Consider the following 115,343-nt stretch of genomic DNA (forward strand, 5'->3'; position numbering starts at 1 on the left):
TCCCTGAAGGTCCACCATATTTGGGGGTATAGCTCAGTTGGGAGAGCACCTGCCTTGCACGCAGGGGGTCAAGAGTTCGAATCTCTTTATCTCCACCAAAGTAAACCATGAACATTAAGTTCATGGTTTTTTTGTATTTAAGCTTAAATTTATATTAAGAAAGGTTACTTATTATATACATATAAAAATTCACATATTATAATTATTACTGAAGAATACTCAGTAAAAGATATAATATAAATTATAAGATGGAGAAGAATTATGATTTTTTATAGAGTAAAGCAATTTTGGTGGGTTATAACTTGTAACTTTAAACAGTTAGATGAAGAATATATAAATGAGTATCTAGAAGAACATGAAAAAAAACTTTTTGATAAACTAAAGATTGGTGATAAACATCATTGTGTAAGAGTATCAAAGGATTCATTAGAGATATATGAAAAGATAAAAGAAAACTTAGATGAATATCAATTAGCAAAGGCAGCATTGCTTCATGACATTGGCAAAAGTGAAAGACCTTTAAATTTTATAGAAAAGTCTATTGTTGTTTTGTTGCATAAATTCACTAAGGGGAAGATTAGAAAATACGACAACATAAAAATATTAGATATATATTATAATCATCCTAAAAAAGGCGTTGATATGCTTCAGAACTATGGTTATAAAGAGGAATTTCTTCAAGTCATAGGAAACCATCATGATAAAAAACATACCGATAATACTATGCTCAACATAGTAAGGGAAAGCGATAATAAAAATTAGTTAAATCGATATAGGAGGATTTGTATGCTCACAGCTAAATTAAGAAAACAAATGATAATTAACAAATTGATAGATTGTTCAGAACCACAAAAAGGATCTACTTTAGCAAAAGAATTAGGTGTTACAAGACAGGTGATCGTTAAAGATATAGCACTTCTAAGAGCGGAAGGTAATAATATAATTGCTACTCCAGATGGCTATATAATCGAAAAAAATGTAGCTAATAGGATTAATAGGGTAATAGCGGTAAATCATCATATAGATGAAATGGAGGATGAATTAGCAACTATTATAAGGTATGGTGGTGTTATAGAAGATGTAGTTGTAGAACATCCGTTATATGGTGAAATAAGAGCAATGCTTAAGTTAAGAAACTTTAATGATCTATCAAACTTTGTAGATAAGTTTAATAACTTGAAAGCAACTCCGCTATCATCATTAACTGGAGGCGTGCATATACACACAATATCTACAGAAACGGAAGAAAACATGTTATTAATATTAGAGGAACTTAAAAATAAAAAATATTTGATAACAGAATAATTATATCCAATTTATAAATTAGAATATTGGAGGCAAAGAAATTTATGAAAAAGATTTATTGGTTATTAGCATCAGTTATTATAATAATTATGCTAATGCTTTCCTTTTCAAACTTAATCGTAAATATCCAGTGGTTTAGGGAGGTGGGGTACCTCACAGTATATTTTACTAAGCTTATAGCGATATTAAAACTTATGGTGCCTATATTTGCGGTTTGTTTTGTTGTAGTACATTTTTATTTAAAATCCTTAACTAAAAGTTTACTTGCTCAACTTGATGGAAAGAAGAGAAAGTATATAAAAGTAGGTAGCATTGTAGGAAACTTAATATTATCTCTTATAATATCCTACTATACTGCGTCAACTTATTGGTATACAATTTTGCAATTTACTAATTCAGTTAATTTCAACGATAAAGATCCTATATTTGGTCATGATATATCTTTTTATATATTTAAATTACCACTCATACAGTCATTGTATAATGTATTGTTATCATTAATTATAATAATAATTGTTATTACAGTTGTATATTATCTAGCAGTGAAGTTAAAAAGGACTGTTACTGATAAAATTAATTGGAGGGTAAATGGAAGTGAAGTCTTTAAAAGCTTCGCGGGTAAGCAGTTTGCTATAATTTCAGCACTATTAATGTTTATGATAGCAGGAGGTTATATCTTAAAGTCATATAACTTATTATATAGTGCTAGAGGTACTGTTTTCGGAGCAGGATATGCTGATATAAGAATAACCTTATTATTTTATAGAGTCATAGCTATAGTTAGTTTAATATCAGCAATAATAGTTTTTGTCAGTATTTTGAGAGCCAGGATTAGGCCTATTATTACTGTTGCAGCGCTTATATTTATAATGGTTATTTCTGAACCTATAGTTGCATCTGTATTTCAACAGTTTATTGTAAAATCAAATGAAATGGATTTTGAAAAGCAATATATAAATAATAATATCAGCGCAACTAGAAAAGCTTTCAACATAGATAAGATTAAAGAAAATGAGTTTGAACCAAAACAAAATTTAAGTAACAAAGCTTTGCAAAATAACACCGATATAATAGAAAATTTGAAGGTAAATTCTATAAGCCCTGTATTAAATTTTTATAATCAAGTTCAGGTTATGAAGAACTACTATAAATTTAATGATGGCGATACAGACAGATATAATATAAATGGAAAGTATACTCAAGTGTTTGTAGCGCCTAGAGAATTAGATTATAGCAATATAAACACCTGGCAAAACATACATTTAAGGTATACCCATGGATATGGTATTACTATGAGTAAAGTAAATTCAGTTACATCTGAAGGACAACCGGATTTTGTGATGAAAGATATACCTACAGAGAATTTGACTGATATAAAGTTAGATAATCCTAGAATTTATTTTGGAGAAGGTTCAAATGAATATGTTGTGGTGAATACTGATATAGACGAGTTTGATTATCCAAAGGCAGGAGAGACACAAACAAATAGGTACAATGGAAGTGCTGGAATCAAAATGAACTTTTTAAATAAGGTATTATTTTCAGTTAATCAAGGTAATGTCAGAATACTGATGTCTGGTGACATAAAGGGTGATAGCAAAATAATTCTTAATAGAAATATAATGGATAGGGTTAAAAAAATAGCTCCGTTTTTAAGTTATGATAGTGATGCTTATAGCGTAATAAAGGATGGAAAGATATTTTGGGTAGTTGATGCTTATACTACATCTAATAAATATCCATATTCTCAGCCTTACAATGGATTCAATTATATCCGTAATTCAGTAAAGGTTGTAATAGATGCTTATAATGGAGATACAAACTTTTATATTGTTGACAAGAATGATCCTATAGCTGCAAGTTATTCTAAGATATTTAAAGGATTGTTCAAGGATGGAGATACTCTTCCAAAAGAAATAATAGAGCATTTAAGATATCCAAACGATATATTTAATATCCAATGCGATGTACTTGGTAAATATCATGTTACTGATCCAACTGTATTTTTTACACAAGATGATTTATGGGAAGTTTCATCAAATATATTGAGTGTTGAAGGAAAAGAAGATGTAAATGAATCGCTATATCTTATGACTAGATTACCTGGAGAAAAGAATCTTGAGATGGTTATGTTTGAATACTTTAATATGAAAGGCAAACAAAACATGGTATCACTTTTAGGGGCTAGAATGGATGGAGATAACTATGGAAAGTTAGTAATGTATAAGTTTCCGCCACAAAAAACTATTTTAAGTCCATCATTATTAAAAAATAAGATATTAGCAGATCCAGATATATCTAAGGAAATAAGTTTATGGGAAGGAAAAGGTTCAAAAGTAGAATATGGAGATACAGTTATAATACCTATAAATGACTCGTTATTTTACTTAGAGACCCTATACTTAAAGGCAGATGTACAAAAGTCACTGCCAGAAGTAAGAAAGATAATTTTATCTGATGGAGAAAAGATAGTTGGAGATGAAACTGTAGAAAAGGCTTTAGAAAAGTTATTTAATTACACAAATCAATCCAATAAGCCTATAGAAAACAATACAAATAATAATAACACCAATAATATTGAGAATAACACCAATAATAATATAAGCAAAGATGATATTAGTAAAGCGAATGACTTATATCAGAAGGCTTTAGAAGCTCAAAAGGCAGGAGATTGGTCTGCATATGGAGAATATATAAAGCAATTAGGTGATATTCTTAAGAATATGAAAAAGTAATATATAATGTGAATTAGATTTATTGATGAACACTACGTATTGTAGTAGTTCATCAATAATATAAGCACTTAGGAGGATAATATGGATTATGATGTTTTGATATTAGGTGGTGGAATAATAGGATGTGCTGTTGCCTACGAGTTATCAAAATACAATTTAAATATAGCGGTTATAGAAAAGGATTATGATGTAGCTGATGATATATCATTTGCTAATACAGCGGTAATATATGATGGATCAGAAACTAAAGATGATCTTATGAGTAGCCTTGAGCACATGGGAAATTCAATACTTGCTGAAATAACTAGGAAGTTTAACGTCCCATTTAAGCGTATTGGATCATTAAGAATAGCTGATACTGATGAATGTGTAGAGATCATTGAAGATATGTATAAAACTGCAAAGAGTAGAGGCATTGATAATATTTATCTTATAGATGATCAAGGTGTTTATGATATTGAACCAAACCTTAGGGTTGGATTTAAAAAAGCACTATACTCTGAAAACACTGCAGTTATATGTCCTTATGATTTAGCTATTGCATATGCAGAAGTTGCTTTTGATAATGGCGTCAACTTTAGATTAGAAGAGGTTGTGCAAGATATTCAAAAGATGGCTAGAGGATTTAAGGTAACGACAAATAAAAACAAGTTTACTTGTAAAGTAGTTATCAACACAATTCCAGGAGATAATTATACAATTGATTTGAATAGAACAGTAATTAATGATAGTGAAGGAAAGATGCATTATTTAGTATTAGATGAAACTTTCGAACATAATCTATCCAATTTGGTTATGAAGATTAATTCTGAAGATAAGTTTACTTTTCAGACACCAACTTTAAGTGGGAGTACACTGGTTGGGATAAACTCAGAAAGATTATTGGATTTTGATGAGATATTAAGGGAAGCAGCTGAGATACTTCCATCTGTTACGAAGGATAACGTGAATAGTATTTTTTATGAAGACTACAGAAAAGATGTAATGTTTATTGATGATGATCAATTAATGAAAGGGTACATAAAGGTTACTGGAGATCATTATGCCCATATAACTATTGCGCCATCTATAGCTAAAATGATTTGTGAGACTATTGTAGATAATTTAAACTCAACATTAAAAAGAAACTTTGTTGATAAAAGAAGAGAATTTTATAGATTTAGAGATATGAGCAAAGAGCAAAGGAATGAAATTATATCTTTAGATAAAAGATATGGGAAAATAGTATGTTTATGCAACCAAGTTTCAGAAGGTGAGATAATTGATTCAATAAGAAGACCATTAGGTGCAAGAACTGTAGAAGGTGTTAAAAGAAGAACAGGAGCAACCTTTGGAAACTGCCAAGGAGCATATTGTATAGATAAAATAATAGATATAATAGCAAGAGAAACGGATAAAAAACTAACAGAAATAGTTGAAGACTCTAAAAATTCTAAGGTTCTTGTATCAAGGATAAAAGAATTTGAAGGTATTTAGAGGAGGAGTTATTTTGGAGAATCAAGAAATATTTACAAGCGTGGTTAGAGTTAAGGGATCTAGTAAATATAATTTAGTTTCAGTTAAGAGTAGTGAACCTATAGATAAGAGCTTATGGCTAGAATTATCTAAGGTTTTATCAAGAATATACGTTGGAGCACCAATGTATATGGGTGATATAATATGTAAAAATATACTAAATACTGGAATAGATATAATAAGTACAGCAAATATAACAAAAGATTAATAAATTTAATGTTTATTAGAATAAATGTTGACAATATATCAATAAGTAGAATATAATATATTAAATTATATAAATAAACTGCTGAAAAGGCTAGTAATAATTATCAAATTTTTAGAGAATCGATGGTTGGTGTAAATCGATATTTTGTAGTTATGAATCCACCTTTGAGGGACTACGATGAGTAGTACGGGTATACCGTTATATAAATTGAGAGGATAGAAAGATTATATCTTTTTATCAACTAGGGTGGCAACGCGGAGCTTTTCGTCCCTATATGGGATGATAGCTCTTTTTTATTTTGTTTAAATATGCCCATGTGTTAAGTAAAGAGCTACTAAAAGTATCACATACTAAAATATTTTGTATTAATAAGAAAGTCAAAGCCCAAGATATTTCTTATAATCAATTTAGTTTTATATGTAGTTTACTGATATTCAAGTTAAAAGATCAATTTATATAAATTTAAAATCACTAAGCCCAGTGTATTAAAAAGTTATAAATTATTTTAAACATGAAAATGTTAGTAGCTCATTACTATCAAATATATTATACAAGAAAGATGCGGTTAAATGTAGAGTTATTTCATATTTAACTACATCTTTCTTGTATACTTAAAAAACTATCAAAATTGTGCTATTAAATCAATTACTTTTGCAATTAAGGTTATTTTCATAAAAAACTTTATAAAAATATTTAAATTAATTTGTATTTTATGTTGACATAATATATATAGCTTGATATAATATCAAATGTGACACGGAGAGATGGTCGAGTTGGTTTAAGGCACCGGTCTTGAAAACCGGCGTACGGGTGACCGTACCGTGGGTTCGAATCCCACTCTCTCCGCCACTTTTTTTTATAAAAATTTATTTGTAGGACACATGGAGAAATACTCAAGTGGCCGAAGAGGCGCCCCTGCTAAGGGCGTAGGTTGGGTAACCGGCGCGAGGGTTCAAATCCCTCTTTCTCCGCCAGAAGCATTTAGTTATTACTAAATGTTTTTTTTATTGCTTTGAAGCAGCCTATGAAGGAAGAGTATTGATACAATATAATGTGAAAGAGCTTATGTTTTTATTACCAAATTATAACAGGGAAAAGGTTATAGATATTTAAGTTTTATTATATTTATATTTTGGTACATAGATTTTATAAGTTTGAGTATACTATTATAATGTTGGGTCGACATGATCAATAAAAATGAATAATTGTAGTTTAATAAAACATATTTCATAAAAAGTTCCAACAAAAATGCAAATAGTATGTTGACATAATATTTCTTAGTTGATATAATAAAAATTGTCGTTGACATGGAGAGATGGTCGAGTTGGTTTAAGGCACCGGTCTTGAAAACCGGCGTACGGGTGACCGTACCGTGGGTTCGAATCCCACTCTCTCCGCCATTTAAATAAATAAAGATTAATTTGTAGGGCATGTGGAGAAATACTCAAGTGGCCGAAGAGGCGCCCCTGCTAAGGGCGTAGGTCGGGTAACCGGCGCGAGGGTTCAAATCCCTCTTTCTCCGCCAGCAACACTCAGTTGAAAGACTGAGTGTTTTTTTGTTTTTATGAATATTTTAGTACCTAATACTATAAATAATAAGTTATGAACTAACAGTTTATAAAATTAAAGTATCCATTTGGTTACTGAAGCATATAATGATAAAGCATAATAATATTACATGAAGATTTTAGTATGAAGAAAGACATATTAACAAAGGTAATGAGTAAATCTCCAGAAGTTTACTTCAATAAAGATAGTAAAATTACATTTATTAGTGATTGCCATAGAGGGGATGGGACTTATAAAGATGATCTTATGCCAAATGCTAATATATATATGACAGCATTAAACTATTATTATAGAAACAATTTTACTTATATTGAAATTGGAGACGGAGATGAATTGTGGAAGGTTAAAAATATAGAGGACATATATAATACTTATCCAGACATATTTAAACTTCTTTTAAAGTTTAAGTATGATAATAGATTATATATGTTATATGGAAATCATGATGAGATAAAGGGTACTAAAAAGTTTAAGCATATGATAGATAGAATAGATAGAAACGAAGAAGAAAATGATGTTTATAATTTATTTCATGATTTGCCAATATACGAAGGTTTAATATTAAATTATGAAAATTTAAAAAGGTTATTTGTAATACATGGCCACCAGGTTGATAAGATAAGTAATAATCTTGAACCGTTTGCATCATTTTTAGTTAGATATGTTTGGTCATTCTTAGAAGGGTATTTAGGATTTAAAAATGGGACCAGTCCTGCAAGAAGTAATACTAAAAGAAAGAAAGTAGATAAAAAACTTCAGCAATGGGTGAAGTCAAATGACCAACCAATAGTAGCCGGTCATACTCATAGATCAAGATTGCCAAAGCCTGACGAAATACCATATTTTAATGATGGATGCTGCATTCACCCTTACTCAGTAAGTTCTATTGAAATAGAAAAGGGAAAGATATCTCTGATTAAGTGGAGTATAAAATCTTTAGAAAATGGTGTTCTTACAGTTAGAAGAGAAATAATTGGAGGTCCTGAATTATTAACTAATTATAAAATAATATAAGAGCCTATAAAATTTTTAATATACTAAATAAGTGTATATGTTGAACCAAATATTTACAGGGTATATAATAAAAGAGTATCATTGCTTGCTTAAGAAGGTGTAAGTTTGTTAAAAGGAAAGAAGATATATTTAAGGTCAGTGGAAAAAAGAGATGTAAATATATTTTATAATTATTCTACTGATAAAGAGATTCGAAAATTTGATGGTGGAAATATGATTCTTCCGTCAATAGAATATGTTATGCAGCATTTTGATGAAATAATGAATATATCTAGAAAAACATTAAGCATAATAAATGAAAAAGGAGTATTGGTAGGATATCTCACATATAAAGAGTTTGAAGATACAAATAATATATACTCCATTGGAATCACTATTGGAAGTCAATTCTGGGGAAGAGGATATGGACAGGATTCTATAAAGGTTTTATTGGAATACCTATTCATGTATAGAGGGGCACAGAGAGTTGAGTTAGAAGTTGTTGATTATAATACTAGAGCTATAAGCTGCTATGAAAAGTGTGGATTTATAATTGAAGGAAAGAAGAGAAAGAGATATTTTGCACAAGGTCAATATCATGATACTTTAATAATGGGAATATTAAAAGAAGAATTTGATAATATAAAGAGCAATGATACAAATAATATTAAGATATAAAGAGATTTTTCAACATGGATAACGAAAATTATCCATGTTTTTGTTATAGATAGAATTAGTTGATTAAACTAAAAGTTTCATATATGGGTTATAATTATAATAGAACTTAGGTTTGGTATGTCCATAATTAAACGATATTGATAAAAATAGGAGATAATCTATGGGAATAAAATTTATATACGGAAGAGCCGGTAGCGGTAAAAGTTATTATTGTATAGAAGAAATTAAAAATAAGATTGAACAAGGAAAAGAAAATAAATTAATACTTTTAGTTCCGGAACAAATCACCTTTCAAACGGAAACAAGATTATTGAAGCATATTGGAGAGAAAAGCGTACTTAAATCTGAGGTATTAAGTTTTAAAAGAATGGCTCATAGAGTATTTAATTTCTGTGGAGGAATAACTCATAAGCGAATGAATGAAGCTGGAAGGAATATGCTTATCTTTAAGGTGCTAGAAGAAGTCAGTGATAAACTAAGTGTATTTTATAGAGCTTCAAAGCAGCAGGGGTTTATAGATATAGTTTCTAAAACTATAACAGAATTTAAGAAATATAATATTACCTCGGAAATATTAAGAGCTACAATGCAGGCTATGCGAGAAGATGATGAAGAATTAAAAATGAAATTAAATGACTTATCAATTATATTTGATAAGTTTAATGAAGTGCTTCACAAGAATTATATAGATTCAGAAGATGAATTGAATATGTTATCTGATAAACTTGATAATTGTAATATCTTTGACAGAGCAGATATATGGGTTGATGAATTTACTACATTTACTCCTCAACAATTAAAGGTTCTTGGTAAGCTTATGCAAAAGGCAAATAATATATATTTTGCATTAACTTTAGATGAAACTCATGGGGCAGATGAAACTGATATATTTAATGTAATTAAAAATACCGAAAAGAAGATTATAAGAATAGCTAGTGAGAATAGAATTCCTTATGATGGGTATTTAGATTTAAATAATAGACAAAATTTTAGATTTAAAGAAAGCAGAGAACTAAGTCATTTAGAAAAACACTTTTTTACGTATCCATTTATACCTTATAAGTGGTCTAATGCAGATATAAGAGTATATAAGGCAAATAATAACTATGATGAAATAGAAGTTGTAGCAAAAGACATATTAAGGTTAGTAAGAGATGAAGGATATAGATATAAAGATATATCGGTAGTATGTAGAAACTTAGAAGATTATGAAAAGATAACTTCGGTAATATTTAATCAATATGATATTCCATATTTTTTAGATAAGAAACGAGATATAGTTAGTAACCCTCTTATTGTACTTATAACTTCAATATTTGAAATATCATCAAGAAACTGGTCTTACGAGAGTGTATTTAAGTATCTGAAAACTGGACTTACAGGTCTTAACAATGATTATATAGATATTTTAGAGAATTATGTTTTGGCCAATGGGATAAGGGGAAGAAAGTGGTTTGAAGATTGGTGGGAGTATCCGATTGATCGATATCATTCAGATAAAGATCAGATATCAAATGAAGAAAAACAAAGACTATCTCTTATCAATGATATAAAAGATGAGGTTAAGCAGCCTTTAATAGACTTCTACTCAAATATCAAAGGAAAACGTACAGTAAGAGATATTTGCGTAGCTCTATATGACTTTATGGTATCACTTGGTATTATTGAAAGAATGGAAGACTTATCTAGAGTATTTGAAGAAAAGGGTATTGGTGATAAAGCAAAGGAGTATGAGCAGGTAGTTGAGATAATTATGGAAGTACTAGACCAAGCTGTAGATGTAATAGGAGAAGAATTTATTGATCCTAATGATTTTATTAAGATACTTAACGTAGGTTTTGAAAAGTATGAGATTGGTTTGATCCCAGTTGCTTTAGATCAGGTTAATATAGGTGAGATATCAAGAATCAGAAGTAGAGAGTTAAAAGCTTTATACATAATAGGTACAAATGATGGGGTGTTTCCAGCTTCCAATAAGGATGAAGGTATACTTTCAGATCAGGATAGAGAACTTTTAAGAGATCAAGGTGTAGAACTTGCGTCAGATACTAAAACAAAAGCTTTTGAGGAGCAATTTTTAATTTATTCAACCTTGACTATGTGTAGTAATTATCTAATGATTACCTATCCTTTAGCAGATTTTGAGGGGAAATCCTTAAGACCATCTATTATAATACCTAGACTTAAAAAGATATTTCCAAATATTAAAGAAGAAAGTGATATCTTTAGAGAAAATAATGATACTTTAGAAAAGGTAGTTGCTCCAGTTCCAACTTTTAATGAGCTTATTGGTGCATTAAGAAGAGATTTTGATAAGAAGGAAGTTGAAGAGTACTGGTCAGAAGTTTACTCTTGGTATAAGAGCAAACCTCAGTGGAGAGAGAAAGCAGATAATATATTTAAAGGCCTTAAATATACTAACCAAGAGCAGGATATAGCTAGAGATAAGATAAAAAAGATATACTCTAGTAACGATAAACTTTTATTTAATGTATCTAGAATAGAAAAATATGCTCAGTGTCCTTTTGCTTATTATGTTCAATATGGATTGAAAGCAAGAGATAGAAAGGTATATGAGTTTACTCCGCCTGATCTTGGAAGTTTTATGCATAATGTCTTAGATGAATTTACTAATCATATAAGAGATGAGAAGATACAGTGGAATGATCTGGATAGAGAAAAGTGTAAGAATATAATCTCAGAAATAGTAGATAAGCAAGTGGCAGAAAGTTCTGCTTCTATATTAAGTAGCTCAAAAAGGTATAAGTATTTTACAGATAGATTTAAAAATATATTAACTAAATCGGTGACAGTAATATCTGAACATATGAGAAGGAGTAATTTTGATATATTTAGAAATGAGTTTGAATTTGGTAGCTATAAAGATAGTGAACCAATAAAACTTAAGCTTGCATCAGGTGATGAGGTTTATTTAACAGGTAGAATAGATAGAGTAGATACAGTTGAACTTGAAGGTGAAACCTATATTAGAATAATAGATTATAAGTCTGGAAGTAAAGAATTTGACCTTAATCAACTTTACTATGGTCTTCAGATTCAGTTATTAGTTTATTTAGATGCATTGATTAAAAACTCAAAGTATCTTTTAGATAAACAAGTAGTACCTGGCGCTATACTTTACTTTAGAATTGATGATCCTATAATAAAATCTAAAAGAGATTTAAGTGATGATGAAATCAAGGAACAGATTCTTAAGAAGTTAAAGATGGATGGGCTTATGCTTAAGGACGTAAAATTAGTTAAAGCTATGGATAAGACTATGGAAACTTATTCTTTAATTATTCCTGCAGCTTTTAAGAAAGATGGAGATTTTACAAAACAAAGTGCTGTAGTGACAGAAGAACAGTTTAACATACTAAGAAAATATGTTAATGAAAAGATGATAGAATTATGCGAAGAAATGTTAAGTGGACGTATAAAAATAGAACCATCAAAAGATGGTAGATTTACATACTGTAATTTTTGTAATTATTCTTCAATATGTCAGTTTGATATAAGCTTAAAAGACAATACCCATAAGCTTATAAGAAAACATAGTGATGAAGAATTATGGAAGGAAATATCAAGTACTGTAGAAGAGCATCAAAGGGGTGAAAGGTAATGGGAGAAACTAAATGGACTGCAGAACAACTTAGTGCTATAACAACCAGAAGACGAAATTTATTAGTAGCAGCTGCAGCAGGGTCAGGTAAAACTGCAGTACTGGTTGAGAGGATAATAAGAATGATAACTGAAGGGGAAGAGTCTGTAGATATAGATAGTCTTTTAGTAGTTACCTTTACTTCAGCTGCAGCAGCAGAGATGAGAGAAAGAATAGGTGATGCTATATCAAAGGCTTTAGAACATTCTCCTAATTCAAAGGTTTTACAAAGACAGTTAGCATTATTAAATAGAGCAAATATAACTACGATGCACTCCTTTTGCTTAGATGTTATAAAAAATAATTTTCACCATATAGATCTAGATCCTAATTTTAGAATAGGTGATGATACAGAATGTACTTTAATAAGAAATGAGGTAGTAAGTGAACTATTCGAAGATAGATATGATCAGGATGATGATAGTTTTAAAAAATTAGTTGATTCATATGGCCAAGGAAAAGATGATAGTAAGCTTCAACAGATGGTTTTAGACCTGTATCAGTTTTCTATGAGTGAGCCCTGGCCAGAAGCTTGGCTTAAGGAAAAATGTGAAAGTCTAAATATATGTAGTGAAGAGGAGCTTAATAATAGCCACTGGGCTAAGATATTAATCAATAATGTAGAAATAGAGTTAGAAACCTTTGAAAGGTTATTACATAATGCTAAAGAACTTTGTGAGACAACTGAAGGCTTGGAACCATATTTGACTAATATAAATGATGATATAAATCAAGTTATTAGTATCAGAGAAGGAATTTCTGGTGGATTAAGCTCTGTATATAACAAGATAGAAGGTTTAAGTTTCTCAAAGCTTAAGTCTGTAAAGAAGAATCAAGTATCAGATGAAGATGCCCAACAGAGGGTCAAAGATATAAGGGATGATGTTAAGAAAAAGCTAAATAAGATGAAGGAAGATATATTCTCAATATCACCTGAAGAGGCTGTTAAAGATTTTAAGATATTATATTTTCTTATAAATGAACTAGTAGGTCTAGTGTTAGAATTTGATAAAAGGTATAAAGGCAAGAAGAGGGATAGAGGTATCTTGGATTTCAATGATTTGGAACATTTATGTCTTAAGATACTTACTGAGGAAGAGGAAGATGGGCAGATAATACCATCCTCAGTAGCTAAAGAATTTAAAATGAAGTTTAGTGAAGTATTGGTTGATGAATATCAAGATACCAATAACATCCAAGAGACAATAATAAGTATGGTTTCTAGAAAAGAGGAAGAAGACCCTAACGTATTTATGGTTGGTGATGTTAAACAAAGTATATATAGATTTAGACATGCAAAGCCAGAATTATTTTTAAATAAATATAATAATTATCCTACAGATGGAAATCATGACATGAAGATAATGCTTTATAAGAACTTTAGGAGTAGAAAAGAAGTTATTGATGGAGTAAACTACATATTCAATATGCTTATGTCAAAATCGGTTGGCGAACTTGAATATGATGAAAATGAGGCTTTGAATCTTGGTGCTGATTATAAAGATTTAGATGCAGAAAATATATATGATATAGAAAATGAAGTTAATACGCAGGATATAGAAATATCTGGGGATATAGAAGTACATATCTTAGATAAAGCAGCTAAGAAAGAAGAAAGTGAAGAAGCTGGAGTTATAGAAAATGATGAACAAGAAGATGTTCAAAACGGCGAAGCAGAAGAGGATTTAGATTCTATACAGATTGAAGCAAGAATAGTTGCAAAAAGAATACATGAACTGATGAATGCTTCTAATGGTAAGAAGTATATGGTTTGGGATAGAGGTTTAGATAAGTATAGAAGACTTAAATATAAAGATATAGTAATACTTTTAAGAGCAACAAAGAACTGGTCAGAAGTCTTTGTAGATGAACTCGGGCAAAGTGGAATACCTGTCTATGCTGATACTGGTACAGGATATTTTGATACTATTGAGATTAGAACTATTATGTCTCTACTTCAAGTAATAGATAATCCTATGCAAGATATTCATATACTATCTGTTTTAAGATCACCTATATTCTTATTTTCATCTGAAGAGTTAGGAGATCTAAGGTTACTAGATAAAGATAAGTATTTTTATGAAATACTAAAAACTATAAGTGAAGGTAATTTAAGCAGTGAATCTTCAGATATTAATATAAATGATGAACTTAAGAGAAAATGCAGTTATTTTACTGAGAAGCTTAAATTATGGAGAGAAAAGGCTCTTTATATGCCAATTGATGAATTTATATGGTATTTATATATGGATACTTCATATTATGGATATGCAGGGGCTATGCCAAATGGAGTGCAAAGACAGGCTAACTTAAGAATATTATTTCAAAGAGCTAAACAATATGAAAAAACAAGTTTTAAAGGATTATTTAATTTCATAAACTTTATAAACAAACTGAGAAAATCTTCAGGAGATATGGGAAGTGCTAAGATACTTGGTGAGAATGAAGATGTAGTAAGGATTATGAGTATTCATAAGAGTAAGGGGTTAGAATTCCCAGTAGTATTTTTATCTGGATGCGGAAAACAATTTAACCTTATGGATTTAAATAAAGAGATATTATTCCATGATGAATTAGGTTTTGGACCAGAATATATTGATGTTGATAGAAGAATAAGTTATACCTCTTTACCAAAGCATGCAATAAAGATGAGATTTAAACTTGAAGCTCTTTCTGAAGAGATGAGAGTACTATATGTTGCTTTCACAAGAGCAAAAGAAAAACTTATAATAACTGGAGCAGTTTCAAATCTTGAGAAGGTAACTAAACGATGGTGTTCTGCAGCTGCATTAAGTTATGATAAGATACTATCTTCAGAAGTTTTAAAGGGTAAGAGTTATATGGATTGGATCGGTATGGCACTTGCTAAACATAAAAATGGTGAAGAATTAAGGAAGAGTGGGAATACAATTGTGGATTATATTAAAAGTGACTTTTCCACATGGGATATAAAATATTGGTCAAAAAATGATGTGATTGTGGATGAAAAATTAGAGGCTGTGGATGAAATTGAAGATGAACCACAGGAAAGAAGACTATTTATATATAAAGATAGCGGTGAAATAAATAAGGATATAGAGAGAAGATTAGATTTTCAATATAAGTTCAAAGGTTCTACCGGTATTACAGCAAATATATCAGTATCAGATTTAAAACGTGCTGCTTATGAGGAAGACCAGAATGAGATAGAGACAGTATATAAAGGTGATAGAATAATTAAGCCTCAGTTTTTACAAGAGGAAAAAGGATTATCTGCTGCTGAACGAGGTACAATAGTGCATTTTGTTATGCAGCATATAGAACTTGGAAAAGTAAGAAGTAGAGAAGAAGTTAAAGACCAACTTGAAGATATGGTTCAAGGAGAATTTTTAACTAAAGAGCAAGCTAAAGTAGTGAACATAAATAAAATCTTTAAGTTTTTTCAAGGCAATCTAGGAAAAAGGATTATTGAAGCATATGAAAATGGTAGTATGCTTCATAGAGAACTACCTTTCTTTACAGAAATACCAGCATACCTTGTGGATAAGTCTTTATCTAAGGAAGAGACAAAAGATGAATTAGTAAGACTACAAGGAGTTGTTGATTGTTTCTTTGAAGAAGAAGATGGGTTAGTTTTGGTTGATTATAAAACTGATTACGTTGAAGAGGGTAATGAACAATCAATAAAAGATAGATATGAAGTGCAACTCACATATTATTCTGATACTTTAGAAAAGATAACAGGGAAGAGAGTTAAAGAAAAGTATCTTTACTTATTTGGATTAGATAAAGAGATTAAATACTAAATTAATAGTTGATTTAGGAACTTTATAAAAGATGCAATACTTCAATCTGAAAACTATATTTAAAACTCCTCTGGCTTTTGAGAGAAGAGTTTTAAAGCATAAGTTGAAAGATGAAGTGGTACATCTAAAGTATAAAGATATAAGAAGATATAAACTTATATAATGTAGGTTTATATCTTCTTTTTTACTATAAAGAAAGCACAATCAGTAATATTATCAATTCCAATACTTTATGCGTAGGAGTAGATTATCAATATAAGAGCTAGTGGCCATGACAAGTGAATTATAAAAGATATTTAAATAAAAACACATATACTGGTATGAACACAAAACTTGCTATAAGTGAAGTTGCATTTAATACTGAAGCAAATTTGTAATCTCCATCATATTCCCTTGCAACAATAGCAACTGTATTCATAACAGGCATAGCGGACATTACTATAAACACCTGTTTCATTAGTAAAGGAAATGAAGTAAAACTTAGAATTATGAAAGCTGCTATAGGAGATATTATGAATCTTCCTATAAGAATTAAAACAGAGTCTTTGTCCACTTTCATTTCATTATAATTCATACTAGAGAGTATAGAACCTATAAATATAGTAGATAAAGGAGTAGTTAGGTTTCCTAGATACTTACAGCTATCTAAAATGAAAATAGGTAACTTAATTTGTAGAAGTATTAGTATAGCTGAAAATATAAAAGCAACTAAAGGAGCAGAAATAATATTTTTTATGTTTTCTTTTGATAAGAACTTGTTATTAATATTTTTACCATCTTGTCTTATATCATAGGCAGCTATTGACCAAAAGAACAAGGTATTTATTATATAATATATTAATATATAAGGAAGAGCCTCTTCTCCAAAAATAGATATATTTACTGGTAGACCTACAAATATAGTGTTGGACAATCCAAATAAGGCTCTAAAAACACCTTTTCTGTGGCTGGAGATATAAAAGGCTTTATATATAATAGATCCTACTAGATAAGTTAGAGTTATACATAAAAATGCAACTATATATCCACCTAAGGAACCTATAAATTGTTCTTTAGTAAAGCTAGTATTTAGGTTAGCTATCATAAATGCAGGGAGTGATATATTAATTACTAGTTTAGACATTAAGTTGTCTGCATTTTCATTAAACCATCCTTTTTTACCTAAGAAAAAACCAACTGCTATTAGGATTACAAGGGTAAATACTCCGTTAAATGCATTAATAATCATAATAAAATCTCCTCTGCAATTACTAGAATTACTTGTTATATACTAGATATTCTTTTGCTAAATTAAATAGATTTTCTTTAGTATTTAAGTTTGGGTCTTTAAGAACTTTTTCTAATAGATGATTTAATAAATTACCTAATTCTTTTCCGGGTTTTAAGTTTAGTTCATTTATTAAGTCATTTCCGTTTATAGCCAAGTCTTTTGAAGCTAATGGTGCTTTTGAGTTTAAAATCTCAGTAATCTTACTCTCCATCTTATCAACATGCTCAAGGTATAAAAATGGAGGCGCAGAGGATAATATATCAGCTCTTTGAAGATTAAATAAGTCATAAACTAAATCCTTGCCAACTCTATTTATCATTCTTTTTAAGGCTACATCTGTGGCATTTACTAGTACATTCATATGCTCTTTTACTAATGTACAAGCTATATCAGAAGTTGAATTATCAATTCTAAGACGTCTAAATATCTTTCTTGAAAGATGATCGCCTTTATTATTATGTCCATAGAAGTGGCCAATGTTATTTTCATCTAGAGTAAAGCATATTGGTTTTGCTATATCATGAAACAATGCTGCAAGTCGTAAATGAACCTTTTTTTGCACCTTTTCTACAACTGATAATGTATGATTAAATATATCTTTATCATGATAAGGAGTATGCTGATCAAAGCCAATGCAAGCATCTAGTTCAGGAATTATATATTTAAGTATTTTTGTATCAGCTAAAAGTTTAAGTCCAAGTCTAGGATTATCAGACATTATTATTTTTATAAACTCGTCGCGTATTCTTTCAAAACTTATATTTTTTATAAGGTGACTATTCCTTATAATTGATGAAAGAGTCTCTTTTTCTATATCAAAGTCAAGTTGAGAGGCAAACCTAACTGCTCTCATCATTCTTAAGGCATCTTCATTGAATCTCTTATCAGGGTCTCCAACCGCTTTAATTAATCTTTTATTTATATCATCATTGCCACCAAAATAATCTATTAAGCCTAAGGTGCTATTATATGCCATTGCATTTATAGTAAAATCTCTTCTAGATAAATCTTCTTTTATGTCAGATACAAACTCGACTGACTCGGGTCTTCTATTATCTATATATTCGCCATCAATTCTATAAGTAGTTACTTCAAAGCTATTACCTTGAACAATAACTGTTATGGTTCCGTGCTGTATTCCTGTAGGGATTGTTTTATCGAATAAACTTTGTATTTTATATGGAAAAGCGTTTGTAGTTATATCATAATCATTAGGTGTAACTCCACGTATGTTATCTCTAACACATCCACCAACAATAAAAGCTTCAAATCCATTTTCATAAAATTTGTCTATTATAAACTGTACTTCCTTTGGTATATTCATAGTAAAACCTCCTATTTTTCAAAATAAAAATTTGCAGAGACATTGAGATTTTTGATTTAAATGTTTCATCTTTAATATAGCCATTATGTCCCAATTTAAGTATATAATATATTATAAGCATTTAAATAAAATATTTTACTTGTTTATGTTTATGAATAGTAAACTAAAGATATAATTATTAATAGTATATTGACGAAAGGATGTAAAGCATATTGGGTATAGAGTTAAGAAAGATAAGTGAATTTGAACAAAATGAAAGAGTAGAAGGTTTCTTCTTGATTAAATCAGTAAGTTTAAAAACAGCAAATGCCAATGGTAAAAAGTACTTGGATTTTGCATTGGGGGATAGCACTGGTGAGATAGCGGGAAAGCTATGGGAAGTTAATGAAGAAAATGAAAATTTATTTAAGGAAAATACCATTGTTAAAATAAGAGGAATGGTGTCTGCTTGGCAAGGAAATCTTCAACTTAAGATTGAGAAAATAAGAAATATAGAACAAGGTGATAATGTAAACATTCAAGACTATGTTCAAAGTGCTCCATTTGATAGTGAATACATGTTTGACAGGATAAAAGAATTTATTGAAAAAATGAAAAATGAAGATATAAAGAATATTGTTGGATATTTATTTAATGATTCTAAAGATAAATTAATGTATTATCCAGCTGCAAAAAAGAATCATCATGCAATAAGAGGTGGGCTACTTTATCATATAATGACAATGCTTAACGTAGCAGAAAACTTAAGCTCAATATATACATTTTTAAATAAGGATTTACTTTATGCTGGGGTAATACTACATGATCTTGCAAAGATGAAAGAAATGAACTCGAATGAACTTGGTATAGTAGGTGAATATAGCTTAGAGGGTACATTGCTTGGACATATTACTCAAGGTATAAAAGATGTTGAAGTTGTTGGAGAAAGCTTTAAAGCTGATAGGGAAATAATCGTATTACTACAACACATGATTCTTTCACATCATTATGAGCCAGAGTATGGAAGTCCAGTAAAGCCTATGATAGCGGAAGCAGAGATGCTACATTATATAGATATAATTGATGCTAGAATGTATGATATAAGAAGGGTTACTGGTGAAACAGAAGAAAAACAATTCTCTGAGAGATTATGGTCACTTGAAAATAGAAGAATATATAATCATAACTTGGATAAATAATAAACTAGATAACATTTGAAATGCTCTCTATCTAATTGATAGGGAGCATTTCACTTTATCTAGTTTATTATTACTTTTGATCCTCTTGTAATATTATCATATATCCATTTAGCATCTTCTACTTTAAGTCTTACACAACCGTGAGAAGCAGCTTTACCTAATGTATAATCAGTTATTTTTGTTTTGAGTTCATTATAAGGTAATGAGTGAAATAAGTAATTGCCGTCAAATTGAACCCAGTACTTAGCTCCTTCTTTGTAATCAGTTGAATAGAACCAATCACCTTTTTCTTTTACAGTATATACACCTGAAGGAGTTTCACTTCCTTTTATTCCAGTGGAACAAGAATAATTTTTTAATAAACTCCAATCATTTTTTTTTCCCTTAAAAACATAAGTTTTTTGAGCAGATAAATTCACATAAACTAAATAAGATGTATCAGAAGTAAGATTAAGTGAATTTATTGTATTTGCATTAATTGTCATTGCTGCAACAGATGTAGTCTTTGTATTAGAGTCTGAACTGTTATTTGAATTTGTATTGTTCTTTGAAGAATCATTGCTTTTTGATTCGTTAGAACTTGAATTTGAGCTTGTATTTTTAGAGGAATCAGAAGCTGAATTCTTGCTGGTTGAATCTTTATTAAGAAATTTATTTTTTTCATCTTTATATTCATCAATTTTACTTAATATATCTTTATCATTAGAATAATACTTAGTATTATCTTCTAATAATGATATAGCCTTAGAAAAATAATTCTCAGAAACTAGTTTATCGGCTGAACTTAGAGTTTCTTCTTTTATTGAATTAATTACTTCCTTTTTATACTCCTCTGCTTTGAGAAAGTTATCATCAAAATTACTAACTTTATCAAAAGCATTATAAGCATCTACATAATTTTTATCTTTATACAACTTCATACCTAATGAAAAGTTATTAGCGGAGTCATTAAGGAGAGGAACTTTCTTCTTAGCTTCGCTTACCTTATCATTAACCACACCATATCTTTCTACTTCACTTAAAGCTGCGAGTGTAGCCTCATCTGACAAACTATTATTCTTATAATTAGACATTAGATCATCTATATATGTTGAGAAGTAGTTTTTTAAATCAGTATATAATAATAGCTTTTTCGCAGGATTGAAGTTCCCTTTTGATACCATAAGGGAATTTGCTGTTGAATAATCCTTTTTATCGAAGTTAATTTTAAAGTCAGTAATTATATCATTATAGTCATAAAAAGAATAAGACATTGCTATGCAAAAAAAAGCTAATATAAACATGGTAATAATTTTTGATAAAGAAATTTTACTTTTTTTCTTTTCTTGTTTTTTTTCTTCTTTTTCTTTTTCCTTCAAACTTCATCCTCCTTACTATTTTAGTTAAATTATTTCCAACTTTGCATGAATATAAACAACATTCAGTACTAAAAATTTTTTCAATGGCTAAAATACAACAAGGAGGGAGAAATCATATGGATAATAATGTACCTTTTTTAAGAAAAATATATAACGCAATAACTAAACCTAAGTTCTATATAAAGTTCAATGAATTAAGCCTTGCTAGTGCAATAATTTATCTGTTTACAATATCAATAATTTTTGGATTTATAAGCTATATCAGACCTACATATAATTATTATAAGTTCATGGATACAATACATAATGAGGTGGTATATGAATTCCCAGAGTTTACTTTTAACAATGGGATTTTAGAGGTAGATGGAAAACAACCTATCTTACTAAAAAGAAATGATTATAATATAGTAATAGATACTACAGGAAAGACTGGTTTATCAAAAATAGAAAACTATGATAAAGCTGTACTAATTCTTAGAGATAAAGCTTATATAAAGAATGGATCTGGTAATATAGATGAAACTAGGTATAGTATAATAAGATTTTTGAAATTTAATAAGACTGAGTTTATTGAAGCAATATATGATTTTAAGGCTGGATCTTTTATTATGCTCATATCCGCACCAGTATTATTTTTTCTTTCAAATTTATTTACTGCTTTTATGGTATCTGCTGTAGGTACACTAATAAACTCAGTGCTTAAAGCTGGAATAAAGTATAGAAACTTATATAAACTCAGTTCATACTCTATTACAACAGCTGTAGTTATAAGCTGCATAAGAAGAATATTAGCTATTAATGTTGTATTTATAAATTATATTTATTTAATTATAAGTTCGATATATATGTTTTTAGCTATAAGAAATATATTAATAATAAATACTAAAAATATAGAAGAGTAGATTAGTCTGCTCTTCTTTTTAATTAATTATTATAGTATAATTTCTATATAATGGTATAAGATGGAGGAGTAGTTAATGCAAAAAAAAGATAATTTTTTCAAAAAATTCTTAAAAGCTATAGTAGATGTAAAGTATTATATTAACTTTAACAGAGAAACTTTAGGAAGAGCTTTTTTATATCTTTTAATAATGTCAATACTTTTAGGTGGCATTAATAGTATAAAAACAGTTTATAGTGCTACAAAAGCAATAAGTTCTGCAGTAAGCGAATTAAATAACAATAATGTAGACTTTAAGTTAGAGAATGGAGTTATGAATATATCTTCAAGTCCATTTACTTATAAAGATCAAGATACTTTAATAGTAGTTGATACAACTAAAAATGCAAGTGAATTTGATAAGTCTACAATTAAAGATAAGAGTCCTAATATGATGTATGTATTTAAAGATAAGTTTATAATAAATCAAGAGAGTGGTCAGAACCAAGATGTAAAGTATTCAGATTTAGGAGCACTTACAGTAACTAAAGAAGGTGTTATAAGTCTTATCGATAAATTAAAGTGGTTTTCACTTTTATTAATACCATTGTTTATGATAGGAATGTTTTTAGGACATATGTTCTCAGCTTTAGTAGTAGCTGTAATAGGCATACTTATAAACATATTTATTAAAGCTAAAGTTGAATTCGGTAATTTGTATAAACTTGCAATTTATGCATTAACTTTACCTACAGTAGTAGATATTGTAAGAGGGGCATTTAGTCTTCAAGTTCCTCATTTTTATAAGATATATATATTAGGTGCATTAATATATCTAGGAGTTGTATTGAAGACAATAAAAGATGATAATAATAATATGGAATTAACTGAACTATAAGAAAAGAGGCGTTAATATGTCACAAGTAATAGACAGATTTCTAAGATATGTAAAGGTAGATACAAAGTCAGATACTACAACAGGTACTACACCAAGCAGTAAGGGACAATTAGAGCTAGCTAAATTGATAGTTAACGAATTGCAAGAAATAGGATTAGAGGAAGTTGTGTTAAGTGATACTGGTTATATTTATGCGACTATACCTTCAAATATAGAAAAGCAGGTTCCAACCATTGGTTTTGTAGCACATATGGACACATCTCCTGATATGACAGGTAAAGATGTTAAGCCTAAGTTCGTAGAAAATTATGATGGTGGAGATATAGTATTAAATGCTGAAAACAATATAGTACTTTCACCAAAAGAATTTCCAGATTTATTAGAGTATAAAGGAAAGACTTTGATAACAACAGATGGAACTACCCTTTTAGGAGCTGATGATAAGGCTGGTCTTGCTGAGATAGTAACTGCAGCAGAATATCTTATAAATCATCCAGAAGTAAAGCATGGAAAGATAAGAATAGGTTTTACTCCTGATGAAGAGATAGGTGAAGGTGCAGATCACTTTGATGTAGAATTCTTTGGAGCCGACCTTGCATACACAATGGATGGTGGGGCTATAGGCGAATTAGAATATGAAAACTTTAATGCAGCTGGAGCAAAGGTTACTATCAAAGGAAGAAATGTTCATCCTGGTAGTGCTAAAAATAAGATGATAAACTCAATGCTTATTGCAAATGAGTTCATAAACTTACTTCCATCTGATGAAGTTCCAGAAAAGACAGAAGGCTATGAAGGATTTATTCATCTTACAGATATTAAAGGTGAAGTTGAAGAAACTCACTTAGGATTTATAATAAGAGATTTCTTTAAAGATGGTTATGAATCTAAAAAGAATAAATTAAGACAAATTGAAAAGTGTTTAAATGATAAATATGGTCAAGGAACTATAAATGTAGAAATCAAAGATCAATATAAAAACATGAAAGAAAAGATAGAGCCAGTTATATATATAGTTGAAAATGCAATAAAGGCTATGGAAACAGCAGGTATAAAGCCAAATGTAAGACCTATAAGAGGTGGTACAGATGGTGCTAGACTATCATTTATGGGACTTCCTACACCGAATATATTTGCGGGTGGGGAAAACTTCCATGGAAAGTATGAATATGCAGTAGTAGAATCAATAGAAAAAGCTGTTGAGGTTATTTTAAATCTAGTAGATATATATTCAAAATAAATTAATTACATCTATTTACATTTTTAATATCAATAAATGTTGACAACTCTATTGGTACAGAATATTATTAATAGTATGATATAACTAAGGAATAATACGATGAACAAAGACGTTCTATATATGAGTCGATTAGGCTCTATATAGGCGTCTTTATTATTATCAAGGGTAAAGGAGAGAGGTTTTTATGTCTTATTCAAAAGAAGATATAGTCAGGCTTGTTGAAGAAAATGATGTTAGATTTATTAGATTACAATTCACAGATATATTCGGTACTATGAAGAATGTAGCCATAACTTCTAGACAACTAAACAAAGCTCTTAATAATGAATGTTTTTTTGATGGATCATCAATTGAAGGATTTGTTAGGATGGAAGAAGCAGACATGTACTTAGCACCTGACTTGGATACTTTTCAATTAATGCCTTGGTCAACACCTGATGGAAATATAGCAAGACTTATTTGTGATGTTTATACAGGTGAGGGAAAGCCATTTGAAGGAGATCCAAGATATATTTTAAAGAAAGTGATAAATGAAGCAAAAGATTTAGGTTATACCTTTAATGTAGGGCCAGAATGTGAATTCTTCCTATTCCACACAAATGATGACGGTTCACCAACTACTAATACTCATGACAATGCAGGTTACTTCGATTTAGGGCATATAGATCTTGGGGAAGAAGCTAGAAGAGATATGTGTATAGCTCTAGAACAAATGGGGTTTGAAATAGAAGCGTCACATCATGAAGTTGCAAGAGGTCAACATGAGATTGATTTTAAGTATGATAATGCTTTAAAGACTGCTGATAACATAATGACTTTTAAATCAGTAGTTAAGACTATAGCACAATCACATGGGTTACATGCAACTTTCATGCCTAAGCCTATATTTGGAATAAGTGGTTCAGGGATGCATGTGAATATGTCGTTATCAAAGGATGGAATTAATGCATTCTTTGATGAAAAAGATGATTTGGGGATAAGTGAGGATGCATATAGTTTTATAGCTGGGCTTCTAAATCATATAAAGGGAATAGTTGTAGTTACTAATCCACTTGTTAATTCTTATAAAAGATTAGTTCCAGATTATGAAGCACCTATATATATTTCATGGTCGCCTAAAAATAGAAGCCCTCTAGTTAGAATACCAATATCAAGAGGAAAATCCACTAGAGTTGAACTTAGATGTCCAGACCCATCTTGCAATCCATATCTAGCACTTGCGCTTTGTTTAGCAGCTGGGTTAGAAGGAATAAAGAAAAAACTTACACCACCAAAAAACATCGAAGCTAATATATTTGATATGACTGAAGAACAAAGAAAAGAGCAAGGTATAGATAGACTTCCTGATAATCTTTATGATGCAATTGTAGAATTTAGTAAAGATGGCTTAGTAAAAGATACTTTAGGTGATCATGCGTTTCAAGTATATAAAGAAGCAAAGAACTTAGAATGGGATGACTATAGAGCAAAGGTACATCAATGGGAGATAGATCAATATTTGAGTAAATTCTAGTAGTAAATGGGGGGAAGTGCATGCTTAACAGTTATAAGATTGTATTAGGAACAAGCACTTTAAAAGCAGGTGGACAGATAAAAAGCCTTCTCCTTCAAAAGGGTTTTAATGTTGATGGCATCTGCACTTCCGGAAGTATGCTCATAAGAAAATCAAGACTTACGAAGCCAGATATAGTTATTATAAATTATGAGCTTACAGATACAAATGGGGCAGAGGTTGCAAAGATTATTTCAGGGGAAGCAATAAGCAAAGTAATACTTCTATGTACTTCGCAGCAATATAATATAATATCTAAATGGACAACACAATTGGGCATAGTATGCATGCAAAAACCGATTAGACCTAGTAGCTTTTTGCATACTGTAAATGATGTTATCGAAGATATTGCTAACAGTAAACATGGTAAAGCTGAAGGAAGTACTAGACCAGTGGGGGATAAACTTATAATAGATAAAGCAAAACAACTATTAATGAAAAAAGAAAACATCGAGGAAAATGAAGCCTATAGACGAATTCAAAAAGAGAGCATGAATAGCAAAAGGCCTATGCTGGATGTTGCAAAGAGAATAATAAATTCCTATAAAGGATAAGCAATGGCGCTTGATTCATATACAGATGGATTGGAGCGTCATTTTTTATATAAGGTAGTATGCTGAAATTAAAGTATCGCTACATACGATACTTTAATGAGTTTCGCAGAGAATTAATATGATTTCTTACAATGAAATAACTAAAACTGTATAACTCACTACGTTCGGACAATACAGTTTATTAACGTTATTTCATCTCCAAAAATCATTTAATTCTAATTGCTCACTCATATAGTATCTCCGTAGCAACACCTTAATTTCAAGAATAACATTATATATAACTAGAATGAAAAATGATAGAAGTTTGGTGAAGTTTAAAATTAGATATTTCAAAATAATCTATATGTAAATAGAGAATATATAGTATTTCATATGGATTATGTTTTTGGGTTAAGAGGGCATTAATTATATAGATAAATAAGATAGATACAGAGATAAATAAAAAAATAATAGTAGTTATAATACTTAGTTAAATCATATAGAAGGCAGTATTAGATAAGTCTTAGTAATGGGTTCATTAATAATATACTTAAACTTCACTAATACTATAATTGTACATTTGAATGCATCATAATATGTAGCCTCCAATTTAATATTATTTTATAAATGACAAATTATAAGAAATAACCTGTACTTGGCTTTAAGTGCAGGTTATTTCTTTTTCATAACAAAATATCTTTTATTTAAGTTTGACCTAAAAATAATATAAGACTATATATTGTTGAAGATAAGAGTGAATTGGTGTATTTTATATTAGATTTATTTTTTTATATTTAGTCTATACTTAAATATAACAATTAGTCCTATATTTACATAACAATACTTTAGTTATAATAGAAGGAATAAGAACGTTAGTATAGAAATTAATGATTAATAAACAATGAAGCTTTGACTTGCGTGGTTCTATGATATAATCGATAAGCTTCGAAATAATTTGATAATAGAGTATAACTTTGAGGTGAAATATATGAAATTTATACATACAGGAGATTGGCATATCGGCAAAATAGTAAATGAAATAAGCATGATAGAAGATCAAGAATTTGTTTTGGAGCAGCTTGTAAAGATAATAGAAGAAGAAAAACCAGATGCATTAGTTATTGCTGGAGACATATATGATAGATCAGTACCTTCTGTGGAAGCTGTATCTTTGTTAGATAAGGTGTTTTCTAGGATATTATTAGAACTTAACACTCCTATAATAGCTATAGCAGGCAATCATGACAGTGCAGAAAGAGTATCTTTTGCATCAGGAATTTTGACTAAAAATAAACTTTATATACAAGGTAATTTCAATGATGGAATAAAGAAGGTGGAGCTTGAAGATAGTCATGGCAAAGTTAATTTCTTCTTGATACCTTATGCAGAACCAGTAGTTATAAGAGAATTGTACAAAGATACAACTGTTAGAACTCATGAAGATGCCATGAAAAAGCTAATAGAAGAAATAAGAAAGCAAGTTAGTGGAAGAGAAAGAAATGTTATTGTTGCACATGGGTATGTTTCGTTCATGAGTGATATAGAAGAAGTGGCTGTGGATGATTTAGGAGAAGAAAAGAAGAAAAGAGCAGGACTTGAGGTTTCTGATTCAGAGAGACCACTGAATATAGGAGGAACAGATCTTATAGGTGGAGAGGTATTTGATGGCTTTACCTACACTGCTTTAGGGCATCTTCATGGACCACAAAAAGTAGGTTCAGACAGGATAAGGTATTCTGGGTCTTTGCTTAAATATTCATTTTCAGAAGCTCGCCAAAGAAAAGGTGTAACCTCAGTAGAGATAAATAACGATGGTGAAGTTAAGGTTGATATAAAGGACTTTAAACCTAGAAGAGATATGAGAACCATAAAAGGACCATTGAATGAGTTAATAAATCCAGAGGTTTATAAAGATACAAATACAGAGGATTATATATTTGCCGTGCTTACAGATGAGGGAGAGCTTGTGGATCCTATATCTAAGCTTAGAGCAGTGTACCCAAATATAATGGGACTTAGTAGAGAAAATTCAGCTCAAAGAGAAGGAAGCAAGACTTCTGCATCTTTAGGATATAAAACTAAGGGCAAGGATGAACTTTTTAAGGAATTCTATAAAGCTATTGCAGGCAAAGAAGTAGACGAAGATAAGTTTGACATAATGGCTGACATCATAAGGGATGTTGAAAGGGAGGTGAAGTAGTATGAGACCTATCAAATTGACAATATGTGCCTTTGGTCCTTATGCAGATGAGCAAACTATAGATTTTGAAGCATTAAAGGATAAAAATATATTCTTGATAACTGGTCCAACTGGAGCTGGAAAAACAACTATATTTGATGCTATAAGTTTTGCTCTTTACGGTGAGGCTTCTGGAAGCAGCAGAGATAAAGACAGCCTTAGAAGTGACTTTGCATTAGATGACAATGTAACTTTTGTAGAACTAGAGTTTGAACTTAGAGGAAAGATTTATAGAATAAAAAGATATCCTCAACAGCTTAAGAGAAAGGCTAGAGGAGAAGGATATACATTAAAAGGTGCTGAAGCAGAATTCATTTTGCCTAACGGAAATGTAATCACAAAGGTAAATAATGTAGATGAAAAGATAAGTGAAGTGCTTGGAATAAGTAAGCAACAATTTAAGCAGATTGTTATGCTTCCCCAAGGAGAGTTTAGAAAACTTCTAGAGGCTGAAAGTGTTGAGAGAGAAGCTATATTTAGAAAGATATTTGGTACAGAAGCTTTCCTAGAGATTCAAAATAGGTTGGACATTCAAAGAAAGAAGCTTTACGGAGAAATAATGAATGTAAGTAATGAAAGAAAGACTTACATAAAAAATATAGACTGTGGTGATGATGAAAAGCTTGTTATTTTAATAAATGCTGAAGATCTAAATATTATAGAGATACTATCTGAAAGTAAGTTAAATATAGAGCAGGATGAAAGTAAAGTATCTAAAATCCGAGTGACCTTAGAAGAAGCAATAAAAGAACAAGATAAGCTGCAGAAAGAGATATTTCAAGGACAAGAGATAAACAAAAAACTTGATAATAATAAAACACTTAAAGAAACCCTTAATATTGAATTAGAAAAAAAGGATATATATATAAGTAAGGAATCGTCACTTGTGTCAGCTAGAAGTGCATCTGAAGTTAGACAGGTAGAACAAGTACTTGAAGATAAAATATCAGATAAAAGATCAAAAGACAATGTGATAAAGCAAAATATAGTGAACCTAGAGAACATTACTAAGGTAATGGAAGAAGCAAAGTTAAAACTTGAAAATGTGGCTAAAAGAGAAGAAGAAAAAAATAAACTATTAAGTGATATATCAATTCTTAAGAGCTATGAAATAAAGGTTAAAGATTACGAAGGTAAAAAGAAAAACTTAATTGAACTTAATAATTCTATTAAACTTAAAGATAAACTAAGAACTGATCTAAAACAAAAATTAATTGTTTTGAAGAAAACTATAGAAGAGAAAAACTTTTTAGTTAGACAACTTCAAAAAGAGCAAACAGAGTTATCTTCCAGAGAAATTGATTTAGCAAATAAGAAGATCCAGATTGATGAGCTTAGAAATTTATATAAATATTATCAGGAATATAGTAAAGCATTTTTAGCGTATGATACTGAAAAAAAGGAGTATGCAGGTATAGAGTTAAAGTTTAAAAAAGAAAAACAGGAATATGAACATTTAGATGAGCTGTTTAAGAAAGGTCAAGCAGGTCTTTTATCTAAGGAACTTGTGCAAGGAATGCCTTGCCCTGTTTGTGGTTCAACAGAACATCCGAGTCCGGCAACAATAGTTAAAGAAGTTCCCACAGAAAGTGAACTTAAAATATTAAAGGAAAGCTTTGATAAGATAAATCAAGAATATCAAAATAAGCTACAAAAGTTATCAGCCTTAAATGCTTCATTAATTGAACTAGAGAAGAGATATAAGGAACAAGAAGAAAAGCTTCAGGGAGTTCTATTAGAAGATTTCTTAGGACTAAATATAAATAATAAACTTAAGAATATAGCTGAAGCAGGAAAAACTCTAGCAGTTGAATATGACGTTCTAAATAAGCAAGTAGAAAAATTGAAAAATAATCTAGTGCTAAAAGAAAAAATTGATATAGAAATTGATAAATTAAACAAAGAATATGAGTCAGAAGCGAGTAGTCAAGAGAAACTTGATAATGAGTATACAGAGTTATTTGGTAAGATAAAAGCCGAACAAGAACTGCTAAATAGCATTGAAAATGAAATACCTGAAAGCATTAGATCTTTAAGTGCTCTTCAGAATAGAATAATTAGTAATGAAAAATTAATAGAAGACATTGTAAATTCTTTAAATAAAGCTCAACAGGATTTTAATAAAGCAACTACCAATAAGGCGTCAGCAGAAGCAGAGTTAAAAACTCAAAAGGATAATGTTAAAGAAATAGAAAATCAGATAATAGTAATACAAGAAAAGTTAAATGTTAAGATAATTGAATGTGGATTTAAGGATTTTGATCACTATAAAGCCGCTTTCTTAACTATGGAAGATATGAAAACTCTAGAGAAGCAGCTTAAAGAGTATAATGAGAATCTTAAGTCATTACAAGATAGATATGATGCTTCAGTAAAAGATATTGAAAATCTAAATTATATTAAGCTAGATGATCTCAATAACGAAATAATAGTTTTAAAAGATAGAGAAAAGGTGATTAGAGAAAATGAGAAAAAGATATCTTTTAGAATTAATACTAATATTAAAGCATTAAGTAAAATAGAAGAGCTTACTAATTTAATTAGTGATCAAGAAGAAAAGTATTCTAAGGTAGCGGAACTTGCTAGAGTAGTAAATGGAGATAATGCAGAGAGAGTAACTTTCGAAAGATATGTACTGGCTGCATATTTTGATGAAATAATAGAAGCAGCTAACTCAAGGCTATATAAAATGGCTGGTGGAAGATTTATATTAAGAAGAAAAGAAGAAAAAGGAAAGGGAAGAAAGCAAGAAGGTCTAGAACTTGAGGTATTTGACAATTACACTGGTAAGGCTAGACATGTTAAGACACTATCTGGAGGAGAAGGTTTTAAAGCTTCTTTATGCTTAGCTTTAGGGCTTGCAGATGTAATTCAGGCCTATGCTGGGGGAATAAATCTAGATACCATGTTTGTAGATGAAGGATTTGGTACTTTAGATCCAGAATCTTTAGATAATGCTATACAGTGTCTAATTGATTTACAGCAAGGGGGAAGACTTGTTGGTATAATCTCACATGTTCCTGAATTAAAGGAAAGAATAGATTCTAGATTAGAAATTACTCCTGCTAGAGAAGGAAGTAAAGCAAAGTTTAATTTCATATAAGATATAAAAAAGACTAGCTAAAAGTAAGTATGTACTTACAGGTAGCTAGTCTTTTATGTGTTTTTTTTATTATAAGTGTCGTTAAAGCACCAAGTTGAAATTAAGTAATTAGATATCCTACACTTTAATGAGCTTAAATTTAACCATATTTTTAAATAGGACCTAAAATTATATGGATAAATTTAAATTTTAAGGTTCTCTATGATCTCCTAAGAAGAATAGAGCAATTGTTCCAACTCCAGTATGACTGCCTATTACAGTTCCGATATAGTTAATTACAATTTCTTTGACCCTATATTTTTCTCTTATCATTTCAGCTAAGTTTTCAGCACCTTCTAGATAATCACTGTGCGATATAAATATAGTTTGCTCTTCAGCATTCACGATGTGCTGCTCAAATTTTTCGAAAAGCATTTTAATAGCTCTTTTACTTCCTTTAGCTTTTGAAAAGTTTTTAAGCTCACCATTATCATTTACATAAAGAACAGGTTTTATATTTAAGAGGCTTCCAATAGCTGCTGCAGTGGGAGAGATTCTACCGCCTCTTTTTAAGTGGTTAAGGTCATCAACGGTAAATAAATGGCATAACTTTAATTTGTTTTCTTCAAGCCAGTTAACTACTTCTTCTTTTGATTTTCCTTGTTCTTTAAGTTTTGCTGCATAATATACTAGAAGTCCATGTCCCATAGAAGCAGCTTTAGTATCAACTACAGATATATCTGCATCAGGATATTTTTCGAGTATTTCATTTCTAGCTATTAATCCACTGTTAAAAGTACCACTTAGAGCTGATGAGAAACCAACGTATAATACAGGTATATCATCTTTAACGAATTTTTCAAATTCCTCATAAAATCTATAACTATTTACTTGGCTAGTGGTAGGCATTAAACCGTTTCTTATATTATCATAGAACTCTTTATATGTAAGAGTCTTTCCGAAGTCCTCAACAAATTCCTGTCCGTTTAAGTTGCAGACTAGACCTATGTAATTAAGATTGAATTTATTTATAATTTCTGCAGATAAATCGCATCCAGAGTCAGTGAGTATAACAAAATCTTTCATATTAAAACCGCTCCTTTATCAAGGATGAATCTCATAAAACCTTATATCTAGAAGTATAAAAGTAATTTAAAAATAAAATATATAAATAAATATAATAATATAAGGTAAAGATTTCATCCATATTTAATATTAATTTTAGTGTAAAAAATAAATCATTACAATGATTATTGGAAAAATATAACTAATAATCATTGATAAGAGATATAAATTATATTTAGTTCATATCCATTATACACAAAAATTAATTGCTTTTCTAAGCGTGAGTAGATTTTTACTCTAATAATTTACTTATTAATAGTATGGTTACAATTTGCACATTATATTGAGTTTATTCATGATTATATCAAAAAAATATTTTATTGGAGTAATTGATATAATGAAGCAAGTTTTTAAATTCATACAGTCATATTTTAGAATGTGATATCATTAATATATATCATTGCATATAAATAACAGTAACACTTAAAATTTACAAATTTTAATAGATTATAGACTAACACGATAAAATATGATATTGTTTTATTAGATAATAACTATTATTATATGATAATAGTGAGGAGGAATTAGATGAAGATTTTAGATTTTTTTAAAAAAGAAGATCATAAGCCTAAACATATGGCACTAGACTTTTTAAAATATATTGGACCAGGAATGCTAGTAACAGTAGGATTCATAGACCCAGGAAATTGGGCTTCAAATATAGCAGCAGGTTCTTCTTATGGATACAAACTTTTATGGATGGTTACATTATCTACTATTATGTTAATAGTACTTCAACATAATGCAGCTCATTTAGGTATTGTTACAGGATTATGTATATCAGAAGCTATAAATAAGCATATAAAGCCAGCGTTAGCAAGAATGATAACTGGTACAGCAGTACTTGCAGCAGTAGGAACAGCTATGGCAGAAATACTTGGTGCATCTATAGCTTTAAATATGTTATTCCATATACCACTGAAGATTGGAGCTGTTCTATCAAGTTTAGTGATATTGTGGATGTTATTCTCTAATTCATATAAGAAGATTGAGAAAATTATAATTGGATTTGTTTCCATAATAGGACTTGCGTTTATAATCGAGGTATGTCTAGTAGATGTTAGCTGGGGACAAGCGATAAAGGGATGGGTTACACCATCATTTCCAACAGGATCTCTTCCTATAATAATGAGTGTTCTTGGAGCAGTAGTAATGCCACATAATCTATTCCTACATTCAGAAATAATACAAAGTAGGCAGTGGAATCTTAAAGATAAATCTATAATGGAAAAACAGTTAAAGTACGAATTTATGGATACACTATTTTCAATGATAGTTGGATGGGCTATAAATAGTGCAATGATACTTGTTGCAGTATCATTCTTTGTGAATAATATTCAAGTTACTGAATTAGAACAGGCGCAATTAATGCTAAAACCACTACTAGGAAATGCTGCAGCTATTATATTTGCAATAGCATTACTTTTTGCAGGTATATCATCAAGTGTAACTGCAGGAATGGCAGGAGGTTCTATATTTGCAGGATTATTTGATGAACCATATAATATCAATGATAAGCATACAAAAGTAGGGGTGTTAGTAACTATAATTCCAGCACTTATAATAATATTTTTTGTATCAAATCCATTTAAAGGATTGGTGTATTCACAGATGCTATTGAGCGTGCAACTTCCAATAACAATATTTACTCAGATATATCTAACATCTTCAAAAAAGGTTATGGGAGAATATAAGAATACTAGATGGGAAAATGTAGTTCTATGGGTCATAGGTGCAATAGTTGCATTATTAAATGTAGCACTTTTAATAGATACTATAGTTCATTAAAGTTATGTTGGATTTAGTTTGCTCTTAAATATACTGTTTTAGTTTCGTAAAATAAATATGATTTATTAAAAAATAATATTATATTATTTTTTATAAAAGATTGTTTGTATTGAGAAGTTTTGAATTTTCTCTGCAGGCAATCTTTTTTATGTGATTGAAAATACGTTAATAAATAATATAATCAAAGCATAAAAAGAGGCTATTATAAATTAACTTAGTGTTAATATATGTAAATATGTTTTAACTATGTCGCAACCTCTAATTAACATGTCTGATATAGAATTTTAATTGATGGTTTAAAGGGTAAGGGTATACCACAAGAATTACTTGAGAGTTCTTAGATAGATTTAGGTTCGTTATGTACAATGGACTAGAAAGATGAGGATGACAGAAGCAAAGAGCAGCTTTAGAATAGGAAGTGTTTTATATATGCCTTCATATTGGTGGGAATGGTTAGTTTGAAATATAAACGACTAAGACTCCTTTTCGCAACCCAAAAGAGCTTAGAGCAAGTTTCAGACTACACTTACTCATCTTAAAATGCACTACTTCTAATTTAGAGAGACTATCGAACCCCTTCGCAAGATCCCTCTAGAGTTTTGAGTTTTTATGTTAAAGGTTAGAAGCAGTGTATATATATGTTCCATGAAAGTCATACTATATTATAGAGAGTTGATAGTATAAACTATTAGTTCTCTAATTTTTTTTCTTTGTAAAAACTTCATAAAATATGCACAATAGGTTAGTATTGATTTATGTAATCCTTTGTGATAATATTATAGTGTTGTTTTAAAAGAATATGCGGCGGTAGCTCAGTTGGATAGAGTAGCTGGCTACGAACCAGTTGGTCGGGGGTTCGAATCCTCTCCGCCGCACCATATAAAAAGGGCTTTTCATATTTTGTGAAAGGTCCTTTTTATATTATATAGTTAGAGAAGAATATATATTAACGTTGATGATATTTAAACTTATATGATAGGTTGTATACAAATAAATATATACTTAATATAGATAGTTTTTATTGTATAAGCATCCTTAAATAAATTATAATTGAGGATAGTAGACCGCAGAATAGTTTCGAGGAGAACATATAATGGAAAAAAGTAAAGTGATTACAAAAAAAAGCAGAATAGAATCTCTAGATTGGCTAAGAGGATTAGCTGCATTATCAATAATGTTTTATCATCTTTATAGTTGGAATATTGCATCTTTAGATTCGGGTTCATGGTTAGGGAGATTAGGAATTTATGCTGTTTCTATATTTTTTATTTTATCAGGATTAAGCATGGCGATAGTATATAATAAATTTATAAAAGACGCTAAGACATCGATTACTTTCTTTGTAAGGCGTATATTTAGAATATGGCCATTATTATGGGTGGTTACCACATATAGTGTACTTATGGATTCCAGAGGACAAATTACAATTAGTCAACTTAAAATATATATAGCCAATATAACTACTGTATTTGGATTTATTAAACCTCAAGCTTATATAGCTACGGGAGCTTGGTCAATAGGTAATGAGATGGTATATTACGCAATAACACCTATTATAATAGTGGCATATAATAGGAAAAAGATACTTGGAAATTTAGTGTTCATTTTTTCTTTAGTGATTGGACTTATATATGCATTTAATATTCTTGATAGTAACGTTGATTTGGCAACACAATGGATAAATTATATAAGTCCTTTTAATAACCTATTCTTTTACTTTGGAGGAATAGCGATTTACTATAATTTAAAAGACATAGAAGTTAATAAGCATTTTAACAACTGTATATTGGTTATTGCTTTAATGTTATTTTGCTTTATACCCTTGGATGGAAATCAAATAATTATATCTACTTCTATTTGGAGAATTATATTTTCCTTATTATGTTTTATAATTGTCATAGGTTTTTACAAATTAAAATCAAATGTTCCAAAGTTAATAGGGGGATTTTTGGAGCTTTTTGGGGTTGCTACCTATGGGGTATACCTTTTGCACCCAGTGATCTACAATATGGTAACCAGAATTTTTAACAGGTTAAACCTATTTACCGATGGAATTACTGGTAAAATATGTATTATAGTTAGTGTAGTCATTATAACAGCTATTTTGGCATTGATAAGTTATTATAAGTTTGAATTAAAAATAATGAGATACGGAAAGAAGTTTTCATTATCCAAGAAAGATGCTTTAAGTTTATAGAATAAGATAAAGAATTAGTAGAGTATATAAGATTATTTGAAGTAGAAATATATATAATAATTAACTTATAATTTTATATTAGTATATTAAAAAAGCTGCATCTAAAACAATAGAAGCAGCTTTTTCAATACTTCTTGCTGATACTATAACCGTTGCTCCAGCTTCGGCTAAAACTTTAGATGTTCCTAAACAAATTCCTTAAGATGTATTTAGTATATTTTTTAGATCGAGCTCTAAGTTGGTGGTGATTTTTGTAATACTGATTTTTTATTATCTTAACCTATATAATGTTAAGCGTCACAGCATATAATTAAAAAGCAAAACGTGAAAAGGAGTTTATTATGGGGTACTCCATAAAAGAGGTGTCAGAGAAACTTAATATATCTCAATATACTTTGAGGTATTATGAAAAAGAAGGATTAATACCGTACTTACAGCGTAATTATAGTGGAAGAAGAGTTTATTCAGATAATGATTTGATTTGGATTCAGCTTATAGGATGTATGAGAGCTACTGGAATGTCCATTGCATATATAAAAAACTATGTAGAACTTACTGTTCAAGGAAAGGGTACATTGTTAAAGAGACGTGAAATTATACTTGAGCAAAAAGAAATAATTGAAGCAGAAATAAGAAAATATAGTGATTTGCTAGCGGTTGTAAATATAAAATTACAGTGTTATTATCAGTTAATTGAGGATGATTTTGAAGAGAATAGTAGTGAATAGTAGCTTGGAGATACAGGAGGTTCACCATCATATACTAAAGTGTCGCTTGAGGAAGTAAATATGTTTAATTTAGTTAAAAAGTATATTTACTTTGGGATACCTAGTATTATAGCTATAATAATCTCTTATTTGTTCATGTAGTATAAATTAATGTAACTAAAGATACACCATACGAAAGGGCTCTTGTGTATTTAGTGGCGTGGATTTTTATGGTATAATATTTAAGTGTATTTCGCTTATATAATTATGGTTTTATTAATTTAAATGTAAAGAAACACAATATAAGACAATAGAATAATAATGGAGGTGAGTTTTAATGAAGATTATATTTGATTTTTTGATAAGAAGATTTGTGAAGGACTCTGAGAATGTTAGTTCACAAAATGTTAGACAATCCTATGGCTCACTTGGAGGAAAAGTAGGTATTATAATTAATTCTTCAATTCTTATTTTGGAACTTGTTATTGGTCTTTTCCTTAATAGTATAGCTATTACTGCTGATGCTTTTCATAACTTAACAGATGCACTATCTTCACTTGTAACCATATTTAGTTTTAAGTTATCCAACCGTCCTGCAGATGATAAACATCCTTTTGGGTATGGAAGAATAGAATATCTTACAGCTCTTTTATTTGCAGCTGCAATACTTGTAGTTGGAGTTGAGTTTATAAGAAGTTCAGTTTTACGTATTCTTCATCCTGTAGAGGTACCGTTCAATTTAGTAAGTTTTATTTGTATGGCATGCGCACTACCACTACAGATTTTTCTTAATAGATTTACTAATTATATAGGTAACAAGATTAATTCATCAGCTTTGAAGGCTTCGGCTTTAGAATCGTTTACTGATATTTTAGTGTTATCAATGGTTACATTGTCGCTACTGATAACTAGATTTACATCTTTCCCTATAGATGGCTACGTAGGGGTAATAGTATCATTATTTATTCTTCATTCAGGTTTTGAACTTGGAAAAGAAATGCTTAATACAATAATAGGATCAGCACCTGAAAAGGAATTTGTAGATGATTTGATAAATAGTGTAGTAAGCTATAAGCCTATTACAGGAGTACATGATTTGGTTATTCATAATTATGGGCCAGGAAGGTATATAGCTTCACTACATGCAGAAGTTCCACACGATGTACCTATTATGGAGATTCATGATGTTATAGATAAGGTTGAGAAAGAGATAGGACATAAGATGAATGTGTATCTTTCAATACACATGGATCCGGTTAAGATAGATAGTCCTGAGGTAATAAGTTTAAAGAAGAGTGTATTTGAAAATATAAGTAAAATAGAAGGTGTACTATCTATGCATGATTTTAGAGTTGTTGGGGATTGCGAAGAAAAAACACTTATATTTGATGTAGTATTGGATAAGCCTTATTTTAGTGAAGATAAGGAAAAAGAGGTTAAGGGAAAGATAGAGAATTCTATAGAAAGTTTATATCCATCATATAAAAGTATAATTAATTTTGATAGAGAATTTTATTAGAAACAAATAGTACCTAGAGTGGTGAGCTTAAAAGATAGGCTACCTTCTAGGTACTTTTATTTTTGTTATTTTGTTAAGTGTTATTGATATACTCTAACGTAGTCAACAAGCATTTGTGCAGGGAAAGCAGTTGATGTATTTGGGTTACCTGGCCAAGTTCCGCCAACAGCTAAGTTTAAGATTATAAAGAATGGTTTATGGAACTCATCAGTACCATTAATGTTGTTAGCTATATTTGCTTCATTGAATTGAACCCCATCAACGAACCATTTTATTGAATTAGTATCCCATTGAATTGCATAAGTGTGATATTGAGTTACATCAATATTACCTGAAGGATTTCCATAGTATGCATGACCATTGTTATCCCAATGGATAGTACCGTGGATAACGCTTTCAAGATTTATGTGTTCCATTATATCAATTTCTCCACATGCAGGCCATCCAACTTGAGTTATATTCTGTCCAAGCATCCAGAATGCAGGCCATAGACCTTGTCCTTGAGGGAGCTTTATTCTAGCTTCAACTCTTCCATAAGTCCAATTCTTAAGACCTTGAGTTTTTAATCTAGCTGAAGTGTAAGCTGCGCCGCCATAACTTTCTTTTCTAGCTTCTATAACTAAGTTTCCGTTTGATACTCTAGCGTTTTCAGATCTGTTTGTATAATATTGAAGTTCGTTGTTTCCCCAGCCACCTGCACCTGTATCAAAGGTCCAGTTTGAGGTGTTAATAGAAGTTCCGTTAAATTCATCACTCCAAACTAAGGTTGAAGCAGTAGCAGCCTTAGCTGTCGTTGTATTAGTATAAGGCATGAATGATGCGATAAGCGCAAGTATAGCAGGTATAGCAAGAAATTTTCCTATTTTAGACATAATAATCCCCCTAAATTTTATTTTTTTATTAGATTAGATATAAAAATATAGTGAACGATTGTGTTTTAGAGTACCTATAAATTACAAGGTATTAGTAAAGGTTAATTCCCCCTTTCTGCTAAGATTTTGAGAAAAGTATAAAAGATAAGTTGAATTGATTTGATAAAGTAAAAAAATACTTTATAGAACGAGTGATTAATATTAGATATATTGTTACGTATATTTAGAATAGTAATAGAATGTGTTTGAATATTTTGAATTTTATAAACTAATTATACCATAATGTGTTAATAAATCCATAGTTTAAATTAAATTTATAAAAAATAATTATGTATGTGTTGCACTAGTAATTCTATTACAATTATGTACTTATTAGTTTTAATAATAAGAGATGAATAAACGATAAGAATTACTCATACTTTTATATAAGTAAATGTTTAAGAGCTTTAATATACATTGGTTAAGTAATAGATATTATTCTATAATACGTAAAAATTTGAACTAGTTATAAATTAAATATAATTATTTATATGCTGGAGGATTGCAGATTGAAGAAAAAGAAAAGGTATAATAAAACGAAAAGTTTAATGGGGAGAGTTAGAGCTGTATTTTTCTGTGTTCTAATTTTAATCTCATCTATAGTTATTACTAATAGATATACACAAAGTGGTTTAGAAAAAACAAAAGTTGTACAAGCTTCTAGTGAAATAAAACAAGAAAATAGAAGTGAAAATTTAATTAATATGGTTTATGAATCTTCCAGTAATAATAGTGTTTTAGATATGAATTCAAAAAATAATAATATAAAAAAAGAAAACGATGGAGAAGTAATTAATTCTGTAGATCAAGATTCAAATAGTTTTGACTCTGAAAAGATACAGAATTTTCTAACAAAAAATATTAGAATAGAAGATAATAAAAAAATTGCATTCTTAACTTTTGATGATGGGCCTTCTACTACGGTTACCCCTAAAATTCTAAATACTTTAAAAGAGAATAATGTAAAGGCTACATTTTTTATTGTAGGGAAGCAATTAGAGGAGACTCCTGAAGCAAAAAATATACTTTTAGAAACCTATAAGCAAGGGCATGTTATAGCTAATCATACATATTCTCATAATTACTCAAAGCTCTATCCTCATGGGAGAGTTGATGTAAATGATTTTATGGCTGAAGTAGAACAGAATAATAATATATTAAAAAGTGTATTAGGTGAAAATTTTAGATCTAGAGTAATAAGATTTCCTGGTGGACATGCTTCGTGGAAGGGTGTAGCGGAAATAGATAAAAAGCTTGAAGATAAAAGTTATAAATATATAGATTGGAATGCATTAATAGGAGATTCTGAAGGTGGACCTAAAACAAAAGAACAGCTTATAAAAAGATACCACCAAACCTTTGTAGGTCAGGAAAAGGTTGTTCTATTAATGCATGACACATACGGCAAGCAAAGTACTGCAGAAGCTCTTCCATATATAATTAGTGATTTGAAAAATAAAGGATATGAGTTTAGGACATTAAGGTAAAAGTTTTTAGATTTAACAACTATATAATAAGGAATCTATAAGGGATTATAACTTAATTATATATAATTTGTATACAATACACTTCTTGCACTTATATAATATATTTTAAATTAACAGAATATGTTATAAAATATAAATTTATGTTAGAATATGACTATATAGTTAATACCTTAAAATGGTTATTGAGTGTATTAAATAATTATGATACTGAGGTACATGTGGAGGGGATATTATGGTTCAATATAAGGTGTTTAGGTGGCAATTTAGTGCTTATGATTCTGATGATGATAAAAATTTAGAAGATAATCTTAATGACCTTGCATCTAATGGATGGAAGGTCATAAATATTATTACTAATAACAAAAAAAGTGGATCTCTTATGGTAGGGGATTCTGAGGACTCTAGTAGGAGTATTTTTATACTTGAGAAGACGATTAATTAGTTATATAAGGCTACAATACTATTAAAAATGTAGATATTTATAACTTAGCTATGTTTAATAATATTGTTGAAATTAATTGGTTATACAGGAGACGCTATATTAGAAAATCATATTAATTCTTTGCATAAGCTCATTAAAGCGTCGGATGATTAACCAGTTAATTTCAACACAGTACTATAATCTTAAATGGATATTTATTGTGGTTTATATACTGACTGCTCTAGGACGATGTTATTTTGTTCTAGAGCAGTTTTTATTATGTGTAATTTTACATATTTATACTATGAACATTAATTTTATCATTACGCAGGCTAAGAGTATGTGAAGTCTAATCACACAGACTTCACATTTTGTTTTGATATTAGTTAGATTATTAGAATTTATAATTATAAATATAGAAAAAGAAAGTGAAAAATCTTATGGACTGTAGGGGTGATTAAGATGACTAATGAAGTTATTTATTCTGTTAGAGTACCTTTGTACAATGAAGAATTGGTTATTGGTGAAAGTTGCAGAAGATTAAAAGTAGTAATAGATAAAACAGAAGAAAATTATAAAATTATATTTATATAGAAAGAATATTTTATGAAAGTAAAGACAGACCTATTTATATAGTTGAAAGCACAATAGAGTATAAAAGTTCAGACAAAACGCGCTAGTTAGTTAATTAAGGGAGGATTAATAATGAAGAAAATAAAAGCTACTAAAGAAAACATAGCTTTAGTTTTAATTACAATATTATCAGCAGTACTTAACTTTGGAAATTTAGGAATTGAAGGAACTGCAAACGCTTATTATGCAGCAGCTGCAAAAAGTATGACTATGAGTTTTAAAAACTTCTTTTTTGTATCTTTTGATCCAGCTGGATTTGTAAGTATAGATAAACCACCTCTAGGATTTTGGCTTCAAGCTATATCAGCTAAGACTTTTGGATTTAGTGGATGGAGTATAATACTTCCTCAGGCATTAGCAGGAGTAATATCTGTTGTAATAATCTATCATTTAGTTAAGAGATCTTTTGGAAGCGTAGCTGGTCTTATATCAGCTTTAACATTAGCAATAACACCGGTTTTTGTAGCAGTAAGCAGAAATAACTCAGTTGACAATACATTAGTTATGGTGCTTCTACTTGCATGTTGGGCGTTAACAATAGCAGCGAAAAATGGTAAACCTAAGTATCTTATACTAAGTATGGTTCTATTAGGTATAGGCTTTAATGTAAAGATGCTACAAGCATATATGATAGCCCCAGCTTTATATATAACATATCTTCTTTCAACTGCAACTTCAATTAAAAAGAGAATACTAAACTTAATAATAAGTACTTTCATATTAATGGCAGTTTCACTATCGTGGGCATTTATTGTGGATTTAGTACCAGCTAGCAGTAGACCTTATGTTGATAGTAGTACAAATAATACAGTTATGGAACTTATAGTAGGACATAATGGTTTAGAAAGAATTAGTTTAAGTAGTAATAGTAATGGCGGTGGTGTATCTAGCGGAAGCGGGCAGCGTCCTTCAAGACAGGAAAATGGAACAAGCTCTACTTCTAACACAATGCAAAATAATCAAAATTCAAATACATCAAATAATGCAAATAACAGTACGCAAGATGGAAATGATCAAATGGCACCTGGAGGAAGCGGTCAAACACAACCTAGTGGTAATGGTCAATTCGCACCACCAAGCGGAGATGGACAATTTGGTCCAAGAGGTAACATGCAAGGCGGCGGCGGTCGAATGGGTGGAGGAAGTTCAGGTCTTGCAGGTAGCTTTGGAGCTCAAACGCCATCTAGTATTACAAGATTATTTTCAAAGAACATACTTTCAGACCAAATAGTTTGGTTTATACCACTTGCTATATTGGGATTCATAGCAGCAGCAATTAAAGAAAAGTTAAGATTCCGTTTAGATAATACTAAAAAGCAAGCTTTAGTTTTATGGGGAATGTGGTTCTTACCGGTATTTATATATTTTAGTTTTAATACAGGTACATTCCATTCATATTACTTAACAATGTTAGCACCACCGACTGCAGCTTTAGCGGGAATTGGAATAACAACTATGTGGGAACTTTATAAAGAATGTGGATGGAAATCATGGTTCTTACCAGTTGCTTTATTAGCAAATGGGCTGGTTCAAATGTTAATGCTATATTACTTTGTTGACACCTCAAATATTATAAAAATATTAGCAGCGATAGTAATAATATTATGTTTAGGTTCATCCATAATTCTTTTAATATTAAACCTTATGAATATTGGCAAGAAAGAATTAGAACATGAATTAAACAATGAAAGATATGGTAAGATACTTAAACTTAAAAAGATAATAGTAAGTTTAGCTATAGCAGGACTTATGGTAACTCCTTTTGCAGGATCAGCGGCAGCTTTAGTTTATCCTTTAAATAGTTCATTCCCAGCGGCAGGTTTAGAACTTTTATCAGGAAGTTCAACAGGTGAAGGCCAAATGGGTGGTAACATGGCAAATAGTAAAGACTCAGCATTAGTTAGTTTCCTAGAAAAAAATAAAACTGCTAATCAAAAGTACTTACTTGTTGTATCAAACGCTAACTCAGCATCAGATATAATAATAAGCACTGGAGAACCTGTAATGGCTATAGGAGGATTCCTTGGAAATGATAAGTCAATAACCTTAGATCAATTTAAACAATTGGTTGCTAAAGGTGAAGTAAGATATGTTATGACAGGAGGAATGGGTGGAGGAAACTCATCAAGCAGTGAGATAATGAATTGGGTGCAGCAAAATGGTAAGCTAGTTTCTTCAAGTGAATACAGTGATTCTACTCAAGGAAATGTTACAGATGGTGCAGCAATATCAGATCCAACAGGAAGTACTAAAACTACAGGTGATAACAATGCTTCAACTAATAGCAATGGTGCATCTAGTCAAGATGATCAATCAAGACAAAATGGTAGAGAGTTTGGTGGAAACTCAGGAACATTGTATGATTTGAAAGCTTATACAGATAGTATATCATCAAAATAAAATGTATTTACTGGGAAATAAATAACACACCTCCTACAGAAATATAGATTCTGCAGGAGGTGTTATCTTTTATAATTTAGGATAATTATTTATTTTCTTAAAACCTTTAGAGCATCTGCTACTTTTTTAGCAAAAGCTAATGGATTATCTATAGATTCAAAGTGAATATACATAAGTCTTGGGTCATCAAAAAGCCAATGATTATGAAGAGCTGTAATCATAATCCCATGTTGCCTAAGAATACTAATGAAGTCATTTATCTCTCTTTGTAGAATCACTGTTTCTCCTAAGTTAAGAGCTCTACCTTGATTATCTATAGGCTCAAAGGAAAATAATGCTGATAGAGCTAATGGAGAATGAGTTGGTCTACCTAATATTTCTGCATTTATATTTCTCATAAAAGTGGCAACGCATAATCTATTAGTGGAGGTCAAAACTTCTGCACCAAGTATTTTAGCAAATTCACTGCAGATATTACACTTTTCCATAATTAATTAAATCCTCCTATATATTTAGAAATCAAATCACATATTTGTTAATATTACATAGGAAGTTCTGATTTCCTATGTAATATAATAGGAGGCTGTATATTTTATAGTATGAATCATTCTTACAAAATGTGTACAAACTACTCCCTATGTTAAAAATAATTATAGTTAAAGAACCATCTAGGAAAATTTATGGTTATATACATAATAGTTCATATTGAGTAAAAAATAATAATTGTTTATTAAAACAATATATTTAAAAAGTTACTTTCGGGAGGTCACAAATGGAGAATGTAAATGGCAACAACTTTGATGTGTTTTCGAGTAATCATGAGCCGTATTGGATTGCATCAGCCAATAAAACTAATTATCCAAAGTTAGAAGATGATATAACTGTAGATGTAGCGATAATAGGAGGAGGTATTGTTGGAATAACTTCTGCCTTTCTTTTGAAAAAACAAGGATTTAAAGTTGCTATCTTAGAAGCTAACAGTATTGCACATGGTACTACTGGACATACAACTGCAAAGATAACTTCTCAGCACGGGTTGATCTACGATAAGATCATTAAGAGTTTTGGAGAAGAAAAAGCAAGGAAATACGCGGAAGCAAATGAATCAGCAATTCAATTCGTCTATAATTTAACTAAAGAAAAAAATATAGATTGTGATTTTAAGTGGAATCCTTCTTATGTATACACTCAATCTGATGAGTATATAGAAAAAATCCAAAATGAGGTAAAGGCAGCTTGTAAGTTAGGTATAAAAGCTACATACCTTGATACGGTACCATTACCCTTTAGTATAAAGGCTGCTATAAAATTTGATGATCAAGCACAATTTCACCCATTAAAGTATCTACTAGCTTTAGCTGGTGATATACCTGGGGATGGAAGTAACATTTTTGAGAATACAAAAGTAGTTGATGTTGATGATAATGAAAAATGTGTTGCTAAAACAGATGAAGGTAAAAAGGTTACTGCATGGAAAGTTATAGTAGCATCACATTTTCCTTGCTATGATGGCTTAGGTTTATATTTTGCAAGGATGCATGCAGAAAAATCCTATATAATAGGGGTTAAGGCTAGGGATCCATTTCCAAAAGGTATGTTTATAAGTGCGGAGAAACCAGTAAGATCTCTTCGATCACAGAAATTTGAAGATGGTGAGCTCATATTAGTAGCTGGAGAGCATCATAAAACCGGAAGCGAGACAAAAACTAATGTTCATTATGAAAACTTAGGAAAGTTTGCAAAAGAAAATCTTAATTTAGAAAGTATTTTATATAGATGGTCAACACAAGATTGTGTAACCGTAGATAGTCTTCCATATGTCGGATATATAAATTCAAATACTTCAAATGTTTTGGTAGCCACTGGTTTTGGTAAATGGGGTATGACTAATGGAACTGTTTCGGCCATGATTTTGACAGATTTGATTACAAAAGGTGAAAATCAATGGGCTTCAGTGTATAACCCATCAAGGTTTGATATAAGCTCTGTTCCTAATATGATTTCAGATAACTTAGATGTAGCTAAAAACTTAATAGTAGGTAAACTTTCGCCAGTACCCCATGATATAGATATTAAGAATGGTGAGGCAGAGGTTATAGAAATAGATGGTCAAAAGATGGGAGCATATAGAGATGAAAATGGAGTGCTTCATGTAGTTGATACAACATGTACACATATAGGCTGTGAACTTCAATGGAATGAAGCAGAGAAGACTTGGGATTGTCCTTGCCATGGTTCAAGATTTAATTACGATGGTGGAAATGTTGAAGGGCCTGCGTTTAAAAGATTAAACTACCAGGGATATGCACCTAATAAACCTGATCCTAATATATTTTAATAAAGTTTGTAATAAAGTGAAATCATATGGTCTTAGTAAAACCTCCTATGCATGGATATAGCATAGGAGGTTTTTATAGGTATTATAATTCTAACTGATGGCCTCTATATTTTATCTCTTTAACGTCTACAGGTAATGAGGCAACATTTTCTTTAAATTTTGTTGTTGTTTTATAATCCTCACCAAAATGCATTGGTATAAATATTTTTGGAGAAAGTTCTTTTATGAAATATTCTCCACCAACACAATAATTATGTTCAAGCCTTGGATCTACAGGAAATAAGGCTATATCTATATTATTTCCTTTTATCTTAGATATTTCAGCTTTGAACATTCTTTCAGCCTCTTTAATAGCGGCTTCTTCATCATCCCACCAATACCACCAATTTAAATCTCCTGAATGGAATATGTCGGTACCATCTACCTTTACTAAAAATGAGATTCCAAGATCGGTTGAGCCAAAGGCTTTGATCTCCACACCTTGTATATTTAATGTTTCATAAGCTGATATTATATTAATGTTCTTACTATTGCTATTAGGTTGTATATCACTGCTTAATATATAACTAATGTCTGATCTTATACCTTCCCATTCAAGAATAACTGGGTTGAAATGATCTGCGTGGCTATGAGAAGAAAATACTATTAATTTCTTAGGAACATTTAAATCTTCTTCGCTTATAGCACCGGTTGTTCTATTTTTTATCTCACTATCAACAGTGTCCTTAAAATAATCGAACACTAGAAGATAATTTTCAGTTTCTACAGAGAAACCGCTATTATAAAGATAATTAACTTTTATATTAAATTTATTCATTTATATCCCCCTTGTAATGATTCTACCAAAAGTTTATTTACAATTATTACAAATTATAGACCTTATTAAGAAATACTTCAATAATCATAATATAGTTTTTTAATTTTTGTATATACAACTATTTTAATGGTTATAAAAGTAGTATTATACTAAAGTTAAGAATATATGATAGAAATAAAATTTCATACATTGAATAAAAATGTTGAAATGTATAAACATTATTTTTATATTATGATGTTCATTAAATATAGTTTTTATAATATAATTATAATCAAGAAAATAACTTTATACATGAGAACTATAATTTGTATTATAGAAATCTGACTACTTATATTATGAAAAGTAATAATTAATAAGATGCTATTTTATAATACTTTATTTTTAAGGAGGTTCGAAGATGAATTTTAGATTTGACCATAACAACATAAATGTTTTAAATCTTGAAAAGAGCTTGGCTTTCTATGAAAAGGCTCTAGGATTAAAGGAAGTCAAAAGAAAAGTTGCTGGAGATGGAAGTTTTATATTAGTTTATTTAGGTGATGGTGTATCAAACCATACTTTAGAGCTTACTTGGCTTAAGGATTGGAAGGAACCATATAACCTAGGAGACAATGAGTTTCACCTTGCATTAAAAGTTGATGATTTTGATGCAGCACATGATCTTCATGAGGAGATGGGATGTATCTGTTTTGAAAATAAGTCAATGGGAATATACTTTATTAATGACCCGGATGAATATTGGATTGAAATAATTCCTACAAGATAGTTATAAAACTTCAGGCTTAGTTTAGTAAACCTGAAGTTTTATTATTCTTTAGAAAGTTATAATTAAACTAAAAAACAAAGGAAATACTTATTATTGTAATTTGATTTTAGATAAAACTTAAAAAGGAGAAGATTGATGTTTGAGCTTACAAAAGAGTATGAAACAGGCGTATATAAGATAGATAAAGAGCATAGAAGATTATTCGAACTTGCTGATGAGTGTTATAATCTTCTCAAAGAAGATATCTGTGAAGATAAGTATGAAAAGGTGAAAAAGGTTATAAGTGAATTAAAAAATTATGCTAAATTTCATTTTAACGAAGAAGAAAAGCTAATGGAGAGTGTAAAACATAAACAAATATTCACTCATAAACTACAACATGACTACTTTATTGAAAAAATTGATGATATAGATATTGATGCTATAGAATATAAACAAGATCAGTATATAATCGATATACTAACATTTATAGTTGCTTGGATAAGACAACATATACTTAGTAAGGATGTTCAATATGTTAGTGATGTAAGATAATATAGTATTTACTTTATTTAATTTGATAGATTATATTATTTTTAGAGGTGATAATATGCAAAAGATATTATACGTAGGAATAGGTGGTTTTATAGGGGCTTCCTTGAGATATATTATATCAATTCATTCGCCAAAGCTTTTTGGCACTACTTTACCTTATGGGACACTTATTGTAAATGTGGTCGGAGGAATACTTATAGGATTTATAACTCAATTAAGTATTAGTACACAAATGATTTCCCCAAATCTAAAGTTGTTCTTAACTACTGGTATAATGGGTGGGTTAACTACATTCTCTACCTTTAGTTATGAAACGATTAATTTGTTTTCCGAAGGTTCATATTTATTGGGAATGCTTAATATATGCTTAAATCTCTTCTTAAGTCTTATTGGAGTGATACTGGGAAAAGGAATAGCACAAAATATATAAGAGTTTTTATGTTATAAATATATTTTTTATAAGTATTTTAGTTTATTAGCCCAGATTATTAATCTGGGCTAATAAGTTATTATAGGTGAGCAGTTTGCTTTACTTGATTAATTATATCTTGGCTTTCTACTTCTTCTAGTGATTCATTCCAGTGTTTATCAAACTTTATCTTATATATTTCTACACTACTTTCGTCATCAACAGGACACATAAGTACATATTCAGCTGAATTAACTAAAACTTGATCTAAAATCTTATATTCAATTTTATTTCCGTTTTCATCTCTAAAACTCATGATTTTGTGTTGAGCCATAATAATTTTCTCCTTTCTATTTGATTTACGCTTTTATTATTTACATAAATATAAATTATATGAGAGGTAAATAATAAAATAAGATAGTTATAAATGATTTTTATGACTTAAATCTTAATATTTAGGGAATCCTTATACTGAAACTTTTAATAATTTGGTCAATAAATTTGAAAGGAGTTGAAAGACCGTTGATTTAGAATAGTTTTAAATATAACTATTTCTTATGTAGGGTGGATGCATCCGAAATTACGCCTATGGAGTGTTAGACCAGACGAAAGTATATATTTTATAGATATACAAGTCGTGCACAGTGAAGTAGGAAGTAAACATAAACTTTTATATAGTTTTTAGTTTACATAACGGTATATATGAATAGGAGTGTAGGAGTAAACCTTAATAAAGAATTTAGACATCTTATGAAGTATAAAAGATCACCTTTTCCAAAGGAAGATTTAGAATCAGCTTATATGGAATATGATCATTGTGAACAAAAAGAATATGATCATCACCATAATAATGATAAACAACATGAAATGTTTGAAGATTGGGGAATGAAGGAATGTATATATGCTAGTGTTGGATTAGTAGTCTCAGTAGCTTCTTTAGCTTATGTACTAACAAGGCCTCATGGAAAGAAATTTAGCATGTTTTAATAAATAGTTGTAAGTTAAGCTCAATAGGGTTTTTTCACTATAATGGTAAGTTATGTAAGCTAATAGTTTTTATAATACTTAGCTTTATAATTACAATTAGTGATAAACCCTATAACTTTATATATTAGTTTTGATGGATATGGGCTTAGATTTTAATTACTAAGTTGTACATGCTATGTGAAAAAGCAATAACTATTAAGCGGATTAATAATATTAAGTTTTGTAGCGGAACCTTATAGTTGGAGTGGTTAATTTTTAGATATGTATATAAGCGTGATTGTATTCACAAGATATATAATAAAAATATAATTTAGAGGTGATTTAGTGGAATTTAATACTTTAGTAAACTTATTAGACACTCATAACGAGGCTAATATAATAGCTACTGAGAGATTTAAACCTAAAGAAGTTATATTTATATATAAACAAGTTAAAGATCAGCAGCTTCAATTAGAGAGTTTGAAAAAATATTATAATAGTAAGTTTTCTAATAGTACATTTATTAGTGAACCTATAGAAAAATTTGATGTTGAAAGCATTAAATCAGTACTTGATAAATATAAAGATAAAAGTTTATTAATAAATGTAACAAAAGGAGAAAGAATCTACTCACTAGCCTTACTCTATCTTTCACAAAAGTATAATATAAGATGTATTTATCTAGATGTTGAAAATAAAAAACTCATAAGCTTTAGTAATGAAGGTATTGATATAACTGATGAGAGCTTTTATGATCTAAATATACAAGAGATTATTGAAAGCTCAGGAGGATCTATAATAGTAGATTCTAATGAGAGTAATAGCAAAGCAATAATTGATCAGATAATAGACTTAATATCAAATAATTTAGATAGATGGGAGCGTTTAAAATATAGATTATATGATCCTAAGGTGTTTATTCATAATCAATTGGATCCTATGACAATAAAACTTGATATGAAGTATCTTACTAGAGAAGAAATGCATATATATAATTCTATGCTTAGTTTACTTAAAAAAAACAATCAAATACAGTATACTTCAGAAAAGCAGGATTATATTACAATAAAGTTTCTAAATAATCAAATAAAAAGTTTTATATTCAAAAGTGGGTCTTGGTTAGAAGCTTATACGAAGAGAGTAGTAGATAATATAAGACAAGTAGATGATGTTAAGAGCGGGTTGTTATTTTTGTGGGACAGTGAAAAGAACAGAGTGAAAAATGAATTGGATGTAGTTGCAATAAAAAATTCAACTTTAATATGCATATCTTGTAAAGATACAGGAAAATATGATGAGATTGCCCTTAATGAACTCAATGTATATGCGCAACAATTAGGTGGGGAGAATGTAGTCAAGATTTTGGTAGCGACAAAAGCTCCTTTAAAACATCCTGTACAAGAGAGGGCTAAAGAAATGAATATTGAGTTAGTTATATATGATGGAAATAAGAAAGTATTTGAAGACAAATTAAGAAAGATAATACTAAGATAGCTGCTATATGATAAAAGCCTCTTCTGATAATTAAGAAGAGGCTTTAATATATTAACTTAAAGTATACTAATTTATTAATAATATATTATTTAAAGCTTTACTCCGATAGTTTCTCCCATTGTTATTTTTGTTTCGTAGCCAAGAGATGTCTGGTGTACTATATCCTGATGTACTTTAGCCACACCTTTTTTCAAAAATAATATAGTAGTAGATCCACCAAACTTAAAGTAACCTTTTTCAGCGCCTTTTTCAACTTTTTTATTAGGTGTATAACTTTGAATTATAGTCCCAACACAAGTAGCGCCAACTTCAATGTGAAGTATGTCACCAAAATTTTCGGATTTAAATAATGACCATTCTCTTTTGTTTTGGCAGAAAAGCTTTGGTACTTTCTCTAAAGCTATTGGATTTACAGAGTAGTACTTTCCATCTATCTTTTTAGTCTCACTACATGTTCCGTAGTCAATAAAGTGAAATCTATGATAATCTGTAGGACATAAACGAAGCAGTATACATGTTCCGCCTTCATATTCATTTGCTACTTTATCATCACTTATCAGTTCTTTTAACGAGTAAGTAAGTCCTTTAACCTGAACTATGTTATTTAAATCTATATTTTCAAAAACAGAAAGTCTTCCATCTCCAGGGGAAACTAAAGCGTTCTTATCCATGTCTATAGGACGTGCTTCGTCTGTTAGCTTTCTATAGAAAAAGTCGTTGAAACTTGTAAATTCAGCTTGCTTTTTTATTGATAAGTTAGTATCAATATTGAATTCTTCTATAAATTCATTTACTTTACCTTTACTCAGTGGAGAATCACAATAGTAACCATATACCTTTGAAAAAAGCTTTCTTTTAATAAATAATTCAGTTATACTCTTTCCAATAGGTGATTCGTAACACCATTTTAAATAATTTAATCCAGCAACTTGCTCTTCTTCATAGGTTTTTGTTTTCCTATTATATATTTTAATCATTATGTACCTCACCTTTTTTATATATAATTTTATATTGAGATTTCGTACTCTTAGTTTTAAATATTAATTTGAAGAATTAGAATTATATGAAATATAAGCTTTATTAAAGATAATAAAGCTAGTTTATTTTCATCTAATTGTATCACATCTAGTTTCTCGGTCAACAATATGAAGTATAATATTTCAAATAAATATTGTTAATCATAGCTAAGTATTGTATATTTAACTTAAATAAGCTTAAGATATCTTGAATCAATATTCAAATATTATTAGTTTACCTAATTTATATATTTTTATTGGCTGGTCAATAAAAATTACGGAGTGATTTAACATGAATAAAACCAAAAGAGCAATCTTTGAAGCTGCAATAAGTATCTTTTCAAAGGCTGGTTATAATGGTGCTACAATGGATGAGATAGCATTAGAAGCTGGGGTAGCTAAAGGTACCTTATATTATCATTTTAAAAGTAAGGAAGAAATATTCAATTTTATAATAACAGAAGGCATCAATCTTATGCATGATGAAATAAATCAAGTAAATAATATATCTGGTGATGCATTAGTTAAATTGAAAGAAGTTTGCAAAATACAGCTTTCTTTTTTGTATAGAAATAAAGAGTTTTTTAAAGTTATAATGAGCCAATTGTGGGGGCAAGAACTTAGACAATTAGAGCTTAGAAATCAGATCCAGCAATATATATATGGTTTAGAAACCTATATAAAAGAGGCAGTAGATACTGGTTTAATAAGAAAAGGTGATGTCTCTTTTATGGCCTATGCATTTTTTGGAAGCTTAATATCTGCGGCGGTATATGAAATAATAAATATAGATAAAATTAATTTAGAAAATATTATTGATAATCTAATAGATTACAATTTTAGGGGATTACAAACAAGTAAATAAAGATATAATCTGCTTATATGTGGATAGAAACAGGGAGTAATAAATCGTTACTCTCTATTTTTTTTCTTTAAAAATTAGTTGTTGAATAATAAATTAGACGCTTGATATATAGAAATAGAGAAGGCTGGCAAATATAAGTATGTAAAAGGTGGAATAAAATTAAGGATAATAGAGATAAGTTGATATATTTGCCATAATCAGTTGATTTTATTACATAAAATGCCATAAATCGCTTTTGCAAAAGATAATCAAAAATAGTATAAATAGAACTGACCAGTCAGTACAAAAACTTATGAAAAGCGGGGTGGATGTATGAAATTTGCTAAAATTGCTTGGAAAGATATTTCTAGCATATTTAGAAACAGATTGATAAGAGTTTCTGTAATAGCAATTATCATAGTGCCTTTGTTATACAGCTTACTTTATCTAGCTGCGTTTTGGGATCCTTATTCAAGATTAGATAAGCTTCCAGTAGCAGTAGTAAATCTAGATAAAGGTTCTGAGAATGATGGAAAAGCTGTAAATTATGGCGATGATATTGTAAAGGATCTGAAGGAAAACAAAGAAGTTGGGTGGCAATTTACCAATTTACAAGAAGCTAAAGATGGATTAGAAGGAAGCAAATATTATTCTATGTTTGTGATTCCTGAGGATTTTTCTGGTAAAATAATCAGTTCAAAGGATCACAAGCCTGAATCACCAGAGATTAAGTTTGTGCCTAACGACAAAAAGAATTTTCTTGCTTCACAAATAGGAGGAAAAGTTGAACTAGCTATTCAGCAAAAAATTACATCAAATATATCAAAAGAGTTCACTAAGGTTACTTTTGATAATATGTACGAACTAAAAGATGGAATGCAACAAGCAGCAGATGGAAGTAAGAAACTTTATGATGGTATAGATACTTTAGGTAGCAATGTACCAACTATGGCAGATGGAGTTTTACAACTTAAGGATGGTTCCAATAAGTTAAGTGACGGATTAAGTCAACTTAAGGACAAGACATCAGCAATGCCAAGTGGAGTTTCACAGCTTTATAGTGGATCAAATCAAATAACAGGGGGATTAGGCCAGTTAAAGGCATCAACAGGTATCCCTGCATTACTTGACGGATCTAATCAAATAACTAATGGTTTAGGAATGCTTAATGATAAAATCAAACAAGGACAAGAAACTGTTGTAAGCTTAGGACTTAATAAACTTGATCCAAGTAAAGTTTTGAATGTAGAAAATCTTCAAAAGATCAAATCAGTAATAGCTGCAGGAAAAAAACTATCTGATGCAGATCTTTCTGTACTTAATTCTTTAAATACTTCTAGTGTTAAACTAGTAGAGAGTACAATGAGTGACATAAAGCAGTTAACTAGTGATGAAGGAATAAAAGTATTAATGAGTAAACCATCAATACAACTAGTTTTATCACAGATGGATTTCTCAAAGCCTGAAAATCAACAGGCTTTAGCAACAAGAGTTCAAAATGCAGATAAATTAGTTAGTGATGCTAACTCTATACAAGCAGCTTTATTAAAATTAAAGAATAATGAACCACAATTATTTACTCAATTGCAAAGTATGGATATAAATAATGAACTAAAAACAATGCCTGTAATAATAAGTTCATTAAATAATTTAAGTTCTGCAAGTAAGTTAATTACAAAGAGTGATGTGACACTTGTACAAGGGATTCTAAATGACCCTACAAAGTTGAGTAATCAATTAGCGGCTATGGATAAAACAAAGAGTGATTTAAATGGCTTAATGAATCAAATATCTACTATGCAAAGCAATGATGCTCTAAATAATGAACTAAAAACCATAGCAGTGAAGCTTGGAACTTCAAAAGCGCAAGGAGACCAAAGTGTTCAATTGTCTGCAGTTGAGAGAGATGCTATGCTTCAATATATGGGTTCAGTAAATAATTTGACTAATGGATTTGCAAAGTACAAGCCAGAGCTGGATGGAATGATGACACAGCTAAACTCTTATGAGCAAATGGCTAAAGATAAGATGGCAGTTGTTCAAGCTAACCCTCAATCAGCAAAAGCTCTAGGTAGTTTACTTACAAACTATGATGCAACAATGGGATTAGTAAACTCTAAATTACCTCTATTAAATGCTGTTGGTGTAGCATTACAAAAGCCTGATAATGTTTCTGCATTGTCTACTGTAATTAGTGGTATAAATAGCATACAAACGGATTTAGCAAAGAATCAAGATAACTTAGCTTTAATAAATGACTTAATAACAAGCACTCAAGATCCTAAGGTTCAAGCTTTACTACCTAAGGTTGCAAAAATTAAGAGTGATATTGATTCGGCTAAACCACTTATAGATAAACTAAATACTCCTGAAACTTTGGCAATGCTTGAAAAAGCACCAGAGCTAGCAGGACAAGTTAAGGGACTTCAACAAGATATAAAAAATAATGCAGATATTTTAGAAATAGCAGACAGAACATTAACAGAAGGAAATCTTGAAACTGCTCAGAACTTATTAGCATCTATTCCAGAACTAACAAATGGAGTTCAAAAATTATATGATGGATCTACTCAGGTTACTGGAGGACTTAATACAGTAAATGGAGCAGTAAATCAGTTATATGATGGCTCAACTCAAGTTGCTGGAGGTTTAGGCCAGCTTAATGGATCAGTACCTTCATTAATAAGTGGAGTAAATCAATTAAATGATGGAGCAGGCAAGTTAAGTAATGGACTTGGAGAGCTAAATGGAAAGATGCCTGAACTTAAAGATGGTGTTGTAAAACTTACAGATGGCTCAAAAGAATTGTCAGATAAGCTATCTGATGGTTCAAATAAGCTAAATAATAACCTAAAGAATTCAAGTGAAGAGATGGGAACTTTTATATCAGAACCAGTTAAAGTTACTACAGAAGCGATAAATACAGTTAAGGATTATGGGACTGGCTTTACCCCATACTTTATCCCATTATCATTATGGGTTGGTGCAATCATGATGTTCTTCGTAATATCACCAAAGGTTGCCGATGGAATGAACGCAGGCTCTGCTTCAAGAGTTTTGGGAAAATACTTCTCATATACCTTTATTGGATTACTTCAAGCAGTATTAGTGAGCATAGTTGTTTTATTCTTGGGATTAAAACCAAACAATATCATAGCTTACTTTGGATTTAATATATTATTATCCTTTACTTTTATAGCTATAATACAAGCGTTGATATCCTTGCTTGGAGATGCTGGAAGACTTCTTGCAATAGTATTGCTTATATTTAACTTAACAACTTGTGCAGGTACTTTCCCATTAGAATTAGTACCTAAATTCTTCACAGTTTTAAATCCATACCTTCCATTTACTTATGCAATAGCAGGATTAAGAGAATCTATAGCAGGCTCAGATTTTTCGGTTATAGCTAGTAGCTCTTTATTCCTATTAGCATATCTAGTAGTCTTTATAACAATAGCTGTTATATTTATAGACAGAGGAGAAAAGTTTGTAAGACTTATAGAAGGTAAAAAGGAAGAATTAGCAGCATAGTTTTAGCATTTAATGTATAGTATAAAACTGCTGATAAACATAATTTATCAGCAGTTTTTCTTACAAAAATTTCATATCTTGACTTTAAGTTTATAAAGGTTTAAAATAGGAATGTATTTTTCATACAACTTAATATGTCCTCATAGTTAAATGGATAGAACAGTCCCCTCCTAAGGGACAGATGTAGGTTCGATTCCTACTGGGGATACCATGTATGGTGATAGAACGGCTTAACTTTAAGGGTTAAGCCGTTTTTGTTTTTAGAAAAGGTTACTATACTATTTGGAAAAGTTTTCTAGATATTAAGTTGATACAAATTCATTAAACATTTTTTGAAATAATACTGCAGTATTTTGCTTCATATCTTTTATAACATGAGTATGCATTAACCCATGAAAGGTTATTTAATTTAATTGTTTGTAATTTGTATGTTTTTAGGTGAATAGCAAGGGTTTTAGAATATTTATGAATATAAATTTGTAACTTAAAATGGACAATAGAGTAAAAAAATTGCAATTAAGAAATAAAGTATTGTAAAGTTAAAGTTATATTATGGAAGAAAGGAGGGTGATTATAATGGCTGTTAAAGGAATAAAGATTATGATAATGGGACTTGTTATTATTTTAATAGGAATATATATCGGTATTCAATCTCTTCAAGGTGTCAGAACAGGTGATAGAGAAGTTTTATTAATCATTGTTGGGGCAATTATCAGCGTAATAGGTTTTTTCGTTAAATCTTAGAAACTTAGTTGGAATTCTTATGCGAGTTTTTTCAAGTTGATAGTTTTATAGTATGCTAGTTTAGCAAGCAAATTTAATTCTACTACTTTGTAGTTATGGATTAACTTATATTTATACTTATAGATAAGAAAATAATTAAATGAGGGGGAAGATTTATGCAAGCTGAGGTGTATACACCTAAATTATTAGTTATATATGGAACAATGATTTTACTTGTAACTATGTTAATTTCCATATTAATAAAAAAGAAAAGAAATAAAGTGATAGTTTGGAAGAGAGAGGCTATATTTGGGGGCTTTGTAGTATATATACTACTAGTATTAAGTATTACACTATTACCTATTACGGTATATCGTACTGTTAACCCATATAAAATCACTCCTAATATAAATGTTATACCTTTAATTGGGATTGATACAGATAGGTTTGGTTTAATTGGCATAATAAATATAGTTGGTAATATATTTTTATTAACTCCATTGAGTATTTTTATAAAAATGCTCTATTCTGATAAGTTTAGTTTTAAGAAGTGTATGATAATAGTAATTTTATTTTCAATAGGTATAGAATTTATGCAGTACTTAGAAATGGTATGGCAATTACAAAGTTCGAGAGTTACGGATATCAATGATATATTATTTAATACAATTGGTGGTGTAATAGGTTATTTTGCATATGATACTTTGGTGAAAAAGAAAATTCATATATAAATGTATGTATGTTTTATTTAGAGAAGCTTAATCATTAAGATTAAGCTTTTTTTGTGCAGAAAGTCACGGAAGTAGTAAGTATATTTATTTATTAAAAGTATATACTTATATAAATAGTTATGCTATTATTATATATGTAAAGGAAATCATTTTTTATAAAATAGATAAGAGGTGATAATATTGGGATTTAAATTAGCTCCGATCTTTTCTGACAATATGGTCCTTCAGAGAGATTCTGAAGTTGTTGTCTGGGGAAAGGCTGAGAATGATGATTTAATAATAGGTAAAATGTGTGGACAAGAAGTTAAGGCCTACGCAAAGAATGGTGAGTTTAGACTCATATTTAAAGATCTTAAAGCTGGTGGACCTTTTGAACTGGAGATATTATCGGAAGACCAAGAAGTAATCTTTAACAATATTTTAGTAGGTGAAGTTTGGATTGCAGGTGGACAATCTAATATGGAATTTAATCTGAAGGATTCTATAGGTGCTGAGAAAGAAATAGAACAGTCCAATTATACTGAGATAAGATATTATAATGTACCAGATATAATATATGAGAATGGTGATGAAGTTTTACCTGAGGGGATAATAGATACAGGGTGGAGTGTAGCATCGCCAGAAACAGCAGCATATTACTCAGCTGTTGCATATCATTTTGCTAAGAATTTATATAATGACTTAAAGGTTCCTATAGGAATAATTAACTGTAATAAGGGTGGAACCTCTGCATCTAGCTGGATGAATGAAAAATACTTATCTGAGGATAATGAATTAACAGAAGCATATTTAGAACAATATAAAAAAGCTATAGAAAACCTTACAGATGAAGAAGAAGATAGATTAACATCTGAATTTTATAAATCACAAGAGGATTACAACAGAAGAGAAGAGGAATATAAGAAAAAGTATCCTGAAAGATCTATGGAACAGCTTCATGCAGAAATAGGCAGTGTTCCATGGCCGCCTCCACTGGGAAGAAAGTCATATCAAAGGCCATGTGGAATTTATAAAACAAAATTTAGAAAAATAACTCCTTTTAGGGTTAGAGGGGTTATTTGGTATCAAGGTGAAGAAGATTCATCAAAAGCACATCTGTACAAGAAACTTTTTAGTAGATTGATAAAATGTTGGAGAGAGGATTTGGAAAGTGCAGAACTTCCTTTCGTATTTGTGCAGCTACCTATGTTTAATGATGAGAAGCTTGATACTTGGCAGATTGTTAGAGATGCACAGTTATACACTTATAAAAACATGAAAAATACATCTATGATAGTTACTTCAGATTTAGGAGAAGCAGAAGATGTTCACCCTAAGGATAAAAAACCAGTGGGAGAAAGACTTGCTTTAGCTGCAAGGCAGGATGTATATGAGGAAAATATAAATGGTCATTCTCCTATATATCTCGATTATGAGATTATAGGCAATAAGGTAAGAATAAGTTTTGATTATGTATTACCTGGGGAATTGATTATAAAGGATGATACAAAATTAAATGGTTTTGAGATATATGATAAAAATAAAGTTTTACATCCCGCAAAGGCTTATATTGAAAAGGATAAAGTAATTGTTTATAGCGAAGAAGTTGGTGAGCCTATAGGTGTTGCTTATGGTTGGAAGAACTATATTGAAATAAATCTATTTAATAATATAGGGTTACCTGCTTCACCGTTTAATACCTTAAGTAAATATTAATAAAGATTTTATCTGTTTTATTATTTATAAATTATATAGATATAGAATCACAAACACATACAGCTACGTCGAAGTAAAAATACAATAAGGATAGGTGATATTAATTGAAACATGAATTTCCAAAAGATTTTTGGTGGGGGGCAGCTACATCTGGACCTCAATCAGAAGGAAGATTTAACAAAAAACATAGAAGCGTATTTGATTATTGGTATGATATAGAGCCGGAAGCTTTTTTTGATAGAGTAGGTCCAAATGTAGCTTCAAACTTTTATAATAGCTTCAGAGAAGATTTGAAACTTATGAAATCTATAGGATTTAATTCTTTTAGAACGTCTATTCAATGGACACGTCTTATCAAAGATTTTGAAACTGCTGAAGTTGAATCAGATTCAGTAAGATTTTATAATGAAATGATTGATGAATGCATAGCTAATGGAATGATACCAGTTATAAATTTACATCATTTTGATCTTCCAATAGAACTTTATGAAAAGTATGGTGGTTGGGAATCAAAGCACGTAGTTGAGCTTTTTGCAAAGTACTCTAGAGTATGTTTTGATTTATTTGGAGATAGAGTTAAGCATTGGACAACTTTCAATGAGCCTATAGTAATTGTACAAGGTGAATATATAAATCAGTTTCATTATCCCAATCTAGTAGATGGTAAGAAAGCTGTTCAAGTATCTTATAATTTAAATCTTGCTTCAGCAAAAGCTATAGAGCAATTTAGATTGAGCAAAAATAGCAAAGATGGAGAGATAGGAATAGTATTAAATCTTACCCCTGCATATCCAAGATCTAATTCGGAGGAAGATTTAGCTGCCTCAGATTTTGCAAACAAGTTTCATAATAGAATGTTTCTTGATCCAGCAGTCTTGGGACATTTTCCAGAAGGCTTAGCTGAGATATTTATAAAAGATGATGTTATGTGGCAGTATACAGAAGAAGAGTTAGAATTAATAAAAAATAATACAATTGATTTTCTTGGAGTAAACTTCTATCAACCATTAAGAGTCAAGGCGTTAGAACATGAATTTGATGAATCAAAGAAGGGATGGCTTCCTGATAAATACTATTCGTACTATGAAATGCCAGGAAGAAGGGTAAACCCTCATAAAAATTGGGAAATATATCCTGAAGCTATGTATGATATAGCAATCAATATAAGAGATAATTACAAGAATATACCATGGTATGTTTCAGAAAATGGAATGGGTGTTTATGGTGAAGAAAAGTTTAAAGACGAAAATGGAATGATTGTTGATGATTATAGAATTGAGTTCATAACAGAACATCTAGAATTCCTTCATAAAGGTATAGAAGAAGGGTCTAATTGCTTTGGATATCACCTTTGGACTCCGATAGATTGCTGGTCATGGATGAATGCATATAGAAATAGATATGGATTTATATCTTTAGATTTAGCTACTCAGATCAAGACTATAAAAAAATCAGGTTATTGGTTTAAAGCAGTTTCAGAAAACAATGGATTTTAGCCCGTACTCTATTAGTTTACCCTAAAACTAAACTCAAAATCAGAATGTGGTGCTCTAAAGATTACAAATTTTTTAGGGCAACTACATCTGAATATCGTTTAAGAAAAAATATTTTTTACTGTATATCTTACAAAGTAGTTATAGGGAAATTAATATTTATATAAATGATAGACTTTAATTAAATTCATTTTAATAGAAAGGTGAGTGTATATATGAGCATATTAACCTTTGATATTGGTGGGACAAGCATAAAATATGGAGTGTTAGATAGAAGTGGAAATATACATGAAAAAGGTAAATTTGAAACTCCTAAAGAAGATATAGATGCCTTAATCTCTGGAATGGTAGAGATTAAGAAAACTTATGATGATAAGTATGATTTTGAAGGAATTGCAATGAGCTGTCCAGGTGCAGTAGATGATAGTACTGGAATAATAGGTGGAGCAAGTGCAGTTTCATGTATACATGGATTTAATATTAAAGAGAAAATAGCAAAAGCCACAGGCATAACAAACATAAGCATGGAAAATGATGCCAATTGTGCAGCTTTAGCAGAAGTGTGGATAGGTGCAGCAAGAGACAATAAGGATGTATTATTTGTAATATTAGGATCTGGTGTAGGCGGCGCTGTAATTAAGGATAAAAAGATTCACAAAGGAGCAAATCTACATGGCGGTGAATTTGGATACATGATAACATCAGAAGATTATACTACTTTAAGTACAGTAGCAACGCCAGTTCATATGGCAGATAGCTATGCAAAGGCTAAAGGAGTTAATGATAATTTTATTGATGGAGAGCAGGTGTTTAAGCTTGCTGAAGCTGGAGATGAAATCGCTAAGCATGAAGTAAAAAGGTTTTATAAGAACTTGGCAATTGGAATATATAACATTCAGTATGTTTATGACCCTGAAGTTATAGTTATTGGTGGTGGAATAAGTATAAGAGAGGATCTTATAGATAATATTGAATTAGCTATGGATGAGCTTATGGCTGCTGTAGAAATTGCGAAGGTCAGACCAGTTGTAAAACGATGTGAATATATGAATGATTCAAATTTAATTGGTGCAGTTTATAACTACATTAATTAAGGAATTAGTTCAAATAATTAATATAGTAATAGATATAGGTTAAGGCTAATGAATTATAGGTCGATTGATATATATATATATGAATTAGTATGTGTTAGAAAATGTAAGATATTAATGAAGTTTGTCAATAAAATATATCCTATAAAAAATAAAAGTATATATTTTTATTACAAAGCATATAGACATATAAAAAGATATAGTTTATAATAATTTTGTAAGATATATGTAAACGATATTAAAGGTATATTAAGTTAAAAATGCTATGGAATCATAATTTTAAGATTTAACTACATTTTCTTAAAATTATACAAATCAAAAGGGGGAATTTGAAAATGAATAAGAAAGTTTTAGCTGTAGTTATGAGTTGCGTTTTAGCAGCTGGTATTTTTACAGGATGTGGTTCAAAAAGCGACTCAAAGAGTGGAGACAAAATAACTCTTACAATCCTTACTCAAAAGACTGATTTCGTAAATACGAAATTCAAGGAATATGCTGAAACCTATAAGAAGGATCATCCAAATATAGAACTAAAGTTTGAAGCATATACAGATTATGATGCTCAGACTCAAACAAGAATCACTTCAAATGAATATGGTGATGTATTGATGATTCCGAATACTCTTCCTATAAGTGAAAGACCTAATTATTTTGAGTCTCTTGGAAGTGAAAAGGATTTAGCTAATAAGTATTATGGCCTAGACGGAGTTGGAGATGAATTTGGTGGTAAGATATATGGAATACCTTCAGATATGAATGTAAGTGGTATGGTTTATAATAAAAAGGTTTTTAAAGATGCAGGCATAACAGAACTTCCTAAAACTCCAGATGAATTTTTAAGCGATATGCAAAAAATAAAAGATAAATTACCAGAAGCTACTCCTTATTATACAAACTATAAAGATGGATGGCCACTAGTACAATGGGAGCCAGATACATTATCTGTATTTGGAAAGAATACTTATACAAATCAAGAGATGGTAAACACTGACTCTCCATTTTCACCAGGAACTCCTCATTATATAGTATATAAACTTATGTATGATCTAGCTAATAAAAAACTTATAGAAAAAGATCCAACCACAACAGATTGGGAACAGTCTAAGACACTTATGGCTCAAGGCAAGATAGGTGCCATGGAACTTGGAAGCTTTGCTATAGCGCAAATACAAGCTCAAGCATCAAATGCAGATGATATAGGATACATGCCTTTCCCTTATCAAGTTAATGGCAAGACATACTCAAACCTTTCAGCTGATTACCCAATAGCTGTAAATAAGAACAGCAAACATGTTACTGAAGCAAAAGAATTCCTAACTTGGTTCGTAGAAAAATCAGGATATGCTCAAGATTGTGGTACAGTACCAACATTAAAAGGAGCAGAAATGCCAAAGTCATTACAAGCATTTAAAGATTTAGGCGTTGAATACTTAATGCCAGCTTCTGCAAAAGAAGGTCAAGCTGGATGGAATGATAAGATAGACAAAGCTGCTGAAGTTGGGTTATGGCAACCAGACTTCAGAAGAAGAGTAATTGAAGCAGCTATAGGAAACTCAAAAGAAACTTATGACCAAATCATGAATGATTTGAATTCTAAGTGGAAGACAGCAAGAGCAAAGATTGTTTCAGGTAAATAATTAAACATTATTATTTCAAAACTCTCACGGGTTATGGTGAGAGAATCTAAAAATAATAAGTTTTATTACTAAGTGGTACATCCATATATATAAAGAATAAGAACTTTGTAGGCAGAAACTGCAAAGTTCTTGTTTTAATAGGTTATAAGAAAGGGGATATATTATTGTTTAAAGTAAGCAAAATGAGCTATAATGCTCAAAAAAAGCTAATAATTGTACTATTTTCAATTGTACCAGTGGCTCTACTATTGATATTCTGCTATTATCCTCTAGTTAGAATGGTTGAATATAGTTTTACAGATTGGAATGGAATATCAAAAGATTTTAATATTGTTTTTTTTGATAATTATAAAACTATTTTTTCTAAATCAGAATACTTTAAGGTTTTTAAAACAAGTATTTATTATTTTCTAGCTACCTTTATACAGATGGCAATAGCTCTTTATTTTGCTACTATATTGAGTTTTAAAGTTAAATTTAAGAACTTTTTTAAGGGTGCGATATTCTTTCCATATCTTTTAAATGGTGTTGCTATAGGCTTTATATTTTTATATTTCTTCCAACCAAATGGCACCCTAGATACTATAATGAAAGCTGTTGGATTAGGAAATTACACTCAGTTATGGTTAGGGAATCCTAATATAATAAATATATCACTAGCGTTTACATCAATCTGGAGATATATGGGTGGAAACTTTATAATATTCCTTGGAACAATACAATCAATTGATGGAGAGATATACGAAGCAGCTGAAATAGATGGTGCAAATAGATGGAGACAATTTATAAGCATAATATTACCTAATATTAAGAGAATAGTTGTACTTAATATAGTTTTAGGTATAAATGGAGCTTTAAGTGTATTTGAAATTCCTTATATAATGACTCAAGGAGCGAATGGAAGTAAGACCTTTGTTATTCAGACTCTTGATACAGGATTTAAGTATCAAAAATTAGGACTTGCTTGCTCAATGGCAATTGTTTTATTACTAATTTCTATAAGCGTAACATTAATCCAAAAGAAGTTTTTAAGTGAGGAGGACTAATCAGTGATAAATAATAAAGCTCTAAATATAAAAGCAAAGTCACCTAAAAGCGGAATGGACTTGAAATATAAAATTAAATATATAGTTTCTGATGTATTTAAGTATTCAACTTTAATTTTAGGGGCAGCAATTACTATAGTACCTATATTAGTTATACTTTTTACCTCATTTAAGACAAGTACTGAATATCAAACAACAGGACCGCTTACACTGCCTTCTAGTTTTAACTTTAATAACTATGTCACTGCATTTATAAGAGGAAACATGGTTACTGGCTTTAAGAATACAGCTATAATACTTGTTATATCCTTATTTGGTAAGATACTTCTTGGAACGATGATAGCTTATGTATTACATAGATTTAAGTTCAGAGGTAAAAAGGTTATCTTAGGTTTATTCCTTTTTGCAATGTTAGTGCCTACTGTATCAAATCAAGTTGTGGTGTTTAAAATAATAGCAAAGATAGGATTATTCAATAAAATTGGATCTATATTGCTACTAAACCTAGGAACTGACGTAATATCAATGTATATATTTCTACAATTCTTAGATAAGATACCAGTAGCTCTAGATGAATCAGCTATGCTTGATGGAGCATCCTATTTTACCATTTATACTAGAATAATATTACCTCTTCTAAGACCAGCAATAGCTACGGTGGTAATACTTAGTGGAGTAGGTATATACAATGATTTCTATACTCCATTCTTATATATGCCAGACCCAAAACTAAGAACTATCTCTACAGCATTATTTAACTTTAAAGGTCCTATGGGATCTCAATGGGAGATAATAGCTGCGGGAATAATGATTGTAATAATACCAACATTGGTTATATTTATATCATTACAAAAACATATTTATAATGGTGTACAAGGATCAGTAAAGTAAAAATAAAGTTTATACATAACGATTCTAGATATGACTAGATGAGCTGTGTATAAACTTAATTTATATGCAGATAATTTAAGTTACAGGGGGAGAGTAGATGGAGTATATTAAAGGATTTACCTTTGGTTTTATGGATAGGAGTTCAGATTTATCTTCTCAGGAAGGAAAGGACTCGTTAAGAATTCTTAAAGAAAGAACGAGCATAAGTCATGTTATTCTAGCAGTTGGAGCACTCCAAGATAATCCTCAATCAACTGATATTTATTATAATACTGAAGATACTGTAATGGATGAAGACTTATATAAGATAATAAAGTATGCAAAAGAATTAGGCTTAAAGATAATTTTAAAACCTATTCTAAATTGTAGCAATGGCGTATGGAGGGCTCATATAAATTTCTTTGATATCGAGGCACCTTGTGAGCCAAAGTGGAGCGATTGGTTTAAAAATTATAGTGATTTTATAGCTCATTATGCTAAGTTAGCTCAAGAAATGAATTGTGAAATGCTTATAATCGGATGTGAAATGGTGCAAACGGAAAGAAAGGAAGAATATTGGAGAAGTTTAATATCAAAAATAAGAAAAGAATATGATGGATTAATTTCATATAATACAGACAAATATCAAGAAGGAAATGTAAGGTGGTGGGATGCTGTAGACGTAATTTCTTCTAGTGGTTATTATCCTATAGATAAGTGGGAGCAAGAACTTAATAGAATAGAAAATATAATAAAACCTTATAAGAAGCCATTTTTTTTTGCAGAAGCTGGATGTCCAAGTAGAATAGGATCGTCTTTCATACCAAATAATTGGGAGTTAAAAGGAGAAGTTAATCTCGAAGAGCAAAGAATCTTCTATAAGACTATGTTTGAAAGAGCTGAAAAAAGATCTTGGGTAAATGGATTTGGGTTGTGGGATTGGAAAGCTAAACTTTATGATAAAAAGGAAGCGCTTAATGATGATGGGTATAGTGTTTTTGGAAAACCTGCTGAAAAAGTTATATATAATTTCTATAAAAATAAATAATATGTAAAAAAATAAACTTGTTATTTCATTACCTTAACAAGTTTGTTTTTTTATACTCAGTGTAAGTCTAATTAAGCGAGTATATACTATTATATTTTAACGTACAATTACTGTTTCAAAGGCAAAACGGTCATATCTGTGAATAGATATAGAATACTCAAATGCACTGCCATTCTCAAAATAGGCAACTTGCTCTACAACTGCAACAGGATCATTGGGTTCTAACTGTAAGTGTTCATGTTCTAGTTCATTAGATTTTCTAACTCGTATAGTCCTATGAGAACTCTGAACCTTTAAGCCTAAATCATTTTCTATGTAAGAGTAAATTGAGTCTAAAGCATGCTGTTTTTTTAATCCCGGTATCAACCCTATAGGCATATAAGTATTTTCCATAACAAAAGGGTTATTGTCCAGATATCTAACACGAAGTATGCTATAAACAAATTCTTCGTTTTCTAAATTGAGTTTTGATCTAATTTCTTCGTTACTTGATATAACTTCAAATTTCAATAATTCACTTGTAACTTTTCGGGTGCTATATAATGCAGTTAATCCTCTGAATTGATTTGAAACAAGTAATTTATTCATATCAGTACTGCTTATACTCTTTACAAAGGTACCAGAGCCTCTTCTCTTTACTATCAATCCTTCTGATACTAAAATATCTAAGGCTTTCTTTACGGTCATTTTACTTGCATCATATTTTTCGCAAAGGTCTTTTTCAAATGGTAACTGTTCATTTGCTTGAAGAGTACCTTGAACTATTTGATTTCGTATATCATTTGCTATTTGCATATATTTAGTCATATCGTTCTCCCAAATTCAAAAAAATAGGTATATACTTATATTATAACATTTTATACCTATATAATATATAGGTGTTTAATAAATTTTAAAAAGACTTTAACTCTAGCATTTATAGTAATCTAAATTTCTTATTAAATATATATATTTAATATGGAGACTATACTTTTACTTTGTGACAAGGTGTGAATTTAGATATTTAATTTTGTATAAGTATACAATAAATTGGCCTTGGCGGCTACACATAAATATGGAAATTTGTAAATGAATTAGATATAATATATTTAATACATTTAATGAGATTATGAGAATTTATGGTTAAAGTAAGGTGGTTTTAAACAAGTCATATTATTAGTGGAGGGTATATGGGGAAAAGAGAGAAGTTATTAATAGTGGCAAACATAGTAGTTGGAGTTGCTACAATTTCGGCTATAGCTACAGGTATACATAAGTATGGAAATCTATCTAGTAAGGATGAGGTTATAAATAGTATAGAGATATCAACTAAAAAGGAGCAAACCCTACAGTCAGATGATAAGCCTGCTGTGAAAGCTGATACTGCAAGCTCGCAACAGACTGATACTAAAGTTAAGGACACTTCTACGGATACTAGTGCGACTAAAGAAAATGCTGCAAACACTAGTGTAAGCTCACAAGTAACAAGTACATCTAACACTACAAAAGCAGTTACTAGTACTATAAAGAATAGTAGCAAAAGTAATACATCAAAATCAAATTCAAATACAACCCCTTCAGTAACAAATAATTCAAATGTAAATACAAGTACAAATACAGAAAGTAAAAGTGAACAGTCTTCTAGTAGTAATACTACAGTTGATACTACTAAGCAAGAGACTTCAGGGAGTACAACTGAAAATAGCGGGCAAACAGGCAGTCCAACGACACCTCCAGCTAGTACTGATAGTACAAGTAAAGATTCTACTAAAAGTAATGATACTTCAAGTAATCAAGCATCCTCAGATACTACAGATTCAAGTAAACAGGAACAATCTACAGCCACAAATTAGAATTAATATAAATAATAATGTTAAACATAACTCAAAAAGATTCAAATAAAAATAATAAAGTCTACTAAACTATTTATCTTAAAATATTTAGTAGACTTTTATTTATTTGTTCTAATAAGAAGTTTGTTTAATTAAGGTAAGACTTTTGTTTTGATTTCTTAAAATTCTTGGTGAGTAGCCGCAGGTTTATTCTTCTTTGATAATAAAAGTGTGAATATTAATCCAAGTAAGGCAATTACAGCTGCTCCTAGGAATAGTTTTGAAAAGCCTTCGTTTAAAGTACTTTGAAAAACATTTTCTATTGAAGATCTAAGTGTATCTATTTGAGAAAGATAGTCTGATTTCCATTGGGCAACCAAGGTGTCTGCAGTTACTCCTTTTGGAAGTTTACTGTTTTGTAATTGTTGCTTTAACATTGGAGAGAATTTATCTATCATTGAACTGCTAAATTGTTTTAGTACATCAGTTATTGTTGTAACATCTGCATTTTGAAGAGCAGCTAGTTGATCAGAGGATATTGATGATGAGCCTCCTTGAGTCATAGAAACTGCTGCATTGCTGCCAGGTATAGTTACTTTAGGAAGTATAGCCATCAACTTAGGTGATATATTTTTTCCAGCTTCAGATATAAATCCTATAAGTATGTTAGGGGATATTGCAACACCTATAGATCTTATTAGAGATAGTGTTGATTGAGCTGAAGCAGTTTCACTAGGATCAACATTTGTTTGCATTAGATAATTAAGTGGTGTTCCCATGCAGAACCCCATTCCAAGTCCTATAAAAGCCAGACCAATTAGCAAAGAAATAAAAGATGGATTTTTAGCTACAATGAAAGCTAAGGTTGAGCTTCCTATCAATGTAGAGGCAAATCCCATACTAAGTACTAACTTAGGTGAATATTTATCTACAAGTTTTCCGCCTAATGGTGCTGAGACACCTGAAAATATAGCCATAAGGGTTACTAAGTATCCACCTGAGCCAGTTTTTAACTTTAATGCATTTTCTCCAAATTGAGGAACAAACACTATACCCATCATCCCTGCTCCAGTTATGAAAGAAATCAGAAGAGTAAGAGCAATTTCTTTGTTTGTAAAGTATTTAAGATTTAATATAGGATCTAAAGATTTTTTTTCAACTACTATAAATATAGGAAGTAAAACTATAAAGATCAGTAAGTAAGGCCAAACTTTAGTTGAAGCTATACTGTTTCTAAAGTCATGAAATTGCAAGTTTGTAAGTGCATACATTAATGCAAGGATTAATATGGTCACTACAATGCTACCTAATACATCCAGTTTTTTAGGTTCTTTTAAAACACCCTCATCTTTTACGATTAATGCTGTTATTATTACACCAATACATATTGGAACATTTATTAAGAATAATACACCCCAGTTAGAATTACCAACTAAATTAAGTAATGCGGAGCCAACAGTTGGTCCCAATGTAGTAGAAATACCATATATAGCACCTACTAGTCCAAGAGCTGAACCTTTTTTTTCAATTGGGAAACTTTCGCCAATATAAGCAGTGGCTACTGGCATTATTCCTCCTCCGCCTAATGCTTGAATAACTCTTGCTGTTAAAAGAAATGAAAAACTGCCTGCATAATTAGAAACGCCGCAAAGTAATGATCCTATTCCGAATAAAGCTATACTTAAAGTGAAAACTCTCTTTTTACCATACCTGTCAGAAAATTTTCCGGCTATAGGCATAGAAACTGCATATGCAAGCGTATATATAGTTACTATCCAAACACTGCTACTAGAAGATATTGATAGTTGAGAAGCTATTACAGTTCTAGCTGGAGAGACAATACCAGTGTCTAAAGCACCTATAAAAATACCTAATAGAAAGATTATGAGTAAGATGGTTCGATTATTTTTTTTCATGAAAAACTCCTTTCTGAACTATGTTCATTTAAAATTAAAATAAAATCATTTAGTATAATTCAACTAAATGATATAAGTTACATTTGAATTGAGTGATATATTTCATCAAATGATATGTCTTTTTGTTTTACTGCAAAGGTCATAGAATTGATTATGAACTTAGCTAATTTTTTAGAATTTATTAAAGGTCTTATTTCTCCTTTTTCTGTTGCTATATTAATTGATTGTTCTAAAGCTTCATAAATTTGATCAAATATATATTGGTGTGGACAACCCTTAGAGCCATCTACCGTCATCATCATAAAAGTATCTATATAAGTAGATAAAAATTTATTTATATCAGAATAAATGAGAAATAATTTATCTTTTATATGGATATCTTTATATATAAGTGAATTAGAAAGTTCAATTACTCTATCCCAGTCATTAGTTATGATTTCTATAATTAAAGCATCCTTATTAGAAAAATAATTATAAAAGGTTCCTATACCAATATTGCAGGACTTGGCTATATCTCTTATGTTAAAATTATTATAACCACTATTTGTAAGAACTGATCTTCCTTCTTCAATAAGTTTGTCTTTTATATTAAGTAGTATCTTAGGCATTTAAAGGCTCCTTTGTTTTATGAACGATGTTCACTAATAATATTATTATATTGCAAATATCTTAAAATGCAATATATAAATTAAAAATTATAAAAATTTAATTTTAAATAAGAAAGAAATAGTTTATATTTAATGTAAGTTGGTAATATTAGTTTTTTATATATAAATTAATTATTGTAAAGAGAGGGACAAGTATGAGAAAGACTCGTACGGAAAGAAATAAGGATAGAAAGAAAAAGAGAATATTAAAAGTGGCGAAGCATGTTCTAGTTCTTTTTTCAGCAAATATCGTAATAGGACTTGCGTTATCAATCCCCTTAGTTTATTATGGGCCTTTTATAAACATAAAGGAATTCATAGTTACTACTGCAATGACAACCCTTAGACACCAATACATAGCAACACTCTTTCTAAGCAATGAAGAAATAAATAAAATAATGGATAAGCAAAAAATAGAGGATGATGTCAATAGTGATATATCTCAAATAGCTGTACAAACTATTGCTCCACCAGTAGATGAAGTAAATAAAGAAAAACAGAATAATGATGATCCTTACAATGGAATAAAGCTAATTGATATAAGCAATGATAGATATAAAGGATATGTGTTAATAATTGATGATCCTAAGAGAATAACAGTAGCTTCTTCGACTAAGCTTGGAAGCAGTGGTATGAAGTTAGATGAGATAATGAAAGAAGAAAAAGCTTTAGTTGGTATAAATGCAGGAGGATTTGAAGATGAAAATGGTAAGGGTAATGGTGGTAAGCCTTTAGGTGTAGTAGTGCATGAAGGAAAAGTAGTGTATGGAAAAGAAGGCGTAGAGTACTCAGTAATAGGTTTCAATAACGATGGTGTTTTAGTCCTTGGAAGATATACTTTAAATCAAATAAGACAAAACAATATTAAGGAAGCTGTTTCTTTTTCTCCTTTTTTAATAGTGAATGGTGAACCTACGATAAAAAGTGGAAATGGTGGCTGGGGGATTGCTCCTAGAACAGCGATTGGTCAAAGAAAAGATGGGTCTGTAGTTATGCTTGTTATAGATGGACGTCAAGTATCAAGTGTGGGAGCAACATTAAGAGATGTTCAAGATATATTGCTTCAATATGATGTTTATAATGCAGCTAATTTAGATGGAGGAGCATCTACTACTATGTACTATAAAGATAAAATAATAAATAAACCGTCATCACTAGCTGGCCCAAGAACTTTACCTACAGCCTTTATAGTTAAGTAAAGAATCCAATAATAAAATAGTATCTAATATGATATAATAAGCTGTATGGCATTTTTTGTACTATATGGGAGTGTGATGATTTTTGAACTCGAGTCTTACATGGGACTTTATAATATTAGTAATTTTATTAGCTCTTTCTAGTTTTTTTTCAGCAGCAGAGACTGCTTTGATGTCTTTAAGTAAGATAAGAATAAGACATTTAGTAGAAGAAAATATAAAAGGGGCTAAGCTAGTAGAAAAACTAACCGAAGAACCCAATAAACTTTTAGGAAGTATTTTAATTGGCAATAATGTTGTGAATATAGGAGCTTCTGCTCTTGCTACAACTGTCACTGCAAGACTTGTAAAAAGTGACTGGGGTGTTGCAATAGCTACTGCAGTGATGACTATTTTAATATTAATATTTGGCGAGATAACTCCAAAGTCATTAGCTAAGCAGAAATCTGAAGCTGTCTCCTTACGTGTAATAGGACCAATAAGTTTAGTGGTTAGCATATTAAAACCATTTGTATGGATATTTAATAAGATAGCTTTATTCTTTATAAAAATACTAGGTGGAGAGACTACTATAAATCAACAGTTCATAACGGAAGAAGAACTTAAAACAATTGTAAATGTAAGTGAGGAAGAAGGCGTACTAGAAATTGAAGAAAAGCAGATGATATACAATGTATTTGAATTTGGAGATCTTCAAGTGAAGGATGTAATGGTACAGAGAATTGATATAATTGCCGCAAGTGTAAAAGTTACTTATGAAGAAATAATTCAAATAATAAAAGATGAACAGTTTTCTAGAATACCAGTGTATGGTGAGACTATAGATGATATATTAGGAGTTTTAAATGTTAAAGATCTAATATTGGCGGAAGATGTAAACAATAATTTTTCAGTTAAAGATTATATGAGAATTCCTCTTTATACTTTTGAATTTAAGAAAATAACTGAACTTTTTAGTGAAATGAAAAAAACTAGAAACCATATGGCTGTTGTTTTAGATGAATATGGTGGAACAGTGGGTATTGTAACTATAGAAGATTTAGTTGAAGAGATTGTCGGTGAGATTGAAGATGAATATGATGATGAAACTGATAAGCATATTGAAGTGGTAAAAGAGGACGAATATATCGTAGATGGAAGTATGAGGATAAATGATCTGAATGAATTAATAGGAACGAAGATTGAATCCGAAGAATTTGATTCTATAGGAGGCTTTATAATAGGACAGATAGGTAAGATGCCTGAGGAAAATGAAGAGGTATCCTATCTTAACACAAGATTTGTAGTTGAAGAAGTAGAACGAAATAGAATAAAAAAGGTAAGAATTTATACCTAACAAAAAATAGGTAGCAGAAAATTAGTTTTTATATCATAATAAATAAAGACCATGCATGAGAGGAGTTTTATTTCCTGGATTATGCGTGGTCCTTATTTTTATATGTGTCTTTAGAAGTTTTACAACAATCATCTGAAATACAAATTATACTACATCCTTAATGTTCAAATGTCTCATTATAGGCAATAGTAGAGCGCTTGATATTATTGCTATAGCAACAGGTATTAGTGCATAAGGCGAGAGTTTTGTTATATCGTTATTTGAAGTTGCATTTAATATTAGAATACAGGATACAACCATGAGTGGAATAGATACCTTAACAGTTGAGAAGAATGAGTATGTTATGGAGACAAATGAGTTAAATATTGTGTAGAATATTGTTAATACTACTATTTTTACTGTTATTTCTATAGTAAAGCTATCAGTAATGGCTGGATATATATAGTTTGCTATATTAGCAACAGAGAAAAATATAATTGCACCTAGTATAGAGATTATTCCGCAGTATAAGCACATAACTAAAAGTTTAGCAAAGTATATCTTGGTTCTACTTATTGGATAGGTAAACATTATATTTATTGTCTTAGTTTTATATTCTTCCATGAATAGTTCACCTGAAAGGATACAGGTAAATACATTTGTTATTAGACTTACAACAGCAAAAGAAAGTAAGATTATAGCATTCCAGGAATTCAACTTTTCATCACTATAAAGTACTGGAAGAATAATTAATGAGGATAGGATTAATGTAATTAATATTCCTATAAACTTAGATCTTCTCTTTAGTTTAAAAAGTTCTATTGTTATTAAATTAAGCATTTTTAGTACCTCCTATAAGTGAAATAAAGTGGTCCTCTAAAGAATCCTTTCGAGTAGTCAATGACATTACTTCTACATCATTGCTAGTTAAAACCTTATTTATAATTGCACTATTATCTAATCTTTCATATATTCGTATCGTATTTACACCGTCAACTACGAAGTTATTAATATGCAATTTTTCTGTAAGCAAGAAAGCAGCTTTTTTTACATCATTTACTGTTATTTCGATAGAATGTTTGTTTTTAGACTGGATAGTTGCGTAGTCGATTTCTTCAAGTAATTTTCCTTTATGAATTATTCCTATAGTATCAGCAATTTGTTCAATTTCACTTAAGATGTGACTTGATATAAGTACGGTAACTCCGTGTTTTTTTGAAAGTGTTATTAGTAGATCTCTTATATGCTTTATACCTATAGGATCCAGACCATTTATAGGTTCATCTAACATTAGAAATTCAGGTTTTGTAAGGATTGCCCTTGCTATACCCAATCTCTGCTTCATGCCTAATGAAAATTCTTTTACAAGCTTTCCTTCAAAGTTATCTAGTTTAACCATATCTAATGCGGTTTGGATGCAGTCTTCGTCTTCGTATCCCATCAAGGTCTTATGAATTTGTAGATTTTCTCTTGCTGTAAGGGTTTCATAAAATGCAGGGGTTTCAATGACACTACCGATTCTCTTGAATACTTCAAATCTATTTAAGTTTATAGGTTCACCAAAAAATTCTATGGAACCTGAAGTTGGTTTCAAAAGATTTACTATTAATTTTATTGTAGTAGTTTTTCCAGAACCATTTTCTCCAAGGAAACCATATATCTCGCCTTTTTTTATATTAATACTTAAGTTATCTAAAATTGTTTTATTCTTAAATTCTTTTGTAAGGTTAAAGGTTCTTAATGCATATACCATTATTAAATCCTCCTAATCTTTAATAAGTAACTGAGTTAATATCAAAATTTACTTGTTATAGTAATCTTGTTTAGGTGTTTAAATATAAAATGTTTGTTTAAATCTTAATCTTTAATAACAGTATATTTAAAATACCTTTAAAATTTTTAAAATAAACCTTACAAATTTCTTAAATAAGTTAAGAATTTTACTTTACTATTTATTTAAATAGAACTTAAAGGTAGTTTTTTTAAAGGGATAGCTTTCTAAGAAAACATCACCATTCATTCTTTTTACTAAGGTCTGTACTATAGTAAGACCTAACCCGCTGCCAGAGTAATCTTTATTCCGTGAATCTTCTATTGTATATAGTCTTTGAAAAACTTTATCTTTCTCTAAAGAATTAATACCTTTACCATTATCCCACTCTTCAATCCATACTACGTTTGCTTCTTCATATAAAGAAACTCCAATGGATGTTCCTTCATAACCATATTTTAAAGAATTACTTATAAGATTGTTAAGTATCCTCTCTATAGCATCTTTATTAGCGTAGCAGTAAATGTCTGTATCAGGTATGCTTACTTCCATAGAAAGATTTTTTTCACTAATTATACTGTAAAAGTTTAAAACTATTTCTCGAAGTGTTTCTGATATATTTATTTTATCTAAAACTATTTCTTTATCACCAGATTCAAGTTTGGCTAGAGTAAAGAATTTGTTAATAAGCTCTATAACTTCATTGGTTTTAGCGCCAAGCTTTAGTAAGTAATCAGTTTTGCCACTCTCTGAAATATTCTTGTTATAATTTATTTGATCAATATAGCCAAGCATTACAGTTAATGGTGTTCTTAAATCATGAGAAACATTTGAGAGCATCTTTTTCATTGATTCTCTAGATTCATAATCACTGATTTGAAGCTTGTGAAATTCATTGATTAAGTGATTTATGGATTGGCATAACTTTTTGACATCTCTATTTGAGGAAGTTACTTTAATTCTAAGATTAGTATTATTAGATGAAATATCTTCACAGATTGAGGAAATGTATTTTATATCTTTCTTTATCTTTAAATTTTTTAGAGCTAGTAATACGATTATTATGAGTAGTATAAGGATTATAAACAGCAAAAGCTCTATCATAGCTATACATCTCCTAACTTATAACCGATTCCCCAGATAGTCTTTATATATTTAGGTTCAGAGGGGTTATCCTCTATTTTCTCCCTAACTCTCCTAATATGAACCATAACAGTATTTTCATCCTTCATGAAATCATCCTGCCAAATAGATGAGAACAATTGAGTTTTTGTAAATACTCTCTTAGGATTTTCTAATAATAACTTTATGATTTCAAATTCTTTTGCAGTTAGATCTATTGGAGTCCCATTTTTTATTAATTGATAGTTATCTAAGTCCAGTGTAAGTTCACCTCTTTGAATCTTAGATTCCTTTGGAAGAGAATTTTTAAAGTAACCAATTCGCCTAAGTGATGCGTTTATTCTGGCATTTAACTCGTTTAATGAAAAAGGTTTAGTGATGTAATCATCAGCACCTAATTCTAATCCTAGTATTTTATCTAACTCACTATCTTTAGCTGAGATTATAATAACAGGTATAGTACTAACTTCTCTTATCTTTCTTAGAACTTCTTTTCCATTAAGCTTTGGAAGCATAATATCCAGTAGTATCAGGTCAAAGTTGTTGTTGTAAAATTCCTGAAGTGCTAATTCTCCATCTTTAACCGAAGTAATAGAAAATCCTTCGCTTTTTAGATGGCTATATACTAATTCATTGATTTCAATGTCATCTTCTACTAATAATAAGTTGTAAATAACAAGTCCCCCCTAACTATATAATTCTATAAATTAATGATTATTTGAAAGATTTGATCTAAGATATGAGATGAATTTATGATAATATTAAATAAGTATTATCAGGTTATTGGTGTAGTATCTAGTATATACTATATTTTACAGTAATAATTATATTATTTAAAGATAGGAATGATAATGTATGAACTTTATGCAGGAAGCACTTAAAGAGGCGATTATAGCTAAAAATTTAGATGAGGTACCAGTAGGAGCTATAGTTGTTAAAGATGGGACTATAATAGGAAGAGGACATAATTTAAGAGAAACAAAAAAATCCCCTTTAGCTCATGCTGAGATAATTGCTATTGAAGAAGCTTCTAAGCATCTCGGGTCGTGGAGACTAAGTGGATGTGAAATGTTTGTGACCTTAGAGCCTTGTGTTATGTGTGCTGGAGCTATAATACAAAGTAGACTATCGAAACTTCATATAGGAACCTTTGATCCAAATGGTGGAGCTTGTGGTTCTATTATAAATCTGACTCAAAATACAAATCTAAGCTTTTTTGTACAGGTTAATTGGTGCTATGATGAGAGATGTAGCTTAATAATTAGTAATTTTTTCAAGGAAAGAAGAAAGAAATGACCTAGATAAACAGAGGATAACTGGTTACTCTATTTATCTAGGTCATTTAATGTTGATTAGTTATATTTGATATTTCTTATAATATTATTGAGTTTGTCTATGGCAATGATTATGTCTTCTAATGTATTAAAATAATTAAAACTTAATCTTAGAAGTCCATTAGGAAAAGCATTTATTAATTTATTATAAGAAGAGTTTGAAAATAGTCCCACTCCAGTATAAATTCCGTCTTCTAAAAGTTTTTCATGAACATTAATAGGGTTGAGAGAGTCTAATTTTAATGATACTATGCAACTTCTATCGATGTTATTAGGTTTCCCTATAATTTGTAGATTGTCTATATTTAATAACTCATTTATAAGCAAGGAAGTTAATTCATCAGTCTTAAATTTAATATTGTCTATACCTATATTGAGTAAAAACTTTAATGCAAGATTTAATCCGTAGATACCAATATAGTTTAAGGTTCCAAGTTCAAGCTTTTCATTAATAGCACCAATACTATTAAGGGGAACTTGATTATTGATGCTACTTACTGAAGACATATTATCAATAAGCTTATCACTACCAATAAAACCACCTATACCTTCTGGACCTAGCAAGTACTTATTTCCGCTAAAAATTATTGCATCGGCATGGATTTCTTCATTGTCTATGTTAATAGTTCCAAGACTTTGAGATGCATCAACGATGAAAAACAAATTGTACTTAGCACAAATATCACCAATTTGTTTTAAAGGAAGGATTGTCCCAGATACATTAGAAACATGAGATAGAACCACTGCTTTTGTGTGCCTATTAATTAATCTAGGAATTATGGTGGTGTCTAGTTCTCCTGATTCGGTACAAGGGATTTTTGAAATGTCTAGACCGTTATATATCATAGAATTTATGGGTTTCATAATAACATCATTTTCAACAGATGAAACAATAACATGATCATTTTTACTAAGTATACCCTTAAGGATCATATTAATTGCAAGTGTGGAATTTGAGGTGAATACTACATTGCCATCTTTCTTAAAGTTTACCAATCTACATAAAAGACCTCTTGTTTCTTCTATCATGGATTTTATTTCTTCTATATATCCTATAAAGTTTCTATTTGATTCTAGCATTCTAAAATATTTAAAGATATTTTCATATAGATTAGGTATTTTTGGGTAAGAAGCGAAGGCGTTATTTAGATAAATCGTTCTCATTTCATACCTCCAAGTTTTATAAAGCTACTTTCATATTAAATATATTATTTAATATGAAGTTTTATGAGATATAGATAGGATAGTTTCAAATAAAATTTATTTATCAAGCATTTGATGGAATGTAATAAAAAGTGTACAAACTATTTAGATATAAGTGCTATAATTAAAGATGTTCAGTCTTGATATTAAAATATAAGTTTTATAATGAATTTGATATTTATATAATGTATGAGTTATATATGTGATGTGGTTTTATAGTTGTTTTTATAGTCAAATAAATTATCTTTAAAGAAATAACTTTATATAAATTAGTACCTATTGTTGAGTATATATGGAGGGAGAATAGAAATGGAAAAGGTAGAAATGTTAGTAGGTTATGATATGAACCTATTTGCTCAAAGGTTTGAGGAGAATTCTAATAAGGTTTCAGGTTTTATGTACAATTATTTTAAATCTACTTTAGGTGATAAGGTAGCTGGAATGAATTTAGAAGAAAACGTTCTTTTTGCATGGTCATACTATTTTGTTCAAATAGCTAACGAGAATTCTGAAGTTGGAGAAAAGATAATGCAGGGAATGCTCGCTCATTTCGATTACTTAATTAATTCAAAAGATGAAGTTGAGATAAGAGGTGCAGATGGAAATAAAACTGATGAAAACAGGCCTAAGCTTCTCCTTTTGGATGAAAGTTTTTGCTCAATATGGTTTAAGTCTAGTATATGTTCAATGTTATCATATATATATGGACAGGATAACTTTGAAAAAGCACATAAGTTTTTAGAAGAAAATTATTATAGTAAAAATGAGAGATATAGAAGTATGATGTTAAGAACTGAAGACGAAGCATAAGTTTGTAAAGCATTTAGTGATAAAAAAGCTGTTATACTGAGTTAAGGTGTAGCAGCTTTAAATTTAGTGTATATGAAATTATAATAAAGCAAAATGTATATAACTAAACTTTATTATAAGAAATAATGAAAGGCAAGCGTTGTAAATCTAAAGAAAAATATATAGTTTGCAAAATTCATTATATATACTTGAAAAGGTTTATATGCAAAAAAAATAGCTAACAATATCGCTTTAGCAACTTTTTTGATAATTTATAGAAATATAAAATGTTCATATTATAATAGTTTTAATAATATAAATGTAGAGTTGTGAGTTAAAGATGTACTACTTTAATCTGGCGACCATTTTTAAAACTCTTCTGTGTTGTAAGTAAATTTTGAAAGTATAAGCTTTATAATGAAGATGGTTTGATATAGTAGTATATTAAGAGTAATAAAATGTAAATTTATATTGAATAAATTAATAGTGCAGTGGTATAATTTAAATTGGTTTGAGACTAAATGTGAAGTTTATGTAGGAAATATAATATAATAATAATTTTTAAAAGTGGTAACAATATAAAATGTACGAGAGTATATTGTATATAGATAAAACATTGAAGGATAATAATGTTATCCTGGGACGAATGAGCCCGTTAAAATTGGGACGAAAGAGCCCGTGAAAAAAGGCGCCTGCAAAGGTGCCTTTTGTTATTTTAATTATTCTATATACCGAAGTTTTTTCTCAAAGCATAATGAACTATAAATTTCTCTGAAAAATTAGGATTAGATGAACCTCCATCTCCATAACACCAGGTTATTTTGTACTTAGGTTTTTTGATATTTCTGCTTATATTCTTTGTATTACCTATAACACCGAACTTATATAAAAAGTTTAGACAGTTATCTATGCTGGTTATACTTGGATAATTGGTTATATTCTTAGTATAAAAGTTTTTTATGGTAGCATAGTCAAAGGTCTGATATTTAAGATCTCTTACTATATTTAGAGATTCTTGTACTACTTTTGGGTTATTATGAATAGATAATTCATTTTCTAATTCATTTAAAAACTTGCTTGAATAGGTTGCTCTACAACTAGTAAAAAGCTGAGAACCAAAGTATTTTGCATTGGGATAAGTATTTTTTATAATGTTTAAATAATTTATGATATCTCTTGGCCTCCCAAAACTATAATCCATAAGATAATCAGAAGCCTCTTGATGATTTATTTTTTCAGGAAATAATCTTCTGTAAAGACATTCTTTGCTCATGTTAGAAAAGTCCTTTACAGATACAGAAATTTTAGATAATACCATATCCATTAATGGATTCTCCCAAGGATCCTTATAATTATTTTTAGGCCAATTTAGGTTCACCTCTGAGTCAACAATAAGTCTATTAAGATTAGCTGAATATAAATGAAGCATATTTAGTATATCATCTCGAAGTAATATGAGTATTCGACTGTTGGAGGAATTAGTATTTACAAGTTTTAAGTTTATGTCATTGCTGACAGCAATTAATGAAAGCAGTAAGTCTATATATGAAAAATCATCTTGCATATTTCTCTGAAATTCATCTAAATCATCATATATCAATATTAAGTTATAGTTTGGTAGACATTTGTTTAATAAACAGTCTAGTTTGTTTAGCAGATTATAATACTTATTTTTCTGAAAGTTTTTTGTTATGTTATAAGCTATTTCGGCAGAAGTGTTTATTTCATTTAAAGCAGTAGGGATTTTAACTATCCCACCAAGTTTATTATTACTACTTTTACTATAAGAATTTACCGTAAAAATACTATCTGAATAAAGATTGCAATAAAAGTGTTTCAACCTATTATGGTAAAATCTTGTTTTTATATTAGGTGGATTTGGCTTTCCACATAATATTAATTTGCATATCTCTAGAAGGATTGTCCATTTCCAGAACACTGAAAGTTCGCTCTTAGGAAGGACTGTTTCGTTTAGGTCAATTAAACTTTGAAGATTAAAATCATTTATTTTTCTAGTTGTGCATAGGTATCCATTGTTTGCATAATTCTTTTCGATGTATTTAGCCAGTATTGTTTTTCCAGTGCCTTTGCGTCCTGAAATTATGAATTTGTTTTTATTTGATATTATCTCATCGTAATTGCTATTTATATAAAATAAGTCCAAAAAATTTTTTTCAGTGGATTCACTTTCACCATTGGCATAACCGATAAATATATCTTTAAGCTTAATATTATCATTAAAAAGATTAATATTTTTAGACAATAAAATCACCCACTAAGTTTTAATATAAACATTAATAATATTATAATACAATTTCAAAAAAATTCCAATGAATTGTTACTGACAAAATATTATGTTGTTACTATACTTTAATATATATATAAAACAAGAAAAACATTCTAAATAAGTACACAAATATTTAATGTAAGCGTATTTATACATATATGAAAATATTACTATAAGAAAAAATGAATAAATTGCTTGACCAACCTGCACTTTGTAAATATAATATTATTATGTTAAGCAAAGAATTATAAATTACTATCAAGAACAATGGCGTTCTTTGAGGGGTATTCTATACCCTTTGAAGGGCGTCTTTTAAATTATGGAGGGGGAAAAATAATGTTAAAAAAAGCATTAGCACTGATTACCGCAGTTACTATTTTAGGGGCTACTTTTGTTGGATGTTCAAAGAAAGATGAAGGAACAAGTAAGAAATATGTTATAGCAACAGATGCTACATTTGCACCGTTCGAGTATGAAAAGGACGGAAAATACATAGGGATAGATATGGAATTACTTGATGCCATATCAAAAAGTGAAAATTTCCAATATGAATTAAAGCCAATGAATTTTAAGGGTATAATTCCTGGTATGACTTCAAATCAAATAGATGCTGCAATAGCTGCTATGAGCATAACAGATGAAAGAAAGAAATCTTTAGATTTTTCAGATCCATATTTTGATGCAGGTATTTCAATAGTGGTTAAGGCTGATAATGATAAGATAAAATCAGCAGATGATTTAAAAGGTAAGATATTTGCTGTTAAAAAGGGCACAGCTGGTTCTAAGTTTGCAGAGGATAATAAAGATAAGTATGGTGCGACTATAAGATATTTTGATGATTCTCCGTCAATGTTCCAAGAAGTTATAAATGGAAATGCAGACGTTACTTTTGAAGATTATCCAGTTATAGCATATAAGATTTCAACTGATTCTACACCTACTTTAAAGGTTGTTGGTGATAGATTAACTAAAGATCAATATGGATTTGCAGTAGTTAAGGGAAAGAATAAAGAATTACTTGATAAATTCAATGCGGGATTAAAGAAGCTTAAAGAAAATGGCGAATATGATAAAATACTTGCAAAATATATCAAAAAGTAATAGGAGGCTCTAACATGGATAGTTTTTCTATAATTAAAGATAGCCTTCCAAGTTTATTAAGTGGATTAACGGTAACTATTAAGCTTACCGTTATCTCATTATTTTTTGCATCTATACTTGGAATAGTATTTGGTCTTTTAAATATATCTAAAAATAAGGTGCTAAAGTCAATAGCAGTTATTTATATTGACATAATAAGAGGGACTCCTCTTATCGTACAAGCTTTCTTTATTTACTTTGCTATTCCTAGTGCTTTGGATATAAAAATTGGAGCTGAATTTGCTGGATGTTTGGCGTTGAGTTTAAATGCCGGAGCTTATATGGCAGAAATATTTAGAGCTGGTATACAGTCACTAGATAAAGGTCAGATGGAAGCTGCAAGAAGCTTAGGACTTCCATATTCTAAAGCTATGACTAAGGTAATTTTACCTCAAGCTATAAAGAGAATGACACCTGCCATAATAAATCAGTTTATAATATCCTTAAAGGATACTTCAATATTATCAGTAATCGGAATAAGAGAACTTACACAAAGTGGTGAAATAATAATTGCATCTAACTTTAAGTCAACACAAATATGGGGTACAGTAGCGGTAATGTACTTCGTGATTATAACATTGCTTTCAATCGTCTCTAAGAGAATGGAAAGGAACGTGTAAAATGATAAAGGTTAATGGATTAAAGAAACATTTTGGAAAGTTAGAAGTATTAAAAGGTATTGATTTACATGTAAGTCAAGGTGAGGTGCTTTGTCTTATAGGTCCATCTGGATCAGGAAAGAGTACACTGCTTAGATGTTTAAACAGACTAGAAGATATAGATGGCGGAAGTGTATTGATAGATGGTGAAGCTATAAGTGATTTAAAGATTGATATAAATAAGATAAGAGAAAAGATAGGGATGGTTTTTCAATCATTTAATCTGTTTCCTCACTTAAATGTAATTGATAATATTACATTGGCACCTGTTGAACTAAAAAAGATGAGTAAAGCAGAGGCTAAAAAGAAAGCTTTAGAGCTTTTGGAAAAGGTAGGGCTTGCTAGCAAAGCAAATGAGTATCCTGACAATTTATCTGGAGGACAGAAGCAAAGAGTTGCTATCGCAAGAGCTTTGGCTATGAATCCGGAGATTATGCTTTTTGATGAACCTACATCTGCCCTAGATCCAGAAATGGTTGGAGAAGTATTGCAGGTTATGAAAGAGCTAGCTAATGAAGGAATGACTATGATAGTAGTAACTCATGAAATGGGGTTTGCTAGAGAAGTTGCTGATAGGGTTATTTTCATGGATGGCGGATACATCGTTGAACAAGGTGATCCTAAGGATATTTTCTCTAATCCTCAAAATGCTAGAACTAAGGATTTCTTAAATAAGGTTTTATAGAATAAAGTTAAGATTTATAATCTTTAGGATTTATATTAAAAGTGATTTAATACTGAAGTTAACTTCAGGTTAAATCACTTTTTGATTTATAGGAAAGAGCTCAGGTTTTATACTAACCAAAGCTGGAGGTTTTAAATGCTTTGCTTGTTTTCTCAGTATATAATAACAATAACTATCGGATGTAAAAATGTTTTTTTTATGTATGTTGAAGAAAGATAGATACGTAAAATAGATGTAAATAAAGTTTAGTAAAAAAAAGTAAAAAAGTATTGAAGTTTTACTAAAAAAGATATACAATTTAAATATGATAACCTTTTCGGTTAGTATGTAGAAAATAAAATTGATGCAAATTTATATATTTTAAAATTATTATGGGAGGAATTTATAATGGTAGAAGGTTTGAAACATGACTTTAAGTCTATTCTTGAAACTGAAGGAGATGGAGTTTATTTTGCTCCAGGAAGAGTAAATCTTATTGGTGAGCATACTGATTACAATGGAGGTAACGTATTTCCTTGTGCGTTAACTTTTGGTACCTATGCTGTTGCAAGGAAAAGAGCAGATAAAAAAGTAAGAATGTACTCAAAGAACTTTGATGATCTTGGAATTATAGAGTTTAAATTAGATGAATTAACCTATAAAAAAGAGCATGATTGGGTTAACTATCCAAAGGGGGTTTTATGGGCATTTGTCGAAAATGGATATAAGCTAGATAGCGGATTAGATGTGCTTTTTTATGGAAATATTCCTAATGGTGCAGGTTTATCTTCATCGGCATCAATTGAGCTTGCTACTGCTGTAATATTAAAAGATTTATTTGCTTTTAATTTAGATATGATAGAAATGGTAAAACTAAGCAAGCAGGCTGAAAACAGCTTTATAGGAGTAAATTGCGGTATAATGGATCAATTTGCCATAGGAATGGGCAAAGAAGGTTGTGCTATTCTATTGGATACAAATACTCTAAAGTATGATTATGCTAAGCTAGATATAGATGGTTCATCAATCGTAATTGCAAATACAAATAAAAGAAGAGGATTAGCTGATTCGAAATATAACGAGAGAAGAAGTCAGTGTGAAGAAGCATTAAAAGACTTACAAGTGGAATTAGATATAAAATCCTTAGGTGAACTTAGGGAAGAAGAATTCGAAAAGTATAAAAACCTAATCAAGGATGAAGTTAATGTAAGAAGAGCTAAGCATGCAGTTTATGAAAATCAAAGAACCTTAAGAGCTGTTCAGGCTTTAAACAATAAAGATATAGAATTGTTTGGGAAATTGATGAATGATTCACATATATCACTAAGGGATGATTATGAAGTTACTGGAATAGAGCTTGATACTCTAGTAGAGCTTGCTTGGGCGCAAAATGGTGTTATTGGCTCAAGAATGACTGGAGCTGGCTTTGGTGGATGTACAGTAAGTATAGTAAACAATGAAGCTGTAGAAGAATTTATTAAAAATGTAGGCTCTAGTTATAAAGATAAGATAGGATATGAAGCAACTTTTTATGTAGCTCAAATAGGTGATGGTGCTAGAAAATTATAAAGACAACTGTTAAACTATTATAGAAGTAGTAAAAATTTAACTATAGATGTATCGCTTTGAACTGAAATCTATTTTTAAAGTTCTCACGGGTTCTGGTGAGAGAATTTAAAAATAATAAACTTTATTACTAAGTGGAACATCCATATAATATGTAGGAGATGATTGTTGTGAGTATTTTAGTATGTGGCGGAGCAGGGTATATAGGATCTCATTGTGTGTATGAGCTTATTGAAAGAGGAGAAGAAGTTGTAGTTGTCGATAATCTCCAGACTGGACATAAAGAGGCTTTACATCCAGAAGCTAAGTTCTATGAAGGAGATATAAGAGAATATAGTTTCCTTGATAAGGTTTTTAAAGATAATAATATAGAAGGTGTAATTCACTTTGCAGCAAATTCACTTGTTGGTGAAAGCATGCAATTACCGTTAAAGTATTATAATAATAATGTTCATGGTACTGAGGTATTGCTTCAAGCAATGGTTGATAATAATGTGAAAAAGATAGTATTTTCGTCTACTGCAGCAGTTTATGGTGAACCAGAAAGAGTTCCTATAACTGAGACAGATAAGACAGAACCTACTAACACTTATGGTGAAACAAAACTTGCTATGGAAAAGATGATGAAGTGGGCTGATAAGGCACATGGCTTAAGATATATAGCTCTTAGATATTTTAATGTTGCAGGAGCTCATCCAAATGGATTAATAGGAGAAGCTCATAATCCTGAAACTCACTTAATTCCACTTATTTTGCAAGTTCCTCTAAATAAGAGAGAAAAGATAAGCATTTATGGAGAAGATTATGAAACTAAGGATGGGACATGTATAAGAGATTATATACATGTAAAAGATCTTATTGATGCGCATATATTAGCATTTAATAAATTAAGAGATGGATGGCAAAGTGATGTCTTTAATTTAGGAAATGGCAGTGGTTTTACTGTTAAAGAAATGATAGATGCAGCTAGAAAGGTTACATCTCATGCAATACCAGCGGAAGTATGTCCAAGAAGGGCTGGAGACCCAGCAGTTCTTATTGCATCTAGTGAAAAAGCTAAAAATATCTTAGGTTGGGAGCCTAAGTATAATAATGTAGAAGAGATAATAGCGGATGCTTGGAAATTCCATGAAAGTCATGTAAACGGCTTTGAGGAATAAAAAGCTACTTTAAATTATAGGGGATATGAAGAGATGGATATAAATATTTCAAAAGAAATAGAAAGACTATTAGAATATGCTATAAATAAGGAATTAATAGATCCGCTAGATAAGATATATACCAGAAATAGATTGATGGAAGTATTGCAGTTGAAAGAACTTGGGTGTATTGAAGCAGGCGAAGAATTTGAGGAATTAGAGCCTATATTAGATAACATACTCACTTGGGCATTAGATAATGACATTTTAAAGGATAGTGGGTTTGTTTCTAGGAATTTATTTGACACTAAAATTATGGGATGCCTTATAGGCAGACCTTCTGAGGTAATACAAAAGTTCTACTCATTATATGATTTAGATAAGAAAAAGGCTACTGAATTTTTTTATAATTTGAGTATAGATTCTAATTACGTAAGAATGGATAGAATTAAAAAAAATTTGAGCTGGAAGGTAAGTACTGAGTATGGAGATATAGATATAACCATAAATTTATCTAAGCCAGAGAAAGATCCTAAAGAAATAGCAAAGGCTAAAAGTATTCCATCAAGCTCATATCCCAAATGTCTTTTATGTAAAGAAAATGAAGGCTATGAAGGAACATTAAATCATCCGGCTAGACAAAATCACAGAATAATTCCATTAGAGCTCGATAAAGAAACTTGGTATCTGCAATATTCACCTTATATTTATTATAATGAGCATTGTATTGTATTAAAAGGTAAGCATGAAGAAATGAAGGTAACAGAAAGTACATTTTTAAGATTATTACAATTTGTTGAAAAGTTTCCTCACTACTTTATAGGTTCTAATGCAGACTTGCCAATAGTAGGAGGATCAATCTTGACACATGACCATTTTCAAGGTGGAAACTATGAATTTGCAATGGCTGTAGCTCCTATTGAAAAAAGTTATACAATTAAAGGTTTTGAGGAAATATCAATTGGAAGAGTAAAATGGCCAATGAGTGTTATTAGATTACAATCAAATAGCATAGAGAAGCTAATGGATTTTTCTGATTATGTTTTGACTAAGTGGAAAAGTTATTCTGATGATTTAGTAGGCGTTATTGCATTTACAGAAAATGTACCTCATAACACAATAACCCCTATTGCTAGAAGAAGAGGAGATTTATTCGAAATTGATTTAGTACTCAGAAATAATAGGACTTCTAAGGAGTATCCATTTGGAATTTTTCATCCACATGAAGAACTTCATCACATTAAGAAAGAAAATATAGGGCTTATAGAAGTAATGGGACTCGCAGTACTTCCACCTAGATTGAAAGATGAGTTGAAGGAATTAGAAGGATATTTAATAAATAAAGAGAAAATACAAGATATTAAAGAGGATTCTAATATATTTAAGCATAAAAAGTGGGCAGAAGATATAGTTTGTAAATACAGTAAGATAGATGATGCTAATATTGATAAAATAATTAAACAAGAAGTTGGACTAAAGTTTATAAAGGTTCTTGAACATGCAGGAGTATTTAAGAGAGATAAAGAAGGGTTAAAAGCTTTTGATGACTTTATAATGAGTTTATAGCATTAAATATGAAACTGAATTTATTTGCATGTTAAGTTTTCCTCTCATACGTACAGAAATGCAAATAAGCAAAAAAATCGCTAATGAAATCACATTAGCGATTTTTTTATTGGATTTACAACTTAAAAAGTAGCTTTTAAGTTGTATTTAGTAGCGGTACTATAAGCACTATTATAACCGAATACTAGTACATAGTATGTTCCAGAAGTAGATGGGGTATAACTTATGCTTTCGGAAGTTGTGGAACCATTAATTGATTTTGCAACTAAAGTACCACTGCTATTATATAGATATAAATCGTAATCCTTTGGTAGGTTTGTTAGGTTTATACTTATAGCTTTTCCGGCAGTAGCACTTAACTTATAATAATCTTTATCAGTTGATGTAGCTATATATGAACTATAAGTTGTGCCAGAAGTTATAGCATAGGCTTGGCTTGTAGAGTCATTTGGTTCATATGGATCACTTATTGATGTAGAACCTATTCCAACAGTTGTAAATGCATTATTTACTGCTGTTACTTCTGCGCTAGAAGCACCATATAAGTCGGTTGCAGCTTTTGCTAGAGCATTTCTAGCACCAAGGAAATCTGTTGATGCAGTCATATAGGTAGTTAATCCTCTATAGTATATCTTAGAAGTTTTTTCGCAACCAAGAGTTTGAGCAACAAGATATGCAGCTTTATTAGTTATACCACTGTTAGTATGAACTCCGCCGTAATCACTTGTAGTATGAACATAGTTACTATAGGTAGCTGGTTGTCCATATAACGTAGGGTTAGCCAGGCTTCTTAGCGCATCGCCAGCAGTTCCAGGAGTATATACATCATCTCCTACTACCCAGTCAGCTGAGTTGAACTGCCATGTTCCTCCGCTCTTAACATTATACTTATCATAAGTTTCGATTAAAACACCTAATACATCTGACATTGATTCATTTAAGGCACCTGGTTCATCTTGATAGTTAAGATTAGCAGTATATTGAGTTACTCCGTGGGTTAATTCATGACCTATTACATCTAAATCACCACTAAGGTAGGTAAAAGTGGTACCATCACCATCACCATAAACCATCTGGTTGCCATCCCAATAAGCATTATTATAGGCTGTGTCGTAGTGTGTTGTTGAGATTATTGACATACCATTATTATCTATACTATTTCTTCCAAGAAGGTTTTTGTAGAAATCATAAACTACTCCTGCAAAATAATGGGCGCTTACAGATGCTTTAAAAGCTGTTGTATTGAATGTAGAAGAACTATTAACTACTAGAGTTCCTGGTTCTACCTGTTTGTTATTTGCAGTATAAGTTTTTATTTGACCGGTCATTGGTTTAGTTGTATCTATCATTTGGTATGATGATCCAGAAAGATATAAGTTTAATGGTTTACTACTTCCATCTACTGAAGTTCCTGTTCCGGTAGCAGCTCCATCAAATCTTATCTTACTTTGTTTGTCAATTACACTTCCTGAATTTGTATCGATAAATACATCCCAGTTGGCTATTTCAGGGTCTAAATAATAGATATTAACTTTATAGGTCTCATAAGCTTTGTTGTTTAATACAATTATTTGTTTTTCAACAGTAGGGTCTTTGCTTAAAGAATTAAATTTGAATTGCTTTTTTGCTATATCAATAGCCTGTTTATCTGTAATGGTGGAAGCTACTAGTGATTTTGGAGAATCTATATCATTAGCTACAGAACCAGATACATTAGAGACAATACCATCCTTGTTAAATTGAACTAAGATTTCTGCACCTCTTACTGGTATACCATTCATTAATTGAGCGGCTTTTACATTAGTAAACCCTAAGTTATCCTTATTAATTGATAGAATCTTAAAGTTATTAGAATCACCTTTTACACCAAACAAAGCTCTGTTGTCTTCAAGGAATGTTAAAGCAGACTTCTCATCAATATTTTGCTTCTCTGAAAGTTTTCCTGAAACAAAGACATGTAACTTCCCGTCCTTTTCATTGCTTTTATGAAGATCAGTCTTCAACTTTCCCTCGCTTAATTTAGAAAGCTTGTCCATTATTTCTGATTTTTTATCATTAGTATTGATACTTGGTTCTAATGCTTTAGCTTGTACCGCATATGTGGTAATTACTGATAAAGCTATTAGAGATGAAATGATTTTTTTCTTCATTTTAGTTCCCCCTTTTTATAGATTTGTTTATGACTCTAAATCAATGTCCCTTAAACCAGAATTATTGCCCCAAAATTCTTGGCCAGAGAATATTTAAACCACAGTAATACAATGGTTTAAGTTAACAGATTAAAGAGTTTAATTTATATTATATCTTTCAAACAAATATATAAAGTTCCATTTTAATGAGAATTTGGTTAAAAAACCAAAATATCTTTGTGGATTTAGCAAAAGCTTTGATTATCTTATGTTTACAAAAATAAAATAATTATGTTAACAATTGAGCACTAATGCTAAAATTTTAAAAACCAAATGCTTTTATTTAGGTTACATAATATTATTATAGAAACTTTATATTTATCTATAGAAGTATCACTTCGAACCGAAATCTATTTTTAAAACTCTCACTGATTTTGGTGAGAGAATTTAAAAATAATATATTTTATTACGAGATGATACATCAATATAATATATATAATTTTAAATACATTAGATTAGTATAAATAATTATATAAGATGAATATAATTATTAAGGCAATAAAATGGGTAATTATAGATGTATCTAGTTTTAAACTCAATTTATATTTAAGCCTTCTATTTCCTAAGAAATATATAAGGGGGACATTATAAATGAAGATTGACATAATTTCAGGCTTCTTAGGGTCAGGTAAGACTACCTTGATAAAAAAACTTATCAGTGAACAGCTATATAAGGAAAGAGTAGTAATTATAGAAAATGAATATGGTGAAGTAGGTATAGATGGTGCTTTACTCTGTGAAAATGATATAAAAGTAAAAGAACTTGTATCCGGTTGTATATGCTGTAGCATAGCTAATGATTTTGTTAAAGGTATTGATGAAATTTTAAAGGAGTATAATCCAGATAGATTAATTATAGAGCCATCGGGTGTAGCCAAACTATCAAAAGTAGTTTCTCTTATTAGGACATGCGATACCATAGTTAATAAGAAAATAAACATCCAGGCTGTAGTAGTTGATATAAAGAATTTTGATATGTATATAACTAATTTCGGAGAGTTTTATACAAATCAAATAGTCAATGCGAGGACTGTAATACTTAGTAGAACTCAAAATACCAGTGATCAGGAATTCACTCACGTAGTGATGGCAATAAGAAAGATAAATCCAAGATGTTCTATAATAACAACTCCTTGGGAGAGATTATCTTCTCAAAGAATACTAACTGTTTGCGAGCAAAGATTAGAAGATTTAATGAGAGACTCTAATCAGGCAAAAAAGACTTTAAATATTACACATGTTATAAGGGATTCTAGAACAACTACTAATAGTACTGCAAAGGATGTATTTGAAGTTTGGTCTAAAGAAATTACAGATAGATTTACTGTTGATGAGATTAAAATTATATTAGAGAAATTCAAGGATGAGAGAGCTGTTGGGTTTATTATAAGAGCTAAAGGAATTATTGAATTGACTGATGATAAGTGGATCCAATTTGATTATATTCATGACTATATAAGTATAAATTATATAAAAGTTAAAGATTCAAGACGAGTTTCTGTAATAGGAATAGATTTGAATAGGCCAATGATAGAAGAACTATTTTCTTCTCATTTATAAAATTGATTGTTCTAGGAGGGAAAAATGCTAAAGAAAATTGAAGTAGAACTTATTACTGGTTTTTTGAGTGCTGGAAAAACATCGTTTCTCCAGTCCTTTATTGATATATCAAATAAAGAAGGTTCTGAAATACTAATAATACAATGTGAAAATGGCAGAGCTCAGCTGCCTGAAGGATTGTTAAATAAGAAAAAAGTTGTGTTAAGGAAATATAAAAATAATCAAGAATTAGATTATAAAAGTTTTCTAAATAGCATAAACTTCCACGATCCCAAGAGGATTGTAATTGAATGTAACGGAGTTTGTAATCTAGATGAGTTTTTAAATTTCTTAAATTCAGGTAATTTAAGAAAAAGGATAAAGGTTACAGGGATAATCACAGTAGTTGATTGTGTGACGATGAATATGTTTCTAAAGAACATGTCATCTCTGATCCTTCCAAATCTTAGAGCTGCTGATTTAATTGTATTAAATAATTGTGATTTTGTAGGGACAAAGAAAGCAGAAGAATTAGAACAGATATTAAAGGATATAAACCTTCATGCACATATATTAAGATGTCATAGTTCCATCAATCTCGATGAGGATGTAAGAAACTGTACTATAATTAAAAAATTTATTTAAAGAGGATTAAAATGAATAATATTATTGGAATAGTTCAATATTTTTCACTTATTTTTGCTAGCATATTTTTAGAAGCATTGCCATTCATAATAATTGGTGCACTAGTATCTGCCTTTATACAAACATTCTTAGATGAGCAACTTATAAAAAAAATAATACCTAAGAATAAGATATTGGGTGGAATAATAGCTGCTTTGGTAGGGATGATCTTTCCGGTATGTGAATGTGCAACAGTACCAATTGGAAGAGGATTAATAAAGAAAGGAGTGCCACTAAATGTCGCTGTAACATATATGCTTGCAACTCCCATAATAAATCCTGTTGTTTTGATGTCTACTTACTATGCTTTTAATGGAAGTATAAAAGTATTACTTTATAGAGCTGGATTTGGACTTATAATAGCAATTACAGTGGGATATATAATAGATATATTAAATGGAGATTCAAATGTTCTATCTGAAAGAGGTTTTTTTGTAGAAGATAAATGTAATTGCGGATGTAGTGGATATCAAAGTAATAAATCAAAATTGTTAACTATCTTGAACCATTCATCCAAAGAATTATATGATATAGGAAAGTACTTCATAATTGGTGCAGCATTGGCAGCATTATGCCAAGTACTCATTCCAAGGGACAAGCTAACTATGGTAGGACAAAATATCCCTATATCAATAATAGTAATGATGCTTTTTGCATTTTTATCATCACTATGCTCAGAAGCTGATGCTTTTGTTGCAAGTACATTTTTAGGAAGTTTCAGCCTAGGTGCAGTTATGTCATTTTTGATTCTTGGTCCAATGATAGATCTAAAAAATACAGTAATGCTATTTTCAACATTTAAGAAAGGTTTTGTATTTAAGCTGCTATTCTGCATATTTTCACTTTGTTTTATAGCTGCCTGTTTAATATATTAGGGGGTGAAGCTATGAAGAAATTCAACATCAACGAACTTATATGGTTTTTAATTTTGGTACTTAGCTCTATGCTACTAATGTATCTTTTAAGAACCTCAGGTATAGCTAATTTTGTGCATCCTAAGATGAATAAGTACTTGATTTTCGCAATAGTGGTACTTTTAGTTATAGCAGTCATACAGTTTTTTAAGATATTTACTGTACCTGATAGAGGAGGAATAAGAAAAGATTACTTTATATTTATAGCTGCAATTCTCGCAATAGGATTAGCTACTAATAAAGATATGGGAACTGAGGGGATTAATTTAAAGGGAATAAAGCTTTCAACTAGGAGTTATTGGGATGTAACCGGAGACAATCATCATCATTTTGATAAGATTCCTGATGGAGTAATAGAGTTAATTGGCGAGAATTATTATTGTTATTTAGAAGATATAGAAAAGAATATGGATAAGTTTAAAGGGCGTCAAGTTATAACAGAGGGGCTTGTATATAAGAATAGTAGCATGAATAAAAATGAGTTTATAATAGCTAGGAGTGTAATGAGTTGTTGCGCAGCAGATTCTCAGATAATTGGTATAAAAATTATATCTCAATTTGATAAAACATATGATGGTCAATGGGTTCAGGTTAAAGGTACGCTAAGTAGTACTACAGTTTATGAAGGTAATAAGCTTGTTGAAGTGCCTATTATTAAAGCGGAGGGTATTGAAGTAACTAAAAAGCCTTCTAATCAATATATATATCAAAATTAAAAGTAAATATATAATTAGATATTAATCTTATTAAGTTAATTACGATATTAAAGTAATAAGAGTAAATTAATTATTATTAACGGAAATGCGATGAGGTTAAGATGAAAAAAATAAAGTTTATATGGATAGTTTTTTGTCTATTTATTATATCTTTAATATCTATAAGTCTTTATCCTGCTATCCCTAAACCAGATCAAATAGTTGTTCATAGAATGCAAAAATCAATAACTATATCTAAACAGGATAAGAGATATAATGAGATATTAACATTAACAAATAAGAGATTTACTATACGGAATTCTCAATCTGATATAAGTAATAGTGAAAAGGAAGTTTTTATAAAGAATAGTTCTGAGTCTTTAGAGTTTGTATATAATCGACCACAATCGTACAGATCTAAAAAAGGTTTTATTCATTCTATAACATATGATAGATTGCTATTTCCTATTGAGTCTTCAGATAAAATCGAATCAACATATGTATTTTTTGGTTCAGCAGATGGATACTATAATATTACAGTTAAGGATTTATTAAAAGCGGATAAGCTCGTAGATACCCTAAAAGATATAAATTAGTTCACAAAATAATAGTTAACAGTTTTATTGTTTTTATGATAAAATTAATGTAAACTTTGGCTATGTATTTTAAAGAGGAGGGGTTATAGTGAATCCAGTTGCATTTAATATATTTGGACTTGATATTAGGTGGTATGGTCTTTTAATTTCATTTGGAGTTCTTGCTGCTTTAACATTAGGTTATTTCACCTGCAGACTAAAAGGAACAGATTTCGATAAACTTATGGATATTTTTATCATAGCTTTCCCAATGGCTATTATAGGAGCAAGATTATATTATGTAGTATTTGAATTTGATTATTATAAAAATAATTTAAATCAGATAATAAATATTAGGCAAGGTGGCCTTGCAATTCACGGAGGGGTAATCTTTGCGCTAGTTACTGCATTTATATATACAAAGATAAAAAAGCTTGATTTTTTTGAATTTGCAGATATTGCTGCACCTTCAATAATATTAGCTCAAGCCATAGGAAGATGGGGAAATTTCTTTAATAGTGAGGCACACGGGGGACCGGTTACTAAGGAATTTATAAGCAAGTTTCCTGAATTTATACAAAAGGGTATGTTTATAGATGGTACTTATTATCATCCTACCTTCTTATATGAATCTTTATGGAATGTTTTGGTTTGCTTGATCTTATTATTTATACTATATAAGAGAAAGAACAACCATAAAGGTATAGTGCTTGGTAGCTATATGATTTTATATTCTATAGGAAGATTTTTTATAGAAGGATTAAGAACAGATAGTCTTTATATGGCTTATGGTCTGAGAACTGCTCAAGTAGTCAGCGGGTTAGGTGTAATTTTCGGTATAATTATGATAACTGCAATAGTTAGAAGAAAAAAGGGGATATTTTATTAGTATATAATGGGGCATTATCTATATGCCTCATTTTTAAACAACCTATACTATTAAAGGATAAAATTTGTCTGTTGACGAATTTTATATAAACAGATATAATAAAAATCGTGACAACTAAATAATATACATTCAGATTACATCAATAGTATGGAGAGATGTCCGAGTGGTTGAAGGAGCACGCCTGGAAAGCGTGTGTAGGGGAAACTCTACCGGGGGTTCGAATCCCCCTCTGTCCGCCATAGTCGTGCTAGACGGGGAGTTAGCGGTGCCCTGTACCTGCAATCCGCTACAGCAGGGTTTAATTCCTCATCGAGGCCTTAATCTGTGAGGCCTGCCCCATGTAAGTGGTGTTGATGGCTGGGTCCCACGCAACGGCAGCCCGTGAACCTCGTCAGGTCCGGAAGGAAGCAGCGATAAGCGGTTCCTGTCGTGTGCCGTGGAGCAGCCTGGCCTGAGCTAACTGCATGGGTAACGCTCATAGATTATTGTCGACATGAGGTGCACGACTTTTAATCTGAATGTAAAAGCCTTTCGGTATTTAAATACTGAAAGGCTTTTTTTATTCTTTAAAAATTATAAAGTTTTTATACTAAAATAATTTAATCTAATTTTTTTCTAAATCTTACTATGCTAAGTGTCAAAAGTACTAAACCAAGTATAAATAATAAAGTCACATCTTGAACTAAATAGTTTATTGCCAAACCTTTTAGTACAATGCCTCTTATTATATTTAAGAAATAAGTTAACGGAATGACATTGCCTATATACTGTATTACCTTAGGCATAGCCTCTCTTGGAAATACGAATCCAGATAATAGAACGCTTGGAAGAAGTGCAAGGAAGGCCATTTGCATAGCTTGAAGTTGAGTCTTGGCTATAGTTGATATTAATATTCCTATAGCTAGAGCACAAATAACAAAGCCGAAACCTAATAATATTAACAGAGGAATACTTCCTGCGACAGGCACATTAAACCAGTATATACCTAGGACTAAAGCATAAATAAAGTCAGCAAATCCAATAACGATATATGGAACGAGTTTACCTAAAATTATTTCAGGAGATTTCAAGGGAGAAACTATAAGTTGCTCTATGGTACCTCTTTCTTTTTCTCTAACTAAAGCGAAGGCAGTTAGTATTATAGTTATATTCTGCATTATAAGTCCTATAAGTCCAGGGATGGTATAGTTTTGGTTTCTCAAGGTTGGATTAAAAAGGACTTTAGTGCTAATATCTATGCCAGAAGTATTGTTAGTAACAAGTGTTTTAGAGGTTACTTTTGTTATCAACTTAGAACTTTGACTTTGAGCTGCCATCACACCACTGCTAAAAGCTGTTCTTGCTGTGGTTGGATCAGAGCCATCTACAATAAATTGAACTGTAGGCTTCTCATGCTTAGCAATCTTATCTGCATAATCCGGAGGTATTATTAGAGCTGAATGTGCGGTACCATTATCAATAGAATCATCAATAGTATCTATGTTTTGAACCTTTCCTACTACTTTAAAGTAAGAAGTATTCTCAAAACCTTTTATTAGTTCTCTGCTTTCTGGAGTATTGCTTTGATCGAGTACAAGCATAGAAATGTCTTCCAGTTGAGTAACTACAGCATAACCGAATAATAATATCATCATAAGAGGCATCATTATTGCTATAGCAAAGCTTGCTTTATCTCTTTTTATTTGTATGAACTCCTTTTTTACTATGGATAAAAATCTCTGTATATTCATAGCTAAGACCTCTCTTCACCGATTAAAAATTTTAAATCTTCGAAAGATGATTGAACTTTTTGATTAGTTGATTTCTCTACATATTTGATAAAAACATCTTCTAGATTAGAGGCATTTTCTTGCTTTATAAGTTGTTCAGGAGTACCTAAAGCTATGAGTTTACTATTAAATATAAAGGCTATATTATCACAGCTTTGAGCTTCATCCATATAATGAGTGGTGACTAGTATTGTTATACCTTGCTTAGCTAGGGTAAATATCATCTGCCAGAATATTCGTCTAGATACTGGATCTACCCCAGCGGTAGGTTCATCCAAGATTAGTATCTTAGGTTTGTGAATTAAAGCACATCCTAAAGCAAGCCTTTGTTTCCAACCGCCTGATAAGTTTTTAGTTAGTACATTTTCTCTTCCAGTTAAGCCAGCCATAGAAATTATACCTTTTTTTCGATCATTTCTCTGTTTACTTGTAAGCCCATAGATACCTGCGTAAAAATCTAGGTTTTCATTAACTGTTAAATCTTCATATAAGCTGAACTTTTGAGACATATAGCCTATATTTTGTTTTACCTTTGCAACATTTTTGGTAACATCATAATTTAGTATTTGAGCAGATCCATCAGTAGGAGTAAGTACGCCACAAAGCATTCTTATTGTAGTAGATTTGCCAGAACCATTTGGTCCTAAAAATCCAAATATCTTTCCTTCTGGTACACTAAAGCTTATATTATCAACGGCAGTGTAGTTGCCGAATTTTTTAGTTAAACCATTAACTTCAATAGCATTCATATATATCACCCCTATTCTAGAATAACATCTGCTATAAGTCCTGGAGTAGCTGTACTGTTATCATCTAGTTTTAGTTTTACTTCGAATAAAGTTTTTTCCTTATCATCTTTAGTCTCAATATTTTTTGGAGTGAATTCAGATTGATCAGATATATAAGTTATTTTACCTTTTTCTGTTTTATCATTAAATTTTATAGTTAAGGTGTTGTTTAGTTTTACCTTGTTTCTTTTAGATTCTTCTATATATATTTTTATATATTTATTCTTTAAATCAGTGACTTTTGCCACATTCATTCCGGGAGTAACTAGATCGCCTTTGTGAACTAATATGTCAGTTATAGTGCCATCAGTAGAAGAAGTTATAGTTGTTTTTTCAATTTGGAGTTTTGCTAAATCCACAGATGCTTGAGCTTGATCTATTGCACCTTGAGCTTCTTCTTTTATAGAAGTTTTTGCTGCATCAGGTATATCAGATTGTTTAGCTTTAGCAATCTTTAGAGTAGCCTCAGCTTGTTGTTTTTGAATTTCGTAAGATTTTGAATCTATTTGAACAATTTTATCACCAGACTTTATTGTGGAGCCCTCTGATATGTTTATCTCATTTATCTTTCCAGTTACTTCTGAAGATATATTAAAGTTTTCTGATTCTACAGTGCCTGTATAAATATTATTGTTGGAAGTTTTATTTGTGCTACAACCTGCTAGACTTAATGTTGTTAATAATAAAATAAAAGAAATAGCTTTTTTTATCATTTTACAAGCCTCCTATTTTCTATTTAAGCCGTTTAAGAACAGATCTATAATGATATCAATTTGTTCATCATCATTCATATTTACCATGCTTGGAACCAGTTGTCTTTGAACGATGTAAATGCCGAGAGTACCTACTAATGCTCGAGCTGCTATTGTAGGATTAATATCTCTAAATATACCTCTAGATATACCTGATTTTATAAAGTTTTCTAATAGTAATTTTCCTTTTGAAGCCATATTTTCTAGGAACGAATTTCGTAAATCATCATGAAACTGTAGTTCTGTAATAACAACTTTAATTAAGTCCCAATGTTTGTCTATTAAATCTAGTCTATCTTTAGCGATAGCCTTTAAGGTAATCTTTGGATCCATTCCTTCATGATCTTTAAAAATTTTATTAATTCTCGAGACTATAAACATTTCACTAAAAACTTCAACAAGTTTTACCATAGCACCAGTTAATAAATCTTTTTTTGTTTTAAAATATCTAAATATAGTACCTTCAGCAACTCCTGCACTTTTAGCGATTTCACTAGTTGTTGCTGCACTAAAGCCTTTTTCTGAAAAAATCTTTATGGCAGCTTCTAAAATAATTTGTTCCTTATTTTCTCGGACCATAATATCCTCCCTTCAAAAATGAGTGATTACTCACTTTTATATTATTCCTTTTTATTAATTTTGTAAACAATAATTATAGGGTTCATCTATAGAAATTTAATTTATACTTGTTTGAAAATCTAAGGATTTAAGAATTTTATGCCACACATAGGTCAATAATTGGAGATAGGAGTATTTAATAATAAATTTTACACATAATCATACCATATTCTTTGATTAAAGCTAAAGTTTGTGGCATAATATTTCTAGAATATTTGTTAAATTTCAGTATAAGGAGATAATAGATGATAGAATTCATAGTAAATTGGGCTATATACGTTTTGGGTAAACTTGGATACTTTGGTGTTTTTTCATTGATGGCATTAGAAAGTGCATGTATTCCTATACCAAGTGAAGCTATATTGCCTTTTGGAGGATACCTAGCTTCAAGTGCATATACTGGCAATAAGCTAAACCTTATCTTAGTTATAATAATTGGAACCTTAGGTGGAACTTTTGGATCAGTATTTATTTATTATATTGGGGCTAAAGGGGGAAGACCTTTAGTTGAAAAATATGCAGAAAAGTTAAGGTTATCAAAATCTCATTTAGAAATGAGCGACAATTATTTTAATAAATATGGAGAGAAGATAGCGTTTTTTTCGAGACTTTTACCTATAATAAGAACTTTTATATCTCTACCAGCAGGGATAAGTAAAATGAATTTTAAGAAGTTTATATTTTATACTTTTGTTGGATCTTTAATATGGAGCATAGTTTTAGGTTATGCTGGATATATGATGGGAGAGAACTGGACTAAGATTCGTTCATGGTTACATATTGCAGATTATATAGTTGTAGTTGCAGTTGTAGGTTTGATTGGATATTGGATTATAAAGAGAAGAAGAAAAACTGTTACAGAAGAATAGTAAATATAATTATTTATTAACATATACGAGGTGATTAATTTGAATTTCTACGATCCTGGTGCAAAGATAAGGCTTATGAGAAAGAGATTTCATATGAATCAAGCAGAATTAGAAGATAGTAATATGACTAGAGCATTCATAAGTATGATGGAAAGCGGTAAAAGAAGAGTAAGTAAATCAAGTTCAAAGATACTAGCTGAAAAGTTTAATGATAAGGGAAGAGAAGTAGGGTTAGAGCTAAAATTAGATGATGACTATTTTTCTAGGGAACCCTATGAGGATGCTAGGGTCTATTGTAGTAAGGAATTAATGAAAGATAATAATAGGCATGGGCAATTTGAAGAATTATTGCTTATATCCACCGAATTTAATTTAGACGATATAACTGCAGAAATCTATAAAAAAGATGCAGATAAGTATTTGGAAGAGGTGAATTATTCAAAGGCATTTATAAATTATTCAAATTCATTAGGAAAACTTAAAGAGCTAAAATTGAAAGAGTTGCAACCATATGTATATAAGCAGATGGGTGTTTGTAAGTTAAAAAGAAATGAATATGATGATGCTATATTTTATTTTAATCAAGCTATGTACTATGCTAAAGAGCTAGGTTCTGAAGACTGCTTTGTTAACGCTAGCTATAACCTTGCTCTCACATATTTTGATATGCAGAAATATAATGAGAGTATAGAAATTTTGGACAAGTACATTGTGTTTAATGATAATACTGAACGTAGTTTGAAGATAGATTCAAGAGTTTTGAAAGCCAATTCATTCTATAAACTAGGTAAGAGAAAAGAAGCAGTAGATGATTACTTTTTAATAATACAAGAACTTTCAGAAGAAGAGCAATACTTACTAGCTATGCTGTATAGTAATCTGGGTGAATATTATTACGAGAGTGATGAATTACAGGAAAGTATAAAGTATATAAATTTAGCTCAAAAAATAAAAAATAGAACAGATAAGATGACTCTCCCTTATATATTAAATATAAAAGGGAAGGTGTTTTTTAAGCAAGGGCTTGTAGATGAAAGTATGATGATAATGGAATTAGCTATGAATATGGCTGAAGAATATAGTAATTATTCAGTTCTTTTTGAGACATATAAAGATTTGATTAATATATATGAATCTATAGAAGATGTTGAAAAGATAAAGGATACATCTCTAAACTTCTTAAGTGTATTAGATAAAAATGGTATAGACGATGGTAGAAAGTATGCATTAACAAAATTAGTTGAGGTTGAATTAAAAAGAAGTAATACTGAAGATGCTATAAAGCTTTTGGCTCAGTTAGGTAATGCCATTGAAAACCATTAAAATGTTGAGATGAAGCATGCTTGCCTGTCTGATTTTCCTGATGTATGTTTGAAAAGGCAGATACGCAAGAAAATATAATATATTTGAATAATAAAACACCTCTTGTAAGAGAATACTACTCTCATAAACAGGAGGTGTTTTTGTGAGGAAATTTATATCTATAACCTTATTAATTGTAATGACTTTTTCTATTAGTGTTAGTGCGTTTGAGCAAAATATGAAAAAGTTTGAGGTGCCGCCATTAAAATATGATTATAAGGCACTTGAACCATATATAGATGAGCAGACTATGAGAATACATCATGACAAGCATCATCAGGCTTATGTAGATAACCTTAATAAAGCTCTAGATAAGCATCCGGAATTATATGGGAAGTCTTTAGAGCAATTATTGTCTTCTCTGGATACACTACCAAGTGATATTAGAGAGACTGTAAAAAATAATGCAGGTGGACACTATAATCATACATTTTTTTGGGACATAATGGCTCCTAATAAAGGAGGTAACCCAAAAGGAAACGTAATGATAGCTATAGACAGAGATTTTGGCTCCTTTATTAACTTTAAGAAGCAATTTAAACAAACTGCCTTGGATAGATTTGGTTCAGGGTGGGCTTGGCTGTTGAAGGATAGCAATGGAAAACTATCTATAGTTTCTACTCCAAATCAAGATACTCCAATACCTTTAGGGTTTAAGCCAATTATAGCTTTAGATGTGTGGGAACATGCTTATTATCTAAAGTATCAGAATAAGAGAGCAGATTATATAGATGCTTGGTGGAACGTAGTTAATTGGGATAAAGCTGAAGAATTATATAATCAAAGCTAAAAATTAAATTATATATTGGTGAAAACAAAAATAGCTGTATCAATATGAATAAACTTATATTGATACAGCTTCATTTTTACTGATTTGCAAGTTATAAAAGTTTTAATCTATTATATCTTTCTAATTAAAGAAATAAATTCATAAGGAATCGTGTTTCTTTCATCCTCTACACCGATTTCCTGTTCTACAATATTCCAGCTAGAGTCATCTATATCTGGAAAGAAAGTATCTCCATCAAAGTGTTTTTTAACTTTAGTTATATAGAGTTTGCTTGTATAAGGAAGAAGCTGTGAATATATTTCCCCTCCACCAATTATGAAAACCTCATCTTCAGTGTTAGAGAATCTAGTAATAATTTCGTCAAGTGAATTAACCACTTCTACATTCTCGTCTTCAACAAAGAAGTTTTTATCTTTTGTTATAATAATATGATATCTGTTTGGAAGGACACCTGGAAGTGATTGAAAGGTTTTTCGTCCTAAAATAACCGTATGTCCAGACGTTATTTTTTTAAATCTTTTAAGATCTGCAGGAAGATGCCAGATTAGGTCGTTGTTATTTCCTATTACTCCATTTTCTGATATAGCTGCTATTATAGAAAGCATTAAATTGCCACCTCCATATTTATTTTTGAATGATGTTTGTAATCTATTAACTTAATATCATCATCTGTAAAATCATAAAAGTTTTTAATTTTAGGATTTATCCAAAGTTTAGGTGCATCATAAGAACAATCTTTTCTTAAGAGCTGCTCTTTTAATCCATTAACATGATTTTCATATATATGCGCATTATTTATGACATGCGTGAATAAGCCAGGTTTTAGATTTGTAACTTGGGCTATAAGATGAACCAATACAGAATATTGACTGGAGTTAAAAGGAACTCCAAGCCCCATATCTCCACTTCTCTGAACTAGCATACAGTTAAGTCTTCCGTCTGTAACATCCCACATAGTTAAGAAGCAGCAAGGATGAAGAGGTCCTCCATTTAGGTATGGAATTTGCCATAAATTTATCATCATTCTCCTATCTTGAGGATTTGTCTTTAATGTTTCAATAAGATTATCTATCTGGTCAAACTTCTTTACAATCCAACCGTATGAAGTACCGATAGTTCCGTCATCCATCATCCATTCATCCCATATATGAACATTCTCGTCTTGAAGCTTTCTTACATCATTAGAGCCGTCCTTGAATATCCATAATAATTCTTTAACTGCAGTTTTGAAGGCTACAAATTTTGTTGTTAGGATAGGGAATTCTTTTTGTAAATCAAATTGCATTATTTGGTGAGGAAGTTTATATGTTCTTACACCAGTCCTATTATTATCAAGATAACCATTTTCTAAAATATCTTCTACAATTGAAAGATACTTTTTATCATAAATGCTCATATTCTCCTCCTGTGATTTAGATTTAACTTATACTAAGGTATAATCTATATAGTTATATAATTATGTTTAAAATAAAGTCTCTTATATTATAGTTTACTCTTTTAGTATGCACTTTAAAAATCGTAAATGATGCTATAATATGGAACTATTGAAAAATGTATAGGTTTTTAATTTATGCTCTTACCATATACATACTTATTGTTAAGTTTATAAGATTTAAAGTGCTAAAGATCTATTAAGTAATTAATAAGGGGGGCAAAACTTGAAGATTGATAGATTAATTACAATAATTATGATGCTTATAAATAAAAAAAGAGTTACAGCTAAGGAATTAGCAGAGTTTTTTGAAGTATCGGTTAGGACTATTCAAAGGGATATAGATGCAATAAATATTGCAGGCATACCAATAGTTTCATATAAGGGGTATGAAGGTGGATATGAAATACTAGAAGGTTATAAGATTGATAATAATTTTGTAACTGAAAAGGAATATGATTTACTATTGAAGTTACTCAAGGGAGTAGAAAATCTCTATGATGATCCTGTGGTGAAGGGTATGACTGAAAAGTTAAAAGCGGTTAAGGCTAATGATAATATTAATATAGATAAGAATTTTATAATAGATTTTTCTCATTGGGGAAACTCAACAAGAATTAAAAGAAAGGTATCAATAATAAGAGACGCAATAGACATGAAGCGTACCATAAGATTTTACTATTTAGACCTAAATGGCAAAGGAACAGATAGAGAGATTGAACCTCATACCATGATACTAAAAGTTAATACTTGGTATGTTTATGGGTTTTGTAAATTGAGGGGAGATTTTAGGCTATTTAGGCTTACAAGGATAGGTGATATAGAAAAAACTGAAAATACATTTATACCGAAGAATATTGAAAATAATATTCTGCTTACTAAAAAGGGGAGTAATAATATTGACTTGAAACTAAAATTTCATCCTTCTTGTATGAATAGATTGGATGATTATTTTGAGATGGAAGAAATGAGTTTGCAAGAAGATGGGTATATATTAGTTGAGGTTAGTTATCCAGAAGATGAGTGGGTTTATAGTATGATTTTAAGCTTTGGAGACAAGGTTGAAATACTAGAGCCAAGTCATGTTAAGGAAATAATCATAGAAAGAGTGAAGAATATTTTAAATAAATATAAGTAAAAGAATACGCCTCTTTTTCTTTTATTGATATAGATTATTTTCATAGCGATTAGTTGCTAAGTAGTTTTTAAAGTGCAATTTATATATTCCTAAATAGGAAATAAACAATGGTTGGTTTAATTACTGTCATTGATGTATAATATTAAGTAGGATTTAGGAATGATAGTGAGGTGGTTAACCTTGGCATATACAGCTTTATATAGAGAATGGAGACCTAAGAAATTTGAAGATGTTGTAGGTCAGGAACATATAACAACAACTTTAAGAAATCAAATAATAAATAATAGAATAGCACATGCATACCTATTTTGTGGAACTAGGGGTACTGGTAAAACTTCAAGTGCAAAGGTATTTGCTAAGGCTTTAAATTGCTTGGATTTACATGATGGAGAACCTTGTAATAAATGTGAGATGTGTAATAAGATCAATAATGGTCTTGCTATAGACATAACAGAGTTAGATGCAGCATCTAATAATGGTGTAGATAAAATTAGAGATATAATAGATGATGTTCAATATCCGCCACAGGAAGCGAGATTCAAAGTCTATATAATGGATGAGGTTCATATGCTTTCTCAAGGTGCAGTAAATGCATTCCTTAAGACCCTTGAGGAACCACCTAAAAATGTAATATTTATTTTGGCTACTACAGATCCTCAGAAGTTACCTATAACTATTTTATCAAGATGTCAAAGATTTGACTTTAAGAGAATTGGTAAGGATGATATAGCAGGGCATCTAAGACGAATAGTGAAAGAACAAGGTGTTTATGCTGATGATAAGAGTTTAGATTTAATATCAAGAGTGTCAGATGGAGCGCTTAGAGATTCACTTAGCATATTAGACCAGGCAATTTCGATGGGAAATGGCAAAATTGCATATGAAGGTCTTGTATCAATGCTAGGACTTGTAACTAACGAATACTTATTTAATATAACTGATGCTATAGTTGAGAGAAACATTGAGAAAACTATGAACATAATAGAGGAAATAGTTTTCTCCGGTAAAGATGTACATTTGTTTATAAAAGATCTAATATCTCATTATAGAAACCTGCTTATGGTAAAGGTTACAAATACTCCAGATGAAGTATTAGATATGTCTGTGGAGAATATTAGCTTCCTTAAGCAGCAGGCTTCAAGGATGAGAGTAGAAGAGGTAATGAGAGCAATAAGGATACTTCAAGAATCTGAGGAGAGCTCTAAACAAAGTAATCAGGCAAGAATATATTTGGAGTTAGCTTCAATTAAGTTATGTAAGATAGAATATGATACTTCAAAGGAAGTCTTGCTATCAAGAATAAATAAGCTTGAAGAAATTATAAAGAGCGGAAAGATAAGAGTGGCTACACCTGCTTCTGGTAATGTAGCAAATAATGAAAGAAGCCAAGGCGTATCCTCAGAAAAAAGCAAATTAAGTCCTTCTAAAGTGCAACAAGAAGTACATAATAGTGAAGGTCCTTCTAATCATAATGAGCATTCATCAGTTACAATAGATGATGTAAAGCGAGCATGGAAGGATATTATGGAAGGCTTTAAAGCAAGAAGAGCTATGGTAATGTATGCTTCATTACTAACAGGAAAACCAGTTGATGTAAGTAATGGTATTGTAACTATAGAATATGAAGAGCAGTATTCATTTAATAAGGTTAGATTAGAAAAGATGGAAGTAAGCAGTACTGTAGATGAGGTGTTCTCTGAGATATTAAAGGATAAAGTAAAGGTTAAATATAAGGTTAACAAAGGCGAGGAAGAGACTAAAGATACAGAAGAGATATTAGTAGATATATTAGGAGAAGATATTCTAGAGATATTAGATGAATAGTATAATTTATAATAGCTTTCTATGATAAAGAATTATAAATAAAAATTAATTTATGTATCTATAAACAATTAGAGATTTTACACATAATATTAATTATGAGGATATAGTATTGAATAAAAAAATACTATATAATATATACAGACTAAATGTAAGGAGGAATATCAAATGGCAAAAGGTGGATTTCCAGGAGGCTTCGGCGGAGGAAATATGAATAATCTTATGAAGCAAGCACAAAAGCTTCAAAAAGACATGGAAGATATGCAAAAAGACCTTGAAAACAAAGAATTCGAAGCTTCAGTAGGCGGCGGAGCAGTAGTTGTAAAGGTTAATGGAAAGAAAGAAATAAAGAGCATAAATATAAAACCAGAAGTTATTGATCCAGATGATGCTGAAATGCTTGAAGATTTAGTATTATCAGCAGTAAATGAAGCTTTAAGAAAGGCAGAAGATGAAACTGCTAATAAAATGGGTAAACTAACTGGTGGATTAAATATGCCAGGATTATTTTAGTAGATAAGTTTACGAAAGATATAATAAAGCTTATTTAGGCATACAAGGGATGCAGTCCCCTGTATGCCTAAAATATTAGAGGAGGAAAGGAAATGGATTTTTACCCAGTTGCCATAGAGAAACTCATTGAAGAATTTGCAAAGTTACCAAGTATAGGACATAAAACTGCGCAAAGATTAACGTTACATATACTTAACTTACCTAAAGATGAGGTAGAAGAATTTGCAAAGGCACTTGTGAAGGCCAGAGGAACTATAAAATACTGCTCTGTTTGTGGAAATTATACAGACAAGGATCCTTGTGCTATATGTTCTAACCCAAATAGAGAGAAGAATATGATTTGTGTTGTAGAACAACCTAAAGATATTATGACAATGGAAAAGGTTAAAGAATTTAATGGAGTATACCATGTACTTCATGGTAATATATCACCGATGCAAGGAAGAGGTCCTCAGGATATAAGAATAAGAGAATTAGTATCTAGAATGACAGGAGACATAAAAGAAGTGATAGTTGCGACAAACCCTACTATAGAGGGAGAGGCAACAGCAATGTATATATCTAAAATATTAAAGCCTCTAGATATTAAAGTTACAAGGATAGCAGCAGGTATTCCTGTAGGTGGCGACCTAGAGTATGCTGATGAAGTTACTCTTTCAAAGGCGCTTGAAGGAAGAAAAGAAATATAATCTATTCTATATTGTTGTAACGAAACAGTTTTTTCATTAATAAGTATTATAAAGAAAATAAAATTTTATCAAAAATCATGGTTCTCACAATTGTCTACAGTTTGAACCATGATTTTTTCTTTTGATGTATGGCGTTCGTTTGTAATTTAAAGATGTAATTAGTTACCAGAGCTTAAAACTATTTTATAATTAATGGCAGTTTGATATTGTTCATTGGTAATATAGCCATGTTCTTTCATTTTTTCTAGAACTAAGTCTCTTCGCTGTAAGGTGTTGTCTAGGTGTTTTATTGGATCATAATACTCAGGATCATTAGGAATTGCAACTAAAAAACATATTTGTGAGAGGTCTAATTTTCTACAATCTTTATTAAAAAATTTTTTAGCTGCAGTATTTATACCATAAGCATTATTGCTAAAGTAAATATTATTAATATAAAACTCCAATATTTGATCTTTTGTAAATTTTTGTTCTAATTTAATGGCTATAAACATCTCTTCAACTTTTCTTTGATAATTTTTATCAAAGTTCAAAAAAACATTTCTTGCTAATTGTTGAGTAATAGTGCTTCCTCCCTGTGTTATTCTCCAGTCATTTGTGAATATTGAATATATGGACCTAAAAATAGCTTTTATGCTTACACCTCCATGATTATAAAAATCTTTATCTTCAATAGCGACAAAAGCATTTTTTACATCTTGTGGAATAAGTGTGGATTCCAGATATAAAGGATCTTCATTATTTAAAGTCTTTATATTTTTGGATTTATTAGTATCAAAGGTATTTACTGTAGAGTTATTAACCTTTGTAGTTGCATCATCATACAAAGATGAAATGGTAGGCCAATATTTAAAATAGATAAATCCACTAATAATAGTTAGTATAATAGCGGTAGAATATAAGATTCTTAATAATATTATGCTCTTAAACTTACTGTGTTTATTTTTTTTGTTTTTCATTTAGAAAGTCCTTTCTTTAAACTCATTTCTATTGATATTGATACTGTTAATATAGTGTGAATTTTTTGATTGAATAGTGTACTGAGAATAAATTAATTGTTATTATAACATAGTTATTAAGTTATTTTAATGATAAAGACTAATGAAAATAAGACGGCATAAAATCGAAGAGTACTTTGACAATAGCAGCACTTCTATGGTGAAGTAGAACCTATAAAGGTTGTTGTGGCATATAAATTGTTGAGAAGTAGAGAGAATGTTTTATTTAGTAAGTTTTTTGGAGATGATTAAAGTGAATGATAATTAGTGGGAGTAAAGGGATAAAAAACTGTAAAATATGTAAGATAAAATAGAAAATGTGAGTAGGAGAGATAAGTTATGAATGATAAGGATAAAGTGTATTATAGTAAAGAAGACTTAGTAAGGCAGATATTAGAAAAGGATAAGGATTTAAAAGGGAGTGATATTAATGAAGAATTGATACATGAACTTATTAGTGGAAAAATATCAAAAAATATCAATGAAACAGATGAAGAAAATTCAACACTAGGGCAAAGGGTTGCAGATAAGGTAGCAGCATTTGGTGGTAGCTGGACATTTATAATAAGTTTTGGTGTTGTAATATTAATTTGGATTATAGGAAATGTAGTTATTCTAAGTAATAAGGCGTTTGATCCATATCCATTTGTATTTTTGAATCTTGTGTTATCATGTCTTGCTGCAATACAAGCTCCTATAATAATGATGTCACAAAATCGTCAATCAGAAAAAGATAGACTAACGGCTGCGAATGATTATCTTATTAATTTAAAATCTGAAATTATAGTAGAAGATTTGCATTATAAGATTGATATTTTGACGGAGCAACAAGCGGAGAATGCTAAAAATATAGAAATGTTATTAAAGGCGATAGAAGAATTAAAAAATAATATTAATCAAAATTAAACTTTATTTTATTTTTTCTATCTGATAAGTCATGAGATTATTAAGAATTATAGGAGGATTGAGAGATAACGGATAAGATACGTTAAAAAATATCTTATCCGTTTATATGTATAAGAAAAAATCTAATTTTAGCATCTCCCCATCCTAAATCCCAAGGGACATGATACCTATCTGTAGTATGAGAATTTACTAATGGATAACCATGAGAGTCAAAGCCTGTTATTACTGCAAAGTGATCTATATTGTTTGGACCTTTCTCATAAGCGATTAAATCTCCAATTTGCAAGTTGCCAATTATACCTTTAGCAGAAGTTTTTGAAGGTTTGGTTAATTCCTTAAAGGTACCAACATTAATCACAGTACCCTTACCGCTATTTATTAAGTAGTTTTTTAAACTATTTGCATTAACCCAAGTTTTGCTACCAGGAGTCCAAGTGCCTCCAAAAGGCATGCCTCCCCCTTCTTTATCTGCTAATACTTGTGATATATAATTAGTACAGTCTCCACCTCTGCCGTTATAGTCATTATACTTTTTATTGTATTTTAAATCATTATTGGTTTCCAAAGCGGCGCCACAATATTTATCAGCATAATCTACAGCTTTTTGTCTATCATAAAAAACTTTGCAATAATTTACTGTCTGATAATTATTATTTGTATTATGAACAGATGATAGCTTTTCTGGCAGTTTAGCAACTACATTAGTGTATCTATGTAAGGCATCCTCAAAGCAGTCAGTGTATCGATCACTATAAATAACCCACTTTTCATTCTTTTTAATCAAGCTTGTAGTGTGTCTTATTCCAATTCTAAAAGAATCAATTGGAGAGTTAATATCTTTATCATAAACATAGTCAAATTTATATGATTCATGCAAATTCACTTTTAGTATATTATCTTGTGGGTACACCTTCTTTATTGACACAGAAGATCCTATTCTACCAAATGTTATATTTCTTTCACTGGACCAATCGTTGAGATATTTTACACGTTTGATTTCATTTTCTAATGCCAGTTGGCCATATTTTTGGGAGGTATCAAAAAGTGTGTTTAAAGATGCTATATCGCCAGAGAAAAGAGCTGTTGAACGTTCATTATATATTTTCTCTAGTTCCGATTTTAATTCATTCATATCAATATTCTTGATTGAATTTTCTTTATTAGACTCCATTTGGTTTAGATCTTTATCATTAACATGAATATCATTTTTGTTCGAACTACTTTCAGTGGAGTCTGTAATTGCTTCTTTTGAAAAACTTTTTGGTTGATTATCTTTAACATTTTTAATTCCATTTTCACATCCTAACATAAGGCTAACAAATAGAATTAAAGAAAAAGAAACTGTTGAAATACGATTTTTTATCATTATTAGTTGCACACACCCTTTATTTTAAGCTTTGCGATAATTAGATTTCCCGAGTGATACCAAAATAATACGCATTAACTTTACAACTATTATTAATAGGTAAATAAGATAGATACAATAAAAAAGTAAATCTTAAGGTAAAATTAAGTTGTGTAAATTTATGTAAAGTTGTAAAATATGGAATAACATTATTATCTTAAAGCCATAATAATAATTTTAATTAAATTGTTAAAATACAAAGATAAATAAATAGATATATTGTAATAAAAGTTTTAAGAAACGAATAAATACATGAATATATAATCCATAATATGTAAATAATTTAGATAAAATATAAGCATATTTGGAGGAGTATATGAATAAAAATTTTATATTAGAGTATGTTAAAAATAAGATTGACTCTTCAAAGGAAAAGAATGATTTATTACGTCAGATTGAAGATGCTAGATTGGAATTAGAATGGGCTTGGGAAGTTTTTAATTATGTCAATGATCCTAAGCTTATAGAAGTTGCTATATTCTCTGAACAAGCGGCTAGAACACGATATGAGTTTCTTATAAGTGAAGCTAAAAGGTTTGGCATAAAGTCAGACACTACATTAAATTTAAGAGTATGTAAATAAGTATATTTGTAGAGATTTATACTAAATTAAGATTATGCATATAAATTAAGGGGTTGGGAGAATGGATGCATTAATATATGGTGCTTTAGGTTTAATTTTATTGGTTATTTTAGTTAAATTTTTTTCATGGCCATTAAAAATATTAATGAAGTTACTGATAAACGGAGTATTAGGAGTTATTTTGCTTGTAATAACTAATTACGTTGGACAACAATTTTTTCATTTCACTATAGGTATAAATGTTATAACTGCATTGATTGCAGGCTTTTTTGGAATACCAGGAGTTATATTTTTAATAGTGTTTAAGTTATTTCTTTAAACAAAAAACAGGTGATATTAAATACACCTGTTTTTTATCGCCTATAACATTCTTATTACCGCTTTGAAAAGGTAGATGTGCAAAAAAAATCGCCAATGAAAAGCCATTAGCGATTTTTATTATTAATAGATGGGAGCGGTAATTTCAATATTATAATTATAGGGATGTATTAAAACCTGCTCAGATTCATAAAATGTTATATATGGAATCTGAATAATCTTCTTTATAGGATTATTATATGTGCTAACAATAAAAGTGTTACAGATAAAAAAAATATTTTTCATAGATTTAAGAAATGTTTTTTAAATATTTTAGTAAAAGATTTTGCAATAAGTGTTTTAAAATCATAATATTGCGGAATATAAATAAAAGAATAAATTTAAGGAGGGAGTTATAACGGTTAGTATAAAGAAGTTATTTAAGGAAGAATGGAAAGGAATAAGTATAGTAGCAGGTATTATATTCTTGAGCTTATTCTTTTTAACTAATACACATCAGATGATCTCTTATGTTAGAAAACCTCCAGAACCTGTTGATTGGCTCACTGGTGAAGAGCTTATGAATAGCTTTTTATCACTGGGGATTTTAAAATCAATTATTATATATTTGATTTGTGGAATACTAATATCAGTGTATTTTAGAGATAAAAAGGAATATTTTTCTTTTAAAGAAGGAGAAGAAAAAGCTAAAAAGTATTTTGAAAAAAACATGTTTTTTACTATAGCTAGTTTTATGGCC

The 115,343-nt window shown here is 30.0% G+C and carries 96 protein-coding genes, 8 tRNA genes, 1 other RNA gene, 1 pseudogene and 1 other annotated feature (1 of these 107 running past the window's edge); of the genes and pseudogenes, 79 read left to right on the forward strand and 27 right to left on the reverse strand.

Annotated features, from left to right (window positions below):
- The first annotated feature begins 22 nt into the window (after positions 1–22).
- The 14 genes from OCU55_RS20480 to addA all read left to right on the forward strand — a co-directional run bounded on the left by OCU55_RS20480 (position 23) and on the right by addA (position 16,449).
- Positions 23–98, forward strand: a tRNA-Ala gene (locus tag OCU55_RS20480).
- A gap of 163 nt (positions 99–261) precedes the next feature.
- The gene (locus OCU55_RS20485) at positions 262–762 is read left to right on the forward strand and encodes an HDIG domain-containing metalloprotein (protein WP_261854156.1); all 501 of its coding nucleotides are present in this window, start codon (positions 262–264) and stop codon (positions 760–762) included.
- 24 nt (positions 763–786) lie between these two features.
- A complete protein-coding gene (locus OCU55_RS20490) occupies positions 787–1,305 on the forward strand; it encodes a transcription repressor NadR (RefSeq protein WP_261854157.1) in 519 nt (172 codons plus the stop codon).
- Between the two features lie 44 nt (positions 1,306–1,349).
- Entirely contained in the window at positions 1,350–4,040 is a 2,691-nt protein-coding gene (locus OCU55_RS20495; protein ID WP_261854158.1) for a UPF0182 family protein, read from the forward strand.
- Positions 4,041–4,121: 81 nt separating this feature from the next.
- Positions 4,122–5,516 (forward strand): NAD(P)/FAD-dependent oxidoreductase, encoded by a 1,395-nt coding sequence (locus OCU55_RS20500; protein WP_261854159.1) that lies wholly within the window; start codon positions 4,122–4,124, stop codon positions 5,514–5,516.
- A 13-nt stretch (positions 5,517–5,529) separates the two neighbouring features.
- Positions 5,530–5,763: a DUF1667 domain-containing protein gene (locus OCU55_RS20505; protein ID WP_183279587.1), complete on the forward strand. Its 234-nt coding sequence runs from the start codon at positions 5,530–5,532 to the stop codon at positions 5,761–5,763.
- 72 nt (positions 5,764–5,835) lie between these two features.
- Positions 5,836–6,038, forward strand: a binding site (T-box leader).
- Positions 6,039–6,521: 483 nt separating this feature from the next.
- A tRNA-Ser gene (locus OCU55_RS20510) sits at positions 6,522–6,612 on the forward strand.
- A 34-nt stretch (positions 6,613–6,646) separates the two neighbouring features.
- Positions 6,647–6,737: transfer RNA gene (locus OCU55_RS20515), tRNA-Ser, on the forward strand.
- A 335-nt stretch (positions 6,738–7,072) separates the two neighbouring features.
- Positions 7,073–7,163 (forward strand) — tRNA-Ser (locus OCU55_RS20520).
- Between the two features lie 34 nt (positions 7,164–7,197).
- Positions 7,198–7,288 (forward strand) — tRNA-Ser (locus tag OCU55_RS20525).
- A gap of 167 nt (positions 7,289–7,455) precedes the next feature.
- Entirely contained in the window at positions 7,456–8,346 is an 891-nt protein-coding gene (locus tag OCU55_RS20530; protein ID WP_261854160.1) for a metallophosphoesterase, read from the forward strand.
- Positions 8,347–8,451: 105 nt separating this feature from the next.
- Positions 8,452–9,003: a GNAT family N-acetyltransferase gene (locus OCU55_RS20535; RefSeq protein WP_261854161.1), complete on the forward strand. Its 552-nt coding sequence runs from the start codon at positions 8,452–8,454 to the stop codon at positions 9,001–9,003.
- A 160-nt stretch (positions 9,004–9,163) separates the two neighbouring features.
- Positions 9,164–12,625 (forward strand): helicase-exonuclease AddAB subunit AddB, encoded by a 3,462-nt coding sequence (gene addB, locus OCU55_RS20540; protein WP_261854162.1) that lies wholly within the window; start codon positions 9,164–9,166, stop codon positions 12,623–12,625.
- Positions 12,625–16,449 (forward strand): helicase-exonuclease AddAB subunit AddA, encoded by a 3,825-nt coding sequence (gene addA, locus OCU55_RS20545; RefSeq protein ID WP_261854163.1) that lies wholly within the window; start codon positions 12,625–12,627, stop codon positions 16,447–16,449. Before addB ends, addA begins: the two co-directional genes overlap by 1 nt.
- 283 nt (positions 16,450–16,732) lie before the next feature.
- On the opposite strand, the gene OCU55_RS20550 is transcribed toward addA, so the two are convergent.
- Positions 16,733–17,677, reverse strand: coding sequence for an AEC family transporter (locus OCU55_RS20550; protein WP_261854164.1), 945 nt, complete (start codon positions 17,675–17,677; stop codon positions 16,733–16,735).
- Positions 17,678–17,705: 28 nt separating this feature from the next.
- Positions 17,706–19,043, reverse strand: coding sequence for a CCA tRNA nucleotidyltransferase (locus OCU55_RS20555; protein WP_261854165.1), 1,338 nt, complete (start codon positions 19,041–19,043; stop codon positions 17,706–17,708).
- Positions 19,044–19,255: 212 nt separating this feature from the next.
- Between OCU55_RS20555 and OCU55_RS20560 the strand changes: the two genes are divergently transcribed.
- Complete coding sequence (locus tag OCU55_RS20560) at positions 19,256–20,221, forward strand: 3'-5' exoribonuclease YhaM family protein (RefSeq protein ID WP_261854166.1); 966 nt, start codon at positions 19,256–19,258, stop codon at positions 20,219–20,221.
- Between the two features lie 59 nt (positions 20,222–20,280).
- Here the strand turns inward: OCU55_RS20560 and OCU55_RS20565 are convergent, their stop codons facing one another.
- The gene (locus OCU55_RS20565) at positions 20,281–21,579 is read right to left on the reverse strand and encodes a L,D-transpeptidase (RefSeq protein ID WP_261854167.1); all 1,299 of its coding nucleotides are present in this window, start codon (positions 21,577–21,579) and stop codon (positions 20,281–20,283) included.
- A gap of 116 nt (positions 21,580–21,695) precedes the next feature.
- Between OCU55_RS20565 and OCU55_RS20570 the strand changes: the two genes are divergently transcribed.
- From OCU55_RS20570 to OCU55_RS20600, 7 genes are all read left to right on the forward strand, one after another.
- On the forward strand, positions 21,696–22,481 hold the full coding sequence (locus tag OCU55_RS20570; protein ID WP_261854168.1) for a DUF1189 domain-containing protein: 786 nt from the start codon (positions 21,696–21,698) through the stop codon (positions 22,479–22,481).
- Positions 22,482–22,556: 75 nt separating this feature from the next.
- The gene (locus OCU55_RS20575; protein ID WP_261854169.1) at positions 22,557–23,357 is read left to right on the forward strand and encodes a DUF1189 domain-containing protein; all 801 of its coding nucleotides are present in this window, start codon (positions 22,557–22,559) and stop codon (positions 23,355–23,357) included.
- A 16-nt stretch (positions 23,358–23,373) separates the two neighbouring features.
- On the forward strand, positions 23,374–24,597 hold the full coding sequence (gene pepT / locus OCU55_RS20580) for a peptidase T (RefSeq protein WP_261854170.1): 1,224 nt from the start codon (positions 23,374–23,376) through the stop codon (positions 24,595–24,597).
- Between the two features lie 184 nt (positions 24,598–24,781).
- A complete protein-coding gene (glnA, locus tag OCU55_RS20585) occupies positions 24,782–26,110 on the forward strand; it encodes a type I glutamate--ammonia ligase (RefSeq protein WP_261854171.1) in 1,329 nt (442 codons plus the stop codon).
- Between the two features lie 20 nt (positions 26,111–26,130).
- Positions 26,131–26,703 (forward strand): ANTAR domain-containing response regulator, encoded by a 573-nt coding sequence (locus OCU55_RS20590; protein WP_261854172.1) that lies wholly within the window; start codon positions 26,131–26,133, stop codon positions 26,701–26,703.
- A gap of 967 nt (positions 26,704–27,670) precedes the next feature.
- On the forward strand, positions 27,671–28,882 hold the full coding sequence (locus OCU55_RS20595) for an exonuclease SbcCD subunit D (RefSeq protein WP_261854173.1): 1,212 nt from the start codon (positions 27,671–27,673) through the stop codon (positions 28,880–28,882).
- Position 28,883: 1 nt separating this feature from the next.
- Entirely contained in the window at positions 28,884–32,024 is a 3,141-nt protein-coding gene (locus OCU55_RS20600) for an AAA family ATPase (protein ID WP_261854174.1), read from the forward strand.
- Positions 32,025–32,213: 189 nt separating this feature from the next.
- Here the strand turns inward: OCU55_RS20600 and OCU55_RS20605 are convergent, their stop codons facing one another.
- On the reverse strand, positions 32,214–33,089 hold the full coding sequence (locus tag OCU55_RS20605) for a DegV family protein (RefSeq protein ID WP_261854175.1): 876 nt from the start codon (positions 33,087–33,089) through the stop codon (positions 32,214–32,216).
- A gap of 567 nt (positions 33,090–33,656) precedes the next feature.
- Here OCU55_RS20605 and OCU55_RS20610 point away from each other — a divergent pair.
- The 5 genes from OCU55_RS20610 (at position 33,657) to OCU55_RS20630 (ending at position 39,339) form a co-directional block, all read left to right on the forward strand.
- Positions 33,657–34,916, forward strand: coding sequence for an Nramp family divalent metal transporter (locus OCU55_RS20610; RefSeq protein ID WP_261854176.1), 1,260 nt, complete (start codon positions 33,657–33,659; stop codon positions 34,914–34,916).
- 801 nt (positions 34,917–35,717) lie between these two features.
- A tRNA-Arg gene (locus OCU55_RS20615) sits at positions 35,718–35,794 on the forward strand.
- Positions 35,795–36,009: 215 nt separating this feature from the next.
- On the forward strand, positions 36,010–37,113 hold the full coding sequence (locus OCU55_RS20620) for an acyltransferase family protein (RefSeq protein WP_261854177.1): 1,104 nt from the start codon (positions 36,010–36,012) through the stop codon (positions 37,111–37,113).
- A 341-nt stretch (positions 37,114–37,454) separates the two neighbouring features.
- Positions 37,455–37,841 carry a MerR family transcriptional regulator gene (locus OCU55_RS20625; protein ID WP_261854178.1) on the forward strand — a complete coding sequence of 129 codons (387 nt, stop codon included), beginning with the start codon at positions 37,455–37,457 and terminating at the stop codon, positions 37,839–37,841.
- A 316-nt stretch (positions 37,842–38,157) separates the two neighbouring features.
- Positions 38,158–39,339, forward strand: coding sequence for a cation diffusion facilitator family transporter (locus OCU55_RS20630; RefSeq protein ID WP_261854179.1), 1,182 nt, complete (start codon positions 38,158–38,160; stop codon positions 39,337–39,339).
- Between the two features lie 80 nt (positions 39,340–39,419).
- On the opposite strand, the gene OCU55_RS20635 is transcribed toward OCU55_RS20630, so the two are convergent.
- Positions 39,420–40,211, reverse strand: coding sequence for a glycoside hydrolase family 16 protein (locus OCU55_RS20635; protein WP_261854180.1), 792 nt, complete (start codon positions 40,209–40,211; stop codon positions 39,420–39,422).
- Between the two features lie 548 nt (positions 40,212–40,759).
- Here OCU55_RS20635 and OCU55_RS20640 point away from each other — a divergent pair.
- The 4 genes and pseudogenes from OCU55_RS20640 (at position 40,760) to OCU55_RS20655 (ending at position 45,191) form a co-directional block, all read left to right on the forward strand.
- A complete protein-coding gene (locus tag OCU55_RS20640; protein WP_261854181.1) occupies positions 40,760–41,737 on the forward strand; it encodes a polysaccharide deacetylase family protein in 978 nt (325 codons plus the stop codon).
- A gap of 232 nt (positions 41,738–41,969) precedes the next feature.
- A complete protein-coding gene (locus OCU55_RS20645; RefSeq protein ID WP_261854182.1) occupies positions 41,970–42,179 on the forward strand; it encodes a DUF4177 domain-containing protein in 210 nt (69 codons plus the stop codon).
- A gap of 441 nt (positions 42,180–42,620) precedes the next feature.
- A pseudogene (locus tag OCU55_RS20650) lies at positions 42,621–42,749 on the forward strand (glycosyltransferase); the annotation flags it as partial.
- A gap of 114 nt (positions 42,750–42,863) precedes the next feature.
- Positions 42,864–45,191, forward strand: coding sequence for a glycosyltransferase family 39 protein (locus OCU55_RS20655; protein ID WP_261854183.1), 2,328 nt, complete (start codon positions 42,864–42,866; stop codon positions 45,189–45,191).
- 89 nt (positions 45,192–45,280) lie between these two features.
- Here the strand turns inward: OCU55_RS20655 and OCU55_RS20660 are convergent, their stop codons facing one another.
- Positions 45,281–45,679, reverse strand: coding sequence for a DUF1259 domain-containing protein (locus tag OCU55_RS20660; RefSeq protein WP_261854184.1), 399 nt, complete (start codon positions 45,677–45,679; stop codon positions 45,281–45,283).
- Between the two features lie 284 nt (positions 45,680–45,963).
- Between OCU55_RS20660 and OCU55_RS20665 the strand changes: the two genes are divergently transcribed.
- Complete coding sequence (locus OCU55_RS20665; protein ID WP_261854185.1) at positions 45,964–47,529, forward strand: FAD-dependent oxidoreductase; 1,566 nt, start codon at positions 45,964–45,966, stop codon at positions 47,527–47,529.
- A gap of 82 nt (positions 47,530–47,611) precedes the next feature.
- On the opposite strand, the gene OCU55_RS20670 is transcribed toward OCU55_RS20665, so the two are convergent.
- Entirely contained in the window at positions 47,612–48,346 is a 735-nt protein-coding gene (locus tag OCU55_RS20670; RefSeq protein ID WP_261854186.1) for an MBL fold metallo-hydrolase, read from the reverse strand.
- Positions 48,347–48,743: 397 nt separating this feature from the next.
- Between OCU55_RS20670 and OCU55_RS20675 the strand changes: the two genes are divergently transcribed.
- The 3 genes from OCU55_RS20675 (at position 48,744) to crcB (ending at position 50,076) form a co-directional block, all read left to right on the forward strand.
- The gene (locus OCU55_RS20675) at positions 48,744–49,112 is read left to right on the forward strand and encodes a VOC family protein (protein ID WP_261854187.1); all 369 of its coding nucleotides are present in this window, start codon (positions 48,744–48,746) and stop codon (positions 49,110–49,112) included.
- Positions 49,113–49,247: 135 nt separating this feature from the next.
- The gene (locus OCU55_RS20680; protein WP_261854188.1) at positions 49,248–49,646 is read left to right on the forward strand and encodes a bacteriohemerythrin; all 399 of its coding nucleotides are present in this window, start codon (positions 49,248–49,250) and stop codon (positions 49,644–49,646) included.
- A gap of 55 nt (positions 49,647–49,701) precedes the next feature.
- Positions 49,702–50,076, forward strand: a complete 375-nt coding sequence (gene crcB / locus OCU55_RS20685) for a fluoride efflux transporter CrcB (protein ID WP_261854189.1) — start codon at positions 49,702–49,704, stop codon at positions 50,074–50,076.
- A gap of 79 nt (positions 50,077–50,155) precedes the next feature.
- On the opposite strand, the gene OCU55_RS20690 is transcribed toward crcB, so the two are convergent.
- Positions 50,156–50,389, reverse strand: a complete 234-nt coding sequence (locus OCU55_RS20690; protein WP_183279617.1) for a DUF1292 domain-containing protein — start codon at positions 50,387–50,389, stop codon at positions 50,156–50,158.
- A 368-nt stretch (positions 50,390–50,757) separates the two neighbouring features.
- On the opposite strand from OCU55_RS20690, the gene OCU55_RS20695 reads away from it, so the two are divergent.
- Both OCU55_RS20695 and OCU55_RS20700 read left to right on the forward strand, forming a co-directional pair.
- Positions 50,758–51,042, forward strand: a complete 285-nt coding sequence (locus OCU55_RS20695) for a hypothetical protein (RefSeq protein WP_200273616.1) — start codon at positions 50,758–50,760, stop codon at positions 51,040–51,042.
- 324 nt (positions 51,043–51,366) lie between these two features.
- Positions 51,367–52,515: a Card1-like endonuclease domain-containing protein gene (locus tag OCU55_RS20700; RefSeq protein ID WP_261854190.1), complete on the forward strand. Its 1,149-nt coding sequence runs from the start codon at positions 51,367–51,369 to the stop codon at positions 52,513–52,515.
- Between the two features lie 89 nt (positions 52,516–52,604).
- Here OCU55_RS20700 and OCU55_RS20705 read toward each other — a convergent pair whose 3' ends face one another.
- Positions 52,605–53,492 carry a phosphatidylserine decarboxylase gene (locus OCU55_RS20705; protein ID WP_261854191.1) on the reverse strand — a complete coding sequence of 296 codons (888 nt, stop codon included), beginning with the start codon at positions 53,490–53,492 and terminating at the stop codon, positions 52,605–52,607.
- Between the two features lie 331 nt (positions 53,493–53,823).
- Here OCU55_RS20705 and OCU55_RS20710 point away from each other — a divergent pair, with 331 nt between their 5' ends.
- From OCU55_RS20710 to OCU55_RS20765, 12 genes are all read left to right on the forward strand, one after another.
- Positions 53,824–54,396, forward strand: a complete 573-nt coding sequence (locus tag OCU55_RS20710) for a TetR/AcrR family transcriptional regulator (protein ID WP_261854192.1) — start codon at positions 53,824–53,826, stop codon at positions 54,394–54,396.
- Between the two features lie 312 nt (positions 54,397–54,708).
- Entirely contained in the window at positions 54,709–57,909 is a 3,201-nt protein-coding gene (locus tag OCU55_RS20715) for a YhgE/Pip domain-containing protein (RefSeq protein WP_261854193.1), read from the forward strand.
- A gap of 136 nt (positions 57,910–58,045) precedes the next feature.
- Positions 58,046–58,120: transfer RNA gene (locus OCU55_RS20720), tRNA-Arg, on the forward strand.
- Between the two features lie 365 nt (positions 58,121–58,485).
- On the forward strand, positions 58,486–58,653 hold the full coding sequence (locus OCU55_RS20725; protein ID WP_261854194.1) for a hypothetical protein: 168 nt from the start codon (positions 58,486–58,488) through the stop codon (positions 58,651–58,653).
- A gap of 155 nt (positions 58,654–58,808) precedes the next feature.
- A complete protein-coding gene (locus OCU55_RS20730; RefSeq protein ID WP_261854195.1) occupies positions 58,809–59,363 on the forward strand; it encodes a VanZ family protein in 555 nt (184 codons plus the stop codon).
- A gap of 180 nt (positions 59,364–59,543) precedes the next feature.
- Positions 59,544–61,058 carry a sialate O-acetylesterase gene (locus OCU55_RS20735; RefSeq protein WP_261854196.1) on the forward strand — a complete coding sequence of 505 codons (1,515 nt, stop codon included), beginning with the start codon at positions 59,544–59,546 and terminating at the stop codon, positions 61,056–61,058.
- Between the two features lie 104 nt (positions 61,059–61,162).
- Positions 61,163–62,554 (forward strand): glycoside hydrolase family 1 protein, encoded by a 1,392-nt coding sequence (locus tag OCU55_RS20740; RefSeq protein ID WP_261854197.1) that lies wholly within the window; start codon positions 61,163–61,165, stop codon positions 62,552–62,554.
- A gap of 212 nt (positions 62,555–62,766) precedes the next feature.
- Complete coding sequence (locus tag OCU55_RS20745) at positions 62,767–63,645, forward strand: ROK family protein (RefSeq protein ID WP_261854198.1); 879 nt, start codon at positions 62,767–62,769, stop codon at positions 63,643–63,645.
- Between the two features lie 332 nt (positions 63,646–63,977).
- Positions 63,978–65,279 carry an extracellular solute-binding protein gene (locus tag OCU55_RS20750; RefSeq protein WP_261854199.1) on the forward strand — a complete coding sequence of 434 codons (1,302 nt, stop codon included), beginning with the start codon at positions 63,978–63,980 and terminating at the stop codon, positions 65,277–65,279.
- 164 nt (positions 65,280–65,443) lie between these two features.
- Positions 65,444–66,325 (forward strand): carbohydrate ABC transporter permease, encoded by an 882-nt coding sequence (locus tag OCU55_RS20755; RefSeq protein WP_261854200.1) that lies wholly within the window; start codon positions 65,444–65,446, stop codon positions 66,323–66,325.
- Between the two features lie 3 nt (positions 66,326–66,328).
- Positions 66,329–67,216, forward strand: coding sequence for a carbohydrate ABC transporter permease (locus OCU55_RS20760; protein ID WP_261854201.1), 888 nt, complete (start codon positions 66,329–66,331; stop codon positions 67,214–67,216).
- A 97-nt stretch (positions 67,217–67,313) separates the two neighbouring features.
- Positions 67,314–68,243, forward strand: a complete 930-nt coding sequence (locus OCU55_RS20765) for a glycoside hydrolase family 113 (RefSeq protein WP_261854202.1) — start codon at positions 67,314–67,316, stop codon at positions 68,241–68,243.
- 96 nt (positions 68,244–68,339) lie between these two features.
- Here the strand turns inward: OCU55_RS20765 and OCU55_RS20770 are convergent, their stop codons facing one another.
- Entirely contained in the window at positions 68,340–69,050 is a 711-nt protein-coding gene (locus tag OCU55_RS20770; RefSeq protein ID WP_261854203.1) for a GntR family transcriptional regulator, read from the reverse strand.
- 362 nt (positions 69,051–69,412) lie between these two features.
- On the opposite strand from OCU55_RS20770, the gene OCU55_RS20775 reads away from it, so the two are divergent.
- Positions 69,413–70,075 carry a hypothetical protein gene (locus OCU55_RS20775; RefSeq protein WP_261854204.1) on the forward strand — a complete coding sequence of 221 codons (663 nt, stop codon included), beginning with the start codon at positions 69,413–69,415 and terminating at the stop codon, positions 70,073–70,075.
- 158 nt (positions 70,076–70,233) lie between these two features.
- Here the strand turns inward: OCU55_RS20775 and OCU55_RS20780 are convergent, their stop codons facing one another.
- Both OCU55_RS20780 and OCU55_RS20785 read right to left on the reverse strand, forming a co-directional pair.
- Positions 70,234–71,970, reverse strand: a complete 1,737-nt coding sequence (locus tag OCU55_RS20780; protein WP_261854205.1) for an MFS transporter — start codon at positions 71,968–71,970, stop codon at positions 70,234–70,236.
- 77 nt (positions 71,971–72,047) lie between these two features.
- Positions 72,048–72,578, reverse strand: coding sequence for a TetR/AcrR family transcriptional regulator (locus tag OCU55_RS20785; protein WP_261854206.1), 531 nt, complete (start codon positions 72,576–72,578; stop codon positions 72,048–72,050).
- A 194-nt stretch (positions 72,579–72,772) separates the two neighbouring features.
- Here OCU55_RS20785 and OCU55_RS20790 point away from each other — a divergent pair, with 194 nt between their 5' ends.
- Both OCU55_RS20790 and OCU55_RS20795 read left to right on the forward strand, forming a co-directional pair.
- Positions 72,773–73,816 carry a phosphodiester glycosidase family protein gene (locus OCU55_RS20790; protein ID WP_261854207.1) on the forward strand — a complete coding sequence of 348 codons (1,044 nt, stop codon included), beginning with the start codon at positions 72,773–72,775 and terminating at the stop codon, positions 73,814–73,816.
- An 82-nt stretch (positions 73,817–73,898) separates the two neighbouring features.
- A complete protein-coding gene (locus tag OCU55_RS20795) occupies positions 73,899–75,149 on the forward strand; it encodes an HlyC/CorC family transporter (protein ID WP_261854208.1) in 1,251 nt (416 codons plus the stop codon).
- A gap of 144 nt (positions 75,150–75,293) precedes the next feature.
- Here the strand turns inward: OCU55_RS20795 and OCU55_RS20800 are convergent, their stop codons facing one another.
- From OCU55_RS20800 to OCU55_RS20815, 4 genes are all read right to left on the reverse strand, one after another.
- Positions 75,294–75,968 carry an ABC transporter permease gene (locus OCU55_RS20800; protein WP_261854209.1) on the reverse strand — a complete coding sequence of 225 codons (675 nt, stop codon included), beginning with the start codon at positions 75,966–75,968 and terminating at the stop codon, positions 75,294–75,296.
- A complete protein-coding gene (locus tag OCU55_RS20805; RefSeq protein WP_261854210.1) occupies positions 75,961–76,881 on the reverse strand; it encodes an ATP-binding cassette domain-containing protein in 921 nt (306 codons plus the stop codon). The genes OCU55_RS20800 and OCU55_RS20805 overlap by 8 nt, the downstream gene beginning before the upstream one ends.
- A 195-nt stretch (positions 76,882–77,076) precedes the next feature.
- Positions 77,077–78,003 (reverse strand): sensor histidine kinase, encoded by a 927-nt coding sequence (locus OCU55_RS20810; RefSeq protein WP_261854211.1) that lies wholly within the window; start codon positions 78,001–78,003, stop codon positions 77,077–77,079.
- 2 nt (positions 78,004–78,005) lie between these two features.
- A complete protein-coding gene (locus OCU55_RS20815; protein ID WP_261854267.1) occupies positions 78,006–78,695 on the reverse strand; it encodes a response regulator transcription factor in 690 nt (229 codons plus the stop codon).
- A 181-nt stretch (positions 78,696–78,876) separates the two neighbouring features.
- Here OCU55_RS20815 and OCU55_RS20820 point away from each other — a divergent pair, with 181 nt between their 5' ends.
- Positions 78,877–79,317, forward strand: coding sequence for a nucleoside deaminase (locus OCU55_RS20820; protein WP_261854212.1), 441 nt, complete (start codon positions 78,877–78,879; stop codon positions 79,315–79,317).
- A gap of 56 nt (positions 79,318–79,373) precedes the next feature.
- On the opposite strand, the gene OCU55_RS20825 is transcribed toward OCU55_RS20820, so the two are convergent.
- The gene (locus tag OCU55_RS20825) at positions 79,374–80,519 is read right to left on the reverse strand and encodes an aminotransferase class V-fold PLP-dependent enzyme (protein ID WP_261854213.1); all 1,146 of its coding nucleotides are present in this window, start codon (positions 80,517–80,519) and stop codon (positions 79,374–79,376) included.
- Between the two features lie 348 nt (positions 80,520–80,867).
- Here OCU55_RS20825 and OCU55_RS20830 point away from each other — a divergent pair, with 348 nt between their 5' ends.
- Complete coding sequence (locus OCU55_RS20830) at positions 80,868–81,368, forward strand: hypothetical protein (RefSeq protein ID WP_261854214.1); 501 nt, start codon at positions 80,868–80,870, stop codon at positions 81,366–81,368.
- A gap of 703 nt (positions 81,369–82,071) precedes the next feature.
- Here OCU55_RS20830 and OCU55_RS20835 read toward each other — a convergent pair.
- On the reverse strand, positions 82,072–83,610 hold the full coding sequence (locus tag OCU55_RS20835) for a P-loop ATPase, Sll1717 family (protein WP_261854215.1): 1,539 nt from the start codon (positions 83,608–83,610) through the stop codon (positions 82,072–82,074).
- A gap of 360 nt (positions 83,611–83,970) precedes the next feature.
- Between OCU55_RS20835 and OCU55_RS20840 the strand changes: the two genes are divergently transcribed.
- From OCU55_RS20840 to galT, 6 genes are all read left to right on the forward strand, one after another.
- Entirely contained in the window at positions 83,971–84,735 is a 765-nt protein-coding gene (locus OCU55_RS20840) for a transporter substrate-binding domain-containing protein (protein ID WP_261854216.1), read from the forward strand.
- A 14-nt stretch (positions 84,736–84,749) separates the two neighbouring features.
- The gene (locus OCU55_RS20845) at positions 84,750–85,394 is read left to right on the forward strand and encodes an amino acid ABC transporter permease (protein WP_261854217.1); all 645 of its coding nucleotides are present in this window, start codon (positions 84,750–84,752) and stop codon (positions 85,392–85,394) included.
- Position 85,395: 1 nt separating this feature from the next.
- Positions 85,396–86,118, forward strand: coding sequence for an amino acid ABC transporter ATP-binding protein (locus OCU55_RS20850; RefSeq protein WP_261854218.1), 723 nt, complete (start codon positions 85,396–85,398; stop codon positions 86,116–86,118).
- A gap of 387 nt (positions 86,119–86,505) precedes the next feature.
- The gene (locus tag OCU55_RS20855; protein ID WP_261854219.1) at positions 86,506–87,666 is read left to right on the forward strand and encodes a galactokinase; all 1,161 of its coding nucleotides are present in this window, start codon (positions 86,506–86,508) and stop codon (positions 87,664–87,666) included.
- 167 nt (positions 87,667–87,833) lie between these two features.
- A complete protein-coding gene (gene galE / locus OCU55_RS20860) occupies positions 87,834–88,823 on the forward strand; it encodes a UDP-glucose 4-epimerase GalE (RefSeq protein WP_261854220.1) in 990 nt (329 codons plus the stop codon).
- Between the two features lie 33 nt (positions 88,824–88,856).
- Positions 88,857–90,368: a UDP-glucose--hexose-1-phosphate uridylyltransferase gene (gene galT / locus OCU55_RS20865; RefSeq protein WP_261854221.1), complete on the forward strand. Its 1,512-nt coding sequence runs from the start codon at positions 88,857–88,859 to the stop codon at positions 90,366–90,368.
- A gap of 122 nt (positions 90,369–90,490) precedes the next feature.
- Here the strand turns inward: galT and OCU55_RS20870 are convergent, their stop codons facing one another.
- Positions 90,491–92,518, reverse strand: coding sequence for a M4 family metallopeptidase (locus OCU55_RS20870; protein ID WP_261854222.1), 2,028 nt, complete (start codon positions 92,516–92,518; stop codon positions 90,491–90,493).
- Between the two features lie 630 nt (positions 92,519–93,148).
- Between OCU55_RS20870 and OCU55_RS20875 the strand changes: the two genes are divergently transcribed.
- The 8 genes from OCU55_RS20875 (at position 93,149) to ffs (ending at position 98,359) form a co-directional block, all read left to right on the forward strand.
- Positions 93,149–94,117 (forward strand): CobW family GTP-binding protein, encoded by a 969-nt coding sequence (locus OCU55_RS20875; protein ID WP_261854223.1) that lies wholly within the window; start codon positions 93,149–93,151, stop codon positions 94,115–94,117.
- Positions 94,118–94,141: 24 nt separating this feature from the next.
- Entirely contained in the window at positions 94,142–94,741 is a 600-nt protein-coding gene (locus tag OCU55_RS20880) for a GTP-binding protein (RefSeq protein WP_261854224.1), read from the forward strand.
- A gap of 11 nt (positions 94,742–94,752) precedes the next feature.
- Entirely contained in the window at positions 94,753–95,655 is a 903-nt protein-coding gene (locus OCU55_RS20885) for a permease (protein WP_261854225.1), read from the forward strand.
- Between the two features lie 11 nt (positions 95,656–95,666).
- Positions 95,667–96,410, forward strand: a complete 744-nt coding sequence (locus OCU55_RS20890; RefSeq protein WP_261854226.1) for a TIGR03943 family putative permease subunit — start codon at positions 95,667–95,669, stop codon at positions 96,408–96,410.
- 101 nt (positions 96,411–96,511) lie between these two features.
- A complete protein-coding gene (locus tag OCU55_RS20895; protein WP_261854227.1) occupies positions 96,512–96,985 on the forward strand; it encodes a hypothetical protein in 474 nt (157 codons plus the stop codon).
- Between the two features lie 88 nt (positions 96,986–97,073).
- On the forward strand, positions 97,074–97,853 hold the full coding sequence (gene lgt, locus OCU55_RS20900) for a prolipoprotein diacylglyceryl transferase (protein ID WP_261854228.1): 780 nt from the start codon (positions 97,074–97,076) through the stop codon (positions 97,851–97,853).
- A gap of 149 nt (positions 97,854–98,002) precedes the next feature.
- Positions 98,003–98,092 (forward strand) — tRNA-Ser (locus OCU55_RS20905).
- A gap of 3 nt (positions 98,093–98,095) precedes the next feature.
- Positions 98,096–98,359, forward strand: an RNA gene (ffs, locus tag OCU55_RS20910) — signal recognition particle sRNA large type.
- A 93-nt stretch (positions 98,360–98,452) separates the two neighbouring features.
- Here ffs and OCU55_RS20915 read toward each other — a convergent pair.
- The 4 genes from OCU55_RS20915 to OCU55_RS20930 are packed head-to-tail and all read right to left on the reverse strand — an operon-like array spanning position 98,453 to position 101,741.
- Entirely contained in the window at positions 98,453–99,583 is a 1,131-nt protein-coding gene (locus OCU55_RS20915; RefSeq protein ID WP_261854229.1) for an ABC transporter permease, read from the reverse strand.
- 2 nt (positions 99,584–99,585) lie between these two features.
- The gene (locus OCU55_RS20920; RefSeq protein WP_261854230.1) at positions 99,586–100,371 is read right to left on the reverse strand and encodes an ABC transporter ATP-binding protein; all 786 of its coding nucleotides are present in this window, start codon (positions 100,369–100,371) and stop codon (positions 99,586–99,588) included.
- Between the two features lie 11 nt (positions 100,372–100,382).
- The gene (locus OCU55_RS20925) at positions 100,383–101,123 is read right to left on the reverse strand and encodes an HlyD family secretion protein (RefSeq protein ID WP_261854231.1); all 741 of its coding nucleotides are present in this window, start codon (positions 101,121–101,123) and stop codon (positions 100,383–100,385) included.
- A 12-nt stretch (positions 101,124–101,135) separates the two neighbouring features.
- A complete protein-coding gene (locus tag OCU55_RS20930; RefSeq protein ID WP_261854232.1) occupies positions 101,136–101,741 on the reverse strand; it encodes a TetR/AcrR family transcriptional regulator in 606 nt (201 codons plus the stop codon).
- Positions 101,742–102,025: 284 nt separating this feature from the next.
- Between OCU55_RS20930 and OCU55_RS20935 the strand changes: the two genes are divergently transcribed.
- From OCU55_RS20935 to OCU55_RS20945, 3 genes are all read left to right on the forward strand, one after another.
- Entirely contained in the window at positions 102,026–102,649 is a 624-nt protein-coding gene (locus OCU55_RS20935; protein WP_261854233.1) for a DedA family protein, read from the forward strand.
- A 39-nt stretch (positions 102,650–102,688) separates the two neighbouring features.
- The gene (locus OCU55_RS20940; protein ID WP_261854234.1) at positions 102,689–103,972 is read left to right on the forward strand and encodes a CDC27 family protein; all 1,284 of its coding nucleotides are present in this window, start codon (positions 102,689–102,691) and stop codon (positions 103,970–103,972) included.
- Positions 103,973–104,150: 178 nt separating this feature from the next.
- Positions 104,151–104,801, forward strand: coding sequence for a superoxide dismutase (locus OCU55_RS20945; protein ID WP_427847084.1), 651 nt, complete (start codon positions 104,151–104,153; stop codon positions 104,799–104,801).
- Positions 104,802–104,911: 110 nt separating this feature from the next.
- Here the strand turns inward: OCU55_RS20945 and OCU55_RS20950 are convergent, their stop codons facing one another.
- On the reverse strand, positions 104,912–105,406 hold the full coding sequence (locus tag OCU55_RS20950) for a dihydrofolate reductase (protein WP_261854235.1): 495 nt from the start codon (positions 105,404–105,406) through the stop codon (positions 104,912–104,914).
- Positions 105,406–106,197, reverse strand: a complete 792-nt coding sequence (locus OCU55_RS20955; protein ID WP_261854236.1) for a thymidylate synthase — start codon at positions 106,195–106,197, stop codon at positions 105,406–105,408. The genes OCU55_RS20950 and OCU55_RS20955 overlap by 1 nt, the downstream gene beginning before the upstream one ends.
- Positions 106,198–106,459: 262 nt before the next feature.
- Here OCU55_RS20955 and OCU55_RS20960 point away from each other — a divergent pair, with 262 nt between their 5' ends.
- The 4 genes from OCU55_RS20960 to recR all read left to right on the forward strand — a co-directional run bounded on the left by OCU55_RS20960 (position 106,460) and on the right by recR (position 110,394).
- Complete coding sequence (locus OCU55_RS20960) at positions 106,460–107,371, forward strand: helix-turn-helix transcriptional regulator (RefSeq protein ID WP_261854237.1); 912 nt, start codon at positions 106,460–106,462, stop codon at positions 107,369–107,371.
- A 180-nt stretch (positions 107,372–107,551) separates the two neighbouring features.
- Positions 107,552–109,195 (forward strand): DNA polymerase III subunit gamma/tau, encoded by a 1,644-nt coding sequence (gene dnaX, locus OCU55_RS20965; RefSeq protein WP_261854269.1) that lies wholly within the window; start codon positions 107,552–107,554, stop codon positions 109,193–109,195.
- 165 nt (positions 109,196–109,360) lie between these two features.
- Positions 109,361–109,705 (forward strand): YbaB/EbfC family nucleoid-associated protein, encoded by a 345-nt coding sequence (locus tag OCU55_RS20970; RefSeq protein WP_261854238.1) that lies wholly within the window; start codon positions 109,361–109,363, stop codon positions 109,703–109,705.
- Positions 109,706–109,797: 92 nt separating this feature from the next.
- Positions 109,798–110,394 carry a recombination mediator RecR gene (recR, locus tag OCU55_RS20975; RefSeq protein ID WP_183279661.1) on the forward strand — a complete coding sequence of 199 codons (597 nt, stop codon included), beginning with the start codon at positions 109,798–109,800 and terminating at the stop codon, positions 110,392–110,394.
- Between the two features lie 158 nt (positions 110,395–110,552).
- Here the strand turns inward: recR and OCU55_RS20980 are convergent, their stop codons facing one another.
- Complete coding sequence (locus OCU55_RS20980) at positions 110,553–111,353, reverse strand: transglycosylase domain-containing protein (protein ID WP_261854239.1); 801 nt, start codon at positions 111,351–111,353, stop codon at positions 110,553–110,555.
- 378 nt (positions 111,354–111,731) lie between these two features.
- On the opposite strand from OCU55_RS20980, the gene OCU55_RS20985 reads away from it, so the two are divergent.
- Entirely contained in the window at positions 111,732–112,298 is a 567-nt protein-coding gene (locus OCU55_RS20985; RefSeq protein ID WP_261854240.1) for a DUF1003 domain-containing protein, read from the forward strand.
- Between the two features lie 94 nt (positions 112,299–112,392).
- On the opposite strand, the gene OCU55_RS20990 is transcribed toward OCU55_RS20985, so the two are convergent.
- Positions 112,393–113,664 carry an amidase domain-containing protein gene (locus tag OCU55_RS20990; protein WP_261854241.1) on the reverse strand — a complete coding sequence of 424 codons (1,272 nt, stop codon included), beginning with the start codon at positions 113,662–113,664 and terminating at the stop codon, positions 112,393–112,395.
- Between the two features lie 355 nt (positions 113,665–114,019).
- Between OCU55_RS20990 and OCU55_RS20995 the strand changes: the two genes are divergently transcribed.
- The 3 genes from OCU55_RS20995 to OCU55_RS21005 all read left to right on the forward strand — a co-directional run.
- Positions 114,020–114,286, forward strand: coding sequence for a YaaL family protein (locus OCU55_RS20995; protein ID WP_261854242.1), 267 nt, complete (start codon positions 114,020–114,022; stop codon positions 114,284–114,286).
- A 61-nt stretch (positions 114,287–114,347) separates the two neighbouring features.
- On the forward strand, positions 114,348–114,605 hold the full coding sequence (locus OCU55_RS21000) for a pro-sigmaK processing inhibitor BofA family protein (protein WP_261854243.1): 258 nt from the start codon (positions 114,348–114,350) through the stop codon (positions 114,603–114,605).
- Positions 114,606–115,070: 465 nt separating this feature from the next.
- Positions 115,071–115,343 carry the 5' portion of a hypothetical protein gene (locus OCU55_RS21005; RefSeq protein ID WP_261854244.1) on the forward strand. 723 nt of this gene lie beyond the right edge of the window, so only the first 273 of its 996 coding nucleotides appear in the window; it begins with the start codon at positions 115,071–115,073; its stop codon lies beyond the right edge, outside the window.

The organism is Clostridium folliculivorans, assembly GCF_024341905.1.
Taxonomy (GTDB): Bacteria; Bacillota; Clostridia; order Clostridiales; family Clostridiaceae; genus Clostridium_AR; species Clostridium_AR folliculivorans.

Bases quoted from the DNA above. Each gene is read 5' to 3' on its own strand.
- OCU55_RS20730 (WP_261854195.1), top strand. From the start codon at position 58,809: ATGCAAGCTGAGGTGTATACACCTAAATTATTAGTTATATATGGAACA.
- OCU55_RS20890 (WP_261854226.1), top strand. From the start codon at position 95,667: ATGAAGAAATTCAACATCAACGAACTTATATGGTTTTTAATTTTGGTA.
- OCU55_RS20575 (WP_261854169.1), top strand. From the start codon at position 22,557: ATGCAAAAAAAAGATAATTTTTTCAAAAAATTCTTAAAAGCTATAGTA.
- OCU55_RS20970 (WP_261854238.1), top strand. From the start codon at position 109,361: ATGGCAAAAGGTGGATTTCCAGGAGGCTTCGGCGGAGGAAATATGAAT.
- OCU55_RS20785 (WP_261854206.1), bottom strand. From the start codon at position 72,578: ATGCCTAAGATACTACTTAATATAAAAGACAAACTTATTGAAGAAGGA.
- galT (WP_261854221.1), top strand. From the start codon at position 88,857: ATGGATATAAATATTTCAAAAGAAATAGAAAGACTATTAGAATATGCT.
- OCU55_RS20670 (WP_261854186.1), bottom strand. From the start codon at position 48,346: ATGAATAAATTTAATATAAAAGTTAATTATCTTTATAATAGCGGTTTC.
- OCU55_RS20810 (WP_261854211.1), bottom strand. From the start codon at position 78,003: ATGATAGAGCTTTTGCTGTTTATAATCCTTATACTACTCATAATAATC.
- addA (WP_261854163.1), top strand. From the start codon at position 12,625: ATGGGAGAAACTAAATGGACTGCAGAACAACTTAGTGCTATAACAACC.
- OCU55_RS20955 (WP_261854236.1), bottom strand. From the start codon at position 106,197: ATGAGCATTTATGATAAAAAGTATCTTTCAATTGTAGAAGATATTTTA.
- OCU55_RS20555 (WP_261854165.1), bottom strand. From the start codon at position 19,043: ATGAATATACCAAAGGAAGTACAGTTTATAATAGACAAATTTTATGAA.
- crcB (WP_261854189.1), top strand. From the start codon at position 49,702: ATGCAAAAGATATTATACGTAGGAATAGGTGGTTTTATAGGGGCTTCC.
- OCU55_RS20805 (WP_261854210.1), bottom strand. From the start codon at position 76,881: ATGGTATATGCATTAAGAACCTTTAACCTTACAAAAGAATTTAAGAAT.
- OCU55_RS20725 (WP_261854194.1), top strand. From the start codon at position 58,486: ATGGCTGTTAAAGGAATAAAGATTATGATAATGGGACTTGTTATTATT.
- OCU55_RS20655 (WP_261854183.1), top strand. From the start codon at position 42,864: ATGAAGAAAATAAAAGCTACTAAAGAAAACATAGCTTTAGTTTTAATT.
- OCU55_RS20625 (WP_261854178.1), top strand. From the start codon at position 37,455: ATGGGGTACTCCATAAAAGAGGTGTCAGAGAAACTTAATATATCTCAA.
- OCU55_RS20710 (WP_261854192.1), top strand. From the start codon at position 53,824: ATGAATAAAACCAAAAGAGCAATCTTTGAAGCTGCAATAAGTATCTTT.
- OCU55_RS20920 (WP_261854230.1), bottom strand. From the start codon at position 100,371: ATGAATGCTATTGAAGTTAATGGTTTAACTAAAAAATTCGGCAACTAC.
- OCU55_RS20930 (WP_261854232.1), bottom strand. From the start codon at position 101,741: ATGGTCCGAGAAAATAAGGAACAAATTATTTTAGAAGCTGCCATAAAG.
- OCU55_RS20485 (WP_261854156.1), top strand. From the start codon at position 262: ATGATTTTTTATAGAGTAAAGCAATTTTGGTGGGTTATAACTTGTAAC.
- OCU55_RS20675 (WP_261854187.1), top strand. From the start codon at position 48,744: ATGAATTTTAGATTTGACCATAACAACATAAATGTTTTAAATCTTGAA.
- OCU55_RS20620 (WP_261854177.1), top strand. From the start codon at position 36,010: ATGGAAAAAAGTAAAGTGATTACAAAAAAAAGCAGAATAGAATCTCTA.
- OCU55_RS20850 (WP_261854218.1), top strand. From the start codon at position 85,396: ATGATAAAGGTTAATGGATTAAAGAAACATTTTGGAAAGTTAGAAGTA.
- OCU55_RS20945 (WP_427847084.1), top strand. From the start codon at position 104,151: ATGACTTTTTCTATTAGTGTTAGTGCGTTTGAGCAAAATATGAAAAAG.
- OCU55_RS20840 (WP_261854216.1), top strand. From the start codon at position 83,971: ATGTTAAAAAAAGCATTAGCACTGATTACCGCAGTTACTATTTTAGGG.
- OCU55_RS20885 (WP_261854225.1), top strand. From the start codon at position 94,753: ATGAATAATATTATTGGAATAGTTCAATATTTTTCACTTATTTTTGCT.
- OCU55_RS20705 (WP_261854191.1), bottom strand. From the start codon at position 53,492: ATGATTAAAATATATAATAGGAAAACAAAAACCTATGAAGAAGAGCAA.
- OCU55_RS20490 (WP_261854157.1), top strand. From the start codon at position 787: ATGCTCACAGCTAAATTAAGAAAACAAATGATAATTAACAAATTGATA.
- OCU55_RS20915 (WP_261854229.1), bottom strand. From the start codon at position 99,583: ATGAATATACAGAGATTTTTATCCATAGTAAAAAAGGAGTTCATACAA.
- OCU55_RS20765 (WP_261854202.1), top strand. From the start codon at position 67,314: ATGGAGTATATTAAAGGATTTACCTTTGGTTTTATGGATAGGAGTTCA.
- OCU55_RS20875 (WP_261854223.1), top strand. From the start codon at position 93,149: ATGAAGATTGACATAATTTCAGGCTTCTTAGGGTCAGGTAAGACTACC.
- OCU55_RS20635 (WP_261854180.1), bottom strand. From the start codon at position 40,211: ATGTCTAAAATAGGAAAATTTCTTGCTATACCTGCTATACTTGCGCTT.
- OCU55_RS20780 (WP_261854205.1), bottom strand. From the start codon at position 71,970: ATGAAAAAAAATAATCGAACCATCTTACTCATAATCTTTCTATTAGGT.
- OCU55_RS20845 (WP_261854217.1), top strand. From the start codon at position 84,750: ATGGATAGTTTTTCTATAATTAAAGATAGCCTTCCAAGTTTATTAAGT.
- OCU55_RS20500 (WP_261854159.1), top strand. From the start codon at position 4,122: ATGGATTATGATGTTTTGATATTAGGTGGTGGAATAATAGGATGTGCT.
- recR (WP_183279661.1), top strand. From the start codon at position 109,798: ATGGATTTTTACCCAGTTGCCATAGAGAAACTCATTGAAGAATTTGCA.
- OCU55_RS20800 (WP_261854209.1), bottom strand. From the start codon at position 75,968: ATGCTTAATTTAATAACAATAGAACTTTTTAAACTAAAGAGAAGATCT.
- OCU55_RS20980 (WP_261854239.1), bottom strand. From the start codon at position 111,353: ATGAAAAACAAAAAAAATAAACACAGTAAGTTTAAGAGCATAATATTA.
- OCU55_RS20630 (WP_261854179.1), top strand. From the start codon at position 38,158: ATGAAGATTATATTTGATTTTTTGATAAGAAGATTTGTGAAGGACTCT.
- OCU55_RS20925 (WP_261854231.1), bottom strand. From the start codon at position 101,123: ATGATAAAAAAAGCTATTTCTTTTATTTTATTATTAACAACATTAAGT.
- OCU55_RS20790 (WP_261854207.1), top strand. From the start codon at position 72,773: ATGAGAAAGACTCGTACGGAAAGAAATAAGGATAGAAAGAAAAAGAGA.
- pepT (WP_261854170.1), top strand. From the start codon at position 23,374: ATGTCACAAGTAATAGACAGATTTCTAAGATATGTAAAGGTAGATACA.
- OCU55_RS20745 (WP_261854198.1), top strand. From the start codon at position 62,767: ATGAGCATATTAACCTTTGATATTGGTGGGACAAGCATAAAATATGGA.
- OCU55_RS20590 (WP_261854172.1), top strand. From the start codon at position 26,131: ATGCTTAACAGTTATAAGATTGTATTAGGAACAAGCACTTTAAAAGCA.
- addB (WP_261854162.1), top strand. From the start codon at position 9,164: ATGGGAATAAAATTTATATACGGAAGAGCCGGTAGCGGTAAAAGTTAT.
- OCU55_RS20750 (WP_261854199.1), top strand. From the start codon at position 63,978: ATGAATAAGAAAGTTTTAGCTGTAGTTATGAGTTGCGTTTTAGCAGCT.
- OCU55_RS20995 (WP_261854242.1), top strand. From the start codon at position 114,020: ATGAATAAAAATTTTATATTAGAGTATGTTAAAAATAAGATTGACTCT.
- OCU55_RS21000 (WP_261854243.1), top strand. From the start codon at position 114,348: ATGGATGCATTAATATATGGTGCTTTAGGTTTAATTTTATTGGTTATT.
- OCU55_RS20665 (WP_261854185.1), top strand. From the start codon at position 45,964: ATGGAGAATGTAAATGGCAACAACTTTGATGTGTTTTCGAGTAATCAT.
- OCU55_RS20935 (WP_261854233.1), top strand. From the start codon at position 102,026: ATGATAGAATTCATAGTAAATTGGGCTATATACGTTTTGGGTAAACTT.
- OCU55_RS20660 (WP_261854184.1), bottom strand. From the start codon at position 45,679: ATGGAAAAGTGTAATATCTGCAGTGAATTTGCTAAAATACTTGGTGCA.
- OCU55_RS20880 (WP_261854224.1), top strand. From the start codon at position 94,142: ATGCTAAAGAAAATTGAAGTAGAACTTATTACTGGTTTTTTGAGTGCT.
- OCU55_RS20680 (WP_261854188.1), top strand. From the start codon at position 49,248: ATGTTTGAGCTTACAAAAGAGTATGAAACAGGCGTATATAAGATAGAT.
- OCU55_RS20610 (WP_261854176.1), top strand. From the start codon at position 33,657: ATGAAGATTTTAGATTTTTTTAAAAAAGAAGATCATAAGCCTAAACAT.
- OCU55_RS20990 (WP_261854241.1), bottom strand. From the start codon at position 113,664: ATGATAAAAAATCGTATTTCAACAGTTTCTTTTTCTTTAATTCTATTT.
- OCU55_RS20895 (WP_261854227.1), top strand. From the start codon at position 96,512: ATGAAAAAAATAAAGTTTATATGGATAGTTTTTTGTCTATTTATTATA.
- OCU55_RS20830 (WP_261854214.1), top strand. From the start codon at position 80,868: ATGGAAAAGGTAGAAATGTTAGTAGGTTATGATATGAACCTATTTGCT.
- OCU55_RS20605 (WP_261854175.1), bottom strand. From the start codon at position 33,089: ATGAAAGATTTTGTTATACTCACTGACTCTGGATGCGATTTATCTGCA.
- OCU55_RS20530 (WP_261854160.1), top strand. From the start codon at position 7,456: ATGAAGAAAGACATATTAACAAAGGTAATGAGTAAATCTCCAGAAGTT.
- OCU55_RS20985 (WP_261854240.1), top strand. From the start codon at position 111,732: ATGAATGATAAGGATAAAGTGTATTATAGTAAAGAAGACTTAGTAAGG.
- OCU55_RS20570 (WP_261854168.1), top strand. From the start codon at position 21,696: ATGGATAATAATGTACCTTTTTTAAGAAAAATATATAACGCAATAACT.
- OCU55_RS20770 (WP_261854203.1), bottom strand. From the start codon at position 69,050: ATGACTAAATATATGCAAATAGCAAATGATATACGAAATCAAATAGTT.
- OCU55_RS20550 (WP_261854164.1), bottom strand. From the start codon at position 17,677: ATGATTATTAATGCATTTAACGGAGTATTTACCCTTGTAATCCTAATA.
- OCU55_RS20595 (WP_261854173.1), top strand. From the start codon at position 27,671: ATGAAATTTATACATACAGGAGATTGGCATATCGGCAAAATAGTAAAT.
- OCU55_RS20645 (WP_261854182.1), top strand. From the start codon at position 41,970: ATGGTTCAATATAAGGTGTTTAGGTGGCAATTTAGTGCTTATGATTCT.
- OCU55_RS20950 (WP_261854235.1), bottom strand. From the start codon at position 105,406: ATGCTTTCTATAATAGCAGCTATATCAGAAAATGGAGTAATAGGAAAT.
- glnA (WP_261854171.1), top strand. From the start codon at position 24,782: ATGTCTTATTCAAAAGAAGATATAGTCAGGCTTGTTGAAGAAAATGAT.
- OCU55_RS20855 (WP_261854219.1), top strand. From the start codon at position 86,506: ATGGTAGAAGGTTTGAAACATGACTTTAAGTCTATTCTTGAAACTGAA.
- OCU55_RS20825 (WP_261854213.1), bottom strand. From the start codon at position 80,519: ATGAGAACGATTTATCTAAATAACGCCTTCGCTTCTTACCCAAAAATA.
- OCU55_RS20715 (WP_261854193.1), top strand. From the start codon at position 54,709: ATGAAATTTGCTAAAATTGCTTGGAAAGATATTTCTAGCATATTTAGA.
- OCU55_RS20820 (WP_261854212.1), top strand. From the start codon at position 78,877: ATGAACTTTATGCAGGAAGCACTTAAAGAGGCGATTATAGCTAAAAAT.
- OCU55_RS20695 (WP_200273616.1), top strand. From the start codon at position 50,758: ATGAATAGGAGTGTAGGAGTAAACCTTAATAAAGAATTTAGACATCTT.
- OCU55_RS20690 (WP_183279617.1), bottom strand. From the start codon at position 50,389: ATGGCTCAACACAAAATCATGAGTTTTAGAGATGAAAACGGAAATAAA.
- OCU55_RS20600 (WP_261854174.1), top strand. From the start codon at position 28,884: ATGAGACCTATCAAATTGACAATATGTGCCTTTGGTCCTTATGCAGAT.
- OCU55_RS20775 (WP_261854204.1), top strand. From the start codon at position 69,413: ATGGGGAAAAGAGAGAAGTTATTAATAGTGGCAAACATAGTAGTTGGA.
- OCU55_RS20495 (WP_261854158.1), top strand. From the start codon at position 1,350: ATGAAAAAGATTTATTGGTTATTAGCATCAGTTATTATAATAATTATG.
- OCU55_RS20870 (WP_261854222.1), bottom strand. From the start codon at position 92,518: ATGAAGAAAAAAATCATTTCATCTCTAATAGCTTTATCAGTAATTACC.